104 protein-coding genes and 2 pseudogenes (1 of these 106 only partly in view) are annotated in these 113028 nt (G+C 69.2%); 51 read left to right on the forward strand and 55 right to left on the reverse strand.

Annotated elements, in window-relative coordinates:
- The 3 genes in view from ACIQPR_RS00520 to ACIQPR_RS00530 are tightly spaced (at most 12 nt apart) and all read right to left on the reverse strand, a layout consistent with a single transcriptional unit that may run on beyond the window.
- Positions 1-38: the start of a hypothetical protein gene (locus ACIQPR_RS00520; RefSeq protein WP_403639727.1), read on the reverse strand. The gene continues 157 nt to the left of window position 1, outside the view; 38 of the gene's 195 nt are visible here — the first part of the coding sequence; the start codon lies at positions 36-38; the stop codon falls past the left edge of the window.
- 12 nt (positions 39-50) lie between these two features.
- Positions 51-1370 carry an FtsK/SpoIIIE domain-containing protein gene (locus ACIQPR_RS00525; RefSeq protein WP_403639730.1) on the reverse strand — a complete coding sequence of 440 codons (1320 nt, stop codon included), beginning with the start codon at positions 1368-1370 and terminating at the stop codon, positions 51-53.
- On the reverse strand, positions 1370-1720 hold the full coding sequence (locus tag ACIQPR_RS00530) for a hypothetical protein (RefSeq protein WP_403639733.1): 351 nt from the start codon (positions 1718-1720) through the stop codon (positions 1370-1372). Before ACIQPR_RS00530 ends, ACIQPR_RS00525 begins: the two co-directional genes overlap by 1 nt.
- Before the next feature lie 206 nt (positions 1721-1926).
- On the opposite strand from ACIQPR_RS00530, the gene ACIQPR_RS00535 reads away from it, so the two are divergent.
- Positions 1927-2667 carry a GntR family transcriptional regulator gene (locus ACIQPR_RS00535; protein WP_403639736.1) on the forward strand — a complete coding sequence of 247 codons (741 nt, stop codon included), beginning with the start codon at positions 1927-1929 and terminating at the stop codon, positions 2665-2667.
- A gap of 364 nt (positions 2668-3031) precedes the next feature.
- Here ACIQPR_RS00535 and ACIQPR_RS00540 read toward each other — a convergent pair whose 3' ends face one another.
- From ACIQPR_RS00540 to ACIQPR_RS00575, 8 genes are all read right to left on the reverse strand, one after another.
- A complete protein-coding gene (locus ACIQPR_RS00540) occupies positions 3032-3886 on the reverse strand; it encodes a hypothetical protein (protein ID WP_403639739.1) in 855 nt (284 codons plus the stop codon).
- Between the two features lie 11 nt (positions 3887-3897).
- The gene (locus tag ACIQPR_RS00545) at positions 3898-5442 is read right to left on the reverse strand and encodes an AAA family ATPase (RefSeq protein WP_403639742.1); all 1545 of its coding nucleotides are present in this window, start codon (positions 5440-5442) and stop codon (positions 3898-3900) included.
- Complete coding sequence (locus ACIQPR_RS00550; protein WP_403639745.1) at positions 5442-7055, reverse strand: restriction endonuclease subunit S; 1614 nt, start codon at positions 7053-7055, stop codon at positions 5442-5444. The genes ACIQPR_RS00545 and ACIQPR_RS00550 overlap by 1 nt, the downstream gene beginning before the upstream one ends.
- Before the next feature lie 11 nt (positions 7056-7066).
- A complete protein-coding gene (locus ACIQPR_RS00555) occupies positions 7067-8458 on the reverse strand; it encodes an N-6 DNA methylase (protein ID WP_403639748.1) in 1392 nt (463 codons plus the stop codon).
- Positions 8459-9476: 1018 nt separating this feature from the next.
- On the reverse strand, positions 9477-10520 hold the full coding sequence (locus ACIQPR_RS00560) for a hypothetical protein (protein WP_403639751.1): 1044 nt from the start codon (positions 10518-10520) through the stop codon (positions 9477-9479).
- 409 nt (positions 10521-10929) lie between these two features.
- A complete protein-coding gene (locus tag ACIQPR_RS00565; protein WP_403639754.1) occupies positions 10930-11250 on the reverse strand; it encodes a hypothetical protein in 321 nt (106 codons plus the stop codon).
- A gap of 4 nt (positions 11251-11254) precedes the next feature.
- Positions 11255-11575, reverse strand: a complete 321-nt coding sequence (locus ACIQPR_RS00570; RefSeq protein ID WP_403639757.1) for a hypothetical protein — start codon at positions 11573-11575, stop codon at positions 11255-11257.
- Positions 11565-12125: a bifunctional DNA primase/polymerase gene (locus ACIQPR_RS00575; protein WP_403639760.1), complete on the reverse strand. Its 561-nt coding sequence runs from the start codon at positions 12123-12125 to the stop codon at positions 11565-11567. Before ACIQPR_RS00575 ends, ACIQPR_RS00570 begins: the two co-directional genes overlap by 11 nt.
- 389 nt (positions 12126-12514) lie before the next feature.
- Here ACIQPR_RS00575 and ACIQPR_RS00580 point away from each other — a divergent pair, with 389 nt between their 5' ends.
- Entirely contained in the window at positions 12515-13750 is a 1236-nt protein-coding gene (locus ACIQPR_RS00580) for a hypothetical protein (protein WP_403639763.1), read from the forward strand.
- Positions 13751-13793: 43 nt separating this feature from the next.
- Here the strand turns inward: ACIQPR_RS00580 and ACIQPR_RS00585 are convergent, their stop codons facing one another.
- The 3 genes from ACIQPR_RS00585 to ACIQPR_RS00595 all read right to left on the reverse strand — a co-directional run bounded on the left by ACIQPR_RS00585 (position 13794) and on the right by ACIQPR_RS00595 (position 16483).
- Positions 13794-14723: a phosphotransferase family protein gene (locus tag ACIQPR_RS00585; protein ID WP_403639765.1), complete on the reverse strand. Its 930-nt coding sequence runs from the start codon at positions 14721-14723 to the stop codon at positions 13794-13796.
- A gap of 736 nt (positions 14724-15459) precedes the next feature.
- Complete coding sequence (locus ACIQPR_RS00590; protein WP_403639768.1) at positions 15460-15966, reverse strand: hypothetical protein; 507 nt, start codon at positions 15964-15966, stop codon at positions 15460-15462.
- A gap of 91 nt (positions 15967-16057) precedes the next feature.
- Positions 16058-16483 carry a hypothetical protein gene (locus ACIQPR_RS00595; RefSeq protein WP_403639771.1) on the reverse strand — a complete coding sequence of 142 codons (426 nt, stop codon included), beginning with the start codon at positions 16481-16483 and terminating at the stop codon, positions 16058-16060.
- 583 nt (positions 16484-17066) lie between these two features.
- Between ACIQPR_RS00595 and ACIQPR_RS00600 the strand changes: the two are divergent.
- The 3 genes and pseudogenes from ACIQPR_RS00600 to ACIQPR_RS00610 all read left to right on the forward strand — a co-directional run.
- Positions 17067-17501 (forward strand): annotated as a pseudogene (locus tag ACIQPR_RS00600) (DNA-directed RNA polymerase subunit alpha C-terminal domain-containing protein); the annotation flags it as partial.
- Positions 17502-17606: 105 nt separating this feature from the next.
- The gene (locus tag ACIQPR_RS00605) at positions 17607-18518 is read left to right on the forward strand and encodes a transposase family protein (RefSeq protein WP_403639774.1); all 912 of its coding nucleotides are present in this window, start codon (positions 17607-17609) and stop codon (positions 18516-18518) included.
- A 178-nt stretch (positions 18519-18696) separates the two neighbouring features.
- A pseudogene (locus tag ACIQPR_RS00610) lies at positions 18697-19207 on the forward strand (hypothetical protein).
- On the opposite strand, the gene ACIQPR_RS00615 reads toward ACIQPR_RS00610, so the two are convergent.
- The 6 genes from ACIQPR_RS00615 to ACIQPR_RS00640 all read right to left on the reverse strand — a co-directional run bounded on the left by ACIQPR_RS00615 (position 19146) and on the right by ACIQPR_RS00640 (position 29348).
- A complete protein-coding gene (locus tag ACIQPR_RS00615) occupies positions 19146-19535 on the reverse strand; it encodes a transposase (RefSeq protein ID WP_403639777.1) in 390 nt (129 codons plus the stop codon). The pseudogene ACIQPR_RS00610 and the gene ACIQPR_RS00615 overlap by 62 nt on opposite strands.
- Before the next feature lie 2 nt (positions 19536-19537).
- Positions 19538-19954 (reverse strand): transposase, encoded by a 417-nt coding sequence (locus tag ACIQPR_RS00620; RefSeq protein ID WP_403639781.1) that lies wholly within the window; start codon positions 19952-19954, stop codon positions 19538-19540.
- A 380-nt stretch (positions 19955-20334) separates the two neighbouring features.
- Complete coding sequence (locus tag ACIQPR_RS00625) at positions 20335-23109, reverse strand: pPIWI_RE module domain-containing protein (protein ID WP_403639784.1); 2775 nt, start codon at positions 23107-23109, stop codon at positions 20335-20337.
- 32 nt (positions 23110-23141) lie between these two features.
- On the reverse strand, positions 23142-26648 hold the full coding sequence (locus tag ACIQPR_RS00630) for a hypothetical protein (protein ID WP_403639787.1): 3507 nt from the start codon (positions 26646-26648) through the stop codon (positions 23142-23144).
- Positions 26641-27786 (reverse strand): hypothetical protein, encoded by a 1146-nt coding sequence (locus tag ACIQPR_RS00635; protein WP_403639790.1) that lies wholly within the window; start codon positions 27784-27786, stop codon positions 26641-26643. The genes ACIQPR_RS00630 and ACIQPR_RS00635 overlap by 8 nt, the downstream gene beginning before the upstream one ends.
- Complete coding sequence (locus tag ACIQPR_RS00640) at positions 27783-29348, reverse strand: PD-(D/E)XK nuclease family protein (protein ID WP_403639792.1); 1566 nt, start codon at positions 29346-29348, stop codon at positions 27783-27785. Before ACIQPR_RS00640 ends, ACIQPR_RS00635 begins: the two co-directional genes overlap by 4 nt.
- A 39-nt stretch (positions 29349-29387) precedes the next feature.
- Here ACIQPR_RS00640 and ACIQPR_RS00645 point away from each other — a divergent pair, with 39 nt between their 5' ends.
- Positions 29388-30290: a serine/threonine protein kinase gene (locus ACIQPR_RS00645; protein WP_403639795.1), complete on the forward strand. Its 903-nt coding sequence runs from the start codon at positions 29388-29390 to the stop codon at positions 30288-30290.
- A gap of 30 nt (positions 30291-30320) precedes the next feature.
- On the opposite strand, the gene ACIQPR_RS00650 is transcribed toward ACIQPR_RS00645, so the two are convergent.
- Positions 30321-32822, reverse strand: coding sequence for a tetratricopeptide repeat protein (locus ACIQPR_RS00650; RefSeq protein ID WP_403639798.1), 2502 nt, complete (start codon positions 32820-32822; stop codon positions 30321-30323).
- Positions 32823-33321: 499 nt separating this feature from the next.
- On the opposite strand from ACIQPR_RS00650, the gene ACIQPR_RS00655 reads away from it, so the two are divergent.
- The 5 genes from ACIQPR_RS00655 to ACIQPR_RS00675 all read left to right on the forward strand — a co-directional run bounded on the left by ACIQPR_RS00655 (position 33322) and on the right by ACIQPR_RS00675 (position 35656).
- Positions 33322-33480 carry a hypothetical protein gene (locus ACIQPR_RS00655; protein ID WP_403639801.1) on the forward strand — a complete coding sequence of 53 codons (159 nt, stop codon included), beginning with the start codon at positions 33322-33324 and terminating at the stop codon, positions 33478-33480.
- A 247-nt stretch (positions 33481-33727) separates the two neighbouring features.
- On the forward strand, positions 33728-34492 hold the full coding sequence (locus ACIQPR_RS00660) for a hypothetical protein (RefSeq protein ID WP_403639804.1): 765 nt from the start codon (positions 33728-33730) through the stop codon (positions 34490-34492).
- Positions 34489-34758: a helix-turn-helix domain-containing protein gene (locus ACIQPR_RS00665; RefSeq protein ID WP_403639807.1), complete on the forward strand. Its 270-nt coding sequence runs from the start codon at positions 34489-34491 to the stop codon at positions 34756-34758. Before ACIQPR_RS00660 ends, ACIQPR_RS00665 begins: the two co-directional genes overlap by 4 nt.
- Positions 34759-34982: 224 nt before the next feature.
- Positions 34983-35246 (forward strand): CopG family transcriptional regulator, encoded by a 264-nt coding sequence (locus ACIQPR_RS00670; protein ID WP_403639810.1) that lies wholly within the window; start codon positions 34983-34985, stop codon positions 35244-35246.
- Positions 35243-35656 (forward strand): type II toxin-antitoxin system VapC family toxin, encoded by a 414-nt coding sequence (locus tag ACIQPR_RS00675; protein ID WP_403639814.1) that lies wholly within the window; start codon positions 35243-35245, stop codon positions 35654-35656. The genes ACIQPR_RS00670 and ACIQPR_RS00675 overlap by 4 nt, the downstream gene beginning before the upstream one ends.
- Before the next feature lie 514 nt (positions 35657-36170).
- On the opposite strand, the gene ACIQPR_RS00680 is transcribed toward ACIQPR_RS00675, so the two are convergent.
- Both ACIQPR_RS00680 and ACIQPR_RS00685 read right to left on the reverse strand, forming a co-directional pair.
- The gene (locus tag ACIQPR_RS00680) at positions 36171-36752 is read right to left on the reverse strand and encodes a lamin tail domain-containing protein (protein WP_403639817.1); all 582 of its coding nucleotides are present in this window, start codon (positions 36750-36752) and stop codon (positions 36171-36173) included.
- Between the two features lie 313 nt (positions 36753-37065).
- A complete protein-coding gene (locus ACIQPR_RS00685) occupies positions 37066-39456 on the reverse strand; it encodes an endonuclease/exonuclease/phosphatase family protein (protein ID WP_403642800.1) in 2391 nt (796 codons plus the stop codon).
- Positions 39457-39915: 459 nt separating this feature from the next.
- Here ACIQPR_RS00685 and ACIQPR_RS00690 point away from each other — a divergent pair, with 459 nt between their 5' ends.
- Positions 39916-41637: a beta-ketoacyl-[acyl-carrier-protein] synthase family protein gene (locus tag ACIQPR_RS00690; RefSeq protein ID WP_403639820.1), complete on the forward strand. Its 1722-nt coding sequence runs from the start codon at positions 39916-39918 to the stop codon at positions 41635-41637.
- A 15-nt stretch (positions 41638-41652) separates the two neighbouring features.
- On the opposite strand, the gene ACIQPR_RS00695 is transcribed toward ACIQPR_RS00690, so the two are convergent.
- Positions 41653-42744 carry a Ku protein gene (locus ACIQPR_RS00695; RefSeq protein ID WP_403639823.1) on the reverse strand — a complete coding sequence of 364 codons (1092 nt, stop codon included), beginning with the start codon at positions 42742-42744 and terminating at the stop codon, positions 41653-41655.
- Positions 42745-42807: 63 nt separating this feature from the next.
- On the opposite strand from ACIQPR_RS00695, the gene ligD reads away from it, so the two are divergent.
- Positions 42808-43704 (forward strand): non-homologous end-joining DNA ligase, encoded by an 897-nt coding sequence (ligD, locus tag ACIQPR_RS00700; protein WP_403639825.1) that lies wholly within the window; start codon positions 42808-42810, stop codon positions 43702-43704.
- A 72-nt stretch (positions 43705-43776) separates the two neighbouring features.
- Here ligD and ACIQPR_RS00705 read toward each other — a convergent pair whose 3' ends face one another.
- Positions 43777-44580 (reverse strand): nuclease-related domain-containing protein, encoded by an 804-nt coding sequence (locus ACIQPR_RS00705; RefSeq protein WP_403639829.1) that lies wholly within the window; start codon positions 44578-44580, stop codon positions 43777-43779.
- Positions 44581-44676: 96 nt separating this feature from the next.
- Between ACIQPR_RS00705 and ACIQPR_RS00710 the strand changes: the two genes are divergently transcribed.
- The 7 genes from ACIQPR_RS00710 to ACIQPR_RS00740 all read left to right on the forward strand — a co-directional run bounded on the left by ACIQPR_RS00710 (position 44677) and on the right by ACIQPR_RS00740 (position 51225).
- Positions 44677-45183: a dual specificity protein phosphatase family protein gene (locus tag ACIQPR_RS00710; RefSeq protein WP_403639832.1), complete on the forward strand. Its 507-nt coding sequence runs from the start codon at positions 44677-44679 to the stop codon at positions 45181-45183.
- Between the two features lie 64 nt (positions 45184-45247).
- Positions 45248-45985: a hypothetical protein gene (locus ACIQPR_RS00715; RefSeq protein ID WP_403639835.1), complete on the forward strand. Its 738-nt coding sequence runs from the start codon at positions 45248-45250 to the stop codon at positions 45983-45985.
- Positions 45982-47280 carry an ATP-binding protein gene (locus tag ACIQPR_RS00720; RefSeq protein ID WP_403639838.1) on the forward strand — a complete coding sequence of 433 codons (1299 nt, stop codon included), beginning with the start codon at positions 45982-45984 and terminating at the stop codon, positions 47278-47280. The genes ACIQPR_RS00715 and ACIQPR_RS00720 overlap by 4 nt, the downstream gene beginning before the upstream one ends.
- A gap of 43 nt (positions 47281-47323) precedes the next feature.
- Complete coding sequence (locus ACIQPR_RS00725) at positions 47324-47785, forward strand: SH3 domain-containing protein (protein ID WP_403639841.1); 462 nt, start codon at positions 47324-47326, stop codon at positions 47783-47785.
- Positions 47786-47846: 61 nt separating this feature from the next.
- Positions 47847-49211 carry an FtsW/RodA/SpoVE family cell cycle protein gene (locus tag ACIQPR_RS00730; protein WP_403639844.1) on the forward strand — a complete coding sequence of 455 codons (1365 nt, stop codon included), beginning with the start codon at positions 47847-47849 and terminating at the stop codon, positions 49209-49211.
- Positions 49212-49219: 8 nt separating this feature from the next.
- Positions 49220-50680: a penicillin-binding transpeptidase domain-containing protein gene (locus ACIQPR_RS00735; protein WP_403642803.1), complete on the forward strand. Its 1461-nt coding sequence runs from the start codon at positions 49220-49222 to the stop codon at positions 50678-50680.
- Positions 50681-50724: 44 nt separating this feature from the next.
- Complete coding sequence (locus tag ACIQPR_RS00740; RefSeq protein ID WP_403639847.1) at positions 50725-51225, forward strand: DUF3291 domain-containing protein; 501 nt, start codon at positions 50725-50727, stop codon at positions 51223-51225.
- On the opposite strand, the gene ACIQPR_RS00745 is transcribed toward ACIQPR_RS00740, so the two are convergent.
- Complete coding sequence (locus tag ACIQPR_RS00745) at positions 51222-52121, reverse strand: ADP-ribosylglycohydrolase family protein (protein ID WP_403639850.1); 900 nt, start codon at positions 52119-52121, stop codon at positions 51222-51224. The genes ACIQPR_RS00740 and ACIQPR_RS00745 overlap by 4 nt on opposite strands.
- A 152-nt stretch (positions 52122-52273) precedes the next feature.
- Between ACIQPR_RS00745 and ACIQPR_RS00750 the strand changes: the two genes are divergently transcribed.
- The 4 genes from ACIQPR_RS00750 to ACIQPR_RS00765 all read left to right on the forward strand — a co-directional run bounded on the left by ACIQPR_RS00750 (position 52274) and on the right by ACIQPR_RS00765 (position 55474).
- Positions 52274-53212 (forward strand): diiron oxygenase, encoded by a 939-nt coding sequence (locus ACIQPR_RS00750; RefSeq protein ID WP_403639853.1) that lies wholly within the window; start codon positions 52274-52276, stop codon positions 53210-53212.
- A gap of 79 nt (positions 53213-53291) precedes the next feature.
- Positions 53292-53939 carry a TetR/AcrR family transcriptional regulator gene (locus ACIQPR_RS00755; RefSeq protein WP_403639856.1) on the forward strand — a complete coding sequence of 216 codons (648 nt, stop codon included), beginning with the start codon at positions 53292-53294 and terminating at the stop codon, positions 53937-53939.
- 10 nt (positions 53940-53949) lie between these two features.
- Complete coding sequence (locus ACIQPR_RS00760; RefSeq protein WP_403639859.1) at positions 53950-54276, forward strand: hypothetical protein; 327 nt, start codon at positions 53950-53952, stop codon at positions 54274-54276.
- Between the two features lie 103 nt (positions 54277-54379).
- Positions 54380-55474: a C40 family peptidase gene (locus tag ACIQPR_RS00765; RefSeq protein WP_403639862.1), complete on the forward strand. Its 1095-nt coding sequence runs from the start codon at positions 54380-54382 to the stop codon at positions 55472-55474.
- Here the strand turns inward: ACIQPR_RS00765 and ACIQPR_RS00770 are convergent.
- From ACIQPR_RS00770 to ACIQPR_RS00790, 5 genes are all read right to left on the reverse strand, one after another.
- Positions 55447-56700 carry a styrene monooxygenase/indole monooxygenase family protein gene (locus ACIQPR_RS00770; protein ID WP_403639865.1) on the reverse strand — a complete coding sequence of 418 codons (1254 nt, stop codon included), beginning with the start codon at positions 56698-56700 and terminating at the stop codon, positions 55447-55449. The genes ACIQPR_RS00765 and ACIQPR_RS00770 overlap by 28 nt on opposite strands.
- 71 nt (positions 56701-56771) lie before the next feature.
- Positions 56772-57413: a GTP-binding protein gene (locus tag ACIQPR_RS00775; protein WP_403639868.1), complete on the reverse strand. Its 642-nt coding sequence runs from the start codon at positions 57411-57413 to the stop codon at positions 56772-56774.
- Positions 57394-57813 (reverse strand): DUF742 domain-containing protein, encoded by a 420-nt coding sequence (locus tag ACIQPR_RS00780; protein ID WP_403639871.1) that lies wholly within the window; start codon positions 57811-57813, stop codon positions 57394-57396. Before ACIQPR_RS00780 ends, ACIQPR_RS00775 begins: the two co-directional genes overlap by 20 nt.
- Positions 57810-58313 (reverse strand): roadblock/LC7 domain-containing protein, encoded by a 504-nt coding sequence (locus ACIQPR_RS00785; protein WP_403639874.1) that lies wholly within the window; start codon positions 58311-58313, stop codon positions 57810-57812. Before ACIQPR_RS00785 ends, ACIQPR_RS00780 begins: the two co-directional genes overlap by 4 nt.
- The gene (locus ACIQPR_RS00790; protein WP_403639877.1) at positions 58310-60979 is read right to left on the reverse strand and encodes a nitrate- and nitrite sensing domain-containing protein; all 2670 of its coding nucleotides are present in this window, start codon (positions 60977-60979) and stop codon (positions 58310-58312) included. The genes ACIQPR_RS00785 and ACIQPR_RS00790 overlap by 4 nt, the downstream gene beginning before the upstream one ends.
- Positions 60980-61332: 353 nt before the next feature.
- Between ACIQPR_RS00790 and ACIQPR_RS00795 the strand changes: the two genes are divergently transcribed.
- Positions 61333-62121 (forward strand): hypothetical protein, encoded by a 789-nt coding sequence (locus tag ACIQPR_RS00795; protein WP_403639880.1) that lies wholly within the window; start codon positions 61333-61335, stop codon positions 62119-62121.
- A 61-nt stretch (positions 62122-62182) separates the two neighbouring features.
- Here ACIQPR_RS00795 and ACIQPR_RS00800 read toward each other — a convergent pair whose 3' ends face one another.
- The 4 genes from ACIQPR_RS00800 to ACIQPR_RS00815 form a co-directional block, all read right to left on the reverse strand.
- A complete protein-coding gene (locus ACIQPR_RS00800) occupies positions 62183-62668 on the reverse strand; it encodes a MarR family winged helix-turn-helix transcriptional regulator (protein ID WP_403639882.1) in 486 nt (161 codons plus the stop codon).
- Between the two features lie 128 nt (positions 62669-62796).
- On the reverse strand, positions 62797-65217 hold the full coding sequence (gene lon / locus ACIQPR_RS00805) for an endopeptidase La (protein ID WP_403639886.1): 2421 nt from the start codon (positions 65215-65217) through the stop codon (positions 62797-62799).
- 229 nt (positions 65218-65446) lie between these two features.
- Positions 65447-66019, reverse strand: coding sequence for a TIGR03086 family metal-binding protein (locus ACIQPR_RS00810; RefSeq protein ID WP_403639889.1), 573 nt, complete (start codon positions 66017-66019; stop codon positions 65447-65449).
- 452 nt (positions 66020-66471) lie between these two features.
- Complete coding sequence (locus tag ACIQPR_RS00815; RefSeq protein ID WP_403639892.1) at positions 66472-67371, reverse strand: rhomboid-like protein; 900 nt, start codon at positions 67369-67371, stop codon at positions 66472-66474.
- 131 nt (positions 67372-67502) lie between these two features.
- Here ACIQPR_RS00815 and ACIQPR_RS00820 point away from each other — a divergent pair, with 131 nt between their 5' ends.
- From ACIQPR_RS00820 to ACIQPR_RS00840, 5 genes are all read left to right on the forward strand, one after another.
- Positions 67503-68180, forward strand: coding sequence for a spermidine synthase (locus ACIQPR_RS00820; RefSeq protein WP_403639894.1), 678 nt, complete (start codon positions 67503-67505; stop codon positions 68178-68180).
- A gap of 113 nt (positions 68181-68293) precedes the next feature.
- Positions 68294-69034: a response regulator transcription factor gene (locus tag ACIQPR_RS00825; protein WP_399114636.1), complete on the forward strand. Its 741-nt coding sequence runs from the start codon at positions 68294-68296 to the stop codon at positions 69032-69034.
- Positions 69031-70137 carry a sensor histidine kinase gene (locus tag ACIQPR_RS00830; protein WP_403639897.1) on the forward strand — a complete coding sequence of 369 codons (1107 nt, stop codon included), beginning with the start codon at positions 69031-69033 and terminating at the stop codon, positions 70135-70137. The genes ACIQPR_RS00825 and ACIQPR_RS00830 overlap by 4 nt, the downstream gene beginning before the upstream one ends.
- 281 nt (positions 70138-70418) lie before the next feature.
- Positions 70419-74234 carry a multifunctional oxoglutarate decarboxylase/oxoglutarate dehydrogenase thiamine pyrophosphate-binding subunit/dihydrolipoyllysine-residue succinyltransferase subunit gene (locus ACIQPR_RS00835; protein WP_403639899.1) on the forward strand — a complete coding sequence of 1272 codons (3816 nt, stop codon included), beginning with the start codon at positions 70419-70421 and terminating at the stop codon, positions 74232-74234.
- Positions 74235-74320: 86 nt separating this feature from the next.
- On the forward strand, positions 74321-74503 hold the full coding sequence (locus ACIQPR_RS00840; protein WP_019075209.1) for a DUF6104 family protein: 183 nt from the start codon (positions 74321-74323) through the stop codon (positions 74501-74503).
- Positions 74504-74562: 59 nt separating this feature from the next.
- Here ACIQPR_RS00840 and ACIQPR_RS00845 read toward each other — a convergent pair whose 3' ends face one another.
- On the reverse strand, positions 74563-75408 hold the full coding sequence (locus tag ACIQPR_RS00845) for a hypothetical protein (protein ID WP_403639902.1): 846 nt from the start codon (positions 75406-75408) through the stop codon (positions 74563-74565).
- A gap of 171 nt (positions 75409-75579) precedes the next feature.
- On the opposite strand from ACIQPR_RS00845, the gene ACIQPR_RS00850 reads away from it, so the two are divergent.
- Positions 75580-76605 carry a DUF4097 family beta strand repeat-containing protein gene (locus ACIQPR_RS00850; protein WP_403639905.1) on the forward strand — a complete coding sequence of 342 codons (1026 nt, stop codon included), beginning with the start codon at positions 75580-75582 and terminating at the stop codon, positions 76603-76605.
- A gap of 1 nt (position 76606) precedes the next feature.
- Complete coding sequence (locus tag ACIQPR_RS00855; protein ID WP_403639908.1) at positions 76607-77701, forward strand: helix-turn-helix transcriptional regulator; 1095 nt, start codon at positions 76607-76609, stop codon at positions 77699-77701.
- Between the two features lie 71 nt (positions 77702-77772).
- On the opposite strand, the gene ACIQPR_RS00860 is transcribed toward ACIQPR_RS00855, so the two are convergent.
- The 4 genes from ACIQPR_RS00860 to ACIQPR_RS00875 form a co-directional block, all read right to left on the reverse strand.
- Positions 77773-78342, reverse strand: a complete 570-nt coding sequence (locus tag ACIQPR_RS00860) for a Clp protease N-terminal domain-containing protein (protein WP_403639912.1) — start codon at positions 78340-78342, stop codon at positions 77773-77775.
- Positions 78342-78551 carry a helix-turn-helix domain-containing protein gene (locus tag ACIQPR_RS00865; RefSeq protein WP_399114652.1) on the reverse strand — a complete coding sequence of 70 codons (210 nt, stop codon included), beginning with the start codon at positions 78549-78551 and terminating at the stop codon, positions 78342-78344. Before ACIQPR_RS00865 ends, ACIQPR_RS00860 begins: the two co-directional genes overlap by 1 nt.
- Before the next feature lie 159 nt (positions 78552-78710).
- On the reverse strand, positions 78711-79676 hold the full coding sequence (locus ACIQPR_RS00870) for a zinc-binding dehydrogenase (protein ID WP_403639915.1): 966 nt from the start codon (positions 79674-79676) through the stop codon (positions 78711-78713).
- A 242-nt stretch (positions 79677-79918) separates the two neighbouring features.
- Positions 79919-81142, reverse strand: coding sequence for an NADP-dependent malic enzyme (locus ACIQPR_RS00875; RefSeq protein ID WP_403639918.1), 1224 nt, complete (start codon positions 81140-81142; stop codon positions 79919-79921).
- Between the two features lie 499 nt (positions 81143-81641).
- Here ACIQPR_RS00875 and ACIQPR_RS00880 point away from each other — a divergent pair, with 499 nt between their 5' ends.
- From ACIQPR_RS00880 to ACIQPR_RS00890, 3 genes are read left to right on the forward strand one after another with little or no spacing between them, the layout of a single operon-like run.
- Positions 81642-82598 (forward strand): ABC transporter substrate-binding protein, encoded by a 957-nt coding sequence (locus ACIQPR_RS00880; RefSeq protein WP_403639922.1) that lies wholly within the window; start codon positions 81642-81644, stop codon positions 82596-82598.
- A 33-nt stretch (positions 82599-82631) separates the two neighbouring features.
- Positions 82632-83570: an amino acid ABC transporter permease gene (locus ACIQPR_RS00885; RefSeq protein ID WP_403639925.1), complete on the forward strand. Its 939-nt coding sequence runs from the start codon at positions 82632-82634 to the stop codon at positions 83568-83570.
- A 50-nt stretch (positions 83571-83620) separates the two neighbouring features.
- Complete coding sequence (locus ACIQPR_RS00890) at positions 83621-84373, forward strand: amino acid ABC transporter ATP-binding protein (RefSeq protein ID WP_200710843.1); 753 nt, start codon at positions 83621-83623, stop codon at positions 84371-84373.
- Between the two features lie 63 nt (positions 84374-84436).
- Here the strand turns inward: ACIQPR_RS00890 and ACIQPR_RS00895 are convergent, their stop codons facing one another.
- Positions 84437-84880, reverse strand: coding sequence for a hypothetical protein (locus tag ACIQPR_RS00895; protein WP_403639928.1), 444 nt, complete (start codon positions 84878-84880; stop codon positions 84437-84439).
- Positions 84881-85029: 149 nt separating this feature from the next.
- Entirely contained in the window at positions 85030-85788 is a 759-nt protein-coding gene (locus ACIQPR_RS00900; protein ID WP_403639929.1) for a class I SAM-dependent methyltransferase, read from the reverse strand.
- Between the two features lie 114 nt (positions 85789-85902).
- On the opposite strand from ACIQPR_RS00900, the gene ACIQPR_RS00905 reads away from it, so the two are divergent.
- Positions 85903-86532 carry a CGNR zinc finger domain-containing protein gene (locus tag ACIQPR_RS00905; protein ID WP_403639931.1) on the forward strand — a complete coding sequence of 210 codons (630 nt, stop codon included), beginning with the start codon at positions 85903-85905 and terminating at the stop codon, positions 86530-86532.
- Here ACIQPR_RS00905 and sodX read toward each other — a convergent pair.
- A complete protein-coding gene (gene sodX / locus ACIQPR_RS00910; RefSeq protein ID WP_403639934.1) occupies positions 86436-86870 on the reverse strand; it encodes a nickel-type superoxide dismutase maturation protease in 435 nt (144 codons plus the stop codon). The two genes, ACIQPR_RS00905 and sodX, sit on opposite strands and share 97 nt — an antisense overlap.
- Positions 86871-87015: 145 nt before the next feature.
- Between sodX and sodN the strand changes: the two genes are divergently transcribed.
- The 4 genes from sodN to ACIQPR_RS00930 all read left to right on the forward strand — a co-directional run bounded on the left by sodN (position 87016) and on the right by ACIQPR_RS00930 (position 89198).
- A complete protein-coding gene (gene sodN / locus ACIQPR_RS00915; RefSeq protein ID WP_005480378.1) occupies positions 87016-87411 on the forward strand; it encodes a superoxide dismutase, Ni in 396 nt (131 codons plus the stop codon).
- Positions 87412-87573: 162 nt separating this feature from the next.
- Positions 87574-87984: a helix-turn-helix transcriptional regulator gene (locus tag ACIQPR_RS00920; protein ID WP_200687222.1), complete on the forward strand. Its 411-nt coding sequence runs from the start codon at positions 87574-87576 to the stop codon at positions 87982-87984.
- Positions 87985-87994: 10 nt separating this feature from the next.
- Positions 87995-88411 (forward strand): VOC family protein, encoded by a 417-nt coding sequence (locus ACIQPR_RS00925; protein WP_019072193.1) that lies wholly within the window; start codon positions 87995-87997, stop codon positions 88409-88411.
- A 46-nt stretch (positions 88412-88457) separates the two neighbouring features.
- Positions 88458-89198: a VOC family protein gene (locus ACIQPR_RS00930; RefSeq protein ID WP_403639938.1), complete on the forward strand. Its 741-nt coding sequence runs from the start codon at positions 88458-88460 to the stop codon at positions 89196-89198.
- Here ACIQPR_RS00930 and ACIQPR_RS00935 read toward each other — a convergent pair.
- The 4 genes from ACIQPR_RS00935 to ACIQPR_RS00950 form a co-directional block, all read right to left on the reverse strand.
- On the reverse strand, positions 89195-89554 hold the full coding sequence (locus ACIQPR_RS00935; protein WP_403639941.1) for a DUF952 domain-containing protein: 360 nt from the start codon (positions 89552-89554) through the stop codon (positions 89195-89197). The two genes, ACIQPR_RS00930 and ACIQPR_RS00935, sit on opposite strands and share 4 nt — an antisense overlap.
- 56 nt (positions 89555-89610) lie before the next feature.
- On the reverse strand, positions 89611-90243 hold the full coding sequence (locus ACIQPR_RS00940) for a GNAT family N-acetyltransferase (RefSeq protein WP_403639945.1): 633 nt from the start codon (positions 90241-90243) through the stop codon (positions 89611-89613).
- 115 nt (positions 90244-90358) lie between these two features.
- A complete protein-coding gene (locus tag ACIQPR_RS00945; RefSeq protein WP_403639948.1) occupies positions 90359-91453 on the reverse strand; it encodes a family 2 encapsulin nanocompartment cargo protein polyprenyl transferase in 1095 nt (364 codons plus the stop codon).
- Between the two features lie 113 nt (positions 91454-91566).
- The gene (locus ACIQPR_RS00950; RefSeq protein WP_403639950.1) at positions 91567-92973 is read right to left on the reverse strand and encodes a family 2B encapsulin nanocompartment shell protein; all 1407 of its coding nucleotides are present in this window, start codon (positions 92971-92973) and stop codon (positions 91567-91569) included.
- A 297-nt stretch (positions 92974-93270) separates the two neighbouring features.
- Here ACIQPR_RS00950 and ACIQPR_RS00955 point away from each other — a divergent pair, with 297 nt between their 5' ends.
- Together ACIQPR_RS00955 and ACIQPR_RS00960 are read left to right on the forward strand one after the other, a co-directional pair.
- Entirely contained in the window at positions 93271-93861 is a 591-nt protein-coding gene (locus ACIQPR_RS00955; protein ID WP_403639952.1) for an N-acetylmuramoyl-L-alanine amidase, read from the forward strand.
- An 84-nt stretch (positions 93862-93945) separates the two neighbouring features.
- Positions 93946-94875 (forward strand): 1-aminocyclopropane-1-carboxylate deaminase/D-cysteine desulfhydrase, encoded by a 930-nt coding sequence (locus ACIQPR_RS00960; RefSeq protein ID WP_403639955.1) that lies wholly within the window; start codon positions 93946-93948, stop codon positions 94873-94875.
- Positions 94876-95013: 138 nt separating this feature from the next.
- Here the strand turns inward: ACIQPR_RS00960 and ACIQPR_RS00965 are convergent, their stop codons facing one another.
- The gene (locus ACIQPR_RS00965) at positions 95014-96609 is read right to left on the reverse strand and encodes a Na+/H+ antiporter (RefSeq protein WP_403639957.1); all 1596 of its coding nucleotides are present in this window, start codon (positions 96607-96609) and stop codon (positions 95014-95016) included.
- Between the two features lie 62 nt (positions 96610-96671).
- On the opposite strand from ACIQPR_RS00965, the gene ACIQPR_RS00970 reads away from it, so the two are divergent.
- The 3 genes from ACIQPR_RS00970 (at position 96672) to ACIQPR_RS00980 (ending at position 98758) form a co-directional block, all read left to right on the forward strand.
- The gene (locus ACIQPR_RS00970; protein WP_403639960.1) at positions 96672-96932 is read left to right on the forward strand and encodes a UBP-type zinc finger domain-containing protein; all 261 of its coding nucleotides are present in this window, start codon (positions 96672-96674) and stop codon (positions 96930-96932) included.
- Positions 96933-97205: 273 nt separating this feature from the next.
- A complete protein-coding gene (locus ACIQPR_RS00975) occupies positions 97206-97619 on the forward strand; it encodes an anti-sigma regulatory factor (RefSeq protein ID WP_004925829.1) in 414 nt (137 codons plus the stop codon).
- Positions 97620-97636: 17 nt separating this feature from the next.
- Positions 97637-98758 carry an RNA polymerase sigma factor SigF gene (locus ACIQPR_RS00980; protein ID WP_403639963.1) on the forward strand — a complete coding sequence of 374 codons (1122 nt, stop codon included), beginning with the start codon at positions 97637-97639 and terminating at the stop codon, positions 98756-98758.
- Between the two features lie 48 nt (positions 98759-98806).
- Here the strand turns inward: ACIQPR_RS00980 and ACIQPR_RS00985 are convergent, their stop codons facing one another.
- Positions 98807-99259 carry a hypothetical protein gene (locus ACIQPR_RS00985; RefSeq protein WP_403639966.1) on the reverse strand — a complete coding sequence of 151 codons (453 nt, stop codon included), beginning with the start codon at positions 99257-99259 and terminating at the stop codon, positions 98807-98809.
- A 116-nt stretch (positions 99260-99375) separates the two neighbouring features.
- On the opposite strand from ACIQPR_RS00985, the gene ACIQPR_RS00990 reads away from it, so the two are divergent.
- Both ACIQPR_RS00990 and ACIQPR_RS00995 read left to right on the forward strand, forming a co-directional pair.
- Positions 99376-100344 (forward strand): diacylglycerol/lipid kinase family protein, encoded by a 969-nt coding sequence (locus tag ACIQPR_RS00990; protein ID WP_403639969.1) that lies wholly within the window; start codon positions 99376-99378, stop codon positions 100342-100344.
- Between the two features lie 319 nt (positions 100345-100663).
- Entirely contained in the window at positions 100664-100921 is a 258-nt protein-coding gene (locus ACIQPR_RS00995; protein ID WP_006142322.1) for a WhiB family transcriptional regulator, read from the forward strand.
- Positions 100922-101077: 156 nt separating this feature from the next.
- On the opposite strand, the gene ACIQPR_RS01000 is transcribed toward ACIQPR_RS00995, so the two are convergent.
- Together ACIQPR_RS01000 and ACIQPR_RS01005 are read right to left on the reverse strand one after the other, a co-directional pair.
- Complete coding sequence (locus ACIQPR_RS01000) at positions 101078-102553, reverse strand: sensor histidine kinase (protein WP_403639972.1); 1476 nt, start codon at positions 102551-102553, stop codon at positions 101078-101080.
- A gap of 400 nt (positions 102554-102953) precedes the next feature.
- A complete protein-coding gene (locus tag ACIQPR_RS01005; protein WP_403639974.1) occupies positions 102954-104024 on the reverse strand; it encodes an SIS domain-containing protein in 1071 nt (356 codons plus the stop codon).
- 187 nt (positions 104025-104211) lie between these two features.
- Between ACIQPR_RS01005 and nagB the strand changes: the two genes are divergently transcribed.
- Positions 104212-104997, forward strand: a complete 786-nt coding sequence (gene nagB, locus ACIQPR_RS01010) for a glucosamine-6-phosphate deaminase (RefSeq protein WP_403639977.1) — start codon at positions 104212-104214, stop codon at positions 104995-104997.
- 90 nt (positions 104998-105087) lie between these two features.
- On the opposite strand, the gene ACIQPR_RS01015 is transcribed toward nagB, so the two are convergent.
- The 4 genes from ACIQPR_RS01015 to ACIQPR_RS01030 all read right to left on the reverse strand — a co-directional run bounded on the left by ACIQPR_RS01015 (position 105088) and on the right by ACIQPR_RS01030 (position 109853).
- Positions 105088-106614, reverse strand: a complete 1527-nt coding sequence (locus ACIQPR_RS01015; RefSeq protein WP_403639980.1) for a glycoside hydrolase family 3 protein — start codon at positions 106612-106614, stop codon at positions 105088-105090.
- Between the two features lie 9 nt (positions 106615-106623).
- Complete coding sequence (locus tag ACIQPR_RS01020; RefSeq protein ID WP_403639983.1) at positions 106624-107487, reverse strand: carbohydrate ABC transporter permease; 864 nt, start codon at positions 107485-107487, stop codon at positions 106624-106626.
- Complete coding sequence (locus ACIQPR_RS01025; protein ID WP_403639986.1) at positions 107484-108467, reverse strand: carbohydrate ABC transporter permease; 984 nt, start codon at positions 108465-108467, stop codon at positions 107484-107486. The genes ACIQPR_RS01020 and ACIQPR_RS01025 overlap by 4 nt, the downstream gene beginning before the upstream one ends.
- A gap of 99 nt (positions 108468-108566) precedes the next feature.
- Positions 108567-109853 (reverse strand): extracellular solute-binding protein, encoded by a 1287-nt coding sequence (locus tag ACIQPR_RS01030; protein WP_403639989.1) that lies wholly within the window; start codon positions 109851-109853, stop codon positions 108567-108569.
- A 309-nt stretch (positions 109854-110162) separates the two neighbouring features.
- Here ACIQPR_RS01030 and ACIQPR_RS01035 point away from each other — a divergent pair, with 309 nt between their 5' ends.
- From ACIQPR_RS01035 to mctP, 3 genes are all read left to right on the forward strand, one after another.
- Positions 110163-110927 carry a GntR family transcriptional regulator gene (locus ACIQPR_RS01035; RefSeq protein WP_355917532.1) on the forward strand — a complete coding sequence of 255 codons (765 nt, stop codon included), beginning with the start codon at positions 110163-110165 and terminating at the stop codon, positions 110925-110927.
- 158 nt (positions 110928-111085) lie between these two features.
- Positions 111086-111337: a DUF3311 domain-containing protein gene (locus tag ACIQPR_RS01040; protein WP_403639991.1), complete on the forward strand. Its 252-nt coding sequence runs from the start codon at positions 111086-111088 to the stop codon at positions 111335-111337.
- The gene (mctP, locus tag ACIQPR_RS01045) at positions 111334-112935 is read left to right on the forward strand and encodes a monocarboxylate uptake permease MctP (protein ID WP_403639994.1); all 1602 of its coding nucleotides are present in this window, start codon (positions 111334-111336) and stop codon (positions 112933-112935) included. Before ACIQPR_RS01040 ends, mctP begins: the two co-directional genes overlap by 4 nt.
- Positions 112936-113028 lie beyond the last annotated feature (93 nt).

The following is a 113028-nucleotide window of genomic DNA, read 5'->3' on the forward strand; positions in this document are numbered from 1 at the left end:
AGGCCGAGCAGCAGAACGGCCGACATGGACACCAGCACGGCAGTCCCCTCTCACAGCGCTTCGACGTGCAGTTCGGACAGGACGGGAGTCAGGTGCGCGTACTCGGCGGCGACGGCTTCCGCCTCCGCTTCCGTGATCAGGTGGGACCGGGCGCGTTCCCAGCCGTCACCGGGAGCGAGGACCGCCGTACCGGCCTGTTCCGGGGTGATGGCCTGCGCCGCCTTCAACGCGTCGGGGTTGAGGTCGCCAAGCGCCATCTCGGCCGTGCCGGGGTCCGCCACGCGATGGCACACCCGGCCGCCCAGCTGTGCCCGCAGCGCGGTGACACCGGGCCCCAGGTCGGAGCCGACGCGTTGGCCGGCCACGACGAGGAACACCCCAAGTGCCGCCCCGAGTTGGGCCAGCCGGATCAGTGCCGTACCGGCCGCATGCGCTTCGTCCTTCTCGCTCCGACTCGCCACGAGGAACAGTTCCGCGATCTCGTCGACGATCACCACGACGGGAACCGGGCGTTCGTCATCGCTCAGACCCCAGATGTTCCGGACGCGAGCCGCCCGGCAGAGGGTCATCCGGTCAAGAGTCAGGTCGACGAGGGCAGCCAGCAGCCGGACCGCTTGCTCTCGGTTGGTCGCGAGGGCGGACAACCGCGGTTCGTAGAGGGACAGTTCCATTCCGCCTTTGCAGTCGATCCCGACCAAGGCGACGGGTTGCGGAGCGAGGCCCGCCACGAGGGCATTGATCAGCGTCGACTTGCCTGAGCGGGTGGCCCCGACGATCAGCCAGTGAGGAACGCGCCGCAGGTCGACCACCCACGCGGCCCCGGTCTCCAGGGCGCCCACGGTCACCCGAAGCAGATGGCCGGGCCCACGCTGCTTCGGCACCCGAGGATCGGCCAACGGGTCGGCCGCCGAGGCGACGATCCGTACGACCCCCGGTTTCCAGGAGGTCACCCGCACCACATGCACCTGCCAGTTCTCAGCCATGGCGGGCGCAGCCTTGACGAAGTGCTCCGGCACCTGGCCCGGCAGCAGTCGGACGAGCATGACGAAGCCGCTGGAGGTCGGGCGTATGAGTCCCCGCCGCGGCACTCGCGGCTGCGGCGGAGGCGCGCCTTTACCGACGAGCCCTGACACCACGGTCAGCGCTGGTCGACGGCTCACGGCGAGCCCGCAGCCAGCCATCAGAGGTCGCCAGGTGTGCACGACCTGGAACACTGCGGCGGGAAATCCACACAGCAGCCACCAGGCGACTGGATAGCAGCGGCGCAGGGCCGGGCCCGCCAGAAGCAGACCCGACACCAGCACTGCGGCCACCACCAGGAGCCAACTCGGCCACGTCTCACCGGCCGAAGCGGCGGAGGCCAGCGTCATCACTGACTGGCCCCCTTACCCGCCGGAGTGGCGGGAGCGCTCAGGGGCCGGATCTCCGCCGCGCGGAACGCGATCCCGTGCCGCCCCTCGTTCTCCCACGGCGTGGCCACCAGGTCCCGCACGGCCACCGGCATACCGAGCTGTACACCGGCCGGCTCACCGGCCACGCTCACGTTCACGACGTCGGCCGACGTCCCCGCCATCAGGCAGAGGCCGACCTGATACACGGTCTTGCCCGTGTCGCGGTCAACGCGGAGTTGACCGGTCTCACGGTTGGCGACCCGCGGAGCCGGGGGAACGGCACAGATGATCCCCGAGAACTTCGCGGTGTCGATCGGAAGGCTTGCCACTGTTCGGATCTCCTTCATCTTCGGCATCCGTAGGCCAACCCTACGGATTGCTAGACCACCCGTAGTACGGGTAACGAAGACAAGAGTGACCACCCGTAGTACGGGTTGTCAACCGACCTAGCGATGAGCGAAGCTGTCCACGAGCGTGGACAAGCTGTCTACGAGGACACACAGCCCGCAGAAGCCACGGCCACGGAGGGCCCCGCATGCCGCCGAAGAACACGCAGCCGAAGTACCGGCAGATTGCCGACTACCTGCGCGAAGGCATCTTGGACGGCACCTTCCCCGCCGGCCAGCCGCTCCCGTCCGAGGAGGCACTGGCAAAGCAGTTCGGCGTGACGCGTCCCACAGTCCGTCAGGGCCTGAGTGAACTCCGGGCGTCAGGTCTCGTCGAGGCCATCATGGGCCGCGGCACCTTCGCTCGCTCCCCCCACAGCCGCCCCAGCCACACGCGCCCGCGCGGCGTACGCAGGACCACAGACGGCCGTTATGTCGAGGCAGACGGCATCAGTTGGACAGACGCCGAGCCGCCAGTAGCCACCCGCACGGACGCCCCGCTTGCTCTCGCGGACCTACTCCGCATCCCGCCAGGCGAGCCAATGTTCACGTACGACGCCCTACAGACCGCCGCCCACGGCCGCATCCGACAGCTCCACCGCACTTACATCCCGTTCTCGGTGCTGATCGACACCAAGTACGAGGAAGAGGCACCCCCGCCAGCGCCGGAGCTCTACACCGCGCTCGCCGACCTGGGCCACGAACTCCACTTCACGGAATATGTCCGCACCCGCATGCCCCTGCCGGACCAGGCCCAAGCACTACGGCTCGCGGACGGGGTCCCGCTGCTGCACGTCATCCGCGTGACCCTCACCGAGTCAGACAAGCCCCTCGCCCTGGAGGAGTTCCACCTTCCAGGCGACGAGTTGGAACTGTCGTTCCAGCTGTAGCACAGGCCGATTTGGCTCAGACTTTCTCTACGTCATCAAGGCGGCTCGCTCCGCTCCCCGCGCGCGGCCCGGCCCCCGGCCGGGCCTGCGCTCCTGTCTCCGCCCCGCTCCAGCCCGGCCGGCGCCCGCGCCGCGCTCAAAGCATGCAGCCGCCTGATGCCAGAGAAGGGGTACGTCGTGGCTGGGGCGGTCGGCTCCACGGCTTTAGGCAGCCACTTTGGCGCGAGCCTCGAAGATCATGGCCCCAACGTCGTGCTTTACCGGGCAGGTCCACAGACTGCCCGACGCGCCGGAAGCTTACGGGGCCATGATCACTCGCGCCAAAGCAGCTCCAGCCCAAAGCCGCTCCGCCGACCTTTTCGAGCTATCTGTTCAGGAAATCGAAGACAATCCGTGCCGAATCACTTGTCGCTCGATGACTCCGAATTGCACACATAGCCACGGCCGAATACTCTCTAGTCCGCTTCAACGATCGCGCCAGGTCATTCATAGCTTCTCGATAACGGTCACGCGCCGACGACTGTTTCGATGCATTCCATCGCCTTTGCGCCTTGTCAGCATCGTCGCAAAGCTTCAGGATTTGGGCGTAAACCGCGCGACGCGCCTCCACTAGGGGCACGTGATCCAAATGATAATACTTGGTGGAAGTAGTCACCTTTTCGTCACCAGCATTGTCGAGATCAACCCTACGAGGATTGGCGGATACCTGGCCCGTTTCATCGAACCACAGCAGGGCAACATCAGTCGCGGAGCAGGGGTCAATCAGGAGTGGAATCTCCTCGGACAGGATGTCATCAGGACCCTTAGCCCGCTCGGATCCAGCTAAGACAGGGAAATAATCTGATTTACCCCCAGCAGTGCCGTCAGGCCCATTACGCCACGAGTTACAGAAAGTGCAAGCGAAACGAAAGTTCTCATAGTCAAATGCCAGCCACCAATAGCCCGGATGGTCGGTTCCTTTAACTGAGGACTTCGGGCGGTAATGGTCAACCGCGTTGTCTGAGCGATGATCTCGCGTTTCGCAGTACCAACACTTACCGTGACTCACGGCCGCAAGGTCAGCCTTTAGCTCACGCCAGAGCTTACTATTCTCATCGATAATGCGTGCCCTGTCTTTTGCGCTTTCTGCCGCCGCAAGGTCCTTCTTCAGTTTCCTGGCAGACGCAAGCCAGGATGCACTGAGACGGAGTCCCACTTCTTCGATGTCAACGAATATCAAATTCGCCCCCCTCAATCGTCAACATCAAATAGATCACGCACGAGTTCAGCAGCCTCCCGCCTATTCTGCTCAATCTCCTCGCGTGACAGGACGACCTCGTCTTGCGGCTGACTCTGTGTGCGAAGCTTGGCCCGCAAGAACTCCTGAAACTCCGGGTCTCGGTTTTCGAACAACAGGCCGAGGTCCCTCAGTTCATGACCTAGGGAAGAAAGCTCCTGTTCCTCTTCAATAGTCAGGTCAGTCTCTTGTGCTGCGAGCTCCCGCTTACGGTCCAGCTTCCTCAGAGTCTCCAAGTCCAGCTGTGAGCGGAGGCCGTAAACATCACTCGTGAGCAAAGCTCCAACACCCATGCCTCGGGGATCTTCCAACGGCTCAAGAGCAAGAATCTGACCGTCTTCCCGGCGCTGTAGGATTCTGACCTCATCCTTGGTAAGGCTGGCTACAACCAAGGGGTCGTGAGTTGCCATGAGGACCTGAGACCCAGCATCCAGCCCCCCGAAATCATGCAGGAACTGTTTGTATTGAACGCTCCAAGCCGGATTGAGATGGGTATCCGGTTCGTCGAGGAGGAACAATGACTCCTCTTCTTTGGTGAACCGCATGAGACCAAGAACCAGCAACAGTTGCTGCTCACCCTCGCTGAGCTCTCTGAAAGTCAGTGGTGCATCAGCTTTATTAATGGAGACCCGGATACGCACGTCGTTGATCAGCTCGGAGATATACGTGCTCTCCAGGGCCTTGAAGAACTCCTGGTTAGTTTCGTAGCTGCTGGCCAATTCTCTAACTCTGTCGAGGCTAGGCAAGTAGAGGAACAGATGTTCGGATCGAACGTGACTATTAAATCCAGTCCTAACGCGGGTTTTCATACGTAGCGGAGCGAGGGCAAGCCGATAGAGGCTGTCAAGCAAACCCCGTACGGTACCGCGCGCATTCCAAAACCGCGGATCGCCGTCATGACTGTTCCAGGATGGTTTCTGCATAACAAACAATGCAGAATCAAGTCCTTGAATCCCCAGATGGTCCTTAAGCAGAGACTGCACTGCAGGATCATCATCCAGAAAAAAGGCGAGGAGCACGAAGTTTGAATGAACATTACGTGCATAGAATAGCGGCCTAATGGGCTTGTCGTTACCACCAACCAGGTCCTTATAAAATCGCTCTTGGTGAGCCACGAAGTGGTCTTCCAGGCGATTACTTGGACCTGAGTAGTAACCGAATACATGCTGCGGACGGTATCGTGCTCCGGCCGCCCCGGTGAAGCGGCTAGCCGGGACGGGCTCGCCTCCGACCAAACAGTTAAGGCGGTAGCGTCCATCCTGTTCTGTGGCCGACACGTCGACGTCGTACTGGCGTACTAGATATCGGATTCGGTAGGCGAAAGATGGTGCCACACCCAGATCCAAATCACGAAAGATGAGTGTTATCGCCTCTAGCAGGTTGGACTTTCCAGCGCCGTTCCTCCCGACAAGTACCGATACACCTGAGGCGCCGGCGAACTCTACGCGGAAATCTCGAAGATTCTTGAACCTTGGGATTTCTACCTCAAGGAGACGCATCAGGACGACACCTCAAGGAAGACCGAAGTGTCATCAGGTCGGTGCACCTGCACGAGGCCATTTGTCTCGAGCTCCCGCAGCAACGAGTAGAACTCATCGATGTCCTGTTCGGTCAAGGCCAAGGAAGCGTAAAGCTCTTCGGGAGTAGCCCTTGTTCCTGCAGCCCGCAGAGCCTCAATAAGCCGGTCCCTGCTGGGTGTCACCTTAATGTTCGCCTTAGCCGGTGTCCGCTTCTTTGCAGCCACTTCCTTCTTCCTGCTTTCTCGAGACTCATTTCCGGCTTTTGCCCGTAGGCTGGATACCAGGTTAGCGGAGGTGCCTCTGCCAGGTTGCTCTCTGGAAATCTCTTCTGCCAGTTCCCCATATGCCAGCGAGACAATCAGAGCACGCTCAATCATGTTAGATCGATTGAGGCCTGTTTCAATCTTCTCTCGCAGTAGGTCCAACTCCGCGATTGCATCGTCCAACAGTGTTACTAGTTCACGCTGTTTCTCGATGCTGAAGAGCGGCACTGGGAGCTGCCTCACGTCAGCGAGGTTTAGGCCAGGCATATTGATACCTCGCATACGACCACGTAGCCAAGCCTGGGCAGCACCACTTGCCAACCAATGAGCCAAGAATGAACTATCGATTTCGGCGGCCGGCCTGAGTCGCGCGGTCCCTTGAGTGATCTGCGCACCGTCAAGCTCCTGAGGAACGATGGCTACACGCGTGTGGCGAATGATCCCCAACAGTACATCGCCCGGCCGCAATGCCGACCGCTCATACTTTTGCGCAATCTCGGGACTGGTGCGCCTTAGCTGCTGCTCTAGAATTTCTCCTTCTCGAAGATCCTGTCCCCGGATGTAAGGCACCCCATCTTCACCAGAAATGTCCGGTCCAGGTTGGAGAATCCCATAGACGATTGGCGACGATTCACCAACTACCTCGCTGGCCTTCCTCCATTCCCCTTCAATCAGCTCCGGGGTAGTGTCTAGATCCAAACAAGTATCACCTAGGATTATCCGATCACGCACTTTCTGCGGCAGGTCGGAAACCATAGGGGAGGTTTTCTGCAACGCATCCGTTGTCAGATCAAGAAGGTCCTGTACCTGTCGGGACCGTTCAGAAATTTCCCGCTGAACCTCAAGGGGTGGTACCGGAAAGGGAAGGCCACGGAAACGCTTGAGACCGAGATTAACGATGTTGGTCGTCCCCCGGGCTAGAGCAGAGAAAATACCACTATATTGGTAGGCGCGAAAAACCAGAAGGGCAAAGTCTGGGTGAATTTCTTCATGTGGCCTGAATCGAATAACATGATTCTGGAAGTAAAGCTCCTCAACCTCTCCATTGAACAATGCGCAACGGCCAACTAGCTCTCTACTTTGCCCCTCACACAGAAGTACATCGCCAGCCTGAAGTCGGTAGCGTAGCCGGGCTTCGGGCGAGAAGGACATGGTCGCAAGTTCTTCCAAGTCCAAGCAGTCATCGAAGACGTTCGCCACCCGCAGATAAGGCCGGTTGTCGGGACCGTTTGCTGCAGCAGGGGTACGCTGCTGACCCACAATTGCTTCGCCAGCCTCGCCCACTAGGCACGTGGACCAGCCTTGTGGAAAGTTGAGATGGTCAATCATTCGCTGGCCCCTTAAGAAGTCTCGGCCGAAGTGCGGGAGAGACCGTAGGCCTCCAAGATTCGTTCCAGTGATTCGATAGCAGACCTAGCAGTTTCCAGTTCCTTGCTGAGCAAATTCGTCAAGTCCAGCAGGTTGCCGGGCTGAGTCGAACTCTCATTCGTGAACTTTTCTGCCTTGTCGAGACGTTCACCGTCTGAAGCAATATCTTCACGAGAAAGGTAATGAAATCTTTCAGTCGGATTGCGCGGGCTCCTGCCGTTCGGGTCCTCTCCATAAGCTGTGACGAAGTCGTCGAGGTCGCTGTCTGTTAGCTGCCGCCGTTTCCCATAAGTGGTCCCTTCGCTGCGCAGATTATAGAACCACGTCCCATCGCTCCTACCGTCATTTGAGACGAAAAGCACTGAAGTTCTAATTCCGGTTGCATAGAAGATTCCAGTGGGCAAGCTCAGCACCGTGTGCAGACGGAAGTTATCTAGCAGAACCCTCCTGATCGAGCAGGCAACGCCAGACTCAAAAAGAACGTTGTCGGGGACCACAATGGCTGCCCGACCGTTCTTCGCAAGCGATTTATAGCAATGTTGGATGAAGGCAAGCTGCTTATTGGACGTGGGGAAATCCAGTTGCTTCTTCTGCTCCGAACTCAGCGAACCCTTCAGTCCGAAGGGGGGATTCGTGAGGATTACGTCGACCGCCGGTTTTCTAGGGGGCTGACTCAAAGTGTCGACGTTCGTAATCTCACCCCGTAGCTCGTGCAATAGAAGGTTCATGAGAGCCATGCGTTGCACGTCATGGACCAACTCGTTCCCGACCAGCCGGAGGTCACCGCTACCCATCGAGCGGGCAAATAGACCTGCGGCAACTAGGAAGCCAGCAGTTCCCGTAGCCGGGTCATAGACAGCCTCGCCCCCCGTCGGCTTGAGTACCTTCACTAGCGCGTCCACCACTGGTCGAGGAGTGAAGTATTGCCCTGCGCCATACCGTGACTCTTGTGCGTTCTTCTCGATCAATCCTTCATAGACGTCACCTAGACCATTCTGCTTTGCCCGATACCAGTCGATGCTGTCAATTTCGCTGATCAGTTTATACAACGATGCACTATTACGCACCTGAGTAGATGAATCAGCGTAGATCTCGCGAACGATCTGAGACTTGGCCGTGGAGAGGTTAACCAGGGTGCGTTCGTAAGTCGCGAGGGCTTCTGACGAAGGTGCCGATCGCAGAGCTTGCCAGCGACTTTCGCGCGGGATGAGTTGCTCAATCTTAAGCTCATCGGCCAACTTAAGAAATAGCAAGTATGACAATTCATTCAGGTACTCGTGATAGGTGACGCCCTCGTCGCGAAGTACAGAACAGAGGGACCAAAGCCGGCGAGTAACGTCTGAAGTGTCTTGCATGTTGGCCATCTCCGCAGCTAGTTACCGACCTGCCTGGGAGGCTTGCGCGCTCCCATAACATCACCATCCGCCCCTCTTCGCCCGTTTTTGCGGCGTTCTGGATGATGCATTCTGTCAAATCCTATGCTCCTACGCCGGCGACCTAGCATGGGCCCGGCAGCTGGCTCCCAAAAGACGCGTCGTCCGGGGTTGGATCGCCAGCTACACGAGTCGACGTGCCACCTCCATGCAGCACGACCCCGCTCGCACGAAGTGTTTGCGGTCATCCGGTAGGCGGGCTCTTGAACGGTAGCCACCAAGACGTCAGCTGTCTTCGACTTCACTCGGGATGCTCATGGACCGGGGTCGCCACGGTCAGCAAGGTGCCCCGTGGTCGGACACCTGCCCCTTTCCCTCGACTGGTGAATCGCGGTTCAAATGTGAGGTCATTCAGCCTCTCTCTTTCAAAGCGGTGGTGGGTGGCAAACCCATGGGGTTCGTCGTACTTACCGACGTGCGCCCGGATCGCCCGATGCCAACAGCCATGCACCCTGCCCTGCATGGGCAGAGCGCCCGACGCTGGATGTCCGAACTCAAGGCGAACCAGTGGGAGGGGGAAGGACCGTGGGTGAGAGAAAGCAGGGCAAATGTGGTTGGCCGATGGATCGAGGCAGTTGCCGCACAAGACGATGAAGGGCACGTCGCGTTGCTACCTCCACCAAGGTGACTGGACGAAGCGTGCCCAAACCGAGCTGAAGAAGAGGGGCGAGCAAGCCCCGCAAGAAGTGAGTCGGAGTCGTGGGGTGAGTGTCTAACTGCGTGACAACGCCGACGAACAGCGGCGGACGAGCGCGGACGTCTGCGGACCATCAGCGCAGGTGAGAGCCGGGCGGGCCCAAGGCAGCGCCCTCACCCAAGTTGCTTCGGGACGAAGCAGTCGTGGGTTCACCTCCCGCAACCCGACAGCTACGTAGCTGACCAGAGGGCCCTTATCGAATCGGTAGGGCCCTCTAGCGTTGCTGCGTGTCTACCTGCATGCCCTTGGACGTCACGCTCCCGGCCGTCCCACGGGGCGCAAACGCACCGCTCTCCTGCTGAAGAGCGTCACCAGAGCGGTCGCAATACTCAGCGCTGCTTCGCCTGCTTCTTGGGAGACCGGGACTTCACGCGGACCACCCGCGTGCCGGTCACCGTGCCCCTCCCACAGATCAGTGAGCATGGCGACTACCCCGGTTGTTGTGCCTTGCGTCCCTGACTTGTCGGTCAGTACGCATTCGTACTTCGCTCCTGCATCCCGAAGATGATCACGAACCCTGCCGAGGGTAGGCAGCGGGTTGCGTGGCAGGAACATCGGGCAGGCCACTGCTTCCACCGCGCGGATCAGGTCAACGTAGGCACCGCTTGCGTCAGCGTGCACCGCGAACAACTTGTCGCGGGCCCGCTCCAGGTGCCGACGGGCCGCCGGGTAACCACTGCTCTCAGCCGAGTCTGCTGCCGTAGCGAAGGCCTCGCTGAGTCCCTCCTCCATTCTTCTCTGGAGGCCACGCCGATCCGGAGCGACCTCATACACCGAGCGGGATTCAACTAGCAGGCGGTTCAACGGCTCGATGATCCGCTTGGTCCGTCTGGCGCCGCTGTGCCAACGAGCGACGATCGGCAGCGTTTCCGGGGGCAGTGGCTCGCTGCACAACACGGAAAGGAGGTCATCGACCACGTCCCAAAGGATCTCCGGCTCCGTGCCGTACGCAAGAAAGCGCACGTGCGGGTCCGGGGGCATCGGCACAGACGGCCGACCGGGGACGTACGCCTTCTCCTCCCGCATCGAACTCTCTGCCTCCCATTGCGCGGTGAGCTCCGCCAGCTCCGCCTCACGTTCCCTCAGTTCCCGCTGATACTGGTTCAGGTACGACCTCGGCAGTTCGAGATCCAGCCGGATCAGAACGTGCCGCACCTCCTGTCGGCCTTGAGCCGCTGTCTCGAAGATCCAGTCACGAAGCGCAGGTTCAAGTGATGCGGGCACCCCCTCGACCAGGGCGGGCACTGGGGCCGCGCCCACGCGAACGGAGAGCCGAGGCCGGGCGGTTGATCTCATGTGCAGACGATAGCCGCCTGAAGCGCCACATCACCCCCAATTTCCAACGTGCCCCGCCCGCCGTACTAGTTGGTCTCCGAGGCCCGCAACCCTGGTCAAACTGCGGACTGCTCATAGTGACTGGCCTCGTGTACGGCCGAGGCTCCAACGTCGCTGCGCCGCAGGTCATCTCAACGTCCGCCGTGAAGCTACCCAAGCTTCCCAATCCGATGTCGCGGTTCGGCCTGCCGCTTCGTCCGGGCTGCGGCGCTGGGGCGCCGGTCCCGGCCGAGCGGCAGGCAGGTAGGCGACGTGCGCTGGACAGTAAGGAGCCCCGTACGACAGCGCGGGGGACGGTGTCGTACGGGGCCAGGCCAACAGATCGAGGGAGCGGACTCGGACCGCGATCGGCTGGCGTCTGAGGAACGGTTCAGGCCGCCGACGCCTGCCGCCGCGTGGCCGGGGGCGTTTCAGCCGCCATGCGGTGCGACTCGGCTTCGAGTCCCGCCGTGATCAACGTCGCCAGTAGATCGGCTGCTTCAGGACGAACGGTCCCGAGCTGCACCAAGCCCTCACCGAAGACGTTCACGTCAGCCAGCAGACCGGGGAAGTCGGAGTCCAGGCCCAGCAGTACAAGTTGATCGGCCAGAGTGCCGGCGCTTCGTCGTGCACGGTTCCAGCCGCGGACGTACGGCACCCCGGGCACCAGGTCTTCCGCCCGCCTGGCCACTACTCCTCGCCGGTCGGTCATGACGTCAGGTCCTTCCTTTGTGTTCTTCGACGGTGGTCGGTGCGTGCCCGACGTCGTCACGGTCACGGCCGAATCCGCTTGCCAGCGCCAGGCGCAGGAGCTCCGCCAGGCGCTCCGCCGTGTCGGGAGACACCCGCCCCAGCTCCACGAGGCCGTGACCGAAGGCGTTCAAGTCCGCGCGCAGGTACGGAAAATCCTTCTCCAGGCCCGCGCGCACGAGGACGTCTCGCAGGGCCGTTGTCGCGTTCCGGGCCGCATACCAGCCGTCGCTTTCCAGAGGCGACCACACGGCAGCATCGGGCCTGTCCGTCGGCTCACCCGGCATCGGTGGTCGTCTCCTCGGGAAGCGCGGCGACCGCCGAGTAGGGGGTCGGGTACCGCTCGTCGAAGCGGTCGATCCTTGCCAGGAGTTCCGCGGAGGCGACCAGCGCGGTCGCCAGGGCAACCGGGCGCAGCGGGTTGGCCTCCGGCCGACGCGTCGGGGCGCGAAGCCACTGATAACGGTCCTCGGACAGTGGGATGGGGCCCGGCACAACGACGGCGGAACCTTGGCCGAGGTACCGGAACGGCGGCGGAGAGGACGTCTCGCGCCCCAGGTAGAAGGTGAAGGTCTCACGGCTCTGTGAAGAGAGGAAGAAGCCGACTCTCTGCGCCTTTCGGTCAATGACCGAGGGTCCGTGCGGCATCCCGGTCCGCTGAAGACGGTCGAACATCTCCATCCCGAGGCGCTGATCCACGCTCACCACATCGAAGAATCGGCCGGTCGGCAACAGGCAGGGCATGCGCGGGTCGTCCGCCCAGGCCTGCCGACACTCCTCCGGGTTGTCGGCCGCCGCAGACAGCCATTCCACGCCTCGCCTGGTCATCCTCTGCACGTCGTCTCACCCTCAGTCAACCTTCGGTGCGGCCCCGATGCCGCCGTAGGTCCAGACTCACGGTCCGGCCCCTGGCCAGGGCAGATGACGAGAGGTGACGAGGGATGACGCGTCCACGCATGTCGCGTCATCCCCCGTCACTCGTTCCCTGCGGACGATCTCCGATTACTGACTGCAAGAAGCAATGACCAACGCGTACATTCGTTCACGCAAGCCGAGTTGTCGCACCGGCACATGCAGAAGTAACGAGGGGTCACGTCTTCATGAAGCCGACCAGTGTCCGCTTACGTGAGGCCCGTACGGGCCGAGGCTGGAGTCAGCCACGGTTGGTGAGGGAGTTACGGCAGGCCGCCGCCCAGCGTGGGCACCAACTCCCGGCGGACGCCAGCGTGAAGCGCCGTATCGCCAGTTGGGAGAACGGCCACAGCACTCCGGACGAGTTCTACGGGCCGCTGCTGTGCGATGTCTTCGGCACCGGCGCGGCAGTGCTCGGCCTGAGTCACGGAGAGCCACAGGATGCGGCCGTGCTCGACGCCGCGTATCCAGCCAGCACGGATGACGCCATTCAGACGGTGGGTCAGTTGTGGCGTGCGGATCTCAATCAGTACGACCCGTTGCTCACGGCGGAGCCATCCGAGCCCGCGTGGAACGAGGCGTCCCTACGGTGGCTGGTCGCGCCCGAGCCCAGCATCCCCCGGCCGCGTGCCGAGGGGGTACGAGTCGGTCTCGGCGACGTGGCAGCCGTCAAGACCACGGCGGACATGTTCGCCCGGCTCGACGACCAGTTCGGCGGAGATCACGCGCGTCACTCGGTCATCCAGTACCTCAACAACGATGTGACCCCGCTCCTCCGCGGCCGGTACACCGAACAGGTAGGCCGGGCCCTGTTCTCCACCGTGGCGGAAGCAACGCTCCTCGCAGGCTGGATGTCCTACGACGCCTGCCGTCACGGACTCGCCCAGCGGTATTTCCTCCAAGCCCTCCGCCTCGCCCAGGACGCCAACGACCGCCGGCTTGCGGGCAGCATCCTGTCAGCGATGAGCCATCAGGCAACCTTCTTGGGTCGGTACATCCAGGCCGCAACTCTCGCCCGCGCAGCGCTCATGGGCATTTCGCCAGTCGCCACCCCGACGTTGCGGGCCCAGTTCCATGCGATGGAGGCCCGCGCGCTTGCTCGCACCGGAGATGTAGCCGCCTGCGAAGCCGCCCTGAGCGCGGCGACCAGAGCCCTCGAAAGCCGGAACAGCGAGGACGAGCCGGAGTGGATCACTTACTTCGACGAGGCCGAGCTTGCCGCCGAAGCCGCCCACTGCTTCCGTGACGTCAGCAGCGCACGTCAGGCCGTAGCTCACGCCGAGAACGCCATGAGCGGCAACCACGTACGAAGCGACTTCTTCGCGACCATGGTTCTCGCCGACGCCCACTTGCGCGCCGGAGACGCCGAGGAAGCATGCCGTGTGGCTCTTGACGCTCTGGATCTCGGCGAACAGCTCAAGTCCGCGCGGTGCGTTAGCTACTTGGCCGAGTTCCGCCGGAACCTCGGTGCGGCAGGCCCCAGTGCCGCAGCGCGTGTTCTTGCTGAAGAGGCGCGAGAACACAGGCTGTGGATCGCAGCGGGGGTATGAGGTCCAGCGCAGATCTGCGGCATAGCTGCACCGCCGCCCGCCCCTAGAAAGCACCCCACGAATCGCGCCCCTCGCCCGATCGCAGGGACCGCATGCGTAGCGCGAACTCGGCGGCGAAGCGCTCGCTCGTGGCCACCTGGTGGCCGATCCACGCCACCATCATCAGTTCCCGCAGGTCGGCCAACGTCTCGTATCCGGGCCAGTTCATGAGATCGAAGCCGTACCGGTGGACGAATTCGGCGTACTGCGCCTTGGTGTGCCAGCCGTAGCGGTCGTAATAGATCGCGGTCAGAATCAGATCCCACTCACGCGGGGCGAGGGCGAGCCCATCGAGGTCGATGAGGACGGCATGGCCATCCCGGTGACGGAGGACGTTCCCGATGTTGGCGTCCCCATGGATCATGCCGAAGGGCAGGACGAAGTCCAGTCGGTCGTACTCCTTGGCGAGCCTGGCCGCCCGCTCGTCCAGGAAGGACCGGTCCTCGTCCGAAATAGCGTCGAGGCCGTTCAGCGAGGCCGACAGCTTGGCCAGGGGGTCGAAGTACGGGAGGCGAAGCGACTCGGGTTCTTCGAGCCAGTGGAACCGGCGAAGCAGGTCGGCCAGTTCGCCGACCGTCGCGAACTCCTCGGTCTCCTGGACGCTCTCCCAGAACGTCACCACCATGCCGCGGACGACGACAGGTTGTGCGACGCCAGCCCGCACCCGCGTTGCGGGGAAGTCGACCGTCTCCAGCCACTGAGCGACGCCCACAACGCGTTCCATCTCCGCCAGGACAGCGGGGTCACGGGCGATGCGGACGATGATCGGTAAGGAGGTCAGGCGGTACACCGCGTTGGAGCCCAACCGCAGCAGCTCCGCCCCCGTGGCGTCCAGGTCGGCCGCCTCGCATGCCTCGCGCAGGACGACTTCCACGCCCTCCGCCGTGAACGCCGTACCGCCGTCGTGCGCTTCCCCGCCCCTGCCCGAGATCATGCCTTCGACGATACGGCGCAGCCCGACCCCCGCACAGGCCGCCCACGTAATAGGGACGTAATGATCTTTGCTGAGGCACCCCTTCGGCACCGCTCCCCCGCAGGTCAGGGCGCCCGACGGCCCTTGGCGTCACCTGGCCTCCGGAGCCGTGTGCGCAGGTTCGAATCCTGCCGGGGGCACTCCGGGAAAAGCTCCTGACCTGCAGAAATACAGGTCGGGAGTTTTTCCGTTCACGTCAATTCACACACAGTCTGGTGGGTCGTTGCCGCTTTCGGCCGTGGACCGCTGTTCCAGACCTGCCGAGAACGTGGGAACTCCGAAGACGCCATCTGCCCGCGACCGCACAGGGACCGGTGCGGCGTTTCCCATCACCGCCGTTCCTTGTGGCTCCTACCCGTGGCCACCGGACCCGTCCGGCCGCTTCCAGACGCCTCGGTGGTCCCACATGACGTCGCCGCAGCCAGGCTTGAGCGGCAGATCAAGACGGAATTCAACGAATGGCTGGGCCCCGATTCCCGGCGTGGACGCCTGCCCGACCACATGCTCTTCACAACCAATGTCTCTTCGTCTGCCGTACCGGATACGGGCGGCATCGCGCGGATGAACCGGCTCATCGCCTCATACCAAGACGACTTTCCTCGGTGGAGGTTGAAGGGCTGGGCGGTCTGGCATGGCGACGAACTCCGCCGCTTGCTGGACTGTTACGACGCCGTCCGCCGCGCATACGCACACTCCATCACTCCATCACTCCGTCACTCCAGGTGACGTACTGTCTCGTTTGATGGACACGGTCTCCGACGCCGCCGGGGAGACCGGTGAACCGATCCGGGCCCACGTCGCGTGCGAACCGCTGGCCGAGCAGTACATACGGCTCAGGGAGTCCGGAGCGCAGGGAGAACATCAACGCGTACGGCTCGGCCTTGTGGCCGTGGACCTGCGTGCCGACCTCGAACTCACGGCTTCCGCTGCCAACCTCGATCGGATCCCTGGCTACGAGGAACCAGCCGACGTTCACTCCACTCGGGCCGCTGCCTGCATTGTCGAGCGGGGCGACACCGTACTGCGCCCAAGTCACTAGGGCACCGACGGATACCGGCACATCTTGCTGGTCGGCAGCCCCGGCCAAGGCAAGGGCACCCTGGGGCAGTTGGTCTGCCAGGTGTACCGGGCCGCCCTGCGGGAAGAGGGAGACGAGCAGCGCCTCACCGGGGAGGTTCGGGCGGCTCTGCACGCGTCGCGTCAAGGTCTCAACGCAGTTGGCCTGCGACTGCCCGCCGGCCGACCGCTGGCCTTCGCAGGTGTCCGGCGGGTCCTATGAGCGGGGCTGTCCGGGATCACCTTCCGGGGTGACCGCACAGTGCCCCGAGCATGGAGTTCATCGCGGCGTTGCGCACGACTTCCGGCTTGGTAGGTTTCGGCGCGTTCGGCCGGTCGCACAACATGTCGGTCACCGCGACGATCAACGAAGCGGGGTGCACATAGAAAAGGAACGTCTTCGCGACCCCCGCAACAAAACCACCCTTTCTCGCAGTTCCAACGGCCGCACCCCTCGCGAGACCCGTCACGACGTCTCCCCGCAGGAAGTCGTCAGCGACTTGCGCATAGGCGATGCCCTCAGCGAGGTCCATCGACCGGTGTTCGTCCGGCAGGTGCATCCCTGCGCCGAAAGGAGCACCATTCCTCGGCGGGCTGTAGTGGTACGTCGGGTTGTAGAGCCGATCGCCCAGGGGCTCAGTCGGCGGAGGGTCGGGCTTCTTCACGAAGGGACGGGGCTCCATCACGAGCCCTCCGGCGGGATCGCAGACCCACCGGCGACGCCGAGAGTCGGTCCACTGAGAACCCACCCCGTTCACGAAGGTCGACGCGGGACAGGCCTCTGTTACGAATCGCCCGGCGGGATCGCAGACCCACCGGCGACGCTGAGGCTCGGCCCACTGAGGACCCACCCCGTTCACGAACCCCTCACAGGTTCGTATTCGACCTTCGTGCGGGTTTTCGCGATCACGGCCACCCCTGCAGCTAGTCGCTACTCAGCTAAACCGTACTGCCGCTTTGAGGATTCGTCAGGGGCCACCGGGGCCTACGCATGTTCCGAATCGCCGACGACATCCGCCGCCGTCCTGGGTCCCGAAGCCAAAGTTCTTCTCGGTGCCGTACCAGTCCAGCGTGCCAGTTGCCATGCGGTTCCCCTCCGACGGCCAAGACGCCCGCTTGAGCCGACTGTCGCCCACCCCGCGGGCAACGACATCGATCCCATCGAGGCGGGCCACGAAGACAGCCCAAAGCCGCGGCCAGATCGCAGCCTCCTGTCCCGACCACCCTGCGGGGGCCAGGAAGACATCGACGAGGCAGGCCATGCGGCCGCGGGATGCGATGGCTTCCGCCGGTAGGACCCTCGTCGAGCTGTTCGGTCTCGCGCGCGAGCTGAACATCGACGCCGAGGGCATCGACATGGGCCCGTCCCCCACGGACGCCGCCCTGGCCGCCGACCTCGCCCTGCCGATCGAGGAGCTGGAACTCACCGTCCGCTCCTACAACTGCCTCAAGCGCGAGGGCATCCACTCCGTGGGTGAGCTCGTGGCTCGTTCCGAGGCCGACCTCCTGGACATCCGCAACTTCGGCGCGAAGTCCATCGACGAGGTCAAGGCGAAGCCGGCCGGTCTGGGCCTGGGTCTGGGTCTGAAGGACAGCCCGCCCGGATTCGACCCGACCGCCGCGGTCGACACCTTCGCCGCCCACGACACCGACTCCGGGTTCGTGGAGACCGAGCAATACTGAACGCTGCACAGCGCCAGGCCTAGCGAGCTGGTGCACGAATAGCGGTGAGACGTCGAGCCTGCAATGGTTGATCATGGTCGGGTGGTGGGGAACAGGACTCGTGCAGTGATCATCAGCAACCGTCGCATCACTGGCCTGACGGGCGATGTGATCGCTGAACTCGTTGCCGAGATAGGTCCGTTGTGGCATGAGCGACACCAGGTCAAGCTGGCCTCTCGGCCGCGCGAGCGGGCTGTGGGCGGCGGGCCGAAACACCAGTTCGTCTTTGTCGGCCGCCTGTTGGCTACCCTCGTTCACCTTCGTCATGGAGCCACTCACGACGTGCTGGCCTGCTGGTTCGGTGTTGACCGCTCGACCATCACCCGAGCTGTCAACGAGGTGCGCCCTCTACTCGCCGGGCGAGGCTGCGCGGTCAGCACCGGCGTGCGGCTGCGGACCCTGGCCGACGTCGTCGAGCACCTCGGCTCAAGCGGGATGACCGGCACCATCGACGGCACCGAGATCCGCGTCCGGCGGCCCGCCGTCGGACGCAAGGACCGGGACAGGTTCATCTCGGGCAAGAACAAGCAGAACGCTGTGAAGTCGATGGTGGTCACGGACGGCGAAGGCCGCGTGCTGTGGTGCAGCCCGACCCGGCCCGCGAGCTGTGCGGACATCACCCATGCCCGCCAGTTGGGTCTGGTCACGCTGCTGGCCGACGGGCCCGCGGTCGAGATCCTCGCCGATGCTGGCTACCAGGGCCTGGGCGCTCAAACCGGAGGCCGGGTGGTGACACCAGCGCACCGAAAGTTCAAGAAGAACGCCCCCGACTGGTACGAGGAGATATACGAGCGCCAGCGCAAGGCACACTCCTCACGCAGAATCCGAGTCGAACACGGCATCGCCCATCTGAAGAACTGGCGGGCCCTGGCCCGCCACCTCGGGCGCCGCGAGCACATGAGCGACACCGTCCAGGCCGTCGCCGGCCTGCTCTCCCACCAGCGGACCGCGGACCTGCACTCGACTGGTCAAACGTAAGCACGGGCCCCACCGAGGTTCTCGACGTCTCACCGCTATTCGTGCACCAGCTCGTTAGAGGTCGTTCTCTTTCCGAACCCCGTGTGCAGATTCCAATGGTCAGACATGGGAACGCAGCTGTCACGGAAGTCTCGACTCGTTGCCGGTCGGGATGTCGTGGGGGTGGCGGATGCCGTCGATGCGGGCGGTTCTGGAAACGTGGCGGAAGGCCGCGGCGGTGCGGGGAGGGGAGAGTTCGAAGCCGAACTGGTGCGGGTGCGGGCGGACTTGACGGACGCGGAAGAGGTCCTCAGGTGCCGGGTGATCGGTCTGGAGCAGTATCTGGAGGCTCTGGCCGAGGACGAAGAGCCCGTCGTGGTGGCTGTCGGGTCGTCGCGGCGGAAGCCGGTCGGACCGCGACGCGCGGTGCCGCACCGGGAGAACGCGGCCGGTGCCGAGGACTTGTCGGTGGACTACCGGGCGTTAATGGCCGCCGCTCTGAACGCGGGAGCCGATGGGCCGGGTGCCCGGCGGGCAGCGGTGGTGTGGGCTGGGACGGCGGGTCCGTCTCCCGGGTCGAGGGAGCACGGGCCCGGCTGAAACGGCTGGTGGAACGGGGCTGGCTGGTCGAGGAGAAGCCGGGCAGGTTCATGATGTCCGCTCTGGAGCGGAACGCTGTTGATGGTGGGCGGCCAGCTGGCCGCGCATGAGTGTGATCATCGACCACCGGATGACGGCTTGGCTGGTGTCACTGCGCCGTTCGAAGTCCCGGACCAGGCGTCGGCTGCGCAGGACCCAGGCGAAGGACCTTTCCACGACCCAACGGCGGGGCAGGACCTGAAAGCCGCTGACGTCGTCGTTTCGGCGGACAACGTCAACAACGAGTCCGAGGTGCTGGGCGGCGGCCCAGTCCTGGAGGTGGCCGCGGTAGCCACCGTCGGCCCAGATCCGCGAAAGCCGCCGAAAGTGCTTCTTTGTCGTGGGCAGCAGGATGCGGGCGGCTTCCCGGGCGGTCGTGGACGCCGGCGTGACCAGCACAGTCAGAAGGAGTCCTTCTTACCGGCGTCGTAACCCCGTGACGCGAGGGCGACGGTGGCGTCCGCCTTCACCGACTGCGAGTCCACGACGGCCACACTCGCCTCCGCCGCACAGCCCTCCATCTCGCGACCGGCTCCGCGCAGCCGGTCGTACGACTCGGCCACCAGACCTGTATCCCGCCGGCGGGCGAAGAAGGCGTACACGCGAGGCCAGGGCGGGAAGTCGCAGGGCATCGCCCGCCACTTGATGCCGTTGTCGACGAGGTAGCGAACCGCGTCGATCCTCTGCCGGTGGCAGTAGCCCTCCGGCCGCCCGCCCCGGCCCGCCAGCCACCCCGGCACCGGCACCGGCACCGGCACCGGCACCGGCACCGGCACCGGCAGCAGATCCCGCACGTTCGCCCACTCGGCATCGCTCATGTCCGAGCCGTACCGGGTCCGCCGCTCGGGCCGGTCAACCGCGTTACCGAACCTGTGGGCGAGACACTCGCGCCCAAGAGTGGACAAACTGGATCCGGCAACCGCGACCACGCCACACTTCGACAACAGGGCCTCTTGCTTCTCGCTGGACTCGACATCCGCGAGCTACCGAGAGGCCCTGCTTCCATGCAGCCGAACCGGCCAACTCACCCGAACCAGGCCCTTGTTCGAACCCCACCGACCACCCGGGCGGATTGAGAACGGCCACCCAAGAGGCCACTTTGGCGATGATATGTCCCCCATGTTCGACTCTCGCGAGGGAGAACAATGATTCCTGTCAAGGTCGATCGTCGGGGCGCTCCACGCACGCGGAGCCCCGCTCATGGAGTGGATGACATGCTCTCCTCCTCCTTCGTTCCGGCCACTGGAAGCACGTACTCACCAGCGAGACGCGCCAAGTGCATCGGGAGGGGCCGAGCGAGCGGCGAGTAGTCGTCTTGGTAGCGCAGCTGGTGCGTGAGCGTGGCCCACTCCGCCGGGCGGTCAGGCAGGCCCCCTTCCCGCCCCGAGTCCGCCAGCGCCTTTTCCGACAGGCAGCCGAGCACAGTCATCTCCAGCTGCCCGGGGTTCCAGGCAGTCTTCCCGGGTGCTGTCCGGCCCTGTGCCGTGGGTGCAAGCTTCCTGAGCCCCTTCGGTAGTTTCGCCACTGTGTGCGGCTTCGATGCCGTACTCGCGAAGACACGGCTGTCCGTCTCTGCCGTCCCCCACACGCCCTCGGCGAAGCCGACGTCGCCCTTGGGATCGTGGGCGTACCACTCCGCCACTTCCTCCCGGGCGTTGGCGTCCCGCACGAGCACTACCCGCAGGTTGTCGCCGTAGAGCGTGTGGCGCTGTGCCGGTCCAGTGCCGAAGCCGAGCATGTCGCGGTCCAGTTCGCCGTTGCGCAGGCCGGGCCAGCACTGGCGCAGATTGCCCGCATCCGCCAGCAGGAGCGTCGGGCGGTCTCGGAGCTGGAAGAGCAGTGCGCGGATCTGGCGCTCGGTCTCCTGCTGCCTGACCTGCTCCACGCCCGGGCCGGCGCCGGGCCGGAGCCCGCCCCGGGCGGCCATGCCATCGCCAGGGCCACCCCTATCAGCTTCCTTCTCCTTCCTGGTCTCAGCCACTGGTTCCGCTGCCTGGGAGAGCAGCAGCAACAGCTTCGGGTACGGCACCCATTCGGCGCGCTCGGCGTCCCACCCCTCGATGACGCCCGGTCCTCCGTCCCCGGGGCGGACCCGCACCGCTACAAGCCGATGGACGGGGCACCGTGTGGGCCCCTTCTTGGTGTGGCGTACGAGCCAGAGCGCCACGTACTGAAGGTCGCCGGGAATACCGGCCCCCACTCGATGGGCGGGCGGACTGATCGCGCCGAGCTGTCGAAAGGTGTCCAGCCAGGTCCACTTGGCCCGGTGTTCCAAACCGCCGTCGGTGTCGTCCGGCAGGTTGACGAACTGGCTCAGCCGGCCCTGCCGCGCCCAGGCGATGCGCAGCGCATGTTTGGGGTCGGAATCGGGGACCGCCGCGAAGTGCTTCTTGCCGCCGATCTCCGTGATCACGACTTCGGTCGCGTCGGGACGTGGGACCGCTCGCTCCGCAACAAGTCGGCAGCGCTCTTCGACCGCTTCGGCCAGCCGGAAAGCCTTGGATCGCCTGCGCTCCCGGGAGACGGAAAGGGCGTCGGCCAGGGGCCCAGCGGGCTGGGCTCGTACACGGATCTCGATCCCCTCGCTCTGCCACCGCCAGGTGTCGTCGGCCGGCCCCATGCTCTCTCCGGGAGGGAAGCCGATGAGCTTCGGTAGTTCCGCGAGGAGTGCGGCACGGGTTTCCGGGGACTGCCAGAGGACGTCGATCTCCAGGGGACGGCCGTTGAGTGCGTGTGCCAGCGCCGCCCGCCGCTGCAGGGCCAGTTGCGTGTCCCGGGTGTCCGGGCCGCGTGCGGCACCCGAACGAGGCAGCAATGAGGGTGTGTTGCTGCGGGTGACCCGCATGAGGTCGGGGACCCTGGTCAGCATGGGGTAGAGCCCTTCCTCGACCCAGGCATCCAGATCCGCCCGCTCCTGCGGCATCAGCCCCGGTCCAACCTCGTGCGGGCCGATCGACGGATGGTAGACAATGCCGGCGGCCACATCCCCGGACCCGTTGATCCAACGTTCCGGATGAGAGAAGAGCTCCTTGGGCTCCGGGTAGTTGCGTACGATGTCCAGCTCGGGCAGGAGCGGTGCGGGGCTGTGGTGACGCCATGCCAGTTCCTTCAGCCGCCGGTCGTAGCCGAGGGTGTTCGGCATCAGCCGATGGCCTCGGTCCGGTCCTCCCGGCCATGGCAGTGGGGCGTCGAGCAGAACGGTCGCGCCGCCGAGCTGGTGGGGACGTACGTCCAGCTGGGTAGCCCACCGACGTACCTGAGTGGACACATGGACGCGGAACCGTGGGGCGAACGGCACGGTGTGGACGGTGATGTTGAGGCAGGCCGAGTAGTACCAGGTCTGCCCACGGCGTTCGTACCTTTGCGGCGGCCAGGAGACGAGCCGCGCGCCATTGCCCGAGCTCTCGACGCGGAAGTGGAGTGTGGTGCCCCCGGTGCGGAACGTCCGGGCGGCCAGTCGGAAGGCGACCCACTCGGGCAGCAGACCATAGAGCCGTGTGGCGGGTTCGGCTGTTCCGCCCGCCGAGGTCACGGTCTCGGTGAGGTCGACCGATTCGGCCTCCCAGTGCGGCAGTTGGACGGCCTCGGCCTGGTCGTCGGAGCGGAACCTCTCCTCCAGATCGGCGCCTTCGATGTCATCCTCCTCCCGGTACATGCCCGCCGCCCAGGTGCCGATCACCGGGGCCAGCACCTCCGGAGGGACGGCGTCCCGCGCGTAGAGCCACGGCAGGCGTCCGTCCGTTCCGGCGTTGCGGCCGATCGCGATGACGCCGGGGGCCATTGCCTGGAGCAGAGAGTTGAGCCTGCGCACGGGGAGCCGATCGGGGCGGACGGAGCCTTTCTCGGCCTCGGCGTGCATCCGGGTGAGCTCGGTGTGCAACTCCTCGCCGAGCCGCAGCACACTCATCTCCTCCTGCCACGGTCCATGGAGCGGATCGGGTTCGTAGGCGGCGTTGCGAATGGCGGAATACATGAATTGTCCTCCTGGAAGCCGGAGTTCGGCGCTTACGGATGGGCGGGGACAGGGGCGAGCAGTCGGCTGAGCATGCGTCGGAGAGGTTCGTACAGGGCATGGGCGATGAATTGCTCCTCCGGGCTCTTCGTATCGCCCTCGAAGTACGGGTCCAGCACGTCGAGGATGCTGTGCAAGAGGCTGGATTTCGGGGTGTCGGCTTGCGGTGGTACGGCCCCGCGGTTCGGGGCGAAGGCGGCGTCGACGAAGACCACCCTGGCCGGTACGCCGCCGCGGACCAGCCGCCCGATCACCTGCCACATCAGGACCAACATGTCCCAAGTGACCTGTTCCCGCGTGTCCTTGTCGAGGTGGCTCCAAGCCATCGAGCGGGCGAGCATCGTGTACCAGAGCGAACGAGCACGGCGGCGGATCTCGTCGGCACCTTCCTCGACGGTGGCCTGTCCCTGTACCCAGGTGTCGAAGTCACCGCCGGTGACGGCACGGACGATCCAGTCGTTGACGGCGTGGACGGCCAGGGACAGGTCCTCGGGGTGCGGATTGGGCCGGGCCAGGAAGTAGACCGTGCCGATGGCGGCCTGGTCGTCGTCGTTGAGGATGTTGTGGCCTCGCTCCACGGCCAGCAGGGGCGCCACGAGAATGTTCGCGTCGAGGTCCTTCAGGTGCTCGACGTCGCCCCGGCGCAGTGACCGGGCGCGGTAGGCGGACGGCGCCTCGTCCTCCGGGGCGATCTCCTCGTCGTCCGAGACCAGGCACAGCACGCTGTCGCGCCAGCGGGAGTTGAGGTTGTGCAGGGTGTCGGCCACGATGCGCGCCTCGGCATAGCTGCCGACCAGCAGGAGGATCTGGTCGCGCTTGCCCGGGCGGAGGAAGAGCAACTCGCGCTCCAGCGGGCCCCCTTCGGGGGCGTCGTACTCCCCCTCTCCGAGGTAGGTGGCGATGCGGCGCAGCTTCTCGGGGCGGTCGTCCGGGTGGGTTCCCGACAGGCGCACCTTCTCGTCGCCGTCGTCGATGAACTCGAAACGCATCACGCTCTCGTTTGCGATGCGTTCGGTCACCTCGGCCGGTGGCTCGATGATCACACCGACCGGGACACAGACGTGATAGCGGCTGGACGCGCCTGCCCAGCTGCTGCCGGACATGAGCAGCAGGTGGGCGCCGGGCCGACCGTCGACGGAGGCGAGGTCGGGCATGGCGCGCAGGAGTTCACGTCCGACCCCGCTGCAGCGGAAGAAGGTCAGCTCACCGCTGCGCACTCCTCCCTTGTCCTCACCCGGGACCCGGAACTGGAAGCCGAGTACGTTGCCCATCGGGGCCTCGGGCACCATCGGGCCGTAGTCGAGCGGCCGACGGTACATCGAGTTGTAGCCCAGGCTGAGGGCGGCCTCGACGCGGGGCCACATGGCGTTGATCATGGCGAGCCGGGGTTCCAGGGCGCTGAGGAGCAGCGTGAACTCGAAACGTTCGGCGAGCTCTCGGCGCCACTCCTCGGGGGTCTGGGGTGGTGGCTTGGGCTTTTGCCGGCGGCCTCGCCGCTTCTGCCGTTCCTCCTCCGCGCGCTGCCACTCGTCGTACTTCTCCTTGTACGTCTGCTGTCGGGCGGCCATGTACTGCGGGTCGATGCGGAAGACCTGGTCCATGATCTCGGCCAGGTGGCGCCGGGTGTTCTCCGGGTTACCGGTGTGGAGCAGTTCGTTGAGGAGGGCGGTCAGCACGCTGAAATCCTCTTCCGTCCTGCGGCGACGGTCACCGAAGGGGTTGTCTCGAAAGGCGTCGAGAAGCTTGCCGAGAGCCTGTCTGGGAGCGTGGTTCTCGTGTTCCGGCCCGCTGCCGCCGGGGAGTTCGTAGCGTTCGTCGAGCAGTCCGAGCTGCAGCGTCCAGGCGCTGAAGTAGCCCGTCCGCACCCACCTGCGCAGGTCATACCTCGCGACGAGCATCGCGTACAGCCGGTCGGTGGCGGATCCGGCGGTGTTGAGGGCGGCGGCGAAGATCTCCACGTCGCGTTCGGAGAGCTGGGTGCGCCCGCTGGCCGCGAGCTCCCGGATCTTGTGCCGACTCAGCTGGTCGATGAGGCCTTTGTCCTCGTCGCTGGCGAGGACGACGGCGGGCGCGAAGGTCTGGTCGAACTGCATCTGCACACGGTCGGCCTCGTCGATAACGACGAGGTCACTGCGGCGGCAGGCGAGTTCGAGGTAGCGGATGCGCTCGCCGTTCTGGGGGCGGGGCGGTGAGGCGTCGATCAGTCCGGCCGGTGTGGCCACCCAGATCAGGGCGCCGACCAGGGTGCGGGCTCCGTGGTACCTGGGACAGGCGGACCAGTACGGGCAGCTCGTCGCGCTCTTCTGCCACTCGGAAGCCCGGCCGCCGCCTTTGTCGCGCCGCGGGTCCGACGGTGGCCGGAGCCGGGAGCAGGGGGCCTCGCCGAAGGCGAGCTGCTCGGTGGACGAAGTGGCGCCCTGCCGCATCACGTTGAGCACGCAGGAGGTCCCGAGATAGGCGAAGGCAGGATCGTCGTGGGCGAGCAAGCGATGCTCGCCCCGGCCCGCCAGCCGGCGGTGCAGCCGCTGCGCGTGCCGCTCCCGGCCGGAGGACCCAAGCACGGGTGCGGCGGCGCCGTCGGTGTAGAGCCCGTAGAGCCGGACCAGCTTCAAGACCTCCGCGACATCGGTGACCACGATGGTGGTGCGCTTGCCGAGCTTGGCGAGATGGACGGCGATGATGTCCCGCAGCGTGCTCTTGCCCGCGCCGACGATGCCGAGCAGGTGCTGGATCCCATCGACCGTGAATGAGAAGTCCTCGTCCTTGCCGGCCTTGTGGAACGTGCCGTTCTCCTTGGTGGACAGGTCGAAGGCCCGCAGCCGCTCCAGCCAGCGCGGCGGCCTCCCCACGCCGGAGCGGGCGTGCGTGGCGTCCATGTCCGCTGCGGTGCGCTCCAGGCCCTTCCTGGTGAAGACCAGAGGCTCTCCGCCGCCGGCCGGTTCCAAGTCCATGTCGTGGGCGACGAGGGGGGTGTGGGGAACGGACGGCAGGTCGACGACGGCCAGCGTGCGGCTGACGGGGAAGGCGTGCGGACCCTGGCCCGCGATCGGCATGCGGTTGCCCGCCAACGGCGGTGCGGCACGCAGCAGTTGCTCGTAGACGGAGAACCGGTCACTGGCGAGAGAGAGTTCGCGGCGGGTGGCGGGCGACTCGGTGTCCGGCACGTCGTAGCCGCGCGCCCTGGGGTCGAAGAGCTGGTAGCTCGCCAACGCCTCGCGCCAGGTACGGCCCCTGCGCAGTGTCCACAGCGAGTACCGGGCAATCCGCAACGTCCGCGCGGTGTCCGGTGGCAGCTCCGCTCCGTGTGCCTCGGCGAACCCGTATCCGCTGAACAGTACCCAGGCGCTGCCCGCGGGGCTGCCCGGCATCAGCTTCTGCTGGAGGTACAGGCCGAGTTCCACCTGGCAGAGGTCTTCCAGGGCGGGCTTGCGGACGTCCGGCCCAAGGAATGCCTTGAGATCGCGGAGTACGTCGGTCAGCGGCGGGGTGATGCTACGCATCGTCCTTCTCCTCTCTCCGGGCCCGGCTCAGGTCGGGCCCGAGGTCCACGGGTGTGGTGAGCATCAGCCGGTCCCGCAGGAGCGCGGGAAGGGCGTCGGCGAAGGCCTTCCGGTAGCCGACCCGTCCGGCGAGGGCGTCCGGGACCACGACGAGGGTGCGGTCCGCGAGGGGCGCGCTGTCGGTGAGATGCGCGGCGAGAAGGGCCGGCTGAAGGCGGTCGTACACCTGGATGTCGACCGTCGCGGGGCCGGAGTCCCTCAACCGGTGGGCGGACAGCGGCCCCGGCAGGGGATCATGGTCGATCCCCGCGCGATCCAGTGCGTCCAGAGCGGCCTCTTCAGTCCGATACGGCAGTGCGAGGAACGTCCGCAGCGGACGCCGCAGGATCCACGTCTGTTCCGGATCGCGGATCAGTTCCGGAGGGTCGTCGCGCGGGCATTCCTCGCCCTCGCACCAGATGTCCGCGTCGGTGGTGGGCGACACGGGTACGGGAACATCCCGGTCCCCGGGCAGCGCGGGCAGGCCGCACGAGGGACAGCGCAGGAAGTCGCCGTCCACAAGCAGGGATTCGGGCAGCGGCCCGTAGAGGTCCTTGACCCGGCTCCAGACGGCCCTGCTCCAGCCGGGCCCGAAGCGGTCCTGCCGGTGGACCACCGGGTGGCGGGCCAGGAAGCTCCGGCACTGCCGGTAGCGCTCTCCCGTTCCGCACCGCGCTTCCAGGTCGCCCAGAAGTGCGCGAGCATGCGCTGCCACGCCCCCGTCCGGCCCGTGCGAGGCGACTTCGAGGCACGACCGCGTCGGCATCCGGCCGACCGGGTGCACCAGCGTCGCGCCCGGGGTGACCAGGGAGGCGGGAACCGCGAAGAGCGGATCGCCCGCCGGCTTGGTCCGGCACCACTCCAACAGCTCCGGCAGGCTCCTAGGCGGTGTCTCCCCGATGTCGAGGCAGTGCAGCACCGTGCGGTCCAGCGCACGCTGGGCGAGGCCCGGATAGGGGAGGGCGAACGAGCGCAGCCCCTGGATCTCGGCGAGGGTAGCCACCATGCGGGCAAGCTCGCGGAAGAGTTCACTGCCCGCGCCCTCGGGCTCCGCCCCAGTGTCCGGACGGCCCGCCCGGTGGGCCGCCCCCGCCCTCATGCCGCGGCCTCGCTCGCGGCCGACACCGAGCACCAGCGGGCCACTTCGCACCGTTGGCAGGAGCGCCCAGGCACGGCCGTATAGCGGTCGTCCCCGTACCAGTCGGCCACCATCGTCCTCAGGACTCCCTCAGCCTCGGTCCGGTTGGCGGAGGCGAAGGGGTCGATGATCTCCAGGTCGGCACCGCCGGGGCGGAGCACCTCAAGCTCGACCCGGGCACGGGACGGAGCACCGCCCAGGTCACCGCGGCCGATCAGCACGACCGCCAGGGCCAGTTGAGGGTAGAGCTCCAGCAGTGAACGGTTGGACCGCCGGTCGGTGGCGGAGGTCTTGGTCTCGCGCCACACCCATGAGCCGACGTCCCGGTAGAGCAGATCGGGTGCGGCGATCACCACGACGTCGGCGACGGTGTCGTGCCGTACCACCCGGGGCTCGGTCCGCACGTCCGTGCCGTCCCTTACGCACCTCAGCGGGCAGACAGCAGCATGTCGCCGCAACAGGACTGCGCCGAGCGCGCGTTCGTGGTCAGGCAGGTCGAATCCATCCGGTACCCACTCCTCGGGTACCTCGACCGTGCACGGTCGAGGCGATCCGTGGCCGTGCCGGTCGGCGAGGTAGGCGTGCAGGGCCCGACCTCGCTCGGCCGTCACCTCGTGCTCGACGGAGTCCTCCGTGGGCAGGTGCAGCCGGCGCATGTGGTCACGGGCCGGGCAGGCCCGGTAGTTGCGCCCGTTGGTGACCGACCAGGTACGGCGGGGCCGGTTCGGTGACTCAATGCCCAATAGTCCGGGCGCCGCACGCAGGGCCGGACAAACCGACAGGTAGGCGCACCCGCCGCAGGCCGAACCGGGGCGATATTCCCGTCCGTCCAGTACGCCGGCCAGGGCGTCGGGGCCGTGCTCCCGGTACCGGGCGAGTGCCTGCGCCCGGCTGCCGGCAAAAAGCTCCCGTGTACGGCCGTCGAGCAACGCGAACTCGACGATCCGTACGTGCTCCGGCGGCAGCCCGGGGCCGCCTTCGGCCACCACCAGGGCGACGGCGGCGATGAACCCGTCGGGCGGCAGCTCCCGGTTCAGACGGTGCACGGGCAGACGGAGTTCACGGTAGGCACCGTCGGCGGAGGCAAGGCAGCGGCCCCATACGGTGAAGCGGTACTCCTGGGCGTTCCGCATGTCAGGGCCGGACGGCCGGTAGCGGTACGTCCACGGTTCGGAGACCTCGTTCAGGGGGCGTTCCGGGTCGGCGGGGAAGGCCCCTTCGTATTCCTTCAGACCATGGTCCGACCATGTCCTCAGACCGTCGTGCAAGGGCGCGGTACGCGTCCTGGGCAGGCTGCCGGGGGGCCGGAAGCGGGCATCGCAGGCGGCCATGAAGGGGCCGAGGGTGAAGTGCTCCAACCGCTCGCGGCGGCGCGGTACGGGGTCGGCCGTGTGGTAACCGCGAGTCTTGAGGGCGTCAGCGGCGGGGCACCGAAATTCGCCTCCCTTGAACATTCCGGCGGATACGGTGATGACTTCCGAGGTGCGGGTCACCCCGTCGGGGGGCAGCCACGGCTGTGACATTTTCTGCTCCATTTCAGTGCGGAGGAAAGAAAGGTGGCCATGAGGGAGATCGAGGAGATCGGTAATGTGGAGAAGCGCTACGAAGTGCTGGACATGGTCGGTGACGGCGGCCAGGGCGACCTTTTCCTCGGCCGTGACCGCGGCAGCGGGGAGAGGGTGGCGCTGAAGCTCCAGAAGGCCCGGGACCTCGGCCCGGAGAGCGACTTCTCCTGGGCAGGCAGGAGGCTTCTCGAAGAGGGCTCCCGCATGATGATGCTGACTGGAATTCAAGCGATTCCCGAAATCATCGCCTCCGGGACGCACCGAGGGCGCCGATGCCTGGTCATGGAATTCGTCGAAGGACGTCAACTGCAGAACGTTCTCTTGGAGAAGCGGCCCGTCAGGCATCCCGAGATCGTCGCGTCCGTGATCGGCCAGCTGTGCGAAATTCTGCGGGAGGTGCACGACCGGAACCTGGTGCACTGCGACCTCAAACCCGAGAACGTCATCGTGCAACCGGACGGCCGACTCCGTCTCATCGACATGGGTCACGCGATCACGGCGGGCGAGGAGACATCCTTCGAACGCGGCACGCGCGGCTGGGCCTCCCCCGAGCAGTCCGACGCGTGCCCCTCGGGCCTGACACGGCGGGCGGACATCTTCGGACTCGGCTGCATCCTGCTGGAAATGGTCGTCATGCGGCTGCCCTACGGCGGACTGGAGGAGCGTGCGGAACCGGGCGGCCCGGTGCTGCCGCCCGACAAACTCGCCGAACTCCCCCCGGAGTTCGCCTCCCTGGCGCTGTCGATGGTCAGGTGGGAGGCGGAGGAGCGCCCGGCCGATGTCCGTGAGGTGTTCGACCAACTCCGCCCGCACCTGCCTGTGTTGGGCTCGCAGCGGGCATCGAGGCGGCTGCGCCCCGACCCGACCGAGTACTACCGCACGCATCCGCCGCGGCTGTGACGTTGATCCGGAGATCGCCGGCCGGACGGGTCACCTCAGCCCCTCAAGCAACTCCCGGACCTCGCGTACGCCTTCGCCGCCCATCAGTTCGCGCAGCACGATGACCCGCTCCAACTCCCTTACCGCTGTATCGGTTTCACCGGCGGACACCAGGACGTCCGCGAAGAGCATCCGCGTCTTGTCCTCGTTGGGCCAGTTCTCCTGTTCGCGATAGATGTCACATGCCTGCCGGTACAGGGAGATGGCCTCGTCCCGCTCGGCGCGGGCCAGGTGCACCTTGGCCAGGGTGAACAACACGTCGGCCAGGCCGCTGCGCTCCATCGTGCGCTCGACCACTCCCAGGGCGTCGGCACACCGACGGAGCGCCTGCGTGTGCTCGCCCTGGTCGTAATGAAGCGCGCCGAGGGCATTCAGGGCCGCGGCCTCCCCGACCGGATCGGACACTTCCCGGCACAACTCCAGTGCCTGGCGCAGCGCTTCCTCCGCCCCCGTCCGGTCACCCTGCTTACGCAGGGTGATTCCGAGCCGGTGCAGCGAACGGGCAAGACTCAGTCGGCCTGCCTCACTGTGGTCCTCCTTGCTGAGCCGGACGGCACGGTGCAGGTGGCCGACGGCCATGTCGTACTCGCCGAACCGCCACTGCGTTCCTGCGAGCATCCGGTGGACCATGGCGCAATCGAGCGGGGCGGCGGCTGACTCGGCGGCGTCGACGGCGTGCAGGAGGTTCCTCCGCGCGTCACCGAGAAGGTGCCGGCGCCACTGATAGGTGACCAGGGCCATCGAAAGCAGCCATGTGTACCGTTCGATGCCGTGTCCGATGGCTAATCGGATACCTCGCTGGACAGCGGCGTACTCCTCGTCCAGGTACGCCATCGCCTGTCCCGGTTCTGCGGGGTCGGTGACCGTGACCCCGTCGGGCTCGCCGATGGGCAGGGCACGCTCATGGTCGAGCACCCGGTCGCAGGCGCGGACGTTGTGCAGTTGGTGTTCCAGCACCTGCCGTACGGTCGCCTGCTCGATGTCCGTTGTCTCGCCGTCCGTGCCCGGCTGCACATTCCGACGGGCGAAGGCACGTACGAGGTCGTGCAGTCCGTACCGGTCGCCCTGCCGCTCCACGAGGTTCGCCGCCACGAGCTCCATCAAGGCCCGATCGGTGCGCGCTTCTCCCCCCACCGCCCTTCCCAGATCCATCACAGCCTCCCAGGAGGCGGTGGGCCCGGGGTGGACGGCGAGCTGCCACAGCAGAAGCCGGGCCTCCGCACCGAGCACGCGTACGGAGCAGTTCAGCGCTGCACGGACCGACAGTTCATGCTCCGGCCGGTCCAGGGTGTCCAGCCTCGCCCGTTCCCGTTCCTCCTTCATGTCCCGCACCAGAGCGGGGAGGGTACGCAACGGACGCGCACCACCTTCCAGGAGCCTGGCCACCACGGTGAGCGCCAACGGCAGCCGTCCGCAGAGGCGGACCAGCTCACTGAAAGCCTGTGCATATTTCACCCGGTCCTCGACCGACACCTTCTCCTGGAGCACCTCCAGGGCGTCCGCCTCTCGCAGCGGCTCCATCTTGCGGAACAGCACCTTTCTCTCGGACTGCAGACGCAACAGATCGTTGCGGCTGGTGATGATCACGGCACAGGTGCCGTCTCCGGGGAGCAGCGGCAGCACCTGCTGGGCGTTGCGCGCGTCGTCCAGGACGATGAGTGCCGAGCGGTGGGCCAGCGCCGACCGCAGTGCGTTGCTCTTGCTCTCCGGTCCGGTCACCGTGGTGTAGGGCGGCAGCGCGGCCAGGAACCCATCCAGAACTTCGTCCGGTTCGGCGGGTCGCACGTCTCCGTCTGCGAACCCGTTCAGTCCGGCGTGGAGCACTCCGTCGGGGAACCGCTCACGAAGCCGACGGGCGAGGTGGTTGGCCACCGTGGTCTTGCCGACACCCGCCATGCCGCTGATGAGGACCAAGGCCAGGTTGCCGGCGTCCTGTTCGTCGCACACGGCCGCCACAAGGCCGCGGATCAGTTCGTCCTGCCCAACCGGCGTGCGGCTGCTGCCGGGCAACTGGTCCGGAACGGGAGGCAGGAGCGTCCCGCCGGACCGGCGGGCGACTCCCCGGACCTGGTCGAAGGCGCTCCGCAAGTCGGTGTCCGGCTTTCCGTTGCGCCTCGTCCACTCCTCGATGAGCCGTTCACGTCGGCGCTCCGCCAAGTCGTCGTGGGCGAGCAGGTAGAACCGGAAGACCTCGGGCAGTTCCGGTGCGCGCTCGAACCACTTCTCCGTCTCCTCACGGAGCCACCTCTCTTTCCTCGATTTGTAGGCGGCGTCCATCCGGGCATGCACCGCGGCCATCAACTCGGCCCGCAGCGTCTCCCGGCGCAGTTGGAAGCCGCTCTCGGTCAGCCCGCGCAGCGGTTCGCCGCCGTCCCACTCCTCCAGGGCCGCGCCAAGCAACTCGAACCTCTCCGGGTGGCTCAGCCCAGTGGCCCTCGCCACACAGGCGCGGAAGCGAAGCAGGTCGACGCCGCCCTCCGGCACGCGGAGCATGCAGTAACCCGACTTGCCACCATGGGGCACGGCCCCCGGGCCCAGTCGTTTCCGCAGGTCGGATACAGCACGGTCCACCAGACCGCGGGTACTCTCCTCGCCCTCCCAGAGGACTTCGGCGATCTTCTTCCTGGTGCATCGGCAGTCCGTCGATGTCGCCAGCAGCGCAAACAGCCCGGCTGCCTTCGAACCTGCGGAAACCCTTCCGCCGCCGTCCCCTTCGGCTCTTACCGGGCCCAGCACATAACCCTTCATCGACCTTCCCCTCTCCGCACCGGAAGCCGTGGCCTGGCCCCGCGACGGCGCCCCCTTCATCTGTACGTTGCGGGGTGCCGCTTCACACGCACGTGCTCCTTCACGCCCCCATGCCTCAGTTTTCGCTCAGTTTCCGTTCTGCGGCCTCTTCCCCTCCCCGGGCACGATGGCACCTGCCGCTCACAGAGAAGAGAGACGGCAGCGTAGTTATCCATCCGCCCATCAGGAAGGAACCCCAGGCCCTATGAACAACCGTCAGCGAAACCGCCGGGCGAGCCGTCTGCGCGAGTCTCCCGACTGGCCGCCGACCCGGCGCCGGCGGGCGGCCGACCGGACCGAGGGCACCACGCCGGCGACCCCGCGCTCCGAAGCGCCGGACGACTCTCCCTCCGAGACCGCCTGAGTCCCACAGCTCATGGGTGGGTGCCCGTCCCGGGCGGGCACCCACCCACTGCGGCCCCGCCCCTCTGAACTGCTCCGACCGGCGAGCTCGCGGACTTTCCGCACAGTCACACGCTCGTGGTCGAAGGCGGCGATTCCTGGTCGACAAGACCGACCTCAGCCGCTCTTCAACCTGTCCAGCACATCGACATCTCCGGCGCCTTCAGAGCATGTTCGGCACCTCAAGCCCAGAGAAAGGAGATCTACTGATGTATTCACCATCCAGCAGTGTGTTCGCCTCGGTGAGGCGACACTTCGACAATCCCCGGGTCGGCACCTCGGTCCTCGTGACCGTTCCCTCAGGCGTCGAGGGGGCGGAGCCGGTCCGGCTGACCGCTGTCGAGGCGTACGAAGCCTTGTACGGGCCGGGCTCCGACCCGCAGTTCGCCGCCGCGATCTGGAAGGAGGTACTCAGCACCGCGCTGAGTAACCTCGCTCCACACGGCACCGGAAGGCTCCTGGCAATCTGGTTGGCCCTGCCCCGGCTGACCGGGACCGTCCACCGGGTCTGCACGCGCTTGCACGCCGATCGGTCGGACGTGGAGGCCGAGATGGTCCTGGCTCTCTCGGAGGAACTGGCCGCTCCTGACGCCGCGAGTATTCTCTCCGACTCGTCCCTGATTCACGCCGCGCGCACACGAGCGTGGTCCTTCGGCCGCGACGGTCTGCGGGAGTTCCCCTCCACCCATGTCGAGCAGATCGCTCAGGATCGCGCGCTCAGCGCGTCCGACAAGGAGACGGAGGCTCCGACCGAGGAGTGCCTGGACGTGCAGGTCGACCGTCCGGACGGCCCGGACAGGCTGCACGCCCCGCTGCGCTTCCGGGTGCGCCCGGAGCATCTGCGCAAGAGGGCCTTCGCCGACACCGACGACGGGACGAGGGACCGTTCGACGCACCACGCACCCCGGAAGAACCGACGGTCCGAGGGCCGCGCGGGCACCCGGCCGGTCCAGCCTGCGAGGAGGCGGGTATGAAGGACCCTGCAGAGGGCCGACTCCGTTTCTCCGAAATGTTCGACCTGCCCGTGACAGTGGACCTGCGGACGGCGTGCCGAGCGTTCGGGATCGGTTCGACGACCGCGTACCGGCTGATCCGCGAGGGCGAGTTCCCCTGCTCCATCCGCCGCGTCGGACGCAGGTACAGGATTCCGACCAACGAGCTGATGCGCGCCCTGGGGATCGAGGACCGTCCCCTGTACAGCGTGGAACTGGACACGGACGGCCCGAGCGCCGACTTCTGACAAGGAAAAAGAGGGGCCTCGCGTCCCCATCACCGTGCGGCCCCGTGGCTGATGCCAAGGGGCCGCACTGCCATGCCTCAACACCAGTTGATCCGTCGCTCGACAGCACCGGGCGTGACACATGTCGTACACCCACGCTCAGGTTCATGCGCGCGTCGGACAAGACCCGAGGCGACTGACTCTGCCAGTCCCGCCCGAGGAGGATAATCGGTAGGATAGGTGGCATGAGTGAGCCTACCGGCAAGTACTCGATCACCATGCCTCGCGATATCGCCGAAGCCGCCAAGGCCCGCAGTGGCCCTTCCGGACTGTCTGCTTACGTCGCCGCAGCTGTCGCCCGCCAGATCGAGCGGGACAACCTCAACGAGCTGATCACAGTAGCGGAGGCCGAACACGGTCCCATCACCGACGAAGAGGTTCAAGCCCTGCGCGACCAACTCCACCAAGCCCGCGAGCAGCAGAACCAAGCCGGGGCGAACGCCGCGTGACCCCCTCCCCCGCCACCCCCGGCGGCACCCTGATCCTCGACAGTGAAGGGCTGGCCAAAGCCGTCCTGCGCGACCGCACGGTCACCGGCTGGCTCGCCCTCGCCCGTGCAGACGACCTGCGGGTGATCACCTCCGCGGCCACCCTCGTGGAGGTGATTTACCCACGGATCAATCGCCCAGCCCTGGAATGGACCCTGTCCCGCCTCGTCATCGAGCCGGTCACCGAGCCCATCGCCCGTCACGCCGCCACCCTCCTCGCCGACGCCGGGCTGCACGGCCACAAGCACGCCATCGATGCCATGCTCAGCGCCACGGCCCTCGCCTCCCCCGGCCCGGCAACGATCCTCACCTCAGACCCCGAGGACCTGAGCACCCTGTGCGGCTCACGCATCACCGTCATCAAGGTCTGACGCCGGCAACCGAGAGTGAATACTCACATTCCGAGATGCAATTTCGGAGCGTCCGTCCGCGAGATCGTCGCGTTCTTGCGCCGACCAGCCATATGAGATGGGCCAGTCCTGCTTGACGCACCAGAAGTGGTATCGAGCATTCGGATTCCTTTGCGGCGCCGTGGAGAGCGTCTCATGAGTGTGGAGTCCGTTCGGCAGCTTTGCACCCGCTCTCTCCGCTCCTCCCTTGAAACTCTGCAAGCCGTCGCCAATCCAATACTGCGGACCCTCCGCAGCCGGCGCGACGGGGCGCACAGGGAACCGTCGAGAATTCCGCGCGGATCCCACATCTCCGTCACCAGAACCGGGATCCCGACTCCGTCCACGATGTAACACTCTTGGGCAGTTACCCGAAGTCGCGACTCATCGCAGACAAACGGCGCGCCACCCCCGAACAGGGCAGCGCGCCGTTGGCAATTACCTCAGTTACCTCTGCCTCACTGACCGGTGGTCAGTACGCGAGGGACGTCGGTCGTCAGTGGTGGCCCCCACCCCCGTGGCCGCCACCACCGTTGTGGCCGCCGCCGTTGTGGCCGCCACCCCCGTGTCCCCCACCGTTGTGGCCGCCGCCCTGGCCGCCCCCGTTGCGGCCGCCCCACGACTTGTCGTCGACGAGACGGCGGTGGTCGTTGCGGAGGGTGGCGGTGTCGGAGCGGTTGTCCCAGACGTAGTCGCGGCGGTCCTGGTAGAGGTCGCGGGCGGTGTCGCGGCCCTTTCCGGTGTGGATGCGGACCGTGGCGTGACCGGCGAGGCTGAAGTGGCGGAAGGTGTAGGTCTGGCCCTCCTTGTTCGACAGCTTCCAGCCGTCGAGGTTGACGCCGCGGCGGTCGTGGTTGGTGATCTCCACCCACTCGTTGTTCAGCGAACGGGCGGAGCGGTCGTCCGGTCCCGGCGAGTCGGCCTGCACGCGGCTGATCTCCACGCTCGGCCGGGGCGCGTGGTCGGCCGCGCTGGCCGGCAGTGCCGCCGCGCCGACGAGTGCGCCGGCAGCCAGCGCGGCTGCGGCCAGACGACGGACGGACACGGAAGGTGAAGAGGTCACGGGTTCCCCCAGCATGGTGCGGGCACCTCCCCCGATACGGCTACGGCTGTACCGCGGGCTGTGCGGTGTGCGGGTGGCGGCCTGTTGGCCGCACACCCACACCTTCTCCACCGCGTCGGCGCGATATGGGCGATACGTGGATCGTGTTACGGGTCAGTGGCGTTTCCGTGATTGTCGCCTGTAGCGTCCATTTATGCGTGTGATGCACCAGGTTGACGCCACTGATCCTTGGGGGCACTGACCCGAGGCCCGTGATCGCCACGGTGCGCCACCCCGGGTCCGGCGCGGTCGTCACCCGAAAGTGGGTAACGACCGCCGGTCCCATTCCTCAGTGCCTGCCGCATTTCGACACGTCGACGCGCACGATCTGCGGATCGTGGTCGCTCGCCTGGTCCGCGAACTCCGCGTTGATGTGGACGACGTCGTAGGTGAAGGACGTCACCGCGGGGCTGGTGAGGATGTGGTCCAGGGTCTGGGAGTTGCCGTCGTAGACGTAGGTGTAGCGCTCGGCGGCGGGCAGGGTGGTGATCAGGGGCTTGAGGACCTTGCCGGCCGTCAGGGTGGTCACCGTCTGGGAGAACTCGTAGTCGTTCAGGTCGCCGAGGACGATCGCCTTGGCGTTCCGGTCCGCCGCGAGCAGGGACTTGACGAAGGTGTTGACCTCCGCGGCCTGGGCCGCGCGCTGGGTCTCCGAGCTGCGGGCCGGGGGCTGGTAGCGGCCGTGGATCGGCTGGTCGCCGCCCTTGGAGATGAAGTGGTTGGCGATGACGAAGACCTGCTCGCCCTGGAAGGTGAACTCGCCGACCAGGGGCTTGCGGCTGTTCTCCCAGGCCGAGTTGGTCGGGTCGATGCGGCCCGGGGAGTAGGTGAGTTCGACGCCCTTGCGGGTCTTGACCACGCTCGTCGCGGTGGTCGCGTCGCCGCCCTTGTGGTCGGTGAAGGAGACCCGCTTGGGGTTGAAGAGGAAGACCTGGCGGATGTTGCCGCCGGGCTCGCCGCCGTCCGCGTTGTTCGTCGGCGAGATGTAACGCCACTGGTAGGCCGGGCCGCCGGCCGCGCGGACCGCGTCCGTGAAGCGCTTCAGGGTGCCCTCGGCCGTCACCGTGCCGTCGTTGGTCGCGCCGTTGTCGTCCTGGATCTCCTCCAGGGCCACGATGTCGGGCGAGTTGAGGTTGACCGCGACGCCCTCGGCGAGCCGGTCGAACTTCTCCTGGGTGTCGAGCGCGTCCAGGTTCTCCACGTTGTACGTGGCGACCGCCAGCTCGTCCTTCTTCTGACGGCGGGTCACCTCCCGCTTCAGGCCCTTGTCGACGAGGGTGCCGAGCTGGGTGGCCTGGACGTTGTAGCCGCCGTAGGTGGAGTAGTCGAGGGGGCCGGTGGTCGTGCCTGACAGTTCGTCACCCACGTTGGCGGCGGGGAACGTCGACGTCGTGTCGAGCGACATCACCTCGATACGGCCGGTGTTGGGCTGGTCGTAGGAGGAGTACAGGGTGCCGCCGCGGGGCGTGGGGTTCTCGTTCGGCTTGACCGTGACCCACAGTTCGCCGTACGCGTCGCTCGCGCCGACCACGCGGGCGTCGGCGAAGGTGACCCGCATGCCCTCCAGGGATTCGAAGAAGTCCTGGGCGTAGACGGTGGGTTGGAGCGCGAGGGACTCGATGCTGCCGCCGGACGCGGTGGGGATGTAGGCGTCGGGGATCGAGGTGGCGTCCAGGGTCACCGCGTCCGGCAGGGCGTTGCCGCTGGAGAGGACCGTGGCGGTCGGGGCGGTGATCTCGGTGTTGGACTGGCTGGTGCTGCTCGGGTAGTACTCGCTGACCTTGCCGGTGACCAGGACCGAGTCGCCGACCGTCACCGTGGGCTTGGCGGAACCGGTGTAGACGAACACGGCCTCGCTGGTGCGCGGGTCGGTGTCGGGGGTCGGGTCCTGGATCCAGTAGCCGAGCGAGCCGCTGCCGCGGACGCCGGTGACGATTCCCGGGACCCGGGTGACCGTCTGGCCGGCGTACGGCGAGAGGCGGGTGGTGCCCTGGATGTCGTGGACGCGGACCGTGCCGGGGTCGGTCGGCGAGCCGCCGTCGCCCCCGCCGTCACCGCCTCCGTCGCCCGAACCGGGCGTCTGGCCCGCCGAGTTGACCGGTGACGGGGTGCCCGCGGTGAAGTCGGCCGCGTTGTCGTCGGTGTCGGCGAGCGAGTCGGCGCGCGAGACGGACGCGGTGTTGGAGGCGCCGGTGGCCGGGCCGCTGCCCTCGCGGACGACCGCGGTGCCGTAGCCCGCGAGGTCGACGATCCGGGTGTCGGCCGCGCAGTCGGCGGCGGTCTTGCAGGTCAGCGCGGTGGTGCCGGAGACCAGGGCGATCGTGCCGGTGGTGGCGCTCATGGCGATCGAGCCGCTGGCGTCGGTGGTGGGCAGCGCGGTGGTGCCGCCGCTGCCGGTGCCCTCGCCGACGAGGTAACGGGCGCCGGGGGCGATCGCGCCGGTGAGGGCGGTGACCTGCCAAGTGGAGCCGGAGGAAGGCGAACCGGGCAGGTACTGCACGCTGTAGCCCGACAGGTCGTAGGCGGTGGAACCGGCGTTGCCGAGCTCCACGAAGTCCCGGGTCAGGGTCGCCCCCGAGTTGCCCCCGCCGCCGTACACCTCGGTGATCACCGCCGAGGCGGAGGGAGTTGCGGACGCGCTGGGCAAAGAGGTGAAGGCGAAGGCTCCCGCCGCGCCCACCGAGACGATCGAGCAGGCGGTGCGACGGGCGCGGGATCTGCGCCCTTCAGGTCTGGACACGCTGGCGGTCTCCTCGTACTTCGTGTAGCTGCCGATACCGGTGCCTGTGGGGAGTCGGCTCAAGTTACGCGCGTAGAAAGAGAGTTGCCAGAGGGCCTCGCGTTAAATCCAGGGAACAAGTGGGGGCGGGGGCGGCGAGCGCGGCCCCGAAAGTGACCTTCCACACATGAGTCCGGTGATCGAGTCGGGCAACTCGGTTCATTCCGGCGGGCCTTGAGGGCTTTCGGGTCGCGAGTGGTTCAGTGTTCAACCGTGGCTTTTTCCTGTTTCGTCCAGTTCACTCGGGATGGTTTCCAACGCACCATAAATCCGTTACGAGCACAAGGAGTGTGCAGAGGTATGCCCAATTCGCCTTATTCATCGGATCGTTCGGCGGAGATTCCGTTCGCTCCGCACCCGGTGAGCGCCGCCGAGGTCATCCCGGGTGATCTGATCGCGCTGACCCCGGACGACGCCGAACGCGCCTGCTGGTACGTCGTGATGCACACGCTGCCCGAGACCCCGGAGACGATCCGGCTGGCCCTGCGTCCGCCGCTCGGCGGGGCCGACCGGGACGAGACGCTCGGGCGGAACCTGCGCGTCACCGTCGCCTGCCACCGGATGGACGTCGGGGCGATCCCCCGCCTCGACTCCGACGAGCTGGGCACGGTCGAGTTCCGCGACGGCGACCGGGTGACCTCGCTGCGGGTCGTCGATCCGCACGCCGACGAGGTGTCGTACGAACGGCGTTGGGGGGTCTGGCACCGGGAGCTGGACGGAGCGGCGGGAGAGGTCGCGACCGATGCCGAGGTCCGCGGCTGGGGCGACCCGGAGTCGGTCGTACGGCATCGGCCGCGGCCGGAGCGGGACGCGGGCGCGGTCGTGCGGGAGCCGCGGCGGGTGGTGGTCACCGGACTCGGGGCCGTCACACCGCTCGGGCTCGGGGTGGGCGAACTGTGGCGGGGCCTGCTCGACGGCCGGCACGGGATACGGGAACTGGACGGGGAGGAGTTCGCGGAGCTGCCCGTGCGGGTGGCCGGGACCGTGCCCGTGGACCCGGCGGAGCTGCTGCCCCGGGCGGCGGCTCGGCGGATGAACCGGGCCGCGCAGTTCGCGGTGCTCGCCGCGCGGGAGGCGTGGACCGACGCCGGGTTCGTGGCGGGCGGCACGCGGGAGAGCGGGCTCGCTCCGGAGCGGGTCGGGGTCAGTCTCGGGACGATCCTCGGCGACGCGTCCGTCCTCGTCGGCGGCGACCGCAAGTTGCGCGAGAAGGGCCCGCGCGCGGTCTCCCCGCTCACCACCCCCATGACCGTGCCCTCGCAGGCCGCGTCCCAGGTCTCCCTCGATCTGCACATCACCGGCGAGGCCCGCACGGTCACCGCCGCGTGCGCCTCCGGCACGGAGGCGATCGGGGCGGCCATCGACCGCATACGGTACGGCCGGGTCGACATCGCCCTCGCGGGCGGGGCCGAGGCGGTCGTCACGCCGGCGATCATGGCGTCGTTCGCCGCGATGCGGGCGCTGTCGACGCACGGGCCCGCGGACGGTTCGTCGCCGTCACGGCCGTTCGGCAAGGACCGGGACGGGTTCGTGAACGGGGAGGGCGCGGGGGTGCTCGTCCTGGAGGCCGAGGAGCACGCACGTGCGCGTGGGGCGCGGATCTACTGCGAGGCCGCCGGGTGGGGGCTGTCCGCCGACGCCCATCACATGGCGGCGCCCGATCCGTCCGGGGCCGGGGTCGCGCTCGCCGTGCGACGGGCGGTGCGGGACGCGGGCGGGCATGTCGTGGACGTCGTCCATGTGAACGCCCATGCCACGGCGACGGTGGAGGGTGACCTCGCGGAGGCGGAGGCACTGCGCGCCGTGTTCGGGCGGCGGGCCGTGCCCGTCACCGCGCTCAAGGGGCACCTCGGGCATCTTCAGGGAGCGGCCGGCGGGGTCGAGGCCGTGGCCACGGCGCTCACGCTGCACCACGGGGTGGTGCCGCCGACCGTGGGAGGCGGGGAGTCGGACGACGCGTTGGGGCTGGACGTGGTGGTGGGGGTGCCTCGGGAGGTGCCGGGGGACGGGGACCTGGCGTTGAGCAATTCGTTCGGGTTCGGGGGGCACAACGCGGTGTTGGCGCTGCGGCGGATGGAGTGACACACCCCGGACCGCTCAAGCGGTTCGTTTGCGGGGCGTCGCCTTCTTCGCCGGGGCCGCCTTCTTCGCCGCCGCCGTCGATGCCGTCGTCGTTGTCGATGTTGTTGTCGATGTCGATGTCGATGTCGATGTCGTCGTCTTCTTCGTGCTCCGCGTCGGCTTCTTGGTCGAGGAAGTGGATGCGGCGGTCTTCTTCGCCGCTGTCGCCTTCTTCGTCGTTCTCGATGTCGTTTTCCTGGCCGTGGTCTGTTTCGGGGGCGTGCGCGACGAGATGGGTGTGACCTCGGCCTTCGCCGGTGCAGCCGTGTCCGCCGGTTCCGTGGCGCGGGACTGCTTCGCCTCGCGGACGCTCTTCTCCAGGGCCGCCATCAGGTCCAGGACCTTGCCGCTGCGGGCCGGGGCCGGGGAGTCCGCGGGCCGTTCGCCGGAGGCCTTGGCCGTGATCATCTCCTCCACCGCCTCGCGGTAGTCGTCGTGGAGGTCGGCGAGGTCGACCTCGCCCAACGTGTCCATCAGGGCGTCCGCGAGGTCGAGTTCCTTGTCGCGGACGGTGACGCCCGTGTCGGGGGCCACGCCCTCGGGGGCCCGGATCTCGTCCGGCCAGAGCAGGCCGTGCATCGCGATCACGTCGTCCACCACCCGCAGCATGCCCAGGCGTTCCCGGCCCCGCAGGGCGTACTTCGCGATGGCCACCTTCCGGCTGCGTTTCAGCGCCTCGCGCAGCAGGGTGTACGGCTTGGCGGCGGGGACGCCGTTCGCGGAGAGGTAGTAGGCCGCGTCCATCTGGAGCGGGTCGATCCGGTCGGCCGGGACGAACGCCACGATCTCGATCGTCTTCGCGGTCGGGATCGGCAGCTGCGCCAGGTCCTCGTCCGTGATCGGGATCATCGTGCCGTCCGCGTCCTCGTACGCCTTGCCGATCTCGGCCTGGGCGACCTCGCGGTCCTCCAGTTCGCAGACCTTGCGGTAGCGGATACGGCCGCCGTCCTCGGTGTGGATCTGGCGGAAGGAGACGGAGTGGCTCTCGGTCGCGTTCACCAGCTTGATCGGGATGCTGACCAGGCCGAAGGAGATGGCGCCGTTCCATATGGATCGCACCTGCCGCACCCGCCTTCCGATTCCGGCTCACACCATGTCCGGTTCATCATGATTCCGTGGGATTCTCATCGTATGACGCCGATCACAGAGGTGGAGGGGCGAAGGCTCGCGCTCAGCAATCTGGAGAAGGTGCTGTACCCGGCGGACGGCTTCACCAAGGGCGAGGTCCTGCACTACTACGCCACGACCGCCGAGGTCCTGCTGCCGCATCTGCGGGACCGGCCGCTGTCCTTCCTGCGGTACCCGGACGGGCCGGACGGTCAGGTGTTCTTCGCCAAGAACGTGCCGCCCGGTACGCCCGAGTGGGTCACCACGGCCGAGGTGCCGAGGTCGGAGGGGCCGGCCCGGATGGTGCTCGTGCAGGACCTGGCGTCCCTGATGTGGGCGGCGAACCTCGTCACCGAGTTCCACACCCCGCAGTGGGTGATCGAGGCGCCCGGTCGCGCCGACCGGCTGGTCCTCGACCTCGATCCGGGGGCGCCGGCGACGGTGGTGCAGTGCTGCGAGGTCGCGGTGTGGCTGCGGGAGCGGCTGGCGGCGGACGGGATCGAGGCGTACGTCAAGACGTCCGGGGCGAAGGGGCTGCATCTGCTGGCGGGGGTGGAGCCGGTGCCGTCGGAACGGGTCGTCGAGTACGCGAAGGAGCTCGCGGTGGAGGCGGAGAAGGCGCTGCCCCGGCTCGTCGTGCACCGGATGACGCGGAGTCTGCGGCCGGGGAAGGTGTTCGTCGACTGGAGCCAGAACGCGGCCCGCAAGACGACGGCGACCCCCTACACTCTGCGGGCGCGCCCCGAGCCGAGCGTGTCGGCGCCGGTGACCTGGGAGGAGGTGGAGGCGTGCGGGTCCGCGCGTCAACTCACCTTTCTCGCAACGGAGATGGGGGTACGGCTGCGGGAACACGGCGATCTGCTGGCGCCGTTGCTCGACGCGGGGCGGGCCGGGACGGTGCCTCGACTCACCCTGCCTTGACTCACCCTGCCTTGACTCACCCTGCCTTGACTCACGCCGCCTCGACTCATCCCGCCTTGATTCTCGCCCCCGTCACACCTTCCCCCACGTGTGCCGGTCCCGGGCCATCGCGTGCAGCGCCTCCACGTCCGCCGGCTTCAACACCCCTCCCGTCCTTGCCAGTCCGGGCAGTTCCGAGTCCTGGAGCACCCGGACCTCGCGGAGCGGGGTCGTCACCGTGAGGGTGGCGGGGCCGACCAGGGCGAGGACCGGGCGGACCTCCGCGGTGAGCGCGTAGGCGGCGCGGTCGGCGTCGGCGCGGACCCGGCGCAGGAGCGGGAGCGGGTCGCGACGGCCGAGGGCGACCATGGGGTCGGCGATCCTGACCCGCTGCTTACGGGCGTACAGCGTGTGGACGGCGAAGAGGCCGCCGGGGCCGATCACCAGGTGGTGGAGGCGGTCGCCGCCGGGCAGCGGGATCGAGTGGAGGGTGTGCCAGCCCGCGCCGTCGAGCGCGTCCAGGGCTTCGCCGACGGTCTGTTCGGCGGTCAGGTCGCGGCGGCGCCGGTCGGGGCGGAGCCGGTGCTGCGGGCCGGGGTCCCGGTCGAGGGCGAGGTGGAGCGCCTCGCCGGGGCGGTTGGGGGCGAGGTCGTCGTCGGGGTGGAGGGTGAGCCGCGCGAGTTCCGCGGGTGTCGGCACCGGCGGCGGTCCGATGGTGACCGGGCCGGTGAGGAAGGGACCGAGGGCGTGCAGCACGTCCTCCCTGCGGTCCTCGCTCAGCAGGTTGATCCGGGCCGCCTCCCGGTCGTACCAGGCGACGTTCCTTCCGTCCGTGTGACAGACGTACAGCCGTTCCTGACCATGGCGCCAGGTCGGTACGACGCGGAGTCCAGTCATGCGCCATCACCCCTCGACCATGGGAACAGGCGGGGTGCTCAAGGGGCAAGAACCCGGTTACCTTTGGGTCAGTCGCTGGGGCTTGGGGAGGCGCCGTTGCGGACGCGCAGGAGGCAACCCGACGTACCCGCTCCGGACAGTCCGTGGAGCGAGATCGTCACCGGTCTGTGGATGGGCGGGCACGAGTTCAGGGGGCGCTCCGGGCAACGGGAGTTCGCGGTGGTGCGGGACGAGTTCGACCTCGTCCAGACGCTGCTGCGGCTGCCGGGGCACGGGCCCGACTCCGGCGTCGAGCACCATGTGTGGCCGATTCCGGACGGGCCGCTGGACGGGACGCAGCTGGCGGGCGTGATGCGGCTGGCCCGCGCCGCGTGCGACGCGCTGGACGACGGGCGGAAGGTCCTCGTCCGCTGCTACCACGGCTACAACAGGTCGGGACTGGTCGTCGCGCACGCGCTGGTCCGGCGCGGCTGCCCGGCCGAGGAGGCGATCCGGCTGATCCGCACCCGCCGCTCGCCGTGGGCGCTGCACAACGAACTGTTCGTGGAGTATCTGCGGGCGGGGCTGTCCACGGCCCGGCTGCTGGAGGAGCTGGCCGAGTAATCGTTTCGCCCGTCCCGGTGACCGGCATGAACAAAAAGGACTTCCGTACGAATAGGGTGTACGCGTGCCGCTCTGTCGTCCCCTCCGCACCACCGCCGTCGTCGCCCTGCTGCTCGCGACCGCGGTGGCCTGCGGCGACACCGGCGCGCTGCGCGGCGCGGGCGCGACCCCGACGGCGACCAGCCCCGCCCGGCTCTGGCCGGATCTGTCCCCCGCCGCCTCCCCCGTCTACGACTTCGACGAGGCCGACACCCAGACCGTGCGGGGCGTCACCGTCCCCGGGAACGACATCCGCGCGGTCGATCCGATCGCCGTCGTACGGGCCGAGATCGCCGCGAACCCGGGCGACTACGACGGCTCCAAGGCGCCGTACCGGGGAACCGCCGAGCTGATCGGCGACTGTGCGAAGGGCGGGGACCGGAGCAAATGCCCCGTCCTCAAGCCGTACTACCGCGATCTCACCGGCGACGGGCGCGACGACCTCACGCTCGGCTTCCGGCTGCTGCCCACCAGCATGACCGCGGTGCGTGTCTACACCGTCGAGAACCACCGGCTGGTGCAGGTCATGGCCAACGACGACGCGGTGAGCGGGGTCGAACTGGCCGGGCGTTCGGTGATCATCCGCTCGCCGTCCGAGCTGGCGGGGTACGAGTACCGCGTGCAGTGGACCTGGGACGCCGACCAGAAGGCGATGCTGCTGACCCACGACGAGTTCCTGCGCACGGGCAGCCGCAAGCACGGGGTCCGCCGTGCGACGCCCACGCCCGTGCCGGCCACGCCCAGCCCCTCGGCGACCTCGTGACGGGGCTCGCGCTGCCCCGGTGGGCCGGGACCCTCGCCTTCAAGGCCGCCGTGTTCATCACCGTGATGTGCTGCGCGCTGGCCGCCCTGCTCGGTGTGCTCGTGCATGTGTCGGTGACCGACCGGACCGTGGGCCAGGCCCGTCAGCTGGCGCTCGCGCGGCTGCACACGGCGACGGCGCAGTACGAGGCGGGGGACTCGCTCCTGCACGGCGCTAGCCTCGGCCCTGCGGAACTGCCCGCACCGCTGCGGCGGTTGGCGGCGGCCGGGGACCGGGGCACGATGGTCGGCAAGCGCCACGGGCGCCCCACGATGTGGGCGGCGGGACCGGCCGACGGCGGGCGGGTGCTGGCCGTGGCGGTGGACTACTCGCAGGGGGCGGACACCATCGCCGGGCTCGACCGGGCGATCGTGTGGTCCTCGGCGCTGGCCATCGGGGCGACCCTGCTGGTCGGGGCGTTCGCGGTGACCCGGGTGACCCGGCGGCTGCACGGCACCGCGCAGGTGGCCCGGCGGATCAGCTCCGGCGACCTGGACGCGCGGGTCGACGATCCCCGTACGAAGGACGTGACCCGGCCGCAGGACGAGGTGGCCGCGGTGGCCGCCGCGCTCGACACGATGGCCTCCTCGCTCCAGGGCAGGCTGCTGACCGAGCAGCGGTTCACGGCGGACGTGGCGCACGAGCTGCGCACTCCGCTGACCGGGCTGCACGCGGCGGCCGAACTGCTGCCGCCGGGGCGGCCGACCGAGCTGGTCCGGGACCGGGTGGCGGCGCTGCGCACCCTCACCGAGGACCTGCTGGAGATCTCCCGCCTCGACACCCGGCGGGAGAAACTGGAGCTGGGCACCGAGCAGTTGGGGGCGGTGGCCGAGCGCGTGGTGCGGGCGTCGGGGACGGACACCGAGGTCAGGGTCGTCCGGGACGAGTGGGTGGAGACGGACCGGCGGCGACTGGAGCGGGTGCTCGGGAATCTGGTCGCCAACGCGCACCGGCACGGGCGGGGGCCGGTGGTGGTGACGGTGGACGGGCCGGTGGTGACCGTGCGGGACCACGGGGACGGGTACCCGGCCTATCTCGTCGAGCACGGGCCGCAGCGGTTCCGGACGGAGGGCGGTGCCACCGGGCACGGGCTGGGGCTGACCATCGCGCTGGGGCAGGCGGAGGTGCTGGGGGCGCGGCTGGAGTTCGCCAACGCGGCGGGCGGCGGGGCGCTGGCCGGCCTGACACTGCCTCGGCGACCGGGGCCCGGCCCTGATGGCGCAGCGTGGGAAGCGCCCCACCCGAACCCCTCCTAATGTGGCGATTAGTCAGCTTCGCCCCCTTTCTGGAGGTACCCCCATGTCCCTCAGCCTCTCCCTCCGCCGTCTTGGCATAGCGGTCGCCGCCGGTGCGCTCGTGACCGCCGCCGCCGTCACACCCGCCATGGCCGACGACGAGTGGGGCGACGACGACCCGGGCGTCAGCCGCCCGCAGGACGACGACGGCTGGAACCAGCGCGGCGACGAGGACTCCGACGGACGCGGCGACCACAACCAGAACCAGCACGGCGACCACAACGACAACCCGCGCCTGTACCGGGGCGTCGTGACGGCGAGCGAACTGGCCCTGCGCTCCCGGCCGGACCGCGGCAGCAGGATCATCCGGTACGCCTACCGCGGCGAGCGGGTGTCGATCTTCTGCAAGACCAACGGCTCCAACGTCCAGGGCAACCACCTCTGGTACCTGCTCACGGACGGCACCTGGGCCTGGGGTTCGGCGCGCTACATCGACAACATCGGTCCCGCCCCCCGCTGGTGCTGACGGGCGAGACACACTCGCCACCCAAGGCACACAAGCCGCCCTATTTGGGTAAGTTCCGGACATGACCAACGCCGGAACCACCGTCACAGCGGACCTTCCCACACCCGCTGTACGCCTCCCCCGGCGCCGTGGCATCGAACTCGCCCTCATCGTCGTGGCCGTACTCCTGTCCGTGTACGGCTACTGCGCTGTCGGTCTGGCCAAGAACGGCACGGTCCCGCCCGGCGCCGCCGGCTACGGCGCCGGGCTCGGCGTCCTGGCCCTGCTCGCCCACCTCGCGGTGCGGCTGCGGGCCCCGGACGCCGATCCGCTCCTGCTGCCGATCGGGGTGCTCCTCAACGGCCTCGGTCTGGTCCTGATCTACCGGCTCGACCTGGAGACCCCGGGCGACCGGGCGGCCCCCACCCAGCTCGTGTGGTCCACCCTGGGCGTGACCCTCTTCATCGTCGTGGTCGTCGCCCTGCGGGACCACCGCGTGCTCCGGCGCTACGCCTACGTGTCCGTGGCCGCCGCGCTCGCGCTCCTCACCCTCCCGGTCCTCTTCCCGGCCGTGAACGGGGCCCGGATCTGGATCCGGATCGCCGGATTCTCCATCCAGCCGGGCGAGTTCGCGAAGGTGCTGCTGGCGATCTTCTTCGCCGCGTACCTCGCGGCCAACCGCACCGCGCTCACCCACGCCGGCCGCCGCGTGTGGCGCCTGACGTTCCCCACCGGCCGGGTGCTCGGCCCGATCGTCACGATCTGGCTGCTGAGCGTGGGCGTCCTGGTCCTGGAACGCGACCTGGGCACCTCGCTCCTCTTCTTCGGCCTGTTCGTGACCCTCCTCTACGTCGCCACCGGCCGCACCGGCTGGATCGCGGTCGGTCTGCTGCTGGCCGCCCTCGGCGCGGTCGCGGTCGGCCGCCTCGAACCGCACGTGCACAGCCGGGTGCTGGACTGGCTGCACCCCTTCGCGTCGATCGACGCGGGCCAGGGACCCAACCAACTCGCCCAGTCCCTCTTCGCGTTCGCGGCCGGCGGCATCCTCGGCACGGGCCTGGGCCGCGGCCACTCGATCCTCATCGGCTTCGCCGCGAAGTCGGACTTCATCCTGGCCACGGCGGGCGAGGAACTGGGCCTGGCCGGCCTCTCCGCGATCTTCATCCTCTACGGCCTGCTCGTGGAGCGCGGCTACCGGGCGGGCCTCGCCCTGCGCGACCCCTTCGGCCGGCTGCTCGCGGTCGGCCTCGCCTCGATCGTCGCGCTCCAGGTGTTCGTGATCGCGGGCGGGGTGACGGGGCTGATCCCGCTCACCGGCATGGCGATGCCGTTCCTCGCCCAGGGCGGCTCCTCGGTCGTCACCAACTGGGCGATCGTGGCCCTGCTGATCCGGGTCAGCGACTCGGCCCGCCGCCCGTGCGACTACGCCGTCGAGGTGGCAGCGTGACCGACTCCATGACCCGCCACATCCGCCTCGCGGCGGCCTTCTGCACCCTGCTCCTGCCGGCCCTGCTGGTGAACGCCACCCGCGTCCAGGTCTTCCGGTCCGGGACCTACGACGACAATCCCGCCAACCGCCGCCAGACCATCGCCCGTTACGACCAGCCGCGCGGCGCCATCCTCGTCGGCGGCAGGCCGGTCACCGGCTCCCGCGACTCCGGCGAGCAGCTCCGCTACGAACGGACGTACAAGGACGGCCCGTTGTACGCCCCGGTCACCGGGTTCGCCTCGCAGGAGTACGGCACGACGTTCCTTGAGCACTCCGAGGACGGCATCCTCTCCGGCAGCGACGAGACGCTCTCGCCGTTCCCGCTGTGGAACGACCTGACCCGCGCCCAGAACCCCGGCGGCAACGTCGTCACCACCCTCGACCCGGCCGCGCAGAAGGCCGCCTACGACGGACTCGGCACCCGCACGGGCGCGGTCGCCGCGATCGAACCGTCCACCGGCCGCGTCCTCGCCCTGGTCTCCACCCCTTCCTACGACCCCGGGGTCCTGTCGGGCAACGGCCGTACCGCGAACCGCGGTTGGGCCCGGCTGAACGCCGACCCGGACAAGCCGATGCTCAACCGGGCGGTACGGCAGACCTATCCGCCGGGTTCGACGTTCAAGGTGGTCACCGCGGCGGCGGCGCTGGACGCGGGGGTGGTGACGGACCTGGACGCGGCGACGAGATCGCCCGACCCGTACACCCTGCCCGGCACCTCGACGACCCTCACCAACGAGGGCGACGGCTGCGCGGACGCGCCGCTGCGCTCGGCCTTCGAGTGGTCGTGCAACACGGTGTTCGCGAAGCTGGGCGTGGATGTCGGCGTGCGGAACATGAGCGGCACCGCGGAGGCGTTCGGCTTCAACGACACCGGGGTGCGGATCCCGTTCGCCGTCTCCCCCAGCACCTTCGACACCTCGGTGGACAAGGCCCAGTTGGCGCTGTCGTCGATCGGGCAGTACAACACGCGGGCCACGCCCTTGCAGATGGCGATGGTCGCGGCGGCGGTCGCGAACGGCGGGCAGGTGCGGCAGCCGTACCTCGTGGAGCGGACGACGCGGCGGGGCGGCGAGACGGTGTCGGCGGCCGGACCCTCCCGCCCCGTCCGGCAGGCCATGCATCCCGCGACGGCCGTACAGATGCGGGAGTTGATGGAAGACGTGGTCACCGAGGGCACCGGCACGAACGCGGCGATCCCCGGCGCCACGGTCGGCGGCAAGACCGGTACCGCGCAGCACGGCATCGGCAACTCCGGTACGCCGTACGCCTGGTTCGTGTCCTGGGCGCAGGGCGAGCGGGACATGGAGCCGAAGGTGGCGGTCGCGGTGGTGGTGGAGGACGCGTCGGCGGACCGCTCGGACATCAGCGGCGGCGGGGACGCGGCACCGATCGCGAAGGCGGTGATGAAGGCGGTGCTCGGCCTGTGAGACGGGGGGTGTCACGGACCGGCCGCCCGACCTACCGTCCGGTCATGACCGAAACGTCGACAGTACCCGCGTACGAACTCGCCCAGGTCAACATCTCCCGCCTCCAATTCCCGCTCGACTCACCGGAGTTGAAGGACTTCGTGGACGCCCTCGACCCTGTGAACGCCGTCGCCGACGCGGCCGAGGGCTTCGAGACCGGCAACGCGACCGACGTCCCCGTCCTCGGCGACGACTGGCTGATCGTCAACATGTCGGTGTGGCGCGACACGAACACGCTGACCGCGTTCATGTACCAAGGGCAGCACCGGGAGTTGATGGCCCGGCGCCGTGAGTGGTTCGAGCGGATCCGGGAGGCGATGACGGCCCTGTGGTGGGTCCCGGCGGGCCACCGGCCGACCGTGGCGGAGGCCGAGGACCGTCTCCTGCATCTGCGGGCCCACGGCCCGACCCCGTACGCGTTCACGTTGCGGACCTCGTTCCCGGCACAGGGGGCCGGGCCGGTGGGACCGGTCGACATCCCGGAGGGGCTGGGCTGTTCGGTCTAGGTCCCGGCCCCGGGCAGGGGCTCGCGGCGCCGCAGCCAGTCGTCCGGCACGCCGTCGAGTCCCGTCCGGGCGGCCACGATGCCGCCGGTGATGGCGCAGGTGGTGTCGACATCGCCGAAGCCCTCGGCGGTGGACCACAGGGCGGCGGTCAGGTCGTCCGGGTGGCGGGCGGCGGACCAGACGGCGAAGGGGACGGTGTCGTCGGCGCGGATGCGCTGACCGTTGCCGAGCACGTCGGAGGCCCGCCAGGGTTCGGTGGCGAAGGGCACCTCGACGGCCCGCGCGAGCCCGTCCCGTACGGCGCTGTCGGGCGTCCGGGCCACCACCGCGCCCAGGGTCAGCTCCCGCCGGGCGGAGAGCGCCGCCGCGACGGCCACGGCGACCGCGCCGGCGATGCCCTCCGGGTGGGCGTGGGTGACCTCGGCGGACCGGGCCGCCTGTGTCACGACCCGGTCGAGGTCGTCGTGGAACCACGCGCCCAGCGGAGCGGCCCGCATCGCGGCGCCGTTGCCCAGGCTGCCCTGGCCGTCGAACAGTTCGCGCGCCAACTCCCGCCAGCGGTGCGGCTCCTGGAGCAGCAGGGGCAGCAACTGGTGCATTCCGTGGCCGTATCCCCGGGCCGGGTCGGCGTCGTAGCCGAGCGCGAAGGCGCGGGCGAGTGGCTCCTGCCGGATCTCGCCGTGTTCGTCGAGCACCCGGAGGATGCCGAGGGCCATCGCCGTGTCGTCGGTCCAGTGCCACTCCGGCTCCTGCGGGGTGCGCCGGGCGCGGACCTCGTCGTAGGCCCGGCGGGGTTCGCGGAAGAGCGGGAACCAGCGTTCGCCGAACGCGTCGCCCAGGGCCAGTCCTTCGAGGCTGCGGCGGGCGGGGGACAGGACCGGGGAGGGCGTGGACACGCCTGCACCGTACAGGCGGACGGCGCTTTCGCGCAGCGCCGGACCAACAAGTCCCGCGGGAGGGATTGACGAGCTTGCTGACAGGCAGTCTCATAAGAGTCCGGAGGATGTGACCCGAGGTAACACGCACTGATCCGCGAGGTGGAACAACCATGACGACCCTGACCGAAGCCGACGCGGTCGACGGGCTGCGCGACGCGCTCGGCCTGCTCAAGGACCGCGAGCAGGTGGCCGAGCGGCTGCTCGCCTCCTCCGCGAAGCACTCCTTCGACCCGGACAAGGAACTCGACTGGGACGCGCCCTTCGAGGACGGCAAGTGGTTCTGGCCGCCGGAACTGGTCTCCCTCTACGACACCCCGCTGTGGAAGCGGATGGGCGAGGAGCAGCGGATCCTGCTCTCGCAGCACGAGGCCGCGGCGCTCGCCTCGCTCGGCATCTGGTTCGAACTGATCCTGATGCAGCTGCTCGTGCGGCACGTCTACGACAAGGCGGCGACGAGCGCACATGTGCGCTACGCGCTCACCGAGATCGAGGACGAGTGCCGGCACTCCAAGATGTTCGCGCGGCTGATCTCCCGCGGCGAGACGCCCTGGTACCCGGTGAGCCGGGCCCACCAGAACCTGGGGCGGCTGTTCAAGACGATCTCCACCACGCCCGGTTCCTTCACCGCGACGCTGCTCGGGGAGGAAGTCCTCGACTGGATGCAGCGGTTGACGTTCCCGGACGAGCGGGTGCAGCCGCTGGTGCGGGGCGTGACCCGTATCCACGTGGTGGAGGAGGCACGTCATGTGCGGTACGCCCGCGAGGAGTTGAGGCGGCAGATGGTCACCGCGCCGCGCTGGTCGCAGGAGTTCACCCGGGTCACGTCGGGAGAGTTCGCGCGGGTCTTCTCCGTGGCCTTCGTGAATCCCGAGGTGTACACGAATGTGGGGCTCGACCGGCGGGAGGCCGTGGCCCAGGTGCAGGCCAGCGGGCACCGGCGGGAGGTCATGCAGAGCGGGTCGAAGAAGCTGACGGACTTCCTGGACGACATCGGGGTGCTGCGGGGAGTCGGGCGACGGCTGTGGAAGGCGTCCGGGCTGCTGGCCTGAGTCCAGCGGTCGTCGAGGGGTGCGGGGCACCGCGCGACCGGCCACAACGAACCCGCGCCCGCCCGACTAACCTGCACCCATGCCCCCAGCCACCCCCGCCTACCGCCGCCTGAACGTCGAGGAACGCCGCAGCCAGCTCCTCGAAGCCGCCCTCACCCTCTTCGCGCACCGCGCGCCCGAGGAGGTCTCCCTCGACGACGTGGCGGAGGCGGCCGGGGTCTCCCGCCCCCTGGTCTACCGGTACTTCCCGGGCGGCAAGCAGCAGCTCTACGAAGCCGCCCTGCGGTCCGCCGCCGAGGAACTCCAGCAGTGTTTCGACGAGCCGCGCGAAGGCCCGCTGCTCCCCCGCCTCGCCCGTGCCCTCGACCGCTACCTCGGCTTCGTCGACCAGCACGACGCCGGGTTCAGCGCGCTGCTCCAGGGTGGGAGCGTCGTGGAGACGTCCCGTACGACGGCCATCGTGGACGGGGTCCGGCGGGCCGCCGCCGTGCACATCCTCAGCCATCTCGGGGTCGCGGAGCCGGGCCCACGGCTGCGGATGACCGTACGGATGTGGATCACGGCCGTGGAGGCGGCCTCCCTCATCTGGCTCGACGAGGACAAGCAGCCGCCCGTCGGCGAACTGCGGGACTGGCTGGTCGAGCAGTTCGCGGCGGTGCTGACCGTGACGGCCCGGCGGGACCCGCAGACCGCCGGGCTTGTCCAGGCCCTCGCGGCGGATGGCTGACACTGGTGGCGTGAAGAGCGAAGAGACCCCCTTCGAGGGCGGCCCGATGGACGGGCGGTCCCTGCCGGTGCTGGTCGGCCCCACCGGGAACCCGCCCAAGACCTACCGCATCCCCGTCCCCGACGACGCCGGCGGCCCGCCCACGGTCCTGGTCTACCGCCGGGTCCCCCGCGCCCACAGCAAGCGGCTCGGTCTGCCCAAGGGCTGGAAGTACGCGTTCGACCCCGAGGGCGCGCGGCGCGGCGGCCCGCGCTGGCCGTGGTCCAGGCCGGAGCCCACAACGGATTCCGCACCGGACGCCACGCCGGGCGGCAAGCCGGACGACCCCCACGGGTGACCTCGTTGCGCCGAACCGCGCACACCCGGCGCGCGGACCCGGCGCCCCCGTCTGATGCTCACGATGCGGGGCGGAGGGGCCGCCGCGCACCGGAGGTGATGACGTGTCAGGAAGGCTTCTGCGTCTGGTCTGTACGGCGGCGGTGGCGGCCGGCACCGTCCTCGCACCGCTGCCCGCCACGGCCGTACCCGATCCGCGCGAACCCGGACAGCGGCCCGTGGCCGAGCTGCTGACGGATCTTCAGACGCTGTACCGGGACGCGGAACGGGCCACGGAGACCTACAACGCCACCGAGGAGAAGCTGCGGAAGCAGCGCGCGGAGGTCGACCGCCTCGACTCCGCGCTGGCCCGCGCCCGCCTCACCCTGCACGACAGCCGCGGCGCGGCCGGCCGACTGGCCCGCCAGCAGTACCAGAACAGCACCGCCATCTCGCCGTACGTACGCCTGCTGCTCGCCCACGACCCGCAGCACGCGCTCGACGAGGGCCATGTCATCGGCCAGTTGGCGCGCGAGCGGGCCGAGACGGTGGGCCGGCTCGTCGGCAGCGAGAAGAAGAGCGACGGCCTGGCCCGCGCGGCCCGCAAGGCGCTGGACACCCGACTCACCCTGGCCGCACGGCAGAAGAAGGACCAGGACGAGGTACGACAGCGGCTGGCCGACGTGGAGAAGCTCCTCGCCTCGCTCACCCCGGACCAACTCACCGCCCTGGCCGCCTTCGAGAAGTCCGACGTCGACAAGGCCCAGCAGAAGCTGGTCACTTCAGGGGCGCTCGGCACCGACGACCGCGAGCCCTCCCGCTCCGGCGACCGGGCCCTGCGCTACGCCGTCCAGCAGATCGGCAAGCCGTACGAGTGGGGCGCGGAGGGCCCCACGACCTACGACTGCTCCGGGCTGACCTCGCAGGCCTGGGACCACGCGGGCACCCCGATCCCGCGGACCAGCGAGGAGCAGTGGGCCCGGCTGCCGAGGGTCCCGCTGGACGAACTGCGCCCCGGCGACCTGGTGGTCTACTTCCCCGAGGCGACGCACGTGGCGTTGTACCTGGGCGCGGGCCAGGTGGTGCAGGCACCGCGCACCGGCGAGAAGGTCCAGGTGTCACCCGTGGCGTCGTACCCGATCCTCGGAGCCGTACGTCCGGATGCGCGCCCCGCCCGCGAGAGCGACGGCGGTCAGGCCCCGGCCACCGACGCCAGGTAGGCACCGGTCTTGTCGGGCTCGTAGAAGAAGTTCTCGAAGTCGGCCGGATCGTCGAAGCCGTTGGCGAACCGGTCCGCCACGGGCTGCAACTGCCCTGCCGCGCCGATGAGGTTGAGGATGTGCTCCGGCGGCGGCGAGAGCATCGCGTTGGTCCACTTGGTGACGTGCTGCGCGGTGTCCCAGTAGCGCTCGAACGTGGCGCGCATCCAGTCGCCGTCGAACTCCTTCTCGCCGTGTTCGAGGATCGACGCGAGGTACGAAGCGGCGCACTTGGCCGCGGAGTTGGAGCCCTGGCCGGTGATGGGGTCGTTGGCGACGACGACGTCGGCGACACCCAGGACCAGTCCGCCGCCGGGAAGCCGGCCGATCGGGTTGCGGACGGTCGGCGCGTAGCGGCCGGCCAACGTGCCGCCGGCGTCGGTGAGTTCGACGTTCCGCGCCCGGTCGTACTCCCAGGGCGTGAACTTCTCCATGAGTTCCAGGGTCAGCGAGAGGTGCTCGGCCGGGTCCTTGACGCCGACGAAGACGTCCAGCGGGCCGCCGGGTATGCCCTCCCAGAAGAGGATGTCGGCGCGGCCGGACGTGGTGAGCGTCGGCATGACGAACAACTCGCCCACGCCCGGCACCAGGTTGCAGCGCACCGCTTCGAAGTCCGGGTGCTCCGGGCGCGGGCCCAGTCCGTGGACGTAGGAGACCGCGAGCGCGCGCTGCGGCTCGGTGTACGGGGAGCGCTCCGGGTCGCGGGCGAACATCGACACCAGTTCGCCCTTGCCCGCCGAGACGAGGACGAGGTCGTAGGTGCGGGAGAAGTAGTCGAGGTCGCCGACCGCCGCGCCGTGGATGACCAGTTGGCCGCCGCGCTGGGCGAAGGTCTCCATCCAGCCGGCCATCTTGACCCGCTGGTCGACCGACTGCGCGTACCCGTCGAGCCTGCCCACCCAGTCGATCACGCGCTGCGTCGGCCCCGGGTCGTGCGAGCCGGGCGCGGCGACCGAGACGCCGAGTCCCTCGATCTTCGGGGCCTGGGACTCCCAGAAGTTGAGCTGGAGTTCGCGCTCGTGCCCCAGTGCCGTGGTGAACATGCACTGCGTCGACATGACCCGCCCGGAACGGATCTCGTCCGCCGTCCGGTTGGACATCAGGGTGACCTCGTACCCGTGCGACTGGAGTCCGAGGGCGAGTTGGAGCCCGGACTGACCGGCTCCGACGACGAGTATCTTCCGCATGCGGGTGGTGGCTCCTTGGTCGCGACAGCTCGATGACGGCTCGATCAGCGGATCGATGACTGCTCGGGGGGCTACTCGGGGGTGGCGTCCAGCGCGTGGCCGACGAGCGCGAGCAGCGTCTCGATGGCCGAGATCCGCCGCCGCGCATCCATGATCATTACAGGTATGTGCGCGGGAATCGTCAATGCCTCCCGCACGTCCTCCGGGTCGAAGCGCTCACTGCCGTCGAAGTGGTTGACCGCCACGACGTACGGCAGCCCGCAGCTCTCGAAGTAGTCGAGCGCGGGGAAGCAGTCCTTGAGGCGGCGGGTGTCGGCGAGGACGACGGCGCCGATCGCGCCGCGCACCAGGTCGTCCCACATGAACCAGAACCGCTGCTGGCCGGGCGTGCCGAACAGGTACAGCACCAGGTCGTCGTCGAGCGTGAGGCGGCCGTAGTCCATGGCGACCGTGGTGGTCGTCTTGTCCGGAGTGCCCGTGAGGTCGTCGGTCTCCTCGCTGGCCTCGGTCATCAGCGCCTCCGTCTGGAGGGGCTGGATCTCGGAAACGGCGCCCACCATGGTGGTCTTGCCGGCACCGAAACCACCGGCCACCACGATCTTCGTGGCGACCGGCGCGCGGGTGCGGTCCAACTGCCAGGCCCGCGGCTGCTCCTCGTCGTCGAGGAGCGGGGAGACGCCGTAGGCGGCGGCGTCAGAGACGACGGAGTCCACTCAGCACCCTTTCCAGCAGAGCGCGGTCAGGACGGCCCGGGCCGTGACCGGTCCCGGTTCCGTACACACGGATCTTTCCCTGGTCCGCGAGATCGCTCAGGAGCACGCGGACCACGCCGAGCGGCATCTTCAGCAGCGCGGCGATCTCGGCCACCGTGCGCATACGGCGGCAGAGTTCGACGATGGCGCGCATCTCCGGCATGACCCGGGTCTCCAGCGAACCGTTCGTCAACTCCCGGCGTTCCTCGGGGGCTTCGAGCGCCGCCACGAAGGTCTCCACCAGGAGGACATGGCCGAAGCGGGTCCGGCCGCCGGTGAGCGAGTAGGGGCGCACCCGGGCGGGTTTGCGGTCACCGCCGCGCACCGGAAGCCCGTTCGGCGTACTGCCGCCGCCGGTCATCGGGCACTCTCCGCGGACGCGTCTTCGAGGGACTTCCGCAGCTCACTGCGGAGTTCGGGGGTCAGCACATGGCCGGCCCGGCCGACGAAGAGCGCCATGTGGTACGACACGACGCTCATGTCGCAGTCCGCGGAGCCGTGCACACCGAGCAGCGAACCGTCGCTGATCGACATCACGAACAGGCTGCCCTCCTCCATCGCGACCATGGTGTGCTTGACCGAGCCGGAGTCCATCAGCTTGGCGGCGCCGATGGTGAGGCTGCCGATGCCGGAGACGATGGTGGCGAGGTCGGCGGAGGAGCCGCGCGGGCTGCTGCGCCTGGTGTCGAGGGCCTCTCTGGCCTGCTCGTTGCGGTCCGGGTCGGAGGAGAGGAGCAGCAGGCCGTCCGAGGAGACGACGGCGACGGACTGGATGCCGGGCACTTCCTCGACGAGGTTGCTCAGCAGCCAGTGCAGGTTGCGGGCTTCACTGCTCAGTCCGAAGGTACTGGGCGCGGTCAACTGCTTGCCTCCTCGACGGTGCCCCCCGTGGTTTCTTCGGATGGTGCGGTCACGCCGCGCGGCGCCGGGACCGGGTTCTGGCCGGTCCGTTCGGCGATCTCCGCCTCTACGTCGCGGTAGCCGGCGGAGGCTCCCGCGCGGAAGCCGCCGAGTCTGCGGCGCAGGGCTTCGGCGTCCACGGTGCCGGTCCGCTTGCGTGGGGCTTGTGCGGGCTGGGTGATCTTGGGGGTGCGTTTGGGGAGGCCCTTGTCGGTGACGGGGTCCTCGTCCGGCCGGGTGTGCTCGGCCTCGGCCTCGCCGTCGGCGGCCGCCGGGTCCTCCGCGGCCAGCGGCAGGAGGAGTTCCATGGTCGTCTCCGCCGGGGTCTCCCGTACGGCCCGCCCGGCCGCGGCCTCCGCCGCCTGCTCCTGCGCCTGTTCCGCCGCCTTCTCCGCGAGCGCCACGAGAGGATCCTCGTCCGGCTTCGAACGGCCGTGCAGGACATTGGAGTTGACCTCGGCCGCCGCGCCGGGCAGGGAGTAGGAGTGCGCGCTCCCGGCCGCCGGCGCGGTCGTCGGTACGGCCGTCATCGGGGCCGCCGCCAGGAGCGGGCCCGGGAGGACCACGACGGCCGCGATGCCGCCCTGCTTCTGGTCGCGGAGCTGGACGCGGACGCCGTGGCGGTGGGCCAGCCGGGCCACGACGTACAGGCCGAGGCCGAGGCCCTCCTCGCCCTCCTGGTCGTAGGGGGAGTGCGGGTCGAACTCGGTGAGGCGGGCGTTGAGGCGGGTCATGCGCTCGTCGGTCATGCCGATGCCCTCGTCCTGGACGGAGAGCATGACCTCGCCGTTCTCCAGGAGCCAGCCGGAGATCTCGACCGGGGCGTCGGGCGGGGAGAACGAGCTGGCGTTCTCCATGAGTTCGGCCAGGAGGTGGCTCAGGTCGTCCGCCGCGAAGCCCGCCACGTGCGCGTGCGGCGGGAGCGCGGAGATGCGGACGCGTTCGTAGCGTTCGATCTCGCTGACGGCCGCCCGGACGACGTCGACCAGCGGGACGGGGCCCGCGTGCTGCTGGACGTGCTCGGTGCCGGCCAGGACGAGGAGGTTCTCGCTGTGCCGGCGCATGACCGTGGCGAAGTGGTCGAGCTTGAAGAGGGTGGAGAGCCGGTCGGGGTCCTGCTCGCGCTCCTCCAGGCCCTCGATGACGGCGAGTTGGCGCTCGACAAGGCCGAGGGTACGCAGCGCGAGGTTGACGAAGGTGCCGCCGATGCTGGTGCGCAGGCGCTCCAACTGGTCGGTGGAGTCGGTGACTTCGGCGCGCAGCTCCTCGCGGGCGTCGGCCATCCGCTGGCGCTGGCCGACCAGGTGCTTGCGGTCGGCCTCCAGGGTGGCGATGCGTTCGTGGAGGGCGACGGCGTGCGCGTGCAGGGCGTTCACGGAGCGGACGACCTGGGCGAACTCGTCGTTGCGGCCGGTGAACTTGATGGCTTCCTCGGCCGCCGGGTCCTCGGCGCCGGCCAGCCGGGCGGAACCCCGGCGCAGCACCGACAGCGGACGGGTGAGCGTGCGGGCCATGGCGGTGGCGATGCCGACGGCGAGCAGCATGAGGGCGCCGAGGATCGCGACGCGCAGCTCCAGCGCGGTGACGTCGTCGTCGCGGAGCTGGGCGAGGTCCTTGGAGCGGTGCTCGTAGAGGGCGGACTCCTCGCCGCGCATCAGGTCCACCCGGGCCGAGAGCGCCGCGTCGAGCTTCTTGGTGCTGGTTTCCAACTCGCTGTCGGACAGCGTGGGTTGGTCGGTGAGGGAGGAGAGGTACTTCTCGGCGGTGTTGACCTCGGGTCCGGTGACCGTGGAGTCGTAGCCCGCGACGGCCGTCTTCGTCGCCGTGTCGCGGAAGTCGGCGAGGGCCGCGTCGGAGCGCAGCCGGGCCTGCTGGGCGGCGGCGCTGAGGGCGTCGCGCTGCTTGGTCTGGGCGGCCGTCGAGGTCTTCTCGGTGACGGGGAGACCGGTGGTGGGGCTGATGACGGTCTGGGTGCTGCTCGGCACGTTCAGGGCGGCCAGCAGCAGTCCGCGGGCGGCGGCGGCCTGCTGGACGGCGGCGTCGAGTTCGGCGAGCGCGTAGGCGCCGGACCCGGCCCGCGGCGGCATCCGCTCGGCCAGCTGGTCGGCGAGCCGGTGCAGTTCGGTGATGGCGCCGGAGTAGGCGACATGCGCCTCCAGGGCGCTGCTCTGCCCGGTGAGCGCGGCCCGGCGTACGGCGGCGACGACGTCGAGGTCGGAGCGGAGCGCGGCGGAGATGTCGGTGTCGGCGCGGAGTTCGTCGACCTGCCGGTCGACGCGGGCGCTGCGGTCCTCGTCGGGGGCCTGGGACTTGGGGCGCCCGGCGGCGATGTACGAGGTGACCTCGTCGCGCTCGTCGGCGAGCGAGTGGGCCAGCGACAGGGCGTCCTGGGTCTGCTCGGCGAGCGTCACCAGGTTCTGGGAGTCGTGGAGTTGGCCCGAGGCGGTGATGAGGGAGGGGGCCCCGGCCGCGGCGATGGCGGCGGCCACGACGGCCACGGCGACGATGAGCCGGTTGCGGACGTGGGTACTGCGCCCCTTGCCCGCGGGGTCGGGCGTGACGGCACCGGTGGCGCCCCCCTGGGGGGCCGTCTGCTTGGCTGTGCGCCGAGGCCGCTTTTTCTGCACCGGTGCTCGCATTCCTGACTCGTGATACCCATGGGGCCGGGTGACGCTCCGTCATCCCGGTACGGCGACCCTCCCAGTGCCGGTGGGCAGCGGTCGCGCATCGTCCGGGCCGCCACCCGAAGGAGTGAACCCCGTTGGGGAGTTGGCGGGCAAGTTCCGGCGGCCCGTCCCGCGCCCTCGCGCGCCGCGCCGGTTGGACGTGAGCGGCGGGCTTTGGCAGGATTCGCCGCCACGCATTCCCGGAGTGATCCATTCCACCGCAAACCAGGCGTCTGACCTGCACGACTGCACCGATTCGGTGATCAGTGCCAACGTTTTGCGAGGTCTGTGAAGAGGTCGTGCAGACTGGCCGAATGCGTACGGAACTTGTGTCGGAGCCCGGCGACCCGGGCCGCGCCAACGAGGACTTCGCGAGTGTCGGCCTTCCGGCCTCGGGACAGGGCGGTTCGCTGATCGTCCTGGACGGAGTGACTCCGCCGAGGGGCGAGACGGGCTGTCTGCATCCGGTCCCCTGGTACACCGCGCGGCTGGGCGGCGCGCTGACCGAACTGACCGTTTCCTGCCGGGATCTGACGCTGGCGGAGATTCTCTCCCGGGCGATCCTCCGAACATCCGAGGCCCACTCCGGCACCTGTGACCTTTCTCACCCGCGCACCCCACAGGCAACAGTGGTGCTGGCCCGCTGGTCCCCGGAGGAGATCGAATATCTGGTCCTTTCGGACTCCGCCCTGCTCCTCGACCCGCCGGCCGGCGAGGTGACCGCCGTACTCGACGACCGTCTGTCGCGGCTGCCGCGGGCCGCGCTCGCCACGGACGCGCTGATCGACGCCACGCTCCGTAACAAGGAGGGCGGCTTCTTCACGGCCGCCGCCGATCCGTCGGTCTCGGAGCGAGCGGTGACCGGCTCGCTCCCCCGTGCCGGGGTGCGTGCCTTCGCCGCCCTGACGGACGGGGCGACGAGGTGGGTGGAGAAGTTCGGGCAGGGCGACTGGGCGGAGTGTCTCGCCCTGGTCCGCAAGGAGGGGGCGGCGGAGCTGGTGAGCCGAGTGCGGGCGCTGGAGCGGGCCGACGAGGAGGCGCGGACGTATCTGCGCCGGAGCAAGACGCACGACGACGCGACGGTCGTGTACGTCGAGCTGTGAGCCGCCGCCTACCGCCGGTTCGGCGCGGGGTGCTTCGGCGCGGGGTGCTTCGGCTCGGGGCTCACTTCTCCATGACGCCGTTCAACTGGTGGAGCAGCCGGGCGAGTTCGGCGACCTCGCGGCGGTCCCAGTGGGAGAGCTGGCTGACGTAGCGGGCCCGCCGGGCCTCGCGGACGTGCACGACCCGGCGCCGGCCCTCGTCGGTGAGGTCGACCAGCCAGGCGCGGCCGTCCGCCGGGTCCGGCTCGCGGGAGATCAGGCCCAGCTCCTCCAGGGCGCGCAGCTGGCGGGACATGGTGGCCTTGCCGACGCCGATGTAGGCGGCGAGTTCGGTGGCCCGCTGCCGCCCGTACTCGTCCAGCCGGACCAGCAGGCCGTACGCGGCGGACTCCAGGTCGGGGTGGACCGCTCGGGCCATCTCGCCCTGGTTGGCCCTCGCCCGCCGGAGGAGGAACGTCAACTCGCGTTCCAGCGACAGGTATTCGGGATCCGGATCCGGGGTCCCGCTGTCGCCTCTGTCCTCGTCCTTGTACACGTCAGCACCCATGCTCCGCTTTCCTGATCGTGAAAGTCACCACGGCTTCGCCAGTATTTCGCAGGGTGGCACCTGCGTACGACGAAGGCCCGGGCCCCGATGGAACGGGACCCGGGCCTTCACCTGACCGGTGGCGTCCGTCACGCCGCCACCGGAACCTCCGGGGTGGCGCCGTTCGTCGCGGGCGACAGGGCCAGCTCCAGGACCTGGCGGACGTCCGTCACCGCGTGGACGTCGAGCTTGTCCAGGACCTCGGCCGGGACGTCGTCCAGGTCGGGCTCGTTGCGCTTCGGGATGATCACCGTGGTGACGCCCGCCTGGTGCGCGGCGAGCAGCTTCTGCTTCACCCCGCCGATCGGCAGCACCCGGCCGGTCAGCGAGACCTCACCGGTCATCGCCACGTCCGTACGGACCAGCCGGCCGCTGAGCAGCGACGCGAGGGCCGTCGTCATCGTGACACCCGCGCTCGGGCCGTCCTTGGGCACCGAGCCCGCCGGGAAGTGGATGTGCACGCCCCGGTCCTTCAAGTCGGCGACGGGCAGCTCCAGTTCGGCGCCGTGCGAGCGCAGGAACGACAGGGCGATCTGCGCGCTCTCCTTCATCACGTCACCGAGCTGGCCGGTCAGGGTCAGACCGGCCGCGCCGGTCTCCGGGTCGGCGAGCGACGCCTCGACGTAGAGGACGTCACCTCCGGCGCCGGTGACCGCGAGTCCGGTGGCGACACCGGGCACGGCCGTACGGCGCTCGGCCGGGTCCTGGGCGGACTCGGGCACGTGGTGCGGGCGCCCGATCAGACCGCGCAGATCGGCGTCCGTGACGGTGAACGGCAGCTCCCGCTCGCCCAGTTCGTGCTGCGCCGCGATCTTGCGCAGCAGCCGGGCGACCGACCGCTCCAGGGTGCGGACACCGGCCTCGCGGGTGTACTCGCCGGCCAGCTTGCGCAGGGCGCTCTCGTCGATGACGACCTCGTCGTCCTTGAGGCCGGCCCGCTCCAGCTGGCGCGGGAGCAGGTGGTCACGGGCGATGACGACCTTCTCGTCCTCGGTGTAGCCGTCCAGCCGGACCAGTTCCATCCGGTCGAGCAGCGCCTCCGGGATGGCTTCGAGCACGTTGGCCGTCGCCAGGAACACCACGTCGCTCAGGTCGAGTTCGACCTCCAGGTAGTGGTCACGGAAGGTGTGGTTCTGCGCGGGGTCGAGCACTTCGAGGAGCGCGGCGGCCGGGTCGCCCCGGTAGTCGGACCCCACCTTGTCGATCTCGTCGAGCAGGACGACCGGGTTCATGGACCCGGCCTCCTTGATGGCGCGGACGACACGGCCGGGCAGCGCGCCGACGTACGTACGCCGGTGGCCCCGGATCTCGGCCTCGTCCCGGACCCCGCCGAGCGCGACCCGCACGAACTTCCGTCCCATGGCGTGCGCGACGGACTCGCCGAGCGAGGTCTTGCCGACGCCGGGCGGACCGACCAGGGCCAGCACGGCACCGCCGCGCCGCCCGCCGACCACACCGAGCCCGCGCTCGCTGCGGCGCTTGCGCACGGCCAGGTACTCGGTGATGCGCGCCTTCACGTCCTCCAGACCGGCGTGCTCCGCGTCGAGGACCGCCTTGGCGCCCCGGATGTCGTACTCGTCCTCGGTCCGCTCGTTCCACGGGAGTTCGAGGACGGTGTCCAGCCAGGTACGGATCCACGAGCCCTCGGGCGACTGGTCGGAGGAGCGCTCCAGCTTGTCGACCTCCTTGAGGGCGGCCTCGCGGACCTTCTCGGGAAGGTCGGCGGCCTCGACGCGGGCGCGGTAGTCGTCGGACTCCTCGCCGTCCTTGGCGGAGTCGCCGTTCAGCTCGCGCAGCTCCTTGCGGACGGCTTCGAGCTGGCGGCGCAGCAGGAACTCGCGCTGCTGCTTGTCGACGCCTTCCTGCACGTCCTTGGCGATGGTCTCGGCGACGTCCTGCTCGGCGAGGTGGTCGCGCAGCTGCTGGGTGGCGAGCTTCAGCCGGGCCACCGGGTCGGCGGTCTCCAGCAGCTCGATCTTCTGTTCGGTGGTCAGGAAGGGCGAGTAACCGGAATTGTCGGCGAGCGTGGACACGTCGTCGATGGCCTGCACGCGGTCCACGACCTGCCAGGCCCCGCGCTTGCGCAGCCATGCCGTGGCCAGCGCCTTGTACTCCTTCACCAGCTCGGAGACAGAGCCGGGCAAGGGCTCGGGCAGGTTCTCGTCGAGCGCGGTGCCCTCGACCCAGAGCGCGGCACCGGGGCCGGTGGTGCCCGCGCCGATGCGCACGCGGCTACGGCCGCGGATCAGCGCGCCCGGGTCGCCGTCGGCCAGCCGGCCGACCTGCTCCACGGTGCCCAGCACACCCGTGCTCGCGTATGTCCCGTCGATGCGTGGCACCAGCAGGACCTTGGGTTTCCCGGGCTCGGTCCGCGCGGCGGCCTGGGCGGCCTCCACGGCGGCGCGTACATCGGTGTCGTTCAGGTCCAGCGGAACCACCATTCCGGGCAGCACGACCTCGTCGTCGAGCGGCAGCACGGGCAGGGTGAGCGGTGTGGACGTCGAAGCCATGATCTCCCCTTAGGCAGTCAAGTTGAGCTATGCCGACTCAATGCTTGAGCGCCTTCGATTGTTCCCCACCGCTTGTTCGCCGTGAGCGATCGGCGAAAGGGGCCTCCGTCCATGCAGGTCAACACGGAGACCGGGCGGGTGCTTCCCGGGACCCGGCCACCCGCGCGCGCTCCCGCTCCCGCTCCCCCTCCGAGATGCTCGACCGCGCGCCTCGGACGAAGCGGCCGGATCAGGCGACCGTACGGCCCAGGTAGGCCAGCAACCGCGCGTGCGGGGCCGCTCCGGGCGCGGGCCGGACCTCGGGGCCGAAGACGCCCGGCACGCGGTACGCGTCGAAACCGCCCAGGCCGTGCATCACCGCGAGCAGTTCCCCGCACAGGTCCTCGTCCACCAGAGCCTGTCGGCCCGTCGCGACCGCCAGGTCCACGCCGTGGACGCAGACCTCCGTGAAGTGGATCAGCGCGGCCGTCGGGCCGGGCAGCGCACCGAGCGAGATGTGGACGACGGTATCGAGGGCGCCGGGCCGGTTCCAGGCCGCGCGGTCGGTCTCGGACGCCTGCTCGTAGGCGCCCCGGGGATCCCCGCCCAGCCAGTCGGACTCGTGCTCGGCGCCCGGATCGGTGCCGTTCAGTTCGGCGGCGAAGATGTGCATCCCGCCCACCATGTGGTTGAGGACGGCTCGGGCGTCCCACTCCGCGCACGGGGTGGGGTTCGCCCACTGGTCCTGAGCAACTCCCGCCACCACAAGGCCGGTTGCCGTGATCGCCCGCTCGATCCGCCGTACTGCGACCGTCTCCGTCACCGGGACCTCCCCCGTCCAGGACCGCGCTCGGCTGTCGACACCATTGCTACACCCCCGGCCCGACATTGTCCCGACCGGGAGACCTCCGACGTCTGTCCCAACGGTCACGTCGACCTCGGGCCCGCTCTCCTCGGCCCGGCCGGGCGGGGCGTCAGAGCCGGGCGACGACCGCCCGTCCGACGGCCTCCGGGCGCGGGCCGGACCTCCCGGCCGAAGACGAGCGGCATGCGGCACGCGGCACGCGCCGAAAGCGCCCGTCCGGCGCGACAACGCCGGCGGCTCACCGCGCGCCTCCTCGTCCACCAGGCCCGTCAGGAGAGCGGCGCGGCGGCCGGGGTGGCGTCGGGGGAACCGGCACGATGCCCGTCCCGCACCCGCCCCCGGCCCGGACGCGCGGAGCAACCGCCGTACAGGAAGAGCGACTTGGTGGTGCCCGCCGGACAGGCGGGGAGTCAGGCCCGGCCCGTCCCGGCCCGGGGCAGTTCGACCGGAGCCAGCCGGATCATCCGGCCGGCCCGCTGCCGACGCCGTATCAGCGGCCAGGTCGCGACGCCTATCGCGAGCGAGATCAGATGGCCCCAGTTCGTCATGGGGTCGGTGAACGCGAGCAGGTCCGAGACCAGGCTCCAGCCGAACAGGGCGAGCAGCGGCAGCCCGAGCCAGGGCCTGAGCAGACCCGCCAGGGCTCCCGTGCTCGCGGCGACGCCGAAGCTGATGCCGTAGTCGAGGCGGTGCAGCGAGGTGTCGGGCAGGTGTCCCACGAGCACGGCGAGACCCACGGTGCCCTCGGTCGCCAGCGTCGCCAGGATGTGCCCGCTGAGGAACACCCCGGCGGCCCGCACCCCGCCGATCCGCCGCTCCAGCGCGGTCAGCACCAGCAGGAAGAGGATCGCGTAAGGCGACAGCACCCCGCCGACGATCCACAGCGCGCTGGTGACCAGCACGAGGAACGGGTCGCGGAGCAGGTGGGTGACATCGGTGCTGGAGGCCTGGTGCAAGCGGCCCACCAGCGTGGGACCGGCGTACTGCGCGACGAGCGAGGTGGCGACCAGCACCGTCCCGTAACCGAAAGTGAACGGCGTTCCGGTCGGCGTGGGCAGCACCCGCCAGGGGCGCAGGAGGCGCAGCAGGCCCGGGACGCGGGACTCCCGGGGCACGGCGGGGGTGGACGCCGAGACGGACACGGCCGCCCGACCCTGGACCGGAGCCGGGAACGGCACCGGAAGCAGCTCCAACTCGCCTGCCGTGTCCGGTACTTCCCGCTGTCTCGGCATCGCGTCCAGCAGCGTGGAGTCCTCCTCGACGGGAGGCGTGGCGGAGACCTGGGTATCGGCCGTCGCGGTCCGTTCCACCGTGCGGGACTCCTTCCGTTTCACCCCACACTTCGCCGTCCCACCTGTCGCTGTCTATGACCGACGCCACGCAAGGACCGATTCACAGCAACCCGAAAGCTTTCACAGGCGTCCGCGGGTACCGTGCGGACATGACCACCGCGTACGACCATCCCGTCGTCCTGGACCGTCGCGAGGGCCCCCACGGCGAGGTGGTGCTGCGCCGGCACGGGGAGTTGTTGCAGATCATCGCCAACGGGTGCTTCCTGATGGACACTTCGGACGGGCGCTCGGAGCGGCTGCTGATCGACGCCGCGTACAGCGCGCTCGACGGGCGCCCCCAACCCGACGTGCTGATCGGCGGGTTGGGCGTGGGCTTCTCGCTCGCGCACGCCGCCGCCGACCCGCGCTGGGGCCGGATCACGGTGGTCGAGCGCGAGAGCGCGATCGTCGAGTGGCACCGCTCGGGACCGCTGTCGGCGCTCTCCGCGTCCGCGCTGGCCGATCCACGGACCGAGATTCTGAAAACGGACCTGGTCGCATTCGTCAATGAGACATGCGCCACTTTCGACGCGCTCTGCCTCGACATCGACAACGGGCCCGGCTGGACCGTCACCGACAGCAACGACACCCTCTACTCACCGGCCGGACTGGCAAGCTGCGCAAGGGTGTTGAGGCCCGGCGGGGTGCTCGCCGTATGGTCGGCGCAGCCCTCTCCGGAATTTGAGCGAACCTTATGGAATGCCGGGTTCCAACAGGTGCGTACCGAAGAGATCCCCGTTGCCCGAGGAGTTCCCGACGTCGTGCACCTCGCCGTCCGACCTGGATAGCAAAGGGGTTGCGCGTGCCCGTACCCTGCTTGCCTGACGCGGATCATTCAAGCGTCAAGCGCAGTCATGGGATCACCCCACTGGTTCCGGAAAGCACACTTCAGGGGCGGGCGATGGAGCAGACACACACCTCCCACAACGGCACGGCCACGGCCACACCGGGCGCACAGCGCCGGGTGCTCGTGGTCGAGGACGATCCGACGATCGTCGACGCCATCGCGGCCCGTTTGCGTGCCGAGGGATTCCTCGTGCAAACCGCGGGCGACGGGCCGTCGGCCGTCGACACCGCCGAGGCATGGCAGCCCGACCTGCTGATCCTCGACATCATGCTGCCCGGCTTCGACGGCCTGGAGGTCTGCCGCCGGGTGCAGGCCGCCCGTCCGGTGCCGGTGCTGATGCTCACCGCGCGCGACGACGAGACCGACATGCTGGTCGGGCTCGGGGTCGGCGCCGACGACTACATGACCAAGCCGTTCTCCATGCGGGAGCTGGCCGCGCGGGTGCACGTCCTGCTGCGCCGCGTGGAGCGTGCCGTGGTGGCCGCCTCCACCCCCCGCTCGGGCATCCTGCGCCTGGGCGAGCTGGAGATCGACCACGCGCAGCGCCGGGTACGGGTGCGCAGCGACGACGTCCATCTCACGCCCACCGAGTTCGACCTGCTGGTGTGCCTGGCGAACACCCCGCGTGCCGTGCTCTCGCGCGAGCAGCTGCTCGCCGAGGTGTGGGACTGGGCGGACGCCTCCGGCACCCGCACCGTCGACAGCCACATCAAGGCGCTGCGCCGGAAGATCGGCGCCGAGCGGATCCGCACGGTGCACGGTGTCGGCTACGCGCTGGAGACTCCGACGCCATGAGCGGCGGGCCGACGTCACGGAGGAGTCCCGGGGAGCCCTGGGGCGGCGTACGCCCGTTCTCGATCAAGACCAAGCTGGGCGCGCTGGTCGTCATCTCGGTGCTCATCACCACCGGTCTGATGATGATCGCCATGCGCACGGCGACGGAGCTGCGCTTCATCACGGTCTTCTCGATGATCGCCACACTGCTGATAACGCAGTTCGTGGCCCATTCGCTCACCGCGCCGCTGGACGAGATGAACACGGTGGCTCGGTCCATCTCGCGCGGCGACTACACGCGCCGGGTGCGCGAGAACCGCCGTGACGAACTGGGCGACCTGGCCGGCACGATCAACGTCATGGCCGACGAGCTGGAGGCCCAGGAGCGCCAGCGCAAGGAACTCGTCGCGAACGTCTCGCACGAGCTGCGCACCCCCATCGCGGGTCTGCGCGCCGTGCTGGAGAACGTCGTCGACGGCGTCTCGGCCGCCGACCCGGAGACCATGCGGACGGCGCTGAAGCAGACCGAGCGGCTCGGACGGCTCGTCGAGACCCTGCTCGACCTCTCCCGGCTGGACAACGGCGTCGTCCCCCTGAAGACCCGCCGCTTCGAGGTGTGGCCGTATCTCTCGGGCGTGCTCAAGGAGGCCAACATGGTCGCCTCCGCGCGCGGGGGCATCGCGTCCGGCTCGGGCAGTCACACCCGCACCGACGTCCATCTGCATCTGGACGTGTCCCCGCCGGAGCTGACCGCGCGCGCCGACCCGGAGCGCATCCACCAGGTCGTCGCCAACCTCATCGACAACGCGGTGAAGCACAGCCCGGCGCACGGGCGCGTGACGGTCAAGGCGCGGCGCGGGTCGCTGCCTGAGTCGCTGGAGCTGGAGGTCCTGGACGAGGGGCCCGGCATCCCGCAGGCGCAGTGGGCGCACATCTTCGAGCGGTTCAACCGGGGAGCGGTGAGCGCGCCGCACGGGCCCGGCAGCGACGGCGGTACGGGCCTCGGCCTGGCGATCGCCCGCTGGGCGGTGGATCTGCACGGCGGCCGGATCGGAGTGGCCGAATCCGAGCGTGGCTGCCGGATTATCGTCACCCTTCCGGGACTGTCATCCGTGCCAAGTTGACGTAAAGTTCGACCCGGAGCCCCAAGATCCACGGCGGTCCGCGCTGACGGACACGTGTGATCAGGCACAGGCCCGCGCCGTTCGTGCGCCCGGTCCGCACCGAGACACCCCATCTGTAGCGGAACCACGCTTGTTTCCCGCCATTTCAGGCCCTGAAACACACTTTCCGGTGTGACTTACGCGACGATGGACCGGCCCGACCTGACCTTGGCCGTCATGGGGGCGTAGCCTTAATTCCCGCTGTCCATCACCTTGTGAAGCGGAAGAGGGCGGTTGCCGCCGTGTCGTCACAGTCCCCCAGTAACTCGACCATCTCGACCGAGTCCGACCAAGCCGCGGGTAAGAATCCCGCCGCCGCGTTCGGGCCCAACGAGTGGCTCGTCGACGAGATCTATCAGCAGTACCTCCAGGACCCGAACTCGGTAGACCGAGCCTGGTGGGACTTCTTCGCCGACTACAAGCCGGGCGCGGCCGCCGCCCCGACCTCGACCTCGGCGGGTGCTGCGGCCACGGGGGCCGCAGGGACCTCCACACCCCCGGCGCAGGCGGCACCCGTGGCCCCGGCCGCGCCCGCCGCCCCGGCGGTCCCCGCGCCCGCAGCCGCCACCCCGGCCCCGGCTCCCGCTCCCGTCGCCGCCCCGGCCCCCGCGAAGGCCGCGGCACCGGCTCCGGCTCCTGCTCCGGCCGCCGCGCCGAAGAAGGCCGCGCCCGCGACCGAGGCACCCGCCGGTCCCGAGTACGTGACGCTGCGCGGCCCCGCCGCCGCGGTCGCGAAGAACATGAACGCCTCGATCGAGGTCCCCACGGCCACGTCCGTGCGCGCGGTCCCGGTCAAGCTGCTCTTCGACAACCGCATCGTCATCAACAACCACCTGAAGCGCGCCCGGGGCGGGAAGATCTCCTTCACCCACCTCATCGGCTACGCGATGGTGCAGGCCATCAAGGCCATGCCGTCCATGAACTACTCCTTCCAGGAGAAGGACGGCAAGCCGACCCTGGTCAAGCCGGAGCACGTCAACTTCGGTCTCGCCATCGACCTGGTGAAGCCCAACGGCGACCGCCAGCTCGTCGTCGCCGGCATCAAGAAGGCCGAGACGCTGAACTTCTTCGAGTTCTGGCAGGCCTACGAGGACATCGTCCGCCGCGCCCGCGACGGCAAGCTGACGATGGACGACTTCACCGGCGTGACGGTCTCCCTGACCAACCCCGGCGGCCTCGGCACGGTCCACTCCGTCCCCCGTCTGATGCCCGGTCAGTCGGTCATCATGGGCGTCGGCTCGATGGACTACCCGGCGGAGTTCCAGGGCACCTCCCAGGACACCCTGAACAAGCTCGGCATCTCGAAGGTCATGACGCTCACGTCGACCTACGACCACCGGGTCATCCAGGGCGCCGCCTCCGGCGAGTTCCTGCGGATCGTCGCCAACCTCCTGCTCGGCGAGAGCGGCTTCTACGACGAGATCTTCGAGTCGCTGCGCATCCCCTACGAGCCGGTCCGCTGGCTCAAGGACATCGACGCGTCGCACGACAACGACGTGACGAAGGCCGCCCGCGTCTTCGAGCTGATCCACTCCTACCGGGTCCGCGGCCACGTCATGGCCGACACCGACCCGCTGGAGTACCGCCAGCGCAAGCACCCCGACCTGGACATCACCGAGCACGGCCTCACCCTGTGGGACCTGGAGCGGGAGTTCGCGGTCGGCGGCTTCGCCGGCAAGTCCCTGATGAAGCTGCGCGACATCCTCGGCGTGCTGCGCGACTCGTACTGCCGCACCACCGGCATCGAGTTCATGCACATCCAGGACCCCAAGCAGCGCAAGTGGATCCAGGACCGCATCGAGCGCTCGCACTCCAAGCCGGAGCGCGAGGAGCAGCTGCGCATCCTGCGCCGGCTGAACGCGGCGGAGGCCTTCGAGACCTTCCTCCAGACGAAGTACGTCGGCCAGAAGCGCTTCTCCCTCGAAGGCGGCGAGTCGGTCATCCCGCTGCTGGACGCGGTCATCGACAGCGCGGCCGAGTCGCGCCTCGACGAGGTCGTCATCGGCATGGCCCACCGAGGCCGCCTGAACGTCCTGGCGAACATCGTCGGCAAGTCGTACGCCCAGATCTTCCGCGAGTTCGAGGGCAACCTCGACCCGAAGTCGATGCACGGCTCCGGCGACGTGAAGTACCACCTGGGCGCCCAGGGCACCTTCACCGGCCTGGACGGCGAGCAGATCAAGGTCACCCTCGCGGCGAACCCGTCCCACCTGGAGACGGTCGACCCGATCATCGAGGGCATCGTCCGCGCCCGCCAGGACATCATCAACAAGGGCGGCACGGACTTCACGGTCCTGCCGGTCGCCCTGCACGGTGACGCGGCCTTCGCGGGCCAGGGCGTGGTGGCCGAGACCCTGAACATGTCGCAGCTGCGCGGCTACCGCACCGGCGGCACGGTCCACATCGTCATCAACAACCAGGTCGGCTTCACCGCGGCCCCCGAGTCCTCGCGCTCGTCGATGTACGCGACGGACGTGGCGAGGATGATCGAGGCCCCGATCTTCCACGTGAACGGCGACGACCCGGAGGCCGTGGTCCGCGTCGCGCGCCTGGCCTTCGAGTTCCGCCAGGCGTTCAACAAGGACGTGGTGATCGACCTCATCTGCTACCGCCGCCGCGGTCACAACGAGTCGGACAACCCGGCCTTCACCCAGCCCCTGATGTACGACCTGATCGACAAGAAGCGCTCGGTGCGCAAGCTGTACACCGAGTCCCTCATCGGTCGCGGCGACATCACCCTGGAAGAGGCCGAGCAGGCCCTCCAGGACTACCAGGGCCAGCTGGAGAAGGTCTTCACCGAGGTCCGCGAGGCGACGGCCCAGCCCGGCGCCGCCCCGATGTCGGACCCGCAGGCCGAGTTCCCGGTCGCCGTCTCCACCGCGATCTCCTCGGAGGTCGTCAAGCGGATCGCCGAGTCCCAGGTCAACATCCCGGACAACTTCCACGTCCACCCGCGCCTGCTGCCCCAGCTCCAGCGCCGGGCGGCGATGGTCGAGGACGGCACGATCGACTGGGGCATGGGCGAGACCCTCGCCATCGGCTCCCTCCTCCTGGAGGGCACCCCGGTCCGCCTCTCCGGCCAGGACTCCCGCCGCGGCACCTTCGGCCAGCGCCACGCGGTCCTCATCGACCGCCAGACGGGCGAGGACTACACCCCGCTCCAGTACCTCTCCGAGGAGCAGGCCCGCTACAACGTCTACGACTCGCTGCTCTCCGAGTACGCGGTCATGGGCTTCGAGTACGGCTACTCGCTGGCCCGCCCCGACGCGCTGGTGATGTGGGAGGCGCAGTTCGGCGACTTCGTCAACGGCGCGCAGTCCGTGGTCGACGAGTACATCTCGGCGGCGGAACAGAAGTGGGGCCAGACGTCCGGCGTCACCCTGCTCCTCCCCCACGGCTACGAGGGCCAGGGCCCGGACCACTCCTCGGCCCGCGTGGAGCGCTTCCTCCAGCTGTGCGCGCAGAACAACATGACGGTCGCGATGCCGACGCTGCCCTCGAACTACTTCCACCTCCTGCGGTGGCAGGTGCACAACCCGCACCACAAGCCGCTGGTGGTCTTCACCCCGAAGTCGATGCTGCGCCTGAAGGCCGCCGCGTCGAAGACGGAGGAGTTCACCACGGGCCAGTTCCGCCCGGTCATCGGCGACGAGACCGTGACGGACCCGGCGGCCGTCCGCAAGGTCGTCTTCGTCACCGGCAAGCTGTACTACGACCTTGAGGCCGAGCGCGCCAAGCGCGGCACCACGGACGTGGCGATCATCCGCGTCGAGCGCCTGTACCCGCTGCCGGGTGCGGAGCTCCAGGCGGAGGTCAACAAGTACCCGAACGTCGAGAAGTACCTGTGGGCCCAGGAGGAGCCGGCGAACCAGGGTGCCTGGCCGTTCATCGCCCTCAACCTGATCGACCACCTGGACCTCGCGGTCGGCGCGGACGTCCCGCACGGCGAGCGACTGCGGCGGATCTCCCGCCCGCACTCGTCCTCCCCGGCGGTGGGTTCCGCGAAGCGGCACCAGGCGGAGCAGGAGCAGTTGGTGCGGGAGGTGTTCGAGGCCTGACCGCCCCGGACCACCGCACGCGGCCGGGCCGCACCCCCTCTTCCGGGGGTGCGGCCCGGCCGTTTGCGCGCACTTATCCTTGACCCATGTACTTCACGGACCGTGGCATCGAGGAACTGGAGAAGCGGCGCGGCGAGGAAGAGGTCACCTTCGAGTGGCTCGCCGAGCAGCTGCGGACCTTCGTCGACCTGAACCCGGACTTCGAGGTCCCGGTGGAACGCCTGGCGACCTGGCTGGCCCGGCTGGACGACGAGGACGACGACGAGTAGCCACTCCCGTTCCCACCGTTCTCGTATCTGTTCCGACGACGCCGGGTCCCGCCGCTGCGTCAGTCGCGCGGGCGGGTCAGTTCGCAGACGGCGCCGAGCGCGCCGTGGGCCAGGAGCAGCGCCCCCGCGGCGGTCCAGCCCGCGCTGCGGCGTCGTAGGCCCCAGGCCGTGAGCGGGAGGCCCGTCGTCAGCTGGGTCAGGGACAGGGCGCGGGCCGCGGGGGTGCCGGACCAGGGCAGCAAGGGGCCCAGGCGGCTGTGGTCGACCGCTTCGAACTCCGTGCGGACCACCTCGCGCCAGCCCGAGCGCTCGATCTGCCGGGCGTCCGGGCGGATGCGGGCGATCTCGCGGAGGCGGTCGGCCGGTTCACCGGGGGTGAGGCCTGTCGGCAGGGCGACTCCCGCGCGCGTGAGGACCGCCAGGAGGCCCCGCAGGCGGGTGCGCGCGTCGGCCTCCGGGTCCGGTTTCGTGAGGGCGTCGAGGGACTCCAGGTCCAGTACCGGGTCCAGGCCCAGGCGGGCGGCGAACGTGCGCATGGCCTCGTCCTCGCCCGCCGGAGTGCCGTCGGCGAGCCAGACATAGCCGACCGGACGGCGGAAGCCCGAGGCCAGGGTGTAACCGGCCCGGTCGGCGTCCCACCACAGGGCGAGCACGGGCCAGGGCGCGCCGACCGCGAGCGCGGCGGCCCAGCCGGTGAGGACGCGGTCGACCGGTTCGTCGCCGTGCAGCCAGGGCTTGCCCTCGGGGACGAGCACGCTCCAGCCCTCGCCCGCGCCGGTCAGCAGCATGCGTTCGCGGAGCAGCTGGGCCGCCGGAGCGACGGAACCCGCCTCCGCGCGGCAGAGCAGCAGCGCGCCTGGACCGGCACCGGCCCGGCGTCCGACCTGGGACTTCTCCATGGACATGGTCACACGCTAGGGCAATACGCCCGTTTCCGCCGGTCGTTGAGCGGGCGGGGCAAGTGTCTTGACTTTCCGCATCCGCGATATATCGTGTTTCTTGGAAGACGCGATATGGCGCGTCGTTTCCGATGGTCCCGTACCGTCCCGCGCGGTTCGATCGAGGAGGTCTGCATCATGTCCGAGTGGTCCGTCGCAGAGCCCAGGAAGCTCACGTTCGACGAGCCCGTGAGCGATCTCCATGTGCGCATCGTCAACGGAACAGTGAACGTCGTGGGCACGGACGAGGGTTCCGCCCGCCTCGAAATCTCCGAGATCGACGGGCCGCCCCTGGTGGTGACCCAGCAGCACGGCACGCTCACGGTGGCGTACGAGGACCTGCCCTGGAAGGGCTTCCTCAAGTGGCTCGACCGCAAGGGCTGGCGGCGCAGCGCGGTGGTCTCGCTGACCGTTCCGGCGAGCACCCGGGTCGAGGTCGGGGTGGTCGGAGCCGCCGCTGTCGTCTCCGGGATCAGCGGGCCCTCGGTGGTGCGCGGTGTCACCGGCGACACGACCCTCGTCAGCCTCTCCGGGCCGGTCCGTGCCGACACGGTCTCGGGGAATCTGGAGGCCCAGGCCGTCACCGGCGACCTCCGGTTCAACTCCGTCTCCGGCGATCTCACCGTCGTCGAGGGTTCGGGGACCTCCGTGCGCGCCGAGTCGGTGAGCGGCTCCATGATCGTGGACCTCGACCCGGACGGCCCGACCGATGTCCGGCTGACCAATGTCTCGGGCGAGATCGCCATCCGGCTGCCGCATCCGGCGGACGCGGACGTCGAGGCGAACACGGCGAGCGGTTCCATCTCCAACGCCTTCGACGGGCTGCGGGTGCACGGCCAGTGGGGTGCCCACAAGATCACCGGCCGTCTCGGCGCGGGCACCGGGAAGCTGCGCGCGACGACCGTCTCCGGCTCCATCGCCCTGCTCCGCCGCCCGGTCGCGGAGGACGAGGACGAGGAAGGGGAAGGGGAAGGGGACGTCCAGGACACCTTTCGGGGCGGCGGCCAGGCAAGCGGGCGGGGCACCGAGGGCAGTGTGACCGGTACGCCCGTCGATCCAGTGGACGAGGTTCAAAGCGACTCGGGGGACAATTCCGTTTCCGGCCCGGACGACGCCTCCGGCAGCGCCGAGGCCGACGGTACGACCGACAAGAAGGTGCTCTGACATGCCTCCCGTCTTCGCCCACGGCCGCCTCCGCCTCTACCTGCTGAAGCTGCTGGACGAGGCCCCCCGCCACGGCTACGAGGTCATCCGTCTCCTGGAGGAGCGCTTCCAGGGGCTGTACGCGCCGTCGGCCGGCACCGTCTACCCGCGGCTGGCCAAGCTGGAGGCCGAGGGCCTGGTCACCCACACCACCGAGGGCGGCCGGAAGGTGTACGCCATCACGGACGCCGGCCGCGCCGAACTGGCCGACCGCAGCGGCGAGTTGGCCGACCTGGAGCTGGAGATCCGCGAGTCCGTCGCCGAGTTGGCCGCCGAGATCAGGGCCGACGTCCGGGGCGCGGCGGGCGATCTGCGGCGCGAGATGCGCGCGGCGGCCTCCGAGGCCCGGCGGGGCACCGGCGGCGCGCGGGCTCGCGGCGGCGAACACGAGGGCGCCGCGGGGGACTTCACGGACTTCGGCGACAAGGAGTCGTGGCGCGCCGCCAAGGAGGAGATGCGCCGCGCAAAGCAGGAGTGGAAGGAGCAGGCCCGGCGCGCCAAGGACGAGAGCAGGCGGGCCCGCGAGGAGGCCCAGCAGGCCCGGCGCCAGGCCAAGGAGGCGCAGGCGCGCGCGTGGGCGCAGGCCCAGGAGGAGATGCAGCGCATCGGCCGCCAGGTCCAGGAGCACGCACAGGACCACTTCGCGCGCGGCGACTGGCCCACGGGCGTACGGGAGAGCCTGACCGAACTGGCCAAGGAGTTCGGGGACTTCGGGAAGGAGTTCGGCAAGGACTTCGGGTTCGGGGGGCGGCCGGGTGCGGGCAGGTCGGCTTCGGCACCCGCACCGGGGGCTACGGCTCCGGGGGCGTCGGCGCCCGAGTACAGCCAGACGCCTGAGGACTTCCCCGCGGAGTACGAACCGGCCTGGGCGCACGAGGACTCCACCGGCGACCCGGCCCGCGATCTGGACCGGCTGCTCGACCGCTTCCGCGACGACATCCGTGACGCGGCCCGCGACCGGGGTGTCACCGAGGACCAACTCCGCGACACCCGACGCCACTTGTCCGCGGCGGCGGCACACATCGGGGCGATACTGCGCGGCAGCCGCAGGGCCTGAGCGGACGCGGTGAGGCACAGGTGCGGATGGTGCGCCCCGGCATCGGGCCCAGGCGCACCGCCCCCGCCCGCTCAGCCCGCCTTCGCCTCTCCCCCGCCGTACAGCACCCGGGTCGCCGCCTCGTGGGTCACCCCGTGATCGGCGAGCACCTCACCGGGCACGCCGGGGAGGACGGTCAGGGCGAGGAGGAAGTGCTCGTCGCCTATGTGGCCGTCGTGGTGGGCCACGGCGATGCGCAGGGACTTCTCCACGACGTTCTTGGCGCCGCGGCCGAAGGTGCGGCGGCCCGACCACCGCTCCCCGCTCCTGCGGTCCCCGGACAACGCCCCGGCACCGTGCGCCGCCTCGACCCGGGCGACGATCTCCGAGACGTCGATCCCGAGCCCGGCCAAGGCGTCGGTCTCGGCCTGGGAGAGCCCGGCCCTTCGGCGCGCGTCGCCCAGGGCCCGCCGTAGGGACTGCTTGTGGTCTTCGGTGGTGAGGCCGAGGGCGGTCAGGGTGAAGGAGGCCCGGCTGCCCTCGCGGTCGAGGAGGGCCAGCAGCAGATGTTCGGCCTCTACGGAGCCGGCACCCGACCGCTCGCTGTGCTCCACCGCGCCCTGGACCACGGCGCGGGCGTCCTTCGTGAACCGTTCGAACATCACTGCCTCCCGTGCTTCTTGTGGACGGCCTGCCTGCTGACTCCGAGTTCCGCGGCGATCTCCTGCCACGACCAGCCCTGGTTGCGCGCGCTGCGCACCTGTACCGCCTCCAGCTGCTCCACCAGCTTGCGCAGCGCGGACACGGCACGGAGGCCGACCCGTGGATCGCGGTCACCCGCCCGCTCGGCGAGATCCGTTGCTTCGGTCATGACGTCAACTTACGTTGACACACCCGCACCTGTCAACCAAAGTTGACATGAGACGGCGTGAGGCCGAGCGGGGCGGCGCGAGACCACGACAACGGCCGGCCCGGGAGACCGGACCGGCCGTGGAAGCTCGGAAGCAGTGAAGCGGAGCGGACGGAGCCGCTAGCCGTTCGTGAGCACGATCTTGCCGAACTGGTCGCCGGAGTCGAGGCGTTCGAAGCCCTCGCGGGCCCGGTCCAGCGGGAACACCTCGTCGATGACCGGGCGGACACCCGTCGCGGCGCAGAAGGCGAGCAGGTCCTCCAGCTCGTCCTTGGTGCCCATCGTCGAGCCGACGACCTTGAGTTCGAGGAAGAAGATGCGGGTCAGTTCGGCGTGCGAGGGGCGGTCGCCGCTCGTGGCACCGGAGATGACGAGCGTGCCGCCGGGCTTCAGCGACTTGACCGAGTGGGACCAGGTGGCCGCGCCCACGGTCTCGATGACCGCGTCCACGCGCTGCGGCAGCCGGGCCCCCGGCTCCACCGCCTCCAGGGCGCCCAGCTCCAGCGCCCGCTTGCGCTTCGCCTCGTCCCGGCTGGTCGCGAAGACCCGCAGCCCGGCCGCCTTGGCGAGCACGATGGCCGCCGTGGCGACACCGCCGCCCGCGCCCTGCACGAGCACCGAGTCGCCGGGTCGTACACCGGAGTTGGTGAAGAGCATGCGGTAGGCGGTCAGCCAGGCCGTGGGCAGGCAGGCGGCCTCGGCGAAGGAGAGTTCCTTCGGCTTCGGCAGGACGTTCCACGTGGGGACGGCGACCTGTTCGGCGAAGGTGCCCTGGTAGTGCTCGGTGAGGATGGAGCGGGGTTCCCGGGGGCCGACACCGTGGCCGGTCTGGCCGATGACGGAGTGCAGGACGACCTCGTTGCCGTCCTCGTCGACACCGGCGGCGTCGCAGCCGAGGATCATCGGCAGCTTGTCCTCGGCGAGGCCGACGCCGCGCAGGGACCACAGGTCGTGGTGGTTGAGGGAGGCGGCCCTGACATCGATGGTGCTCCAGCCCGGCCGGGCCTCGGGGGCGGGACGTTCGCCCAACTCAAGGCCGGAGAGCGGCTGGTCGCGGTCGATTCGGGCGGCGTAGACGGCGAACATGACCTTGACGATAGGCTCCGCCGGTTGACCAGGGAACTACCGGGCGGTGTGACACATGCCCTCTTGCCACGGGGCGGGGGGTGTTCGGGTGACCGTCCCTGGAGGCTGCCACCCCCGGAGCCGAGAGACCCGCACGGGCCGGCCGGCCGCAGGAAACGTCCGCCCCTCAATCACCCGAACGGGCGTACGGCTGGGCAAAAAAGAATGGCCCCGCCCGGAACGGGCGGGGCCACGCACGGTTCCTACCGTCGGGCAACGCCCTCTGCCCGGGCCGCCGCGGCGACAGCCGCCGTGACCGCGGGGGCGACCCGCTCGTCGAACGGGGACGGGATCACGTAGTCCGCGGCGAGGTCGTCGCCGACGACACCGGCCAGCGCCTCGGCCGCCGCGATCTTCATCCCCTCGGTGATCCGAGAGGCCCGCACCTGGAGCGCGCCCGCGAAGATGCCGGGGAACGCCAGCACGTTGTTGATCTGGTTCGGGAAGTCGGACCGGCCCGTCGCGACGACCGCCGCGTACTTGTGCGCCACGTCCGGGTGCACCTCGGGGTCCGGGTTGGCCATGGCGAAGACGAACGCGCCCTCGGCCATGGAGGCCACGGCCGGTTCCGGGACCGTACCGCCGGAGACGCCGATGAAGACGTCGGCGCCTTCCAGCGCCGCTTCGAGCGTCCCGGAGAGCCCCGCCTTGTTCGTCAGCTCGGCCAGTTCCCGCTTGACGGGCGTGAGGTCGTCCCGGTCGCGCGAGACGACGCCCTTGCGGTCCGCGACGGCCACGTCGCCGAGCCCGGCCTCCAGCAGGAACTTGGCGATGGCCACCCCGGCCGCGCCCGCGCCGGAGATGACGCCCCGCAGGTCGCCCAGCTCCCGCCCGGTCAGCTTCGCCGCGTTGCGCAGGGCGGCCAGCGTCACGATCGCCGTGCCGTGCTGGTCGTCGTGGAAGACGGGGATGTCGAGCCGCTCCTGGAGCCTGCGCTCGATCTCGAAGCAGCGCGGCGCCGAGATGTCCTCCAGGTTGACGCCCCCGAAGGAGGGGGCGAGGCGCACCACGGTCTCGATGATCTCGTCGACGCCGGTGCAGTCCAGCGCGATCGGCACCGCGTCCACGCCGCCGAACTGCTTGAACAGGATGGCCTTGCCCTCCATGACGGGGAGGGAGGCCTCGGGGCCGATGTCGCCGAGTCCGAGCACCGCCGTACCGTCCGTCACGACGGCGACCACGGACGACTTCCAGGTGTAGTCGTGGACGAGTTCCGGCTGTTCCGCGATCGCGGTGCACACGCGCGCGACGCCGGGTGTGTACGCGAGGGACAGGTCGTCCTTGTCGCGGATCGGCACGGTGGCCTGCACGGCCATCTTGCCGCCGCGGTGCAGCGCGAACGCGGGATCGAAGGAATCGAGGGGCTCGGCCCCGCCGTCCTGATCCGTACTGCTGTCGCTGCGAGGATTGACGATCTCCGCTGCCACTTTGTCTTACCCCTTAGGTCTTCATTGAATTGAGGGTGGCCACTCCCTGGTGAGGGGTGGGCGGGCACCGCGCAGGGCCAGAGAGTTGATGCGTACGAGCACCTGCGCGACGGGCGCGCCGCACACGCGCCCTGAGCCCCGGATGAGGGGTGTAAAGAACCTTCTTACCGGACGGACGGCACCCAGGACGAGTCCAATAGGCGCAAGGTCACATCTCGTCGGCCGGGGGCGGAACGATGATCGATCACATCGTGAGACATACCGAAGATCTTCCGGCCGGAAGGAGTGATTCCAGCAGATGGTCCGTGATCAGGGCGTCCTGATGTACCGACCTGATGCGATTCGGGGGTCACCCGTTATCCGATTTTGACATAGCGAGTCCCCTGAATGGTTCAGTCCGAATGGCAAGATGCCCTAATCACACGAGGTCGCGACACCCGAAGGTGTGTGTTCTCGTCGACCCGTCGGCACCGCCATCCATCCGCCGGAGGAACCCACCATGACCGCACGCTCCACCCGTCGTACGACCGCCCCGCACACCCGGCTGGCAGCGGTCGGTGCGATCGCGGTCGCCGGCTCCCTGCTGCTCACCGGCTGCGGCGACCAGACCAAGAAGGACAGCGGCTCCGGCAGCGCGTCCACCAGCTCGGCGCCGCTGGCGAGCAAGCTCCCCGCCTCGATCCGCAGCGCGGGCGTCGTCAAGGTCGGTTCGGACATCGCCTACGCCCCGGTGGAGTTCAAGGACTCCTCAGGCAAGGTCGTCGGCCTCGACCCCGACCTCGCGGACGCGATGGGCAAGCAGCTCGGCGTGAAGTTCGAGTTCGAGAACGGCACCTTCGACGCGCTGCTCACCGGTCTGCGCTCCAACCGCTACGACATCGCGATGTCCGCGATGACCGACAACAAGAACCGCCAGAACGGTGTCGACCCGGACACGGGCAAGAAGGTCGGCGAGGGCGTCGACTTCGTCGACTACCTCACCGCCGGTGTCTCGATCTACACGCGCAAGGGCGACACGGAGAACATCGCCACCTGGGCCGACCTGTGCGGCAAGAAGCTCGCGGTCGAGCGCGGCACCGTCTCCGAGGACCTCGCCAAGAGCGAGACCAAGAAGTGTACGGGCGGCAAGAAGATCACCATCGAGGCCTTCGACGACGACCAGCAGGCCCAGACCCGACTGCGCTCCGGTGGCGCCGACGCGGCTTCCTCCGACTTCCCGGTCGCCGCCTACGCGGTGAAGACCTCCGGCGGCGGCAAGGACTTCCAGCTGGTCGGCGAGCAGGTGGAGGCGGCGCCGTACGGCATCGCGGTCGCCAAGAGCGACACCCAGCTGCGGGACGCGCTCCAGGCCGCGATGGACGCCGTGATCAAGAGCGGTGAGTACGAGAAGATCCTGACGAAGTGGGGCGCCGAGGACGGTGCCGTCAAGTCGTCCGTGATCAACGGCGGCAAGTGACCGCGGATCCGCCGTCGCTGAGAGGCAGCATCCGTGACTTCTGACATCGAGAGAGCGCCGGGGACCGAGGACACTCCCCCGGCCGCTCCGAAGCCCATCAAGGCCATCCCGGTCCGGCACTACGGGCGGTACGTCTCCGCCCTGATCGCGATCGGCATCCTGGTCGCGATCGTCTACGCGTTCGGCCAGGGCAAGATCAACTGGCATGCCGTGCCGGACTACTTCTTCGACCACCGGATCATGACCGGTGTCTACAAGACGCTGCTGCTGACGGTGCTGTCGATGGTGATCGGCATCGTCGGCGGCATCGGGCTCGCGGTGATGCGGCTGTCGAAGAACCCGGTGACCTCGTCGATCGCCTGGTTCTACATCTGGTTCTTCCGCGGCACCCCGGTGCTGGTCCAGCTGTTCCTCTGGTTCAACCTGGGCCTGGTCTTCGAGTACATCAACCTCGGTCCGATCTACAAGAACTACTGGTCGGACTTCATGACGCCGCTGCTGACGGCGCTGCTCGGCCTGGGCCTCAACGAGGCCGCGTACATGGCGGAGATCTGCCGCGCCGGTCTGCTCGCGGTCGACGAGGGCCAGACCGAGGCCTCGCACGCCCTGGGCATGAGCCACGCCAAGACGCTGCGCCGGATCGTGATCCCGCAGGCGATGCGGGTGATCGTGCCGCCCACGGGCAACGAAGTGATCAACATGCTGAAGACGACCTCGCTCGTGGCGGCCGTCCAGTATCCCGAACTCTTCCGGTACGCCCAGGACATCGGCCAGAACTCCGGTGCCCCGGTGGAGATGTACTTCCTCGCCGCCTCCTGGTACCTGATCATGACGTCGGTCCTGAGCGTCGGGCAGTACTACGTGGAGCGGTACTACGCCCGCGGGTCCAGCCGTGTCCTGCCGGCGACGCCGTACCAGAAGATCAAGGCGAACATGCTGTCCATCGGCCGTCCGAAGGGAGGCGCGGCATGAGCGCCGACCTCGACAAGACCGAGCCCGCGGCCACGGACCCGTCGGTCCCGATGGTCAAGTCCGAGGGCGTCCACAAGTCGTTCGGGCCGGTCGAGGTCCTCAAGGGCATCGACCTGGAGGTGAAGTCCGGCGAGGTGTTCTGCCTCATCGGCCCCTCCGGCTCCGGCAAGTCGACCTTCCTGCGGTGCATCAACCACCTGGAGAAGATCAACGCCGGCCGGCTGTACGTCGACGGCGAACTCGTGGGTTACCGCCAACAGGGCGACAAGCTCTACGAGTTGCGCGACCGCGAGGTGGCGGTGAAGCGCCGGGACATCGGCATGGTCTTCCAGCGCTTCAACCTGTTCCCGCACATGACGGCCGTGGAGAACATCATCGAGGCGCCCGTGCAGGTCAGGGGCGTCAACAAGGGGCAGGCCAGGGAGCGTGCGATGCAGCTCCTGGAGCGGGTGGGGCTGTCCGACAAGGCGCAGAACTACCCCTCGCAGCTCTCCGGCGGCCAGCAGCAACGGGTCGCCATCGCGCGGGCGTTGGCGATGGACCCGAAGCTGATGCTGTTCGACGAGCCGACCTCGGCCCTCGACCCGGAGCTGGTCGGTGACGTCCTCGACGTCATGCGCGACCTGGCCGAGTCCGGCATGACGATGATCGTCGTCACCCACGAGATGGGCTTCGCCCGCGAGGTCGGCGACAGCCTCGTCTTCATGGACGGCGGCGTGGTGGTCGAATCCGGCCACCCACGCGACGTCCTGACGAACCCTCAGCACGAGCGGACTCAGGGGTTCCTGTCCAAGGTGCTCTGAAGTCGTCCCCGACGGCGGTTGTGGTCCACCCCTGGCCGGGGTGGACCACAACCGCCGTTCAGGTCAGCGCAGATTGAGCCAGGGGCTGCGTGGGGACAGGTTGCCTTCCGTCGTCACGCCGGACATGTGCACGAAGGTCGTGAACTGCCCTTTGCCCTTGAAGTCCGTGCCGTTGTACCGCTTGTTGACCACCTTGCCCGTCGGGCAGGCGTAGACCTTCTTGGAGACGATCTTCTCGCCGGTGGTGACGACGGTGATCAGGATCTTGCACTTCGGATGCTTCTTCCCCATGGAGACGATCGCATAGGGGTGCCCTGTCCTCGTGGCCTTCTTGCTCAGACAGGACTTCCAGGTGATCAGGGTGCTGTCGTTCGGATACGTGTCCACGTCCGAGTACGAATAGCACCCACCGTTCCCTTCGGCGAAGGCCGACGGCGCCGTGATCGTTCCAGCGGCTGCCAGAGCCGCACACATCGCCGCCACCGCCGTGGACCTCTTGAGCTGCATCGCAGGATCTCCCCCCTCGCTCCAGAACGGCCCACCGGCCGCTCATCGGCGGAGATCATTTCACGGCGTTCACCCGCTTGTGCAAAGACGTTTACTCGCCTCCGCAAAGAAGTAGTGGCACCCGTGCGCCAACGGCCAGGAAATCCGGCCTACTTCAACGCCAGCAACACCGTGTCCGAAGGCGAGCTCCACACCGCACGGGCCTCCGCGAACCCCTTCTCGCGGAGTGCGCGTGCGTGCCACGCGGGTGAGGGCGTGTCGCCGTCCGCGTGGGTGCCGTAGATCTCGAAGCGGCGGGCGGTGGGTGCGGCGAGGAGCGGGTCCCGGGCGGCGAGTTGCCACCACTCGGCCCAGTCGAGGGCGCCGGCGCGCTGGGCCTGTTCCATGCGGGCGCGGCTTCGGGTGCGTTCGATCGCGTTGATCCGGGGCGTGGTGTCGTCGATCATGTGGTCGGCGTTCATGAACACGCCGCCGTGGCGGACGAGTTCGGCGAGTTGGCCGTAGAGGGCGGCGAGGGGTTCGGTGTGCAGCCAGTGGAGGGCCGTGGCGGTGAGGACCGCGTCGTACGTGTCGTACGGCAGGTCGCTCGTCCAGCTCGGGTCCTTGAGGTCGGCCGTGACGAAGGAGACCCGTCCGTCCCCCTCGAAGGTGCCGCGGGCGATGGCGAGGAGGGCGGGGTCGAGGTCGACTCCGGTGCTGGTGGCGTTCGGGAAGCGGGCCAGCAGCCTGGCCGTGATGCTGCCCGTGCCGCAGGCGAGGTCGAGGACGCGCGGCTCGGGTCCGACGCTCGCCTCGACCATGTCGAGCATGACCCGGAAGCGGTCCTCCCGGTCGGGCATGTACCACTCCTGCTGCCGGTCCCAGCTCTCCTGCCAGGACTGCCAGTCGGTTCCGACACCGGTCGCCATGAGGACCCCCTGTCCACTCGCTGCCACAATGTCACTGCCGTAATACCCTGGAAGCACGATCAGCTGTTACCCGACCGCATCCACGACCATAGAGCCCCTCCGTAAGGACTACAAGTGGAACTGGCCTATTACTCGGACTACGCCGTACGCCTCGTCAACACCGAGGAACCGGCCCGGGGCAAGGACGTCCTGACCTCGGTCGAGGCCGTACGGGACCTGTTCGGCAGCAACAAGGAGGCGGCCCGTCGCGCCACCGACGCCGACGTCACCCGCTTCCGGTCGGTCCGGGGCCGGCTGCGGGCGGTCTTCCAGGCGGCCGACGACGGCGACGAGACCCTCTCCGTGAACCTGCTGAACTCGCTCCTCCTGGAGTTCCCGGTCAGCCCGCAGATCTCCGGGCACAACTTCCGCGACGAGGACGGCCGCCCGCTGTGGCACATGCACCTCGCGGACCACCCGTCGAACGCGACCGCGGGCTACGCGGCCATCGCGGCGATGGGCCTGGCCTTCCACCTCACCGAGTACGGCGTCGACCGCCTGGGCCTGTGCGAGGCGCCCCCGTGCCGCAACGCCTACCTCGACACCTCGACCAACCGCTCCCGGCGCTACTGCTCGGACCGCTGCGCGACCCGCGCCAACGTGGCCGCCTACCGGGCCCGGAAGCGCCTGGAGGCCGACCGGTCGCAGAGCACGGGCCTGGCCGCGGAGAGCACCCAGCGGGCGAGCGCGAACGGCGAACGCTGACCGGGCCCCAGCGGCCGGTACCGGAAGCGCACCTTCCCCAGCACCAGGTCCTCGGGCACGGTGCCGTAGTCCGTGCTGTCCCCACCGGCGAACACGTTGTCCCCGAGCACCCACCACCCGCCGTCGCGCCGCTCCGCGGCCCGCTTGACGACCAGCAGGTCCTGCTGGAACGGATGCCGCAGCACGACGATGTCCCCGGGCCTGATCCTGGCGCCGTACTGCACCACGAGCAGATCCCCGTGGACCAGCGTCGGCACCATGGACGGCCCGGTCACCTCGGCCGTCCCGAAGGGCAGTACGGCCCTCCCGCGCTCGGTCTCCTGCGACAGCTCCGGCATCCCCGGCACCTCCCCGGTCCTATCCTCCACCAGTCTGAGTCCGACCCCGTACTTTTGTCCTAAGCCCATGGGGGCACTCGCGAAATCAGCTTCTCCAGGGAGTAATGTCCCACCTGAGAAGACGATCACGAGGAAGGAACGCTCCATGCTTTCCCGCCTGTTTGCCCCCAAGGTGAAGGTCAGCGCGCACTGCGACCTGCCCTGCGGTGTGTACGACCCGGCCCAGGCCCGCATCGAGGCGGAGTCGGTGAAGGCCGTGCAGGACAAGATGGCCGCCAACGACGACCCGCACTTCCAGGCGCGTGCCACCGTCATCAAGGAGCAGCGCGCCGAGCTCGCGAAGCACCACGTCTCGGTGCTCTGGAGCGACTACTTCAAGCCCCCGCACTTCGAGAAGTACCCGGAGCTGCACCAGCTGGTCAACGACGCCCTGAAGGCCCTCTCGGCCGCCAAGGCGTCCACCGACCCGGCGACGGGCCAGAAGGCGCTGGACTACATCGCCCAGATCGACAAGATCTTCTGGGAGACCAAGAAGGCCTGACCCAGGTCGGCCCGGCCCGACCGGCGATCGGTGCACCATCGCGGGTCAGTGGGCACAAGGGGAAGGGGCTCTGCCGGTTCGCCGGCCGGGCCCCTTCGTCGTGCCCCCCGCTCCCTCCCGCTCCCTCCCCCTCCCTCTCGGGCCCGTGCCATCCTGGACCCCGTGAACCGTGACGACCTCGTGCGGCTGCGTCAGGCCCGGGACCGGATGAACCGGGAGTACGCCGAGCCGCTCGACATGGCCTCGATCGCGCGGACCGCGCTGATGTCGCCGGGGCACTTCCAGCGCAGCTTCCGCGCCGCGTACGGGGAGACGCCGTACAGCTATCTCATGACCCGGCGGATCGAGCGGGCGAAGGCCTTGCTGCGGCGCGGGGACCTGAGTGTGACGGAGGTGTGCATGGCCGTCGGCTGTACCTCGCTCGGTTCCTTCAGTTCCCGCTTCACCGAACTGGTCGGCGAGACCCCCAGCGCCTACCGCGCCCGCTCCCACGAGGCGGGGGCCGTCATCCCGTCCTGCGTGGCCCGTACTTTCACCCGCCCGAACCGGGCGGGACCGCCCCCGCGGCCCTAGCCTGTCGTTCATGGATCTCAAACTCCGCCAGTGCTTCATCGCCGTCGACGACCACGACAAGGCGCTCGCCTTCTACTGCGACGTGCTGGAGCTGGAAATCCGTAACGACGTCGGTTTCGAGGGCATGCGCTGGGTGACCGTGGGGTCGCCCTTGCAGCCGGACGTGGAGATCGTGCTGGAGCCGCCGGCCGCGAACCCGGACGCCTCCCCCGCCGACAAGCAGGCCATGGCCGAACTGCTCGCCAAGGGCACCCTGCGCGGGGTCAACTTCACCACCGCCGACTGCGACGCGCTCTACGCCCGCGTCCAGGAGTCCGGCGCCGAGGTGGTCCAGGAGCCGACGGACCAGCCCTACGGCGTCCGTGACTGCGCGTTCCGGGACCCGGCCGGGAACATGCTGCGGTTCATGCAGCGCAGCGGGGACTGAGGAAGCCCGGGAGGATCGGTCGGGTTCTCCGGCCTACGATCACGCCATGACCATCCGCTGGACCTACGCCTTCGTCGACCGCCCGCACGCGGTCCTCGACCCCGCCCGCGCGTTCTGGACCGCCGTCACGGACACCCGGCTGTCCGAACCGCGCGGTACGGAAGGGAAGTTCGTCACCCTGCTGGCGGAGGGGGCCGATCCCTGCGTGAAGATGCAGGGGGTCGGGTCCGGACCGGGCGGGGCGCATCTCGACTTCTGCGCCGAGGACGTGCCCGCGTTCGTGGACCGCGCGCTGCGGCTCGGCGCGGACGCCGTCTCCGCGCACGACGGCTGGTCCGTACTCCGGTCCCCGGCCGGGCAGTTGTTCTGCGCGGTCCCCTGGCACGGCGAGTCCGTACGGCCGCCCGTCGTGGACGGCAGCCGCCTCGACCAGGTGTCCCTGGACATCGGCCCCGGCTCCTACGACGCCGAAGTCGCCTTCTGGAGCGCCCTGTTGCCCGACTGGGCCTCGCTGCCGGGCGCGCTCCCCGAGTTCCATGTGCTCAGGCCGCCGTCCGGGCTGCCGATCCGCGTGCTGCTCCAGCGGCTCGGCGCGGAACGGCCCGCCGCCGCCCATCTCGACCTGGCCTGCGCCGACATCGACGCGACCGGAGCACGGCACGAGCGGCTCGGGGCGCGTGCCGTGGCGCGCGGCCCGCACTGGACCGTGATGCGCGACCCGGCCGGCGGTGTGTACTGCCTGACCGGCCGCGACCCGGAGACCGGCGGGCTGCCGAACCGCTCCTAGGCGGTGCCGTCCCACGGCCGTACGCCCACCACCGCGTCCACCGGAATCGGCCCGTAGACGTGCGGGAACTCCTCGCCGCCCGGCTTGAGCGCCTCGTACTTCAGCGATCCGCCGAGCCGTTCCGGGTCCACCTCCAGGACCACCAGCTCGTCGGGGCCGTCGTAGGAGCCGTACAAGAAGGCCGCCACGCGCGGGAGTTGGGCGCGCGTCGAGCAGTGGATGAAGCCCTCCTCCTGGAGGGTGCGGCCACGGGTCGACCACTCGTAGACACCGCGCTCGCGGGCCGCGTCCCACAGGGCGCGCTCGGTGATGTGGAGGACGGTGACGGGGGCGGCGGTGGCTTCTGATTCCGGCATACGCCCACGTTACGGCCCTTGCGGCGGCCCTCGCCACGCGCCCCGGACCGGGCCCGCTACGGCCTCGGCTCGCGCCACATGGGGTACATGCGGGGGCCGTCCGGGAGGTCGAGGGTGGTGGCGGTGCGGGTGTAGCCGAGCCGCTCGTACAGCTTGGTGCTGCGCTCGCTGCTCGCCTCCAGGTACGCGGGCAGGCCCTCGCGGTCGCAGCGGTCCAGGACGTGCCCGATGAGCGCGGCGCCCAGGCCCTCGCCCTGCCGGTCAGGTGTCACGGCGATCATCCAGAGGTATGCGTGGGCCCGGCCGGTGGGGTGCGACTCCGCCATGAGCCGGGCGATCGTCTCGACCCGCTCGTTGTCCGGATCGACGAACTCGCGCAGCGCCACGGCCTCGTCCTCGCCCCCGTGTCCGTCTCCGTGCTCGTCCTGGCCCTCGCCGTCCGCCGGGTGCGCCTCGCCCGGCATCGACAGCCACAGCGCGCACGCCGTGCCGTCCTCGGTGACGTCGATGCGGCCGTCGGCGAGCACGGCGTCCGTGAAGGCGGACATCAGCCGGTGGTGGGTCGTACGGCGGTACTCGGTGCCGGGGAAGACCCAGCCGCTCACCGGATCGTCCTGGAACGCGTCGTCCAGCAGCCGGACGACCAGCTCCCGGTCGTCCTCGCCAGCCACCCGTATCGCCACGCCCATGTCCCGCCTCCGCGTCTCAACAGTCCTGTTCCGTAAGGGTGTTGAGCCTATAGGGAGGTGGGACGGGCGAAGGCGGGCCCCGCGCACCGTGGGGATGCGCGGGACCCGCCGGTCCTCAACTGCTGCGCCGGGTCACGAACTCGGCCAGCGCGAGCAGACCGCCCGCGTCCTGCGGGTCGGGGATCGCCCGGGCCAGCTCCTGCACGGCCCGCGCCATCCGGTCGGCCGCCTGGGCCTGCGCCCAGTCCCGGCCGCCCGCCCGCTCCACGACGAGCGCGGTGCGCTCCAAGTCCCCTTCCTCGTACGGCAGTCCGTACAGTTCGGCGAGTTCCACGGCCGCCGGGGTGCCCGAGGTGAGCGCGGCGACCACGGGCAGCGACTTCTTGCGTACGGCGAGGTCGGCGCCGGCCGGTTTGCCGGTGCGGCCCGGGTCGCCCCATATGCCGATGACGTCGTCGATCAGCTGGAAGGCGAGCCCGGCCTGCCGGCCGAACGCGTCCAGCGCCGCCACGTCCTCGGCGGACGCCCCCGCGTACAGCGCGCCCACCGCGCAGGCGCAGCCGAGCAGGGCGCCGGTCTTGGCCTCGGCCATGACGAGCACCTCGTCGAGGGTGACCTCGCGGGGGTCGCGTTTCTCCATGGCCGTGTCCGCGTGCTGGCCCTCGCACAGTTCGACGACGCAGTCCGCGAGCCGGGCCGCGGCGGCCGAGGACGCGGGGTGCGGGTCCTCGGCGAGCAGCCGCAGCGCGAGTGCCTGGAGCGCGTCACCGGCGAGGATCGCGTCGGGGTCGCCGAACACGGTCCACGCGGTGGGCCGGTGTCTGCGGGTGGTGTCGCGGTCCATCACGTCGTCGTGCAACAGCGTGAAGTTGTGGACCAGTTCCACCGCCGCGGCGGCCCGCAGCGCGCTCGCCCCGGCCCGTGCGCCGCCGAGCGCGGTGGCGGCGGTCAGGACGAGGGCCGGGCGGATCGCCTTGCCGGCGTTGCCCGCCGCCGGAGTGCCGTCCGCGTGCTCCCACCCGAAGTGGTAGAGAGCGACCCGGCGCATCGAGCCGGGCAGCGAGTCGATCGCCGCACGCAGTTCGGGGTCGACGGTCTCCCGGGCCCCCTCCAGGATCACCGCCGCCTCGTGCCCGTCGGCCGGCGGCGCGCCACCGCTCGGCCGTGTCCCCTCGGTGTGCTGTCTCGTCTCCGCCCTGAACTCGGCCATGGGGTCCCCCTCGGAGAGTCCGCGGACGGTGGCGCTTCCACTGCGGCTGAGCGCAGGTGACCGGGGTGTACCCGCCCCGAAGGGCGGGGACACCGCGTCCAGCTGCTGAAACGTCACCTCCAGCGGCCGATCTCGACGTTCTCCAGGACGCCGAGGGCGTCCGGCACCAGGACCGCCGCCGAGTAGTAGGCCGTCACGAGGTATTTGATGATCGCCTGTTCGTTGATGCCCATGAAGCGCACCGACAGGCTGGGCTCGATCTCGTCCGGGATGCCCGCCTGCTGGAGGCCGATGACACCCTGGTCGTTCTCGCCGGTACGCATGGCGATGATCGAGGTGGTCCGGCGGTCGCTGACGGGGATCTTGTTGCACGGGTAGATCGGCACCCCGCGCCAGGTCGGGATGCGGTTGCCGCCGACGTCGATGGACTCCGGGACCAGTCCGCGCTTGTTCAGCTCGCGGCCGAACGCGGAGATCGCGCGCGGGTGGGCGAGGAACAGCTTGGTGCCGCGCCGCCTGCTGAGCAGCTCGTCCATGTCGTCCGGGCTGGGCACGCCGTCGTGCGGCTGGAGCCGCTGGTCGTACTCGCAGTTGTTGAGCAGGCCGAACTCGCGGTTGTTGATCAGCTCGTGCTCCTGGCGCTCCTTCAACGCCTCGACGGTGAGCCTCAGTTGCTGCTCGGTCTGGTTCATCGGCTGGTTGTAGAGATCGGCCACGCGCGAGTGGATGCGCAGCACGGTCTGGGCGACGCTCAGTTCGTACTCGCGCGGCCGGGCGTCGTAGTCGACGAAGGTGTGCGGGATGTCCGGCTCGCCGGAGTGGCCCGCGGCGAGGTCGATGGCCTTCTCGCCGTACTTGTTGGTGCGCTGCTCGGGGATCGTGCGCAGTTGCGTGAGGTGTTCGCGCAGGGTCTCGGAGCGCTCCGCGACCTGCTCGACGTCCCCGCGGGCCAGGATGAGGACCGTGCAGGCGGTGTCCGCGCGGGCCGTGTACTCCCAGATGGCTTCCGGGTCCAGCAGTGCCTGGTCGCCGAAGTAGGCGCCGTCGGCGAGGACTCCGAGGACGGTGTCGTCGCCGTAGGGGCCCGTGCCGATCTTCTCCACCCTGCCGTGGGCCAGCAGGTACACCTCGTCGGCCTGGCTGCCGAACGACGCGATCGCCTCCCCCGGGGCGAACTCGCGCTGCCGGCAGCGGGTGGCCAGCTCCGAGAGGACCTCCTCGTCCTCGTAGTCCCGCAGCGCGGGCAGTTCGCCGAGCTCCGCGGGGATGACCTCGACGCGGTCGCCGGTCTTCACGAATGTCACCCGGCCGTCGCCCACGGAGTAGCTCAGCCGTCGGTTCACCCGGTATGTGCCACCCTGCACGTTCACCCACGGCAGTGTGCGCAGCAGCCAGCGGGAGCTGATCTCCTGCATCTGCGGTGCGGACTTCGTGGTGGTGGCCAGGTTCCGCGCAGCCGCCGTGCCAAGGCTCTGCTGCGGCTTGTTCTGCTCCGCGCGGACCTCTTCGCCTACCGACATAGAGAAATGCCCTCCCCATTCATGCCGGGCCCTGTGCGCCCGGCATCGTTCCCGCGCACCAGCCTTCCTCACTCTGCGTGCCGGTGCTATTACCCGAAAGAGGGGGAATGGATCTTCAGGCACTGGGCACAGGGGCTGTTTACGTCGAATGTCGTTCGAGTTGCCGCTGAGGCGGGCGTTGTCCGGATCGGCTCGCACGCCGTACGAACAAGTCGTCCGTACCGGATTTTTTCGGTACAAGCAGCGATAACAGGCGGCCGTGCACGTCGGCCGTCGCACAGCACGAAGGAGGCGTTCATGGCCTCACCCATGTCCGCGGGCGGCTTTCTGGCCGGCCTGAAGGCGGAGGGCGTCACGGTCGTCGAGGTCGGCGACTGGGAGCACCACAACCGCAACCACAAGGGCCCCTGGGGTCCCGTCCACGGCGTGATGATCCACCACACGGTCACCAACGGCGGCGCGCGGACGGTGGCCCTCTGCCGGGACGGCCGCCCGGACCTGCCCGGTCCCCTCTGCCACGGCGTCATCACCAAGGACGGCACCCTCCACCTCGTCGGCTACGGCCGCGCCAACCACGCGGGGCTCGGCGACGACGACGTGCTGCGCGCGGTGATCGCCGAGAAGGCGCTGCCGCACGACAACGAGGCCAACACCGACGGCAACCGGCACTTCTACGGCTTCGAGTGCGAGAACCTCGGCGACGGCGAGGACCCGTGGCCCGCGGCCCAGTTGGAGACCATCGAGAAGGTCTGCGCGGCGATCTGCCGCCACCACGGCTGGTCGGAGCGGTCGGTGATCGGGCACCTGGAGTGGCAGCCCGGAAAGGTGGACCCGCGCGGGTTCACGATGACGTGGCTGCGCGAGCGGATCCACGACAGGCTGAAGTAGCCCCCCGGAGACCCGGGCGAGCCGAGTGCTCCAAGTGCTCCGAGCACCCCGGGTACTCCAGGTGCACCGGGTGACAATGGTGCCGTGACCAGCCCCGACCTCTCCGCGCTACGGCCCCGGCTCCCCTCACCGGTGCAGGAGGTCACGGACGGGCGCTTCGGGCGGCACGGTGTCCGGCTGCTGCTCAAGCGGGACGACCTGATCCACCCCGACCTGATCGGCAACAAGTGGCGCAAACTCGCGCCCAACCTCGCGGCGGCGGCCGGACGCGCGGTCGTCACGTTCGGCGGCGCCTACTCCAACCACCTGCGCGCCACCGCCGCCGCGGGCCGCCTCCTGGGCCTGCGCACGGTCGGCGTGGTCCGCGGCCAGGAGCTGGCGGACCGCCCGCTCAACCCGTCCCTGTCCCGCTGCGCGACGGACGGAATGCGCCTCCACTTCGTCGACAGGTCGACGTACCGGCGCAAGACCGAGCCGGGGACGCTGGCGGGCATCCTGCGGGCGGTGGACGCGGAGGACGCGTACGTGGTCCCCGAGGGCGGCAGCAACGCCCTCGCGGTACGCGGCTGCCGGGCCCTCGGGGAGGAGCTGCGCACGCGTGCCGACGCCGACATCGATGCCCATCCCCATGCCGATGTGGTGGCCCTCGCCTGCGGGACCGGCGGCACGCTGGCCGGGCTGGCGGCCGGACTCGCCCCCGGACGGCGGGTGTTGGGGATACCGGTCCTCAAAGGCGGCTTCCTGGGCGCCGAGATCACCGCCCTCCAGGAGAGTGCCTTCGGTGGCCGTCGCGGCGACTGGTCGCTCGACGACCGCTTCCATTTCGGCGGCTACGCGCGCGTGCCCGCCGAACTCGACGCCTTCGCCGAGGACTTCGAGCAGCGCCACGGCCTGGCCGTCGAGCGTCTCTATGTCGCCAAGTTGCTGTACGGACTTGTCGCCCTGGCAGGAGAGGGCGCCTTTCCGCGCGGGACGACGATCACGGCGGTCGTCACCGGGCGGCCCTTCCCGTGAGGGCCCAGGTCGTGTCCGCGAAGTGCCGTCGTTCGCCCGCAGGGCGCAGGCCTCGCGGCGCCCGGTGCATGCGATCGCCACCCCGCCCGAGCGTGCGTGCCGGGCGTCGCGAGACGGGCGGGACTTCGCGGACACCGCCTACGCCGCCTCCCGATAAGCCGCCGCCTCCTCCAGGTCCAGTCTGCGGAGCAGGGTGCGGAGCATCTCGTCGTCGATGTAGCGGCCGTCGCGCAGGCGCACGAACATCGAGCGTTCGGCGCTGATCATCTCGCGGGACAGGCGGCGGTAGGTATCGTCGACGGTTTCGCCGGTGACGGGGTTGGTGGCGCCCAGGCGCTCCCAGACGGCGTTGCGGCGGCGCTCCAGGACCTCGCGGAGGCGGTCGGCCAGCGGAGGGGGCAGGGCGTTGCGCTCGTCCTCCAGGAGGGCGTTGAGGCGTTTCTCGGCCACTCGGGAGGCCTGGGCCTGGGCGTTGGCCTCGGCGAGCGTCTCGGCCTGGGGGTCGCGGCCGGGGAATTTCAGCAGCCGGATGATCGGGGGCAGGCTCAGGCCCTGCACCACCAGGGTGCCGATGACCGTCGTAAAGGTCAGGAACAGGATGATGTTGCGCTGCGGGAAGGGATCGCCGCCGTGCACGGTGAGCGGGATCGAGAAGGCGATGGCCAGCGAGACCACGCCCCGCATGCCGGCCCACGCGGTGGTCATCGCCCCCTTCCAGGTGGGGTTGTCCTCGCGTTCCCTGATCCGCGCGGAGAACATGCGGGGCAGGAAGGCCGCCGGGTACACCCACACGAAGCGGGTCACGACGACCACCAGGAAGAGGGCGATCGCGTACAGGGCCGCGTCCAGGCCGCGGTACTCGCCAAGTCCCTTGAGGACCACCGGCAGTTGCAGTCCGATCAGGGCGAACACCGCCGACTCCAGGACGAAGGCGACCATCTTCCACACGGCCTCCTCCTGGAGGCGGGTCGCGAAATCGACCTCCCACGCGCGGTGCCCCAGATAGAGCGCGACGACCACGACGGCGAGCACTCCGGAGGCGTGCACCTGCTCGGCGACCGCGTAGGCGACGAACGGGATCAGCAGGGAGAGCGTGTTCTGCAACAGCGCCTCCTTGAGGTGTGTGCGCAGCCAGTGGATCGGGACCATCATCAGGAGGCCGATCCCGACCCCGCCGACGGCCGCGAGCAGGAACTCCCCGATGCCGCCGGCCCAGGTGGCGCCCTCGCCGACCGCCGCCGCGAGGGCCACCTTGTAGGCGGTGATCGCGGTGGCGTCGTTCAGGAGGGACTCGCCCTGGAGGATCGTCGTGATCCGCGAGGGCAGTCCCACGCGGCGGGCCACCGCGGTCGCGGCGACCGCGTCCGGCGGCGCCACCACCGCGCCCAGCACCAGCGCCGCGGTCAGTGGCAGCCCCGGCACGATCACGTACGCGGCCCAGCCGACGACGAACGTGGCGAAGAGCACGTACCCCACCGACAGCAGCGCCACGGGCCGCACTTGGGCCCGCAGGTCGAGATACGAGCTGTCGGTGGCCGAGGTGTACAGCAGCGGGGGCAGCAGCAGCGGCAGGACGACGTCCGGGTCCAGGGTGTAGTCCGGGACCCCCGGCACGTACGAGACGGCCAGCCCCACCGCGACCAGCAGCAGCGGCGCCGGCACCGGGGTGCGCCGGGCCCCGGCGGCCACCGCGGCACTTCCCGCCACCAGCAACAGCAGTGGCATCACGTCCATCGTCCTCGCCCGCCCTCGTTTTTCCGCGCGGCCGACCGCGCGGCCGTCGTAATCTGGCAATCATGAAACAGTGCACGCACGCCGACGCGCTGCCGCTCCCGGAACCGAAGCCGCAGAGCGAGACCTGCCTTGAGTGTCTGGCGGCCGGCACCCACCCCGTGCAGCTGCGACTCTGCCTCTTCTGCGGCCATGTCGCCTGCTGCGACTCCTCGCCCCTGCGCCACGCGACAGCGCATCACAAGGAATCCGGACATCCGGTGATGCGGACCTACGAACCCGGGGAGAGCTGGCGCTGGTGCTTCGTCGACCATGTGCTCCTGTGACGCCGTGAGCCGAAATCCGACCCCCGGTCGCGACGGTTCGACCGTCTGACGTCTGGGTACGTCAACCCGGCGCGCGCTCTTCCCAATTGGGCCCGCAGGACCCCTAGCCACGGAGCGTATCCGTAGGTTTACTATGAGTGACAGCATGGGGTTGGGGTCCCGGGGACAGGAAAGTTCAGAGCGCGGTAGCGTCACCGCTGAACCAAGTATCGCGTTACCCCGGGGGGCGACCCCTGGGCCCCCGATAGAGCTTGTACCACCTTGGAGGTGAGGGTGTCCCAGATCGCAGGCGAGCCCGCGACCCAGGACTTCGTGGAAGTCCGGCTGCCGGCTGCGGGTGCCTACCTGTCGGTGCTGCGTACGGCCACGGCCGGCCTCGCGGCCCGTTTGGACTTCACCCTCGACGAGATCGAGGACCTCCGCATCGCGGTGGACGAGGCCTGCGCGATCCTGCTCCAGCAGGCCGTGCCCGGCTCAGTGCTCAGCTGTGTCTTCCGGCTCGTGGACGACTCGCTCGAAGTCACCGTCTCCGCCCCGACGACGGACGGTCACGCGCCCTCGCGCGACACCTTCGCCTGGACCGTGCTCTCGGCCCTCGCGGGCAAGGTCTCATCGGCAGTCGACGAGGACAAGACCGTTTCGATCAGCCTCTACAAACAGCGCGGCGCGGGACCCGGGCCGGCGTGAGGAACGGGGACGGGCCGGTGCGGGAAGAAGAGCGCGGCACACGGGAGCTGCCGACCGAGGGCGGCACGGGCGGGGCGAGCCGCGCGGCGGACGCCGGCCCCCTGGTGCCCCGCGGCGGAATTCCCGAGCAGGCCCGGCCGCATCCGGAGGACGAACCCTCGGAGGCCGGTGTGACGGACGACGGTCAACGTGAGCAGGACGGTGTCGTGCGTATTGGTGGGGTCTCCCCCGTTGCCGGGGGTTCCCCCGCTCCGACTCAGTCGAGCGTGGGGGAGGAGGCGAAAGCTCGGGGAAGGGCGACGGACCAGACGATGAGCGAGCACGAGCGGGACGACGTGGCGGGCGCGCAGGCCGTGCAGAGTGCGCAGAGCACCCGGCACGACCCCCAGGACCGCAGCGGGGCGCGCGCGCTCTTCATCGAGCTGCGCACGCTCAAGGACGGCAGCGTCGAGTACGCGGAGCTGCGCAACCGGCTGGTCCGTATGCACCTGCCGCTCGTCGAGCACCTCGCGCGCCGCTTCCGCAACCGCGGCGAGCCGCTGGACGACCTGACCCAGGTCGCCACCATCGGCCTGATCAAGTCGGTCGACCGCTTCGACCCGGAGCGCGGTGTCGAGTTCTCGACGTACGCGACCCCGACGGTCGTCGGCGAGATCAAGCGGCACTTCCGGGACAAGGGCTGGGCGGTGCGCGTCCCGCGCCGGCTCCAGGAGCTGCGGCTGTCGCTGACCACGGCGACGGCGGAGCTCTCTCAGCGGCACGGGCGCTCCCCCACGGTCCACGAGCTGGCCGAGAAGCTGGGCATCTCGGAGGAGGAGGTCCTGGAGGGCCTGGAGTCCGCCAACGCGTACTCCACGCTGTCCCTGGACGTCCCGGACACCGACGACGAGTCCCCGGCGGTCGCGGACACCCTGGGCGCCTACGACGAGGCCCTGGAGGGCGTCGAGTACCGCGAGTCGCTCAAGCCGCTGCTGGAGGACCTGCCGCCCCGCGAGAAGCGGATCCTGCTGCTGCGCTTCTTCGGCAACATGACGCAGTCGCAGATCGCGCAGGAGGTCGGCATCTCTCAGATGCACGTGTCCCGGCTGCTGGCCAGGACACTGGCCCAGCTGCGGGAGAAGCTCCTCGTCGAGGAGTAGGCCCGGACCGGGGAACAGGACCGGGCCAAAGACCGGCTCTACGGCTCCCTACGGCTCTTCGGTGCGGCGGCCGGGCCCTCGGATTCCGAGGGCCTGTGTCGTCGCCGGGTTCACCAGCAGCACCAGCGCGGCGACCGCGACCACCGCGAGCGCGATACCGGCCGGGATGGCCACACTGTCGGCCTGGAGCAGGTTGTAGGCCACGGGCAGCGCCATGACCTGGGTGATGACGGCGGGCCCCCGGCTCCAGCCGCGCCGGCCGAGCAGTCCGCGCGCGGCGAACAGCGGCAGCAGCGCCAGCACCACCAGGGTCACGCCTCCGGTGACCGCCTGCTGCCGGTCGTCCGGGTCGCCGGTGATCCCCAGGACGAGCATCCACACTCCGCCGACGGCCAGCGCGAGCCCCTCCAGCGCGACGAGGACCGCCGCGTAGGTCAGCCGGCGCGGACGGGGTCCGTCGGGGCCGTCGGTCTCCGGGGCGGGGGTCTGCTCAGCGCTCACCCCAGAAGGGTAGCCCTCGGAAAACGGCCCCAGGTGTCCAGGCTCACGCCCTCACCTCTTACCCAACCCCTACCTCGGTATGGGACCGGTACCCCCCAGTAGGTACGCTGCAACTCATGCGTGCACTTCTCGTGGTCAATCCGGCGGCAACCACCACAAGCGCACGTACGCGCGACGTCCTGCTCCACGCGCTCGCCAGCGAGATGAAGCTGGAGGCCGTCACCACGGAGTACCGGGGTCACGCGCGCGACCTCGCCCGCCAGGCGGCGGAGAGCGGGAACGTCGACCTGGTGGTGGCCCTCGGCGGCGACGGCACCGTCAACGAGGTCGTCAACGGCCTGCTGCACACCGGCCCCGACCCGGAGCGCCTGCCCGGCCTCGCCGTGGTCCCCGGCGGCTCCACCAACGTCTTCGCGCGCGCCCTGGGGCTGCCCAACGACGCCGTGGAGGCCACCGGCGCCATCCTCGACGCCCTGCGCGAGGGCAGCGAGCGCACGGTCGGCCTCGGGCTGACCTCGGGGACGCCGGGCACCGAGGACGAGGCGGTGCCCTCGCGCTGGTTCACCTTCAACGCCGGGCTCGGGTTCGACGCCGGTGTGGTCGGGCGGGTCGAGCAGCAGCGGGAGCAGGGCAAGAAATCGACGCACGCGCTGTACGTGCGCCAGGTGGTCCGGCAGTTCCTCGGCGAGCAGCACCGCCGGCACGGGACGATCACGCTGGAGCAGCCCGGCCAGGACCCGGTCGGCGATCTGGTGGTGGCCATAGTCTCGAACACCTCGCCCTGGACGTATCTCGGCAATCGCCCGATGTACACGTCACCTAAGGCGTCGTTCGATAAAGGCCTCGACGTACTCGGTCTCACCCGGCTGTCCAGCGCCGCGGTTGCCCGGTATGGCACCCAGTTGCTCACTTCGTCCCCCGAACGCGGGCCCCATGGAAAGCACGCCGCGGCCCTGCACGACCTGAGCGAGTTCACCTTGCATTCGAAGGCCCCGTTGCCCCTCCAGATGGACGGCGACCACCTCGGACTGCGTACGAGCGTGACGTTCACAGGCGTACGCCGTGCACTGCGTGTGATTGTGTGAGCAGAAAGGGCTGAAGTCCTTTCACTCGAACGTTTAGACCAGGATCCACCCCATGGAAGTACGGCTGTGACCTAGTCGACACCGAGGAATCAAAAAAAACTTTCCAGAAGGGGTTGTATCCGCCGCTGAGGTTTGCGAGTCTCTACGTGGCGATCGAGACGGCCCGCAACACCGGCCTCCACGGATCACCGGAACCCCTCTTCAATCCACAGGACCCCGCCAGTGAACCTGGCGTTCGGCCCTTCACTTGTTGAGGGATTCGTGAAAGCGTTCACATTCACAAGCAACCCGCACGTAATACCAAGGAGAGGTAGCAGCCATGGACTGGCGTCACAACGCCGTTTGCCGCGAGGAAGACCCCGAGCTCTTCTTCCCCATCGGCAACACCGGTCCTGCGCTGCTGCAGATCGAGGAAGCCAAGGCCGTCTGCCGTCGCTGCCCCGTTATGGATCAGTGTCTGCAGTGGGCGCTTGAGTCCGGCCAGGACTCCGGCGTCTGGGGTGGTCTCAGCGAGGACGAGCGCCGCGCCATGAAGCGCCGCGCCGCTCGCAACCGGGCCCGTCAGGCATCCGCCTGACATCCACCCCGCTAACAGCCTGAGCTTGGCGGCGCGTACAGCGCGTACGCATCTCCCGCCCCCGAGCCGCAGCGCGCAGTACCCCCCGGTGCGCATAGCAACGAGCAGAGAGCCCCGGATCACCCAGTGATCCGGGGCTCTTCGCTGTCCCGCCCGCTACTTCTGCGCCCGCACCGGCACATCCAGGATCACCCGGGTCCCCCGCTCCGGCCCCGGCACCATGTCGAACGTGCCGCCCAACTCCCCCTCCACCAGGGTCCGTACGATCTGGAGGCCCAGGTTGCCCGAGCGGTGCGGGTCGAATCCCTCGGGGAGTCCCACGCCGTCGTCCTGCACGGTGACCAGGAGGCGGGCCTCCTTGGAGCTGCCGCCGCGCACCGCCGACACCTCGACCGTGCCGGTCTCGCCCTCGCGGAAGCCGTGCTCCAGGGCGTTCTGGAGAATCTCGGTGAGCACCATGGAGAGCGGGGTGGCGACCTCGGCGTCCAGTATTCCGAAGCGACCGCTGCGCCGGCCGGTGACCTTGCCCGGGGAGATCTCGGCGACCATCGCGAGCACCCGGTCGGCGATCTCGTCGAACTCCACGCGCTCGTCCAGGTTCTGGGACAGCGTCTCGTGCACGATCGCGATCGAGCCGACCCGGCGTACGGCCTCCTCCAGGGCCTCGCGGCCGCGCTCCGACTCGATCCGGCGGGCCTGGAGGCGCAACAGGGCGGCGACCGTCTGGAGGTTGTTCTTCACCCGGTGGTGGATCTCCCGGATGGTCGCGTCCTTGGTGATCAACTCCCGCTCGCGGCGCCGCAGTTCGGTGACGTCCCGGAGCAGCACCAGTGAACCGATGCGGGTGCCCTTGGGTTTGAGCGGGATCGCCCGGAACTGGATCACGCCCTCGCGCGCCTCGATCTCGAACTCGCGTGGCGCCCAGCCGCTGGCGACCTTGGCGAGCGCCTCGTCCACCGGGCCCCGGGTGGGGGCGAGTTCGGCGGTGGTCACACCCAGGTGCTGGCCGACGAGGTCGGTGGCCAGGCCCATGCGGTGGTACGCGGAGAGGGCGTTGGGCGAGGCGTACTGCACGATGCCGTCGCCGTCGAGCCGGATCAGTCCGTCGCCGACGCGCGGCGAGGCGTCCATGTCGACCTGCTGGTTGGGGAACGGGAAGGAACCGGCCGCGATCATCTGCGCGAGGTCCGACGCGCTCTGGAGATAGGTCAGTTCGAGGCGGCTCGGGGTGCGCACAGTGAGCAGGTTGGTGTTGCGCGCGATGACTCCCAGGACGCGCCCGTCCCGTCGTACCGGAATCGACTCGACGCGGACGGGGACCTCTTCGCGCCATTCCGGGTCGCCCTCGCGGACGATCCGGCCCTCGTCCAGGGCCGCGTCCAGCATGGGGCGACGGCCGCGCGGGACGAGGTGGCCGACCATGTCGTCCTGGTAGGAGGTGGGCCCGGTGTTCGGCCGCATCTGGGCGACGGAGACATAGCGGGTGCCGTCGCGCGTGGGGACCCACAGGACCAGGTCGGCGAAGGAGAGGTCGGAGAGCAGCTGCCACTCCGAGACCAGCAGGTGCAGCCACTCGAGGTCGGAGTCGCCGAGTGCGGTGTGCTGGCGTACGAGTTCGTTCATGGAGGGCACGTCTGCGAGCGTACCCGCCGGTCTGTACCTGTCCTAAAAACACCCGCGGGCCGCGGCGCCTGAGAGGGACCCTCAGCCCTCTCGGCACCGCAGCCCGGAGCAGCAACGGCCACGGGGTGTGCGGTCCCGATCGGCCGATGGATGAGGACCCGGGGCAGTCAGGGCAGAGAGCTCCGGTTCCTCGGTCCGTCTTCCTGTGCGGGGAAGACGGAGGCTTACGCCTTTAACACATTGTGGACTAGACCACTAATCCGTGTCCATGCGTTGAAGGATGTTCGATGCCGATGCTTTCCCGCACCTGTCCGCAACTACTCGGACGTCCCAGCATCCACTGCGAAGCCTAACCGTGTTGAGTCATGTGCGGGGGCAGATGTTCATGGGAATTTCCGCCGGACCGGGATCAGCGGGTCTCGGTCACCTTGGCCAGGGCGCGGGGCGCGTCCGGGTCCTGGCCCCGGGCGATGGTGACCTCGTAGGCCAGGAGCTGGAGCGGGAGGATCTCCAGGATCGGCTGGAGTTCCTCGGGGACGCCCTCCACGGGCAGGACGAAGCCGGCCGAGGCCTGCTCGACCTGGCCGGCCGGGCCGATGACGACCAGGTCGGCGCCCCGGCCGCGCAGCCGGTCGAGCACGGGCTGGAGGGCGGCGCCGCCCTTGCCGTCCGTCACGACCGCGATGACCGGGGAGACGTTGTCGACCATGGCGAGGGGGCCGTGGAGGAGGTCGGCGCCGGAGTAGGCGAGGGCGGGGATGTAGCTGGTCTCCATCAGCTTGAGGGCGGCCTCCTTCGCCGTGGGATAGCCGTAGCCGCGGGAGGTGATGACCATGCGTTCGGCGAAGCGGTAGCGGGAGGCGAGGGTGCGGACCTCGTCCTGGCGGGCGAGCAGCTGTTCGGCGAGGTCGGGCAGCGCCTTGGCCGCGGCGCCGTCGCCGCCGCGAAGACCCTCGACGAAGAGGTAGAGCGCGAGGAGCGAGGCCGTATACGTCTTGGTCGCGGGAAGGGCCTTCTCCGGGCCGGCCATGATGTCGATGTGGTACTCGGAGACGGCGGCCAGCGGTGAGTCCGGGTTGTTGGTGACGGCGACGGTGATCGCGCCGGCCTCGCGGGCGGCGCGGGTCGAGGCCACCAGGTCCGGGGAGCCGCCGGACTGACTGACGGTGACGACGAGGACGTCGGTCAGGTCGGGGCGGGCGCCGTAGGCGGTGGTGGTCGACATCGAGGTGAGTCCGCAGGGCAGGCCGAGGCGGATCTCCAGGAGGTACTTGGCGTACAGGGCCGCGTTGTCGGAGGTGCCGCGGGCGGTGAGCAGCACGAAGCGTGGCCTGCGGGCGGCCACCTCCTGGGCCACCTGCCGGATGCGCGGGGCGCCCTCCTCCAGGATGCGGCGCAGGACGGCGGGCTGCTCGGCCGTTTCGCGGGCCATGATCCGGCCCGGTACGTCGTTCTCGGGGGTCGGGGTCGTGGCGGTCATGCGGGTCCTCCGGAGGTGCGCGGGGAAGGGCGACGGCGGTCCGTCGGGTCCATTTCACCCCTTCTTCCGGCGGGCCGCCCGCGCGGGGTGGTGGGACGGGGATCACCTGGGCGGTGGCACCCGATTCTGTTAGATTGACCTCGATTGGTCTACACCACATGGCTCACTTCAGAACGGCAGGCCCAGCGTGGAAGTTGTCATCGTCCCGGACGCCGAGTCGGGCGGCGAGCTGATCGCCGAGGCCATGGCACAGCTGCTCCGGCGCAAGCCGGACGCCCTGCTGGGCGTGGCCACCGGCTCGACGCCCCTGCCCATCTACGAAGCGCTGGCGGCCAAGGTCCGCGCCGGCGCCGTGGACACCTCGCGGGCGCGGATCGCGCAACTCGACGAGTACGTGGGACTGCCCGCCGAGCACCCGGAGTCGTACCGCTCGGTGCTGCGCCGTGAGGTGCTGGAGCCGCTCGGAATCGGCGTCGGGGCGTTCCTCGGCCCGGACGGCACCGCCGAGGACATACCGGCGGCCTGCGCGGCGTACGACCGGGCGCTGGGCGAGGCCGGCGGGGTGGACCTCCAGATACTCGGGATCGGGACCGACGGGCACATCGGCTTCAACGAGCCGTGCTCCTCGCTCGCCTCGCGGACCCGGATCAAGACGCTGACCGAGCAGACGCGGGTGGACAACGCGCGCTTCTTCGACGGCGACATCGAACAGGTCCCGCACCACGTCATCACCCAGGGCATCGGCACCATCCTGGAGGCGCGGCACCTGGTGCTGCTGGCGACCGGCGAGGGCAAGGCGGACGCGGTCGCCGCGACCGTGGAGGGGCCGGTCGCCGCGGTGTGCCCGGCCTCGGCGCTCCAACTGCACCGGCATGCGACGGTCGTGGTGGACGAGGGCGCCGCGTCCAAGCTGAAGCTCGCGGACTACTTCCGGCACACGTTCGTCAACAAGCCCGACTGGCAGGGGATCTGAGGCGCGGGTCCTCTCCGTACGTGCCGGTGCCGGGCTCCCTCGTGGAGAGCCCGGCACCGGTGTTTTCGGGGAGGTTCCCCCGGGTCGGGGTCACTCCCCCGCGATGACCTCCGCCGCCGCACGGCCGCAGACCCGGGCCGCGCCGTGCGTCGCGATGTGGAGGGCGCCTCGGGGCGGGGCCTGGGGCACGCCCATCTCCACCACGACGGTGTCGGGGCGGGCCGCCAGCAGGGTGTCGAGGGTGGCCGCCATCCAGGGGTGACGGTGCTCGTCCCGCAGCGCGACCACGACGCGCCGCCCGCCGGCCGCCTCCAGCACCGCGCTCCCCGCCCCCTCCCCGGCGAAGCGACCCGTCTCCGTGCCGGGCAGCAGCCGGGCCAGTTCCACACCCACGCCCCAGGGGGTCTGGTCGCCCACGGCGATGTTGGCGACGGGGGTGAGGAGGGCGACGAAGGGCGGTTCGGCGAGCGGGGTGAAGTCGTCGGCGCGGGTGACGGCGAGGGCCCGGCGGGCGGCGACGAGGCCGATGTCGACGCGCGTCACGTCCGGTGCGGCGACGGAGGTCTCCCCGCCGGCCGGCGGCGGCGAGGCCGCCCAGCGGGCCAGCCCCCGTACCCGTTCCGCCGCTTCGGCCAGGCGTTGTTCCGGGAGTTCGCCCGCGCGGACCGCGCCGACCAGGGCGTCGCGCAGACGTCGTACGGTCTCGTCGTCCGCGAGGCCGCCGCCCACGCAGATCGCGTCGGCGCCGGCGGCTATCGCGAGGACGCTGCCGCGTTCGATGCCGTAGGTGGCCGCGATGGCCTGCATCTCCATGCCGTCGGTGACGATGAGGCCGTCGTAGCCGAGCCGGCCGCGCAGGAGGCCGGTCAGGATGTGCTCGGAGAGGGTGGCCGGGTGGTCCGGGTCCAGGGTGGGGACCAGGATGTGGGCACTCATCACCGCGCGGCTGCCGGCGGCGATGGCCGCGTGGAACGGGAGGAGTTCGCGTCGCTCCAGGACGGCGGACTCCGCGTCGATGCGCGGCAGCGCGTGGTGGGAGTCGACCGCGGTGTCGCCGTGGCCGGGGAAGTGCTTGGTGCAGGCGGCGACGCCCGCCGCCTGGAGGCCGGTGACGTAGGCGGCGGTGTGGCGGGCGACCAGTTCCGGGTCGGCGCCGAAGGAGCGGACGCCGATGACCGGGTTGGCGGGGTTGGAGTTGACGTCGGCGGACGGGGCCCAGTTGAGGTTGACCCCGCACTCGGCGAGGCGGCGGCCCAGTTCGTGGGCCACCTCCCTCGTCAGCTCCACGTCGTCGACCGCGCCGAGGGCGTGGTTGCCGGGGAAGGAGGAGCCCGTGCGCACCTCAAGGCGGGTGACGTCGCCGCCCTCCTCGTCGATGGCGACCAGCACGTCGTCCCGCTCCGACCTCAACTGGGCGGTCAGCGCGGACAGTTGGTCCGGCGAGGTGATATTGCGGCCGAACAGGCCCACCGAGGCCAGGCCTTCGCCCAGCCGCCGGAGCAGCCAGTCGGGGGCGGTGGTGCCCGGGAAGCCGGGTTGCAGGACGGTGAGGGCGTCGCGCGTCAGGCCGTCCTTCTCGGAATGGGGCCCAGTGGTACCGCTGGCGAATGTCGTCATCGGTTGGCGTTATCCCTTCACAGCGCCGGCGGTCAGACCCGCGGCCATCTTGCGCTGGACGAGGAGGAAGAGGACGACGATCGGCACGGCCATCATCGTGGCGCCGGCCATCATCGGGGCGTATTCGGTGCCGTGCTTGGTGGTGAAGTTGCCGAGCCACACGGTGGCCGTCTGGTGCTCCTGGCTGAGCAGCATCAGGGCGTACAGGTACTCGTTCCAGGCCTGGATGAAGCCGTAGACCGAGGTGGCGACCATGCCGGGGGCGAGGAGGGGGAAGACCACGCGGATGAAGGCGCCGGTGCGGGAGCAGCCGTCGACCATGGCCGCCTCCTCCAGTTCCTTCGGGATGTTGACGATGAAGCCGCGCAGGGTCCACACCGTGAACGGGAGGATGAAGGTCAGGTAGGTGATGACCAGGCCGGAGAGCTTGTCGTACTGGTCGAGGTCGTTCAGCAGCAGGAAGACCGGGATGATCATCGAGACCAGCGGGACCATCTGGACCGCGAGGATGCCGACGATCACGGCCTTGCGGCCGCGGAAGGCGAAGCGGGAGATGGCGAGCGCGGCCAGCAGGCCGATGACGATGCCGATCACGACGACCGACAGGGACACGATGAGGCTGCGGCCGACCGGGCCCCAGAAGTCCGCGATGGCCAGCGCCCGGCGGAAGTTGTCGAGGGTGATGCCGGTGGGCAGCAGGCTCGGGTCCGGGTCGATGGCGTCCTTGGCCGGTTTGAACGCCGTGTCGAGCATCCAGTAGAGGGGGAAGCCGACGACGACGAAGACGACGAGGCCGAGCAGGTTCCAGCCGAGCCTGGACTTCTTGCGCCCGCCGGTCGACTGCCGGGGCGCGTCGGTCGTGAGCGCGCTCATTCGACCTCTCCGATCTGAAGCATCTGGCGCATGTAGACGGCGACGACTCCGAGCAGCAGCACCACGGTGACCAGGGCGATCGCCGAGCCCTGCCCGTAGTCGTTGACGACGAAGGCGCGGTCGTACGAGTAGGTGCTCAGGAGTTGGAAGTCGGCCTCGGGGTGGCCGCCGCGCATCACGAACACCTGGGGGAAGACGCCCATGTCCCAGATCACCGACAGGGTCGTGAGCATCACGATGATCGGCTTGAGGATGGGCAGGGTGACGTACCGGAAGACTCCCCAGGCGCCGGCGCCGTCGAGGCGGGCGGCCTCCTCCAGTTCCTGGGGGACCTGGGTGAGTCCGGCGCTGAGGGTGATGACCACGAAGGGCACCGCGCCCCACACCACGAGCAGCATGATGACGAGGAGGCCCTGCGGTCCGCTGGCGAACCAGTTGTGGCCGACCATGTCGACGCCGGGCAGCTTGCTGAGCAGCGCGTTGAAGACGCCGTAGTCGGTGTCGAAGAGCCACTTGAAGACGGTGGTCGCGACGATCACCGGCATGCCCCAACTGGCCACCAGGACAATGTTGATGAGCGTCTTCACCCAGCCGGAGACCCGCTGCTGGAGCAGCGCGAGGGCCATGCCGGCGACCATGGTGAAGATCACCGAGCCGGCCGCGAAGACGATCGTGCGGACGACGACACCCCAGAACTCGCCGTCGCCGAGGACCCCGGAGAAGTTGTCGAAGCCGACCCACTCGGCGGGCTTGAAGCCCCACAGCTGGGACTGGCCGAAGGACTGGAAGGACAGCGTGACCAGGCGGACCAGCGGATAGCCCATGACCAGGGCGAGGATGAGCAGACAGGGGGCGAGCAGCAGCCAGGGGATCCCGGCGGCCTTGGCCGTCGGCCGTCTGCGGGGTGCGCCGGGGACGCGCGGTGGGGGCGCCTGCCGCTGCGGCGGCACCTTGGCGGGGGTGGTCGTGTCGGCACTCATCGCGCTCCTCAGCGGTCCCTCGGGTCGTACGGCCGTACGGAGTCGCGGGGCCCTGCCCCGAGGACGTCCAGGACGTCCGACAGGGCCCCGCGACCCGGGTCACTTGGTGTTGATGACCTTGTCGATCGCGGAGTCCGCGGCCTTCGCGGCGGCCTCGACCGACTGCTTGCCGGTGCCGATGTTCTGCAACATGGTCTGGAGGATCTGGGCCTTCTCGACCTGGCCCCAGCCCGGTGCCATCGGGACGAACCAGTTGGACTCGGCCGCGGTGGCCGGGACCGCCGTCGCGGGGTCGTTCTTCAGCGTCGCGAGGTCGGTCTTGTTGTTGGGCAGGTTGCCCTTGGCCATCAGGCCCTTCTGGCCGGACGGGCCGGTGAAGGCATTGATCCACTCGGCGGCGAGCGCCTGCGCCTTGGACTTGACCGGGATGGCCAGGTCCGAACCGCCCAGGAACACGGGCATGTTCTTGCCGGACGGGCCGGGCATCACGAAGTTGACGAGGCTGGTGGCCAGCTTGCCGCCGGTCTTGTCGTTCTTCGGGTCGGCGGCGGTGGCGCCCTCCCAGGCGGCACCGAAGATCATGCCGACCTTGCCCTGGCCGTAGACGATGTAGCGGTCGGACTCGTCCTTGGTCTTGTCGCCGTGCATGTACTTGTCGATGACCGACTTCCACTCATTGAGTCCCTTGATGGACTCGGGCGAGGAGAGGCCGGCCTTCCACTCGCTGCCGGACTGGGTGGCGATGGCGCCGCCGGCGTCGTAGACGAAGGACATGGCCGCGTACCAGTCACGGGTGGGCTGGTACCAGGCGCTGAACTTGTCGCCCTCCTTCTTCTGGATCTTGTCCAGGTCGGCGGTCAGCTCGGCGTACGTGGTCGGGGTGGACTTGATGCCGGCCGAAGCGGCGATGTCCTTGCGCCAGTTGGCGACGCGGCCACCGGCGTAGTAGGGGACGCCGTAGGTCTTGCCGTCGTAGGTGACCGAGGCCTTGAGGCCGTCGAGCCAGGCGGAGGAGTTGGTGAACTTCGCCGGGTCCACGGGTGCGAAGGCGCCCTTGACCATGTAGCTCAGCATCTCGGTGTTGCCCATCTCGACCACGTCGGGGACCTTGTCGGTGGCGAGGACCGCGTCGAGCTTGGTGTTCTTGTCGGGCCAGCCGTAGTACTCGTGCTTGATCTTGACGCCGGGGTGCGCCTTCTGCACGGCCGCGTCGGCTGCCTTCACCAGCTGGGGCCAGTTGTTCTGCGCGTCGACGGTGAGCCAGACGGTCAGCTCCTTGGCGTCGGCGCCGCTGTTCGAAGAGCCCTTGTCGTCGTTGCCCCCGCACGCCGCGATGGAGACCATCATGCCCGCGATACCGATCGCGGCTATGAGCTTGCGCTTCACGCCACCCTCCTCAGGGATGCCTGCCACACCTCCCGCCCATGGGCCGGGACCTGAACCAATGGTGTAGACCAGTACCGGGAGCTTGGACCAGACCACAGGGCCTGTCAAGAGTTCCCGAAACGGCCCTGACCAGCCGTTATGGGACCTACATATGCAGGAACCTTTAAGTAAGAAGGCAGCGAAAACAACCGTGCCGGAGTACCCTCCTCCACTAGACCACTTGGCCTTGTGGACTAGACCAAAAGCGACGGCGACGGTATACAGAAGGGATCACGAAGTGACCTGTGTCCGGAGCCGGAAAGGCGGAGCATGAGCACCGACGTCAGCAGTGCGGAGAACGAGGGTGGGGCCACCGTCCGCACCGCGCGTGTGCCGAAGTACTACCGCCTCAAGAAGCACCTGCTCGACATGACGGACACCCTGCCGCCCGGCACGCCGGTCCCGCCCGAGCGCACCCTGGCCGCGGAGTTCGACACCTCGCGCACGACCGTCCGCCAGGCCCTTCAGGAACTGGTGGTCGAGGGCCGGCTCGAACGCATCCAGGGCAAGGGCACGTTCGTCGCCAAGCCGAAGGTCTCGCAGGCGCTCCAACTCACCTCGTACACCGAGGACATGCGCGCCCAGGGCCTCGAACCCACCTCGCAGCTCCTGGACATCGGCTACATCACGGCCGACGACACCCTCGCCGACCTGCTCGACATCACCGCAGGCGGCCGGGTGCTGCGCATCGAGCGGCTGCGCATGGCCAACGCCGAACCGATGGCCATCGAGACCACCCACCTCAGCGCGAAGCGCTTCCCCGCCCTGCGCAGGTCCCTCGTCAAGTACACGTCCCTCTATACGGCGTTGGCCGAGGTCTACGACGTCCATCTCGCCGAGGCCGAGGAGACCATCGAGACCTCGCTGGCCACCCCGCGCGAGGCGGGCCTCCTCAGCACCGACGTCGGCCTGCCGATGCTGATGCTCTCCCGCCACTCCCTCGACAAGGAGGGCAAGCCGGTGGAGTGGGTGCGCTCGGTGTACCGGGGCGACCGGTACAAGTTCGTGGCACGCCTCAAGCGCCCGCAGGACTAGGGGACTCACGCGGCCGGATTTCCGCTCCGGTTGACACCGATGTCACGCCTTCACGAAATCGACATGGCGATATGCGGACGAGGTCTTTCGCTCGCGTGACGAGGTGCCCTACATTGCCTGCGCGTTACACAGGCGATCAGTGAGGGGACTGCCGCGATATGTCAGATACGCCCGAAGTGAGAGATCCCGTGGTGACGCCGGCCCGCGTCGCCATCGCCGTCTGTCTGCTGGCGCCCTTCGTGGCGTTGCTCTGGGTCGGCTCCTACGCCAAGACGGATCCCGCGTTCATCGGCATCCCCTTCTTCTACTGGTACCAGATGCTCTGGGTGCTGGTCTCCACGGCGCTGACCATGACCGCGTACAAGCTCTGGCAGCGCGACCAGCGGGCCCGCCACGGAGGTAACCGGTGAACGACGGCGTCAACGGCGTCGCTCTCGGCGTCTTCATCTTCTTCTTCCTGGTCGTCACCGTCCTCGGCTTCCTCGCCGCGCGCTGGCGCCGGGCAGACAACGAGCACAGCCTCGACGAATGGGGCCTGGGCGGACGGTCGTTCGGCACCTGGGTCACCTGGTTCCTGCTCGGCGGCGACCTCTACACCGCGTACACGTTCGTCGCCGTTCCCGCGGCGGTCTACGCGGCGGGCGCGGCCGGCTTCTTCGCGGTGCCGTACACCATCCTGGTGTACCCCCTGATCTTCACCTTCCTGCCCCGGCTCTGGTCGGTGTCGCACAAGCACGGCTATGTGACGACGTCCGACTTCGTGCGGGGCCGCTTCGGCTCGAAGAGCCTGTCCCTCGCGGTGGCGGTCACCGGCATCCTCGCGACGATGCCGTACATCGCGCTCCAACTGGTCGGCATCCAGGCCGTGCTGGACGTCATGGGGGTGGGCGGCAGCACGAACTCCAACTGGTTCGTGAAGGACCTGCCGCTGCTCATCGCGTTCGCCGTGCTGGCCGCGTACACCTACTCGTCCGGGCTGCGCGCCCCCGCGCTGATCGCGTTCGTGAAGGACGGCCTGATCTACCTCGTGATCACGGTGGCGATCATCTACATCCCCATCAAGCTCGGCGGCTTCCACGACATCTTCAGCGCGGCGGGAGCGAAGTTCAAGGCGGCCGGAGCGGGCGGTCTCGTGCCCGCCCCGGCGGGTCAATGGACGTACGCCACCCTGGCGTTGGGCTCGGCGCTGGCCCTGTTCATGTACCCGCACTCGATCACCGCGACGCTCTCCTCCAGGAGCCGCGACGTGATCCGCCGCAACACCACGATCCTGCCGCTGTATTCACTGATGCTGGGCCTGCTCGCGCTGCTCGGCTTCATGGCCATCGCGGCGGGCGTCAAGGTCACCAACGGCCAACTGGCCATCCCCCAGCTCTTCGAGAACATGTTCCCGGACTGGTTCGCGGGCGTGGCCTTCGCCGCGATCGGCATCGGGGCCCTGGTCCCCGCGGCCATCATGTCCATCGCGGCGGCGAACCTCTTCACCCGCAACATCTACAAGGACTTCATCAACCCGGACGCGACCCCGGCCCAGGAGACCAAGGTCTCCAAGCTGGTCTCCCTCCTGGTGAAGGTCGGCGCGCTGGCCTTCGTCCTGACGATGGACAAGACGGTCGCCATCAACTTCCAGCTGCTGGGCGGCATCTGGATCCTCCAGACCTTCCCGTCCCTGGTGGGCGGCCTGTTCACCCGCTGGTTCCACCGCTGGGCACTCCTGGCGGGCTGGGCGGCCGGCATGCTCTACGGCACCCTCGCGGCCTACGGCGTGGCCTCCCCCACCCAGGCCCACTTCGGCGGCTCCTCGAAGGAGATCCCGGGGATCGGCGAGATCGGCTACATCGGCCTGACGGCGTTCGTGCTGAACGTGGTGGTGACGGTGGTCCTGACGTTCGCCCTGAAGGCCCTGAAGGCACCGGAGGGCGTCGACGAGACCAGCCCCGCCGACTACACGGCGGACCGGGGCGACCCGGGCGTGCAGGAGGAGCTTCCCGTGACCGCCGGCCACTGACCCCGCTCCGCGGGCACGACCGGCCGTACGCACGACCGGCCGTACGCACGACCGCGGCGGGCCACCGGGAAATACCCCCTCGGTGGCCCGCCG

This window comes from Streptomyces sp. NPDC091280 (assembly GCF_044768565.1).
Taxonomy (GTDB): domain Bacteria; phylum Actinomycetota; class Actinomycetes; order Streptomycetales; family Streptomycetaceae; genus Streptomyces.

What these genes read in the sequence shown, in the direction of transcription:
- ACIQPR_RS00525 (WP_403639730.1), bottom strand. Translation starts at nt 1,370, where the DNA reads ATGACGCTGGCCTCCGCCGCTTCGGCCGGTGAGACGTGGCCGAGTTGG.
- ACIQPR_RS00535 (WP_403639736.1), top strand. Translation starts at nt 1,927, where the DNA reads ATGCCGCCGAAGAACACGCAGCCGAAGTACCGGCAGATTGCCGACTAC.
- ACIQPR_RS00545 (WP_403639742.1), bottom strand. Translation starts at nt 5,442, where the DNA reads ATGCGTCTCCTTGAGGTAGAAATCCCAAGGTTCAAGAATCTTCGAGAT.
- ACIQPR_RS00550 (WP_403639745.1), bottom strand. Translation starts at nt 7,055, where the DNA reads ATGATTGACCATCTCAACTTTCCACAAGGCTGGTCCACGTGCCTAGTG.
- ACIQPR_RS00555 (WP_403639748.1), bottom strand. Translation starts at nt 8,458, where the DNA reads ATGGCCAACATGCAAGACACTTCAGACGTTACTCGCCGGCTTTGGTCC.
- ACIQPR_RS00560 (WP_403639751.1), bottom strand. Translation starts at nt 10,520, where the DNA reads ATGAGATCAACCGCCCGGCCTCGGCTCTCCGTTCGCGTGGGCGCGGCC.
- ACIQPR_RS00565 (WP_403639754.1), bottom strand. Translation starts at nt 11,250, where the DNA reads ATGACCGACCGGCGAGGAGTAGTGGCCAGGCGGGCGGAAGACCTGGTG.
- ACIQPR_RS00570 (WP_403639757.1), bottom strand. Translation starts at nt 11,575, where the DNA reads ATGCCGGGTGAGCCGACGGACAGGCCCGATGCTGCCGTGTGGTCGCCT.
- ACIQPR_RS00585 (WP_403639765.1), bottom strand. Translation starts at nt 14,723, where the DNA reads ATGATCTCGGGCAGGGGCGGGGAAGCGCACGACGGCGGTACGGCGTTC.
- ACIQPR_RS00620 (WP_403639781.1), bottom strand. Translation starts at nt 19,954, where the DNA reads ATGAGCGATGCCGAGTGGGCGAACGTGCGGGATCTGCTGCCGGTGCCG.
- ACIQPR_RS00625 (WP_403639784.1), bottom strand. Translation starts at nt 23,109, where the DNA reads ATGTATTCCGCCATTCGCAACGCCGCCTACGAACCCGATCCGCTCCAT.
- ACIQPR_RS00630 (WP_403639787.1), bottom strand. Translation starts at nt 26,648, where the DNA reads ATGCGTAGCATCACCCCGCCGCTGACCGACGTACTCCGCGATCTCAAG.
- ACIQPR_RS00635 (WP_403639790.1), bottom strand. Translation starts at nt 27,786, where the DNA reads ATGAGGGCGGGGGCGGCCCACCGGGCGGGCCGTCCGGACACTGGGGCG.
- ACIQPR_RS00640 (WP_403639792.1), bottom strand. Translation starts at nt 29,348, where the DNA reads ATGTCACAGCCGTGGCTGCCCCCCGACGGGGTGACCCGCACCTCGGAA.
- ACIQPR_RS00645 (WP_403639795.1), top strand. Translation starts at nt 29,388, where the DNA reads ATGAGGGAGATCGAGGAGATCGGTAATGTGGAGAAGCGCTACGAAGTG.
- ACIQPR_RS00650 (WP_403639798.1), bottom strand. Translation starts at nt 32,822, where the DNA reads ATGCTCCGCGTGCCGGAGGGCGGCGTCGACCTGCTTCGCTTCCGCGCC.
- ACIQPR_RS00655 (WP_403639801.1), top strand. Translation starts at nt 33,322, where the DNA reads ATGAACAACCGTCAGCGAAACCGCCGGGCGAGCCGTCTGCGCGAGTCT.
- ACIQPR_RS00660 (WP_403639804.1), top strand. Translation starts at nt 33,728, where the DNA reads ATGTATTCACCATCCAGCAGTGTGTTCGCCTCGGTGAGGCGACACTTC.
- ACIQPR_RS00665 (WP_403639807.1), top strand. Translation starts at nt 34,489, where the DNA reads ATGAAGGACCCTGCAGAGGGCCGACTCCGTTTCTCCGAAATGTTCGAC.
- ACIQPR_RS00670 (WP_403639810.1), top strand. Translation starts at nt 34,983, where the DNA reads ATGAGTGAGCCTACCGGCAAGTACTCGATCACCATGCCTCGCGATATC.
- ACIQPR_RS00680 (WP_403639817.1), bottom strand. Translation starts at nt 36,752, where the DNA reads ATGCTGGGGGAACCCGTGACCTCTTCACCTTCCGTGTCCGTCCGTCGT.
- ligD (WP_403639825.1), top strand. Translation starts at nt 42,808, where the DNA reads ATGACGCCGATCACAGAGGTGGAGGGGCGAAGGCTCGCGCTCAGCAAT.
- ACIQPR_RS00705 (WP_403639829.1), bottom strand. Translation starts at nt 44,580, where the DNA reads ATGACTGGACTCCGCGTCGTACCGACCTGGCGCCATGGTCAGGAACGG.
- ACIQPR_RS00725 (WP_403639841.1), top strand. Translation starts at nt 47,324, where the DNA reads ATGTCCCTCAGCCTCTCCCTCCGCCGTCTTGGCATAGCGGTCGCCGCC.
- ACIQPR_RS00730 (WP_403639844.1), top strand. Translation starts at nt 47,847, where the DNA reads ATGACCAACGCCGGAACCACCGTCACAGCGGACCTTCCCACACCCGCT.
- ACIQPR_RS00735 (WP_403642803.1), top strand. Translation starts at nt 49,220, where the DNA reads ATGACCCGCCACATCCGCCTCGCGGCGGCCTTCTGCACCCTGCTCCTG.
- ACIQPR_RS00740 (WP_403639847.1), top strand. Translation starts at nt 50,725, where the DNA reads ATGACCGAAACGTCGACAGTACCCGCGTACGAACTCGCCCAGGTCAAC.
- ACIQPR_RS00750 (WP_403639853.1), top strand. Translation starts at nt 52,274, where the DNA reads ATGACGACCCTGACCGAAGCCGACGCGGTCGACGGGCTGCGCGACGCG.
- ACIQPR_RS00755 (WP_403639856.1), top strand. Translation starts at nt 53,292, where the DNA reads ATGCCCCCAGCCACCCCCGCCTACCGCCGCCTGAACGTCGAGGAACGC.
- ACIQPR_RS00770 (WP_403639865.1), bottom strand. Translation starts at nt 56,700, where the DNA reads ATGCGGAAGATACTCGTCGTCGGAGCCGGTCAGTCCGGGCTCCAACTC.
- ACIQPR_RS00780 (WP_403639871.1), bottom strand. Translation starts at nt 57,813, where the DNA reads ATGACCGGCGGCGGCAGTACGCCGAACGGGCTTCCGGTGCGCGGCGGT.
- ACIQPR_RS00795 (WP_403639880.1), top strand. Translation starts at nt 61,333, where the DNA reads ATGCGTACGGAACTTGTGTCGGAGCCCGGCGACCCGGGCCGCGCCAAC.
- ACIQPR_RS00800 (WP_403639882.1), bottom strand. Translation starts at nt 62,668, where the DNA reads ATGGGTGCTGACGTGTACAAGGACGAGGACAGAGGCGACAGCGGGACC.
- lon (WP_403639886.1), bottom strand. Translation starts at nt 65,217, where the DNA reads ATGGCTTCGACGTCCACACCGCTCACCCTGCCCGTGCTGCCGCTCGAC.
- ACIQPR_RS00820 (WP_403639894.1), top strand. Translation starts at nt 67,503, where the DNA reads ATGACCACCGCGTACGACCATCCCGTCGTCCTGGACCGTCGCGAGGGC.
- ACIQPR_RS00825 (WP_399114636.1), top strand. Translation starts at nt 68,294, where the DNA reads ATGGAGCAGACACACACCTCCCACAACGGCACGGCCACGGCCACACCG.
- ACIQPR_RS00830 (WP_403639897.1), top strand. Translation starts at nt 69,031, where the DNA reads ATGAGCGGCGGGCCGACGTCACGGAGGAGTCCCGGGGAGCCCTGGGGC.
- ACIQPR_RS00840 (WP_019075209.1), top strand. Translation starts at nt 74,321, where the DNA reads ATGTACTTCACGGACCGTGGCATCGAGGAACTGGAGAAGCGGCGCGGC.
- ACIQPR_RS00845 (WP_403639902.1), bottom strand. Translation starts at nt 75,408, where the DNA reads ATGTCCATGGAGAAGTCCCAGGTCGGACGCCGGGCCGGTGCCGGTCCA.
- ACIQPR_RS00850 (WP_403639905.1), top strand. Translation starts at nt 75,580, where the DNA reads ATGTCCGAGTGGTCCGTCGCAGAGCCCAGGAAGCTCACGTTCGACGAG.
- ACIQPR_RS00855 (WP_403639908.1), top strand. Translation starts at nt 76,607, where the DNA reads ATGCCTCCCGTCTTCGCCCACGGCCGCCTCCGCCTCTACCTGCTGAAG.
- ACIQPR_RS00860 (WP_403639912.1), bottom strand. Translation starts at nt 78,342, where the DNA reads ATGTTCGAACGGTTCACGAAGGACGCCCGCGCCGTGGTCCAGGGCGCG.
- ACIQPR_RS00865 (WP_399114652.1), bottom strand. Translation starts at nt 78,551, where the DNA reads ATGACCGAAGCAACGGATCTCGCCGAGCGGGCGGGTGACCGCGATCCA.
- ACIQPR_RS00870 (WP_403639915.1), bottom strand. Translation starts at nt 79,676, where the DNA reads ATGTTCGCCGTCTACGCCGCCCGAATCGACCGCGACCAGCCGCTCTCC.
- ACIQPR_RS00880 (WP_403639922.1), top strand. Translation starts at nt 81,642, where the DNA reads ATGACCGCACGCTCCACCCGTCGTACGACCGCCCCGCACACCCGGCTG.
- ACIQPR_RS00890 (WP_200710843.1), top strand. Translation starts at nt 83,621, where the DNA reads ATGGTCAAGTCCGAGGGCGTCCACAAGTCGTTCGGGCCGGTCGAGGTC.
- ACIQPR_RS00895 (WP_403639928.1), bottom strand. Translation starts at nt 84,880, where the DNA reads ATGCAGCTCAAGAGGTCCACGGCGGTGGCGGCGATGTGTGCGGCTCTG.
- ACIQPR_RS00900 (WP_403639929.1), bottom strand. Translation starts at nt 85,788, where the DNA reads ATGGCGACCGGTGTCGGAACCGACTGGCAGTCCTGGCAGGAGAGCTGG.
- sodX (WP_403639934.1), bottom strand. Translation starts at nt 86,870, where the DNA reads ATGCCGGAGCTGTCGCAGGAGACCGAGCGCGGGAGGGCCGTACTGCCC.
- sodN (WP_005480378.1), top strand. Translation starts at nt 87,016, where the DNA reads ATGCTTTCCCGCCTGTTTGCCCCCAAGGTGAAGGTCAGCGCGCACTGC.
- ACIQPR_RS00925 (WP_019072193.1), top strand. Translation starts at nt 87,995, where the DNA reads ATGGATCTCAAACTCCGCCAGTGCTTCATCGCCGTCGACGACCACGAC.
- ACIQPR_RS00930 (WP_403639938.1), top strand. Translation starts at nt 88,458, where the DNA reads ATGACCATCCGCTGGACCTACGCCTTCGTCGACCGCCCGCACGCGGTC.
- ACIQPR_RS00935 (WP_403639941.1), bottom strand. Translation starts at nt 89,554, where the DNA reads ATGCCGGAATCAGAAGCCACCGCCGCCCCCGTCACCGTCCTCCACATC.
- ACIQPR_RS00940 (WP_403639945.1), bottom strand. Translation starts at nt 90,243, where the DNA reads ATGGGCGTGGCGATACGGGTGGCTGGCGAGGACGACCGGGAGCTGGTC.
- ACIQPR_RS00945 (WP_403639948.1), bottom strand. Translation starts at nt 91,453, where the DNA reads ATGGCCGAGTTCAGGGCGGAGACGAGACAGCACACCGAGGGGACACGG.
- ACIQPR_RS00950 (WP_403639950.1), bottom strand. Translation starts at nt 92,973, where the DNA reads ATGTCGGTAGGCGAAGAGGTCCGCGCGGAGCAGAACAAGCCGCAGCAG.
- ACIQPR_RS00955 (WP_403639952.1), top strand. Translation starts at nt 93,271, where the DNA reads ATGGCCTCACCCATGTCCGCGGGCGGCTTTCTGGCCGGCCTGAAGGCG.
- ACIQPR_RS00965 (WP_403639957.1), bottom strand. Translation starts at nt 96,609, where the DNA reads ATGGACGTGATGCCACTGCTGTTGCTGGTGGCGGGAAGTGCCGCGGTG.
- ACIQPR_RS00970 (WP_403639960.1), top strand. Translation starts at nt 96,672, where the DNA reads ATGAAACAGTGCACGCACGCCGACGCGCTGCCGCTCCCGGAACCGAAG.
- ACIQPR_RS00990 (WP_403639969.1), top strand. Translation starts at nt 99,376, where the DNA reads ATGCGTGCACTTCTCGTGGTCAATCCGGCGGCAACCACCACAAGCGCA.
- ACIQPR_RS00995 (WP_006142322.1), top strand. Translation starts at nt 100,664, where the DNA reads ATGGACTGGCGTCACAACGCCGTTTGCCGCGAGGAAGACCCCGAGCTC.
- ACIQPR_RS01005 (WP_403639974.1), bottom strand. Translation starts at nt 104,024, where the DNA reads ATGACCGCCACGACCCCGACCCCCGAGAACGACGTACCGGGCCGGATC.
- ACIQPR_RS01015 (WP_403639980.1), bottom strand. Translation starts at nt 106,614, where the DNA reads ATGACGACATTCGCCAGCGGTACCACTGGGCCCCATTCCGAGAAGGAC.
- ACIQPR_RS01020 (WP_403639983.1), bottom strand. Translation starts at nt 107,487, where the DNA reads ATGAGCGCGCTCACGACCGACGCGCCCCGGCAGTCGACCGGCGGGCGC.
- ACIQPR_RS01025 (WP_403639986.1), bottom strand. Translation starts at nt 108,467, where the DNA reads ATGAGTGCCGACACGACCACCCCCGCCAAGGTGCCGCCGCAGCGGCAG.
- ACIQPR_RS01035 (WP_355917532.1), top strand. Translation starts at nt 110,163, where the DNA reads ATGAGCACCGACGTCAGCAGTGCGGAGAACGAGGGTGGGGCCACCGTC.
- ACIQPR_RS01040 (WP_403639991.1), top strand. Translation starts at nt 111,086, where the DNA reads ATGTCAGATACGCCCGAAGTGAGAGATCCCGTGGTGACGCCGGCCCGC.